This window comes from Waltera acetigignens, assembly GCF_025567015.1.
Lineage (GTDB): Bacteria > Bacillota > Clostridia > Lachnospirales > Lachnospiraceae > Acetatifactor > Acetatifactor acetigignens.
Map to the genome: position 1 here is coordinate 1 of NZ_JAOQJO010000008.1, position 115,343 is coordinate 115,343.

Genomic DNA, 115,343 nt, shown 5'->3' on the forward strand with positions numbered 1-115,343 from the left:
CTAACTTCTAGGATATATTTTGCAATACTAAGTTCCAGTTTTTGGGTGAATGGACTGGAATTTAATTTTCCAATTCACCTATTATCGCCAATATATGATTCTAAAACATCTACGGCATCTGGCAAAATATATCCTTGATCAACTGCCTGTTGTACATATTCTAAAACAGCATTTGCTACCGACAATGCCGAATTTTTAAATACTTTTGATATAATCTCATTTTGACTCCTAATACTTGAAGGTAAAATATTTGTACAAAATGGGCAATCATTGCCACACATCTGTTTTATACCATCATTGCGCCATTTGGCCCATTTAGCAACGCTTGGTAAATCTCTACTATAAAATGGTTTATACGCTTTTAATTCTGAATAATGATTAAAGCCCCCTCCATTTCCATTAACAAATTCGGCAACACCCCCTCTTCGAGATACTGTTCCATCAGAGGCTTTTACTGCCGCAGTATATTGTGGCAAAAAAGTTCTTAGGTTATGAATCGCATCAATATTGTTAATCAAATCTTGCAACTCTTCAAGCATCCTTTCAATTTGTGCTGCTAGCGAATCGCATTTATCCGATTTAAGAAAAACCTGGAATGAATCATCAAGAAACTCATCTCCTTGAAACAAATAGGAATTCACATAATCCTCATTAAACACCTTCACCACATGGAAGTAAGGATTATCAACAGTTGGTTGACTATTGTCATTTGAGCCATATGGTTTAAAGTCTTTTAATCTATCTGTCTCATTATTCGCCTGGGCATATATCGCTTCACTTATCGTTGATTTTCCTGTTCCATTAGAACCATATTTTATATTTAATGATTTTTCAACAATTTCTATTGTAGCATCTGAAATACAATTGCAATTTTTAACCCGAATATACTTATCCATTTATGCTCCTTTCTGATCTAGCACCGAACATTATTAATCTCAATAATGTTTAAATTATTCTCTATTATATACATGGTGATTTTCGACAGAATCTTACAAAAAACTTTTTGGGCACACTTCGAAGTTGAGCTCAGTTTTCACTACTCAATTGCCAAAATAAATTCCATTATGAATAATAAAAAGTACCGGCATTGGTTTTTTCAACCAATGCCGGTACTTTCGTCTCTGCGGTTCCGGTCTCCTAAGTGGTATATCTTATTCTATTTTGACGCTTACTTTCTTTCCGGAAAACACTATTCCAAATTTCAAAATATCCTGAGTGCCATTTTCCTTCATTTCTACATCATATCTTTTCTTACCAATCTGGGCTAACGCTTCATCTGCAAGTTCTGAAAGTTCATCCGCACTCAGGTTCTTTTTCCACTTAAGCTCCATAAGGATTCCGGGATATCTGTCTTCCCTTGGGAATAGGCCAATGTCATATCGGCCATCTCCGGACTCTCTGTTTGACTTAATCTTATACTGATTATCCATCAAAGCAATTAACCCAAGAACTAATCCATGATAGAAACCCTCTGCTCCGGCATCATAGAAGCTGACTGATTTATCCATATATTCAGCAATTGCTTTCTGCAGGTTCTTATAATCATTCGCATAGAGACTTTCTGCAATCTTATTGGCTGTCGTTCTTGTGATTGCTCCAATCTGTAACAAGTGTGACAAAACCTCACTCTTGTATACAGCAGCTATTTCCCTATTTGGAATAGATACCTCACACAGATAAGAACCATCTGCCTGCAACTCTTTCTTTGGTGTTTTCAAATAACCAGCCACCAATAACAAGCTATAAATATTCGCCGGATCCTCAGAAAGAGATCTGTAAACGACATTCTGATCAATTCTTGCAATAACTCTTTCACCTTGCAGCAAAGAATAAAGTCTTTCTGTAATATCCTCCGTTGCCACCTTAAGGACATCTTCCAAAATTTCATTCTTTCCGGTATTTACCCAATAAGCCTGCGGAATACATCCCCTTGAAATATAATTGATTACAGACCACGGATTATAGATTTCTGTACTTCCAAATAAATATCCATCATACCAATCCTTAAGTTCCTCCTCTTTATCAAGAACTCCATAATACTTAAGCATTTCTCTCACTTCTGAAACTGTAAATCCAAAGAACTGATCATACTCTTCATCCATCACAGAATTCACAGTTAAATTATTCAAACCACTAAAGATACTTTCCTGAGCAATTCGAAGAATACCGGTCAGAAATCCATAAGTAAGATTCTTATTATCTTTAAAAGCTCCTGAGAAAAAGTTTCTCATAAACCCAATTATCTCATCGTAGAAGTCTTTGGAATAACCTTCCTGAATCGGCGTGTCATATTCATCAATAATAATGATTGGTGCTTTACCGTAATGCTTGGTAAGCATCTGAGACAGCTTCGCTAATGATGCAGTCAAATCAACTTCTGAAGCATCGCCGTTTATGATTTTTGCAAAATATGTCTTTTCATACTCTGCTATTCTTTCACTGGTCGCAAGCTCCTGATGTCTTCCAAACTCCTCCTGTAATAGATCTCTAATCTTATCGAGAGTTGCCTTCCAGGAATCAAACTTAACATCCTTGAAAGTAAGAAATACAACCGGATATTGCCCCTGCTGATTGCGGTATTCTTCACCGCATTGCCAAATTGCTTTATCCTCGAAATATTTACTTGTATTCTCCTCTGAAATCTCAAAAAAGACTCTGAGCATATCCATATTCAATGTCTTTCCGAAGCGCCTCGGTCTTGTAAACAAAGAAACCAATGGCTTCTGATCAAGGAATTCCTTAATCAACATCGTTTTATCTACATAGTAATAATCTGCCTGTGCTCTGACATAATCAGAAATGCCAATAGGTAATGGCTTTCTTGTAACTCCTGCTGAATGTCTGACATATTTCCCGGATGTGATTCTTCCATCAATTGGCTTCTTAGCATCATCTGGAATCTTCCACATTTTTCCTACCTTTATAGCACCATCAATCTTATTTTTTTTACAAAGGTCATTAACAGTACGTTCTGATAATCCCCATTCTGTCGCTATTTGTTTACAGTTCTTCATCTAATCAGGCTCCCATCACTTTACTGAAATTACGCATCTCCTTTCCGTATATTATACGCATTTTTCCGCAATATATCAATATCATTTTGATATATTGCGGAATCATATTGCTGTTTAAATGTAAGTTTGAGCTTTATCTGTCTTTTATTCTATCCATATCTTCCAACATATCTCTTAATATATTCTCCTGATACCCCGCCTTTTTCTTCTTTCTTACCTCTCTTGCCGTCTCGCGTAGAACAGGATTCTCTACAGCGTCCAGTTTTTTCATGGATATTTTCCCAATCTCTTCTTCCGAAAGACTTTTCGCATAATCCTCCTCCGACATTCTCCACACATGGATCCGGTCCCCATATTTTCTCCAGAGTCTGTCGGCAATCCGGATCCCGTCCGGATCGATGTCTCCGCTATAGTAGATATCCGCTCCACTATTCAGCAGAAAGGGAATCAGTTTCACAGCTGCGCTCCGCAGCTGGCCGGAAGTACATAGTAACGTCACATTCCTTTGTTCCAGATGCTTCAGCAAGTAGCTGAACACCATCTCATTTTCTACAATATAAACCTTATCTCCTGTCGGTTGTACCGCTGTCAGCTCCTGCAGATTTTCCATGGTGACAGCACAGGGCTCCTGTCGTCTGCAAAAGGTGTCATATGCCGGGTGCCAGTCACCGTCAACCTGTAATCGCAATCCATAGATATGCACGATAGAGGAAATATTATCCGGTACGATTCCGTTGGACAACAGTAATTCTCTCCACTGATGGGCATTTGCCGGATAATCTTCTTCCGTGGCATAACACATCCCGTGAACCAATAATTGTCCTCCGGTTGTTCCCTGATCAAAGTAATGGGGATTTCCAGATACTTCCGCGGAAAATACCGCCAGGGGATATTCCTCTTCCGTCTCTCGAATATCTTCCAGCAAAAGGATCGCCTTTCCCACAGTTTTCAACAGTTTTTCTGTCTTTTCTCTGTCCCTTCCATATTCTCTGATTACTGTCTGATAGCCATACTTTTTTTGAGAAAACATATCCTGTAGCCAGGAGACCGCAATGGAATCCGGACCTGTACACTCTGTCAGATAGCTCTCTACAGTTTCAAAAAAATCTGCCTTTCCCCGCTCTGCCTCCTTCTGTCTCTCCTGCGTGGTCAGCATTTTTCTGCCGAAATATGCTTCCAGTACTTGTTCAAAATCCTCAGGAGCAAATTTTGTGTATTGCAATCCCTTTTCAAATTCCGCAAAAGGAAAACGTATGGTATTTTCATAAAATGTCTTTCCAAGTATCCCACCGATGGCTCTCCGCTCTTCTTCGGAAGTATTTTTCAGTGTAATGATCCCTGTTACTTTTCCGTAAGTTTTCCATTTCTTTTCAAATTCCGAAAAGCATCTCCGGTACGCAGAATTTCCTCTAAAATATTCCGCACATGCTTCATTATTGTTCATCTAAAATCCTCTCATGTCCGTTCCACGTATACCGGATCACCGATACCACCTGGGAGTTCTCCGGACGATGAAGTTCCGCAATCCGAAGGCCTTTGACCGTCTCAAAGCATCCCCACAGTGCCTGGGAATTCATGATATAGTCGAAATCCAGCTTATGAACCAGTTCAAACATACTTTTGATATTCTTGTCGTCGACACCGGCAAATGCCTCATCCAGTGCAATAATTCTGGGATGATCTTTATTGTCTGCCTTTTTATACTGTGCATTTACCGCTCCGAACAACGGCACATACATGGCCATTGCTTTTTCGCCTCCGCTGAAACGGTTAAATGCGGCATTTGTCAACGGCTTTTTCGTCTCTTCGCCGCGCCGGAAAAACATCTGGAATTCAAACCATTTCCGGTAATCCAGGGCATCTCTTACCAGTTCCATGTAATTGATGATCGTTCCCGTCTCTTCCAGTTTTGCCTTTTCTGCACGTATTTTACTGCGGAAATGCCCTGCTACTTTTTCAATATCATCCAGGGTAAGCAGCTCCCGGTCACGCAGAAGGATCTGCTCCAGATCCGCTGTATCCAGTTCTTTTTCGTTGTCAGCTTTGCAGGGCTTCCATTCCAGAGAAAAACGAAGTCCCATGGAGGTATCGATCTCCTGCATGAGCTTTGACATGTCTTTTGCCCACTTTCTGCTCTCTGCTATACGATCCGTAAGCTGCTGGCTGATCGTCTGGGATAGAATGTCTTCAAAAAGTTCCCGATCCTTTTTCTGTATCAGCAGTTCCGTCTCTTCGATTGCGGTCTTCAGAATATTGTAAAATTCCTCCAGGTATACCTTTTTCCCGTTCCAGGTAGAAATAATACGTACCCGCTTACGCACAGCATCGATGTCCCCCGTATCGCCGAAGCATTCTTCCATGGAAGTTCCGTAGCTTGCCAGACTTCCGTTATGTTTCAGATATACTGTATGCAATGCCTGTAGCAGTTCTCCGGGTTCTCTGTTCTTATCGCTTTCCCGCAATATTTTTACAGCTTCTCTGGCACATTCATAGACTGTCCGTCCTTCCCGGTTCAGAATCAGTTTCAGATCCAGTTCCTCTTCAAAATAGTTTCTGAGCGTGGTTTCTTCTATAATGTACTGTTGCAGCTTTTCTTTTTGTTCCGGCAGTTCTTTCTGTAATGTCTGTAACCTTTCTTTGAGGGTGGCTCCCAGAAGTTTCAGGTCCTCCAGTTCCTTGTCGATCTGCGAAAGTTCTTCCTTCAAACGTTTCAGCCGGTTTGCCTTTTCCAGCAATTCCGGACTCCTCAGATACTCTTCCAGCTGACGGATCTGAATCTCACTGGCTTTTGCCCGGGTGCTGTAAGTTCTTTTTTCCGTATAGGCTTCTTCCAGATTCTCCCGGTATTGCTCTATCCGTTCTTTTCTGTCCAGACAGCCGATCTGTTCCGTCTGTATATGCAGCAGTTCCTGCCTTGCGCTCTGCCATATCCTTCCATATTCTTCTGCTGCACCGCAGGCTTCCTCATAAGCCGCCACTGTTCTGCTATAGGGCAGCATTTTACAAGCTTTCAATACCTCCTGATATTGCCGGTTCTTCTGCTCGGAAAGTCTGTGTTCCTGATCCTGTTGTTTCAGATATTCGTTTTCCAACGTCTCCAGAATACGTTCTAGCTCCCGTTTCTCCGACAATGCGATCTGAATCTCCGAAAAGTCAGGAATCTCCTGATATTCCACCTGTAATCTGTCCATACGTCCCTGCAGTTGTGCAATTCCGGTGTTCCACTCTTCTATGGTCCTGCTGATGCTTTCTATCTGCTCCTGCAATTCCCGGATCTTTTGCTCTTTTCTCCGTTTTCTCGCCAGATATCCCACATATTCTGCCGCCTGCTTGTCCGCTTTACCGGCTAAGATTCCCTGCCGGAAGCTGCCATCTGCACCGAAACAGATTCCCTGTGTCTTTCCTTCCTCTTCATAAATATTGCTGAGGATTTCCAATACCGGAGTTCTTAATTCCTGCGGTAGATCGTCACTTACTGTCAATCCGGAAAAATGGCTGTTCCCCGGCCCGTCCGTCTGCAGGACAGCATCCAGGAACTCCGGATGGTCTGCTTTTATTTTCACAAAATCTTCCGGTGTCACCACCAGGGCATCCAACATTCCGGTCATTTGCATTTGTGCTTCCAGTCTCGCACAGGCACTCTCCTCCAGATCTTTGGCAAACTCTACCGTTCTGTAGAACGGAATGGCTGTGATTCCTGCCTGTGCCAGGGATACTCTGGATTTTTCGACTGTCTCATCCCGTTCTGGCTCCAGTTCCTGCTGTTCCTGCACCTTTTTAAGCTGTTCCCGGACATCTTTTAGGATTCCTTCCTGAATTTCCCTCTGATACTGTTTCTCATTCTTTGCGTCTGTAAGCTGTTGACGCTGTCTTTCATAATCTGCGCGGAAATCCCCCTGTATCTCCACGCCATCCGCTACGGTATCGTATCGTCTTGCTTTCTGCTCCGCCTGCAGGAGAACCTCACGTTCCGGATGCCATTCCTCAGATGTTTCCGCTCTGTGAAAGACTTCCGTGATCCATGCATCGATTCTGTCGGCCACCTGTTCTTCTGCCATCTCCAGCCGTTGCTCTTCCGCTGCTTTTTTCTTCTTCGTCTCCTCCAGTCGGCTGGCGGCTTCCTCGTATTGTCCGGATATCAATTCATATTGACTGAGTGCTGTTCTTCCTGTCGTCAGCTGATTTTTCCATATTTGCAGATGCTCCGCAATCTCGTCTCTTTCTTCATATTCCTCCAGTCCGATTTTCTCTTTTGCCTTCTCATGATGTTCCCATTGCAGAATTTCCTGTTGTTCTTCCAGATCTTCCCGCTTTTCCTTTAAAGTATCACGACGCAGTTCCAGCTGTTCCTCCAGCTTTTTCAGAACAATCTCTTCTTCCCGGATCCGCTCCCTGCCATCTTCGATCTTTTTCTCCCAGCGTTGCTCTCCATCCACAGCCTCCTGATGCTCTGCCTTTAATTTTTCCAGTTTCCGATCCGCATCTTCGAGTTCCGGATCCAGAAGAGCGTTGCGTTCCGTTTCTTTCAACTTTTTCTCTGCTGTAAGTCTCTCCGTATCCTGCACTGCCCGGTTCTGCTCTTCCAATGCCTCGCTCTGCCGCTGTTCCTGATCTGCCAATATTGCCTGTTCTTTCTCCACTTCCTGCTTCTTGCCCAGATAACCCTGCGCTTTCTTCGCAAGCATATATTGGTTATATCGGGTATATTCGTTGCGGATGATCTTCACATCATCGAAGGCGCGGTTGAGCATCTCCAGGCTGTCCTGGATCTCGTCCATTTTTTCCATGGCATCTACCATGGGCCGCAGCTCTTCGTCCGTCAAAGTCTGCAAGGAATCATTCAAAATATCATACACTTTGGTCGGTTTAAACTCTTTGGAAAGCTTGGGAGCGCGCACCTTCACCAGCAGTTTGATGAACTGCTCATACTGTTCTTCTTTTCGGAAACCGAAAATATATTGGTTGACATGCTTTTTGTATTCCGACGGACTGTCTGTGAAAAAATTGTCCTCCCCCAGTTCCGCCTTCATCTCCCGCTTATCCCGGGGAATTTTATTCGATCCCACTTCCTTATACAGCCACAGATCATATCCTACTCTGCGTCCGTCCAGAATCACGAAGCCCCAGAAATCCATCGGTTTCCCACGTTTTGCCTTCTGACCGATTCCTATGGTACGATATTCTCCGGAATCCTCTTTCCAAAATTCCAGAAACAGATAGCCGGTAGACTCCTCCTTGCCCTCTTCTCCCAGAAAATAATATTCCATCCGGCGGTCACTGGAGCCAAAAGGATCCAGGCGGCTCGGTGTACGGTCTCCATCCAGTACAAACGGGATAAAACTCTGTGTCGTAATAGATTTTCCGGATCCATTCTGTCCTCGGAGAAGGAGTTTTCCATCCTCGAATTCAAAGTCCTCTTCATCATATAACCAGAAATTTACAAAACCGATCCGGTTCATTTTCCAACGTTCACTCATTCTTCTCCGCCTCCTTTGTAGTCCGCCGGGTACTGCCCTGCCAGTCTCCCTACTGCCGGCAATATCACAATCTGATTCTCCCTGCGGTCAGCCATCATCCAGTCTTCCATATACTTCAAAATGGTTTCCACAAGCCTGTCTTCATCCATTTCGCCGTATTCCTTGCTCCATGCATCCTTCCATTTACGTCTGCTGCCCACGATGATATCCCTGAATGTCGATTCGGGCATGGCAATACATTCGTCTTCCTGTAATTCTATGTTTCCTTCTTCCAACCGCCTCTGTATCTCTGCACAGATCAGTAATACGCTTTCCGAAATCTGGGCCTCCCGGGGATGTACGGTTCCGTAGCAATCGTCTGCTTCCAAAGCAAAAAATGCTGCATTCCGGTAGATTTCCAGATTTCCTCCCATGTTTTCCCGCAGATATCTGCCGACCCATTGTCTCTGATTTTTCAAGTATAATGCATCAGCGTCCTCTGTACTGTCCCAGTAAAGTGCCGGGCAGACTGCCAGCTGCCGGTATACCCGGTTAATACGCCGTGATCCTCTGTTTTCCTCAAATTCCTCAAAATCTGTCTTTTCAAAATCCTTCCAGGATTCATATCCGGAAATGTCGGTAGTAAAGCTGCTGGTAAAATATTTCGAATAGCCTGTATTTTCATACAGTACTTCCTGCCCGGCTTCCTGGCTGAAGGATTCACTTTTTCCTTCATACACCCTGAGCATCTGCAGCCGTTCCATATACTGCAATACCCGGACCAGTGATTTTCTCTGTGTAAAGGAGGTCCAGTCCACCGGCATGTAATTTTTCAGTTGTGTCTCCACATAGTCGATCAGTTCCGACAGCAAAAACTGCCTGCCCTCCTCGGCATCCTCCAGATACATCAGCACCACACATAGTATGCAGTAGTCCCGAATGTCCGTAAACTCACTGATTCCCATAAATGCTTCTGCATGCGCCGGCCTCTTCTCCAGTTTTAACAGCTTCTCTGTATGTATCAGCTTCCATCCCAGTTGTTCTCTGATAAAACGTTGAAAGTTCGGAATATCCCGTTTTACTTTATAAAAAGTCTCCTTGTCACTGTCCCGGCAGATCCAGAATTTTTCCATTAAGGTTCTGATTTCATTCATTTTTATTTAAACTCCAATGTATAATCCGGCATTTTCAAGTCGCCATCTTCGCATTTCAGGACACAGCTGCCGTCTTTTCTCTTCAGCTGATACTCCTGTCCGTATTCCGTCCGCCCCGTCTTTTCTGAGCTCATATTGGCCTGAGCGATCCACTGCAGGAAAATGGCTCGTGTGTCTTCGGAAACCACTTCGTCAATCTCTGCAAACCGGATCTTCTGCTCCCTGATATACCGGAGTACCACTTCCTTCTGCTTCTGCGCCTGTCGCAGGTAGCTTTCCCGCTGTGCCATTTTTTCCAACGATTTATCGGCAAAACCTGTTCTGTCTTTTCTCTCACGATACCCTCTCGTGTGAGGCTTCAGCAAAAACATTGCCGGCTCTTCCTGATAAACACTGTTATTAATGCCATCCTCGTCTCTCGGAATATTAGTCTTATAATGCTCGATCTGCTGCACTCCGAAGACATGCGCCGACAATTTATGGGCTTCCTCCAGATCCTCACATTTCAAGAACAATTCCAGAAATTTTTTATAATCATCCTTTCGGCTGATGCCCCAGTTCTGAACCTGTACGATCAGGGCTGCATTTTGAATAATGTTGCGTATAATATCACTGGTGATCTTCAATACTTTTTTAGCTTCGCATTCCTGTCCCCGTCCGTCCACGAACCAGTTTTTCAGGGAATACCATTTTCCGTATACATTTTCCCGGATGCTAGGCTCGGCATTTCCATGTATTTCCAACAGTGCATGGGGAATATCCAGTTCACTTGCCACAACCCGCTCCAGAACCGTATTCTCCATGCACTCTGTATTCTTTTCCAGCAGCTGTTCCATCCGCTTGGAATGCCGCTGTAATTCCTGCACAAATTCATTCAGATATTTAATAAATTTGTCCTTATGAACCATGAATTCCACGGATTTCATCAACTTTTCTGTTTTCCCGGAATAGAAATCCCGCAGATAGTCCTGATAGTTCTGGTTGAGTCTCTTGAAATCTTCCTGTAATGTCTGCCACCATTCGTTCACCGTGCGAAGTTCCGCGTTTTCCATCTCCTCCGTCTCATCCAGACTTCTCTCCAGACGAACGAAAAAGTTTGTCGACAGATTTCCCGATTCCAGAAATAAATTTTCCAGGCGTACCGTCAGACGCTCGATCTCCACGGCATATTCCGACATGGTATAGCGATATTGCTTATTTTTATAGTCCGCTATCGTGTACACTTTTCCGGGATCCTGTATCGGTGTAAGATTTTTCCACTTTACAAGTGCTTCCAGATCCTGAACCAATTGTTCCATGGAATACAGTTCAAACGCGTCATCTTCTTTTAAAAATTGAAAGATATCCTCTTTATATAGCTGAAAATGCATCTTTTCATATTCCCGATAAAAGCACCTCATAATTTTTCGATATACAGGTGCATTCTGTACGGATAAATAGGAAGTTTCATTGATCTGTTCAAAATGATCCATCCGTTTGTTCCCCTCTCAAGTATCTTATTAAGTACTATTATCTATATTTTATGTCCTATTTTCAGTACTCTATTGTGTTGCCTAAATAAATGCAATCATATACAATGGCAATGTCACAATCCCCTCTTCGCTCACACCTATGTTGCCATCCACAAATTTGTATCCATAAGATATATCTTTGTTATTTTTCATCAACCATTTTAATGAATTTGCCCGGGTATTTCCGCTCTTGACTTCAATGGGAACCACGCTCCCGTCTTTTTGGATGATAACATCGATTTCTCTTTTCGTTGTCTCATTTTTATAGAAATAGATCTGATATCCCTTCTTATAAAGAGCATCCGCTATTGCACATTCATAGATACCACCTTTTGAATTTCCTGCTAATGTGTTTTCCACAATATGTTGCTTTAAAGAAAAGTCCTTCATCGCCATCAACAGTGATAAATCTGTTGTATACGCCCGGAAAAAGTCGTCTCTTGCATAATCATCCAGATCAAATCTGACATCTGTAACCAGTTTACATAATTGCACCATATCTGCCCGAAGCAGCCATTCCACACTTGAATAATATTTTTGTGCCCTTCCACCATGCTCGATTTCTTTATATTGAAATTTATGATTTTCCTTATCTAATAGCTGCTTTGCCAGTGAAAGATAGCACTTCTCTGCCTTCACCTTTTCTTCAGCGGTTGCATAATATGCTATGTCATATTGATATCCCTGTAAGAGACTTCTTTGGACCCTGTCAACTTCTCTGAAATCCTTCGTATCTATATACTTCTGTACCACTTCCGGCATACCGCCTGTTGCAACATACTGTCTGTAGTAATTCATCATCTGTGAATGAATTGCCTCCGGTATTACTGTCTTTAAATGCAGATACCCGCAAAGATTCCCTATCATTTCTTCGGAAATCCCAATTCCCCAAAGAAATTCTTCGAAATCCATCCCGTACATTCTCAGATAATCAACATACCCTACAGGATAGGAAGATGCTCGTTTATAGTCGATTCCCAGAAGTGATCCCGAGGTAATGACATCATATCTGTTGTCTGTTGCCCAGAACTTGAGCGATGTGATCGCTTCCTGACATTCCTGAATTTCATCCAGGAAAATCAAAGTTTTCCCGGGAACAATTTTCTTTTCCGGAAAACGAAAACGCATAGCCATAATCATATTGTCTACTGTCAGATCTCCAGCAAAAATATCCATTGCAGATGGCATCTGCTTAAAATTAATTTCAAGCAGTTCCTCAAAGTTCTCTTCCGCAAACCGCTCGATGATATATGTTTTCCCCGTTTGTCTGGCTCCCTGGACAACCAGGCATTTTTTGTCCTTTGTATCCAGCCAGTTTTTAATAAACGTTGTTGCTTTTCTTTTTAGCATAATACACCTCAAATTGATAGAATTTATTACAATTAATGTTTATTATCAACATTTTAGAACGATAAAATGTTTTACTTATCAACATTTCAGAAAATTATATCATTCTTTTTGAGCTTCGACAAGACGCAGATGCATACATATTATTATAAAAAACAGCTCATTCCATGTTCTTCCACATTTCATGAGCCATTTTTCCATATATTCCCACATTTTATAAACTTTTATTTATTTTCACTTGTGCCCGAGCAGTCTTCCTCCCCCATTGTAAACAAAGATTTCCCATTATAGCAATCTGGACTGAACAGTCCCTGCCTATGGGTGACTGGGGTAAATACCTTCGTCTCCCCTGGAGCGATCTCTTCATGATTGAAGATCAGGCTGTGTCCCCTTTGATTTTTGATCACGGCCTGCTTAATATTATCGGACCAGTTGTAGGTCTCCATGACATCACCGAATCCCTTCGGAAAATACCGGAAATCCAATGCGCTGGGATCTTCTTCGGTGGCATATTTCATGTATAGTACACTGTCCTGAAACATTCCAATGTGAACTCCCGGTTTCACAATTCCCACAGCATCTCCCAGGTGGTATACCAGTGTGCTTCCACTCTGAACGCTGGATACTTCGATATAGACGCAGTCTTCATATTTCCCGGCAATTTCGAACAGGCGCTGTTTCTCCTGTTCTTCCATCTGCGCAATCTCCCGCTGTCCTCCTGTTTTTACTGAAAGTATACCAGATTCGGAGAATAATGTCATTCTACCGGTGGTTGATTTTTATATTCCGTATTTTTTTCTCAAAACAGCATATACTTTCTATTATTTATATGCAAGTCAATTTGTTGCATTTCTTGTCTTGCATGCAAGACAATATTTGTATATAATTGTTTCATATAAAGGAGATTTTCATATGAATCGAGACACACTGAAGCAAATAATGATCGACCAAAAAGAAAGCTACCTCAATAATCCCTTGATTCCCCGGAAGTATTTTCTAGAGGAGAATGTAAATTACTGTTTTGTGGGAATCAGAAGAACCGGTAAATCTTATATGATGTATCAGAAAATCCAATCTCTGATAGAAAAGGGGGTTCCCGTCTCCCAAATCGTATATGTCAATTTCGAGGACGAGCGTCTCCTGGAAATAACCTCCGACGATCTGAATATAATTTTGGAAATCGGAATAGAACTTTCCGGCACAGCCAATCGGCCTTACTTGTTTTTTGATGAAATTCAAAATATTGACGGATGGGAAAAGTTTGTCCGCAGAATGGCAGATATGAAATACCGGATAGATATCACGGGCAGTAACAGCAAAATGCTTAGTAATGAAATTGCTTCTACTCTGGGTGGGCGTTTTGTGATTCTTAATGTTTACCCCTATTCCTTTTCGGAATATCTTGTTGCTAATCACAAAGATAAAAATTATCTTAACGTGATCAGCACAAAAGACCGGGCAGAAGTTCTCAGTTTGTATCATGAATATATAACTTATGGAGCTTTCCCTGAGCTGGTCGATATCAGGAATAAACGAAGTTTTCTAAATAGCATTTATCAAACGGTGTATCTGGGGGATATTATCACAAGAAATAAGATTACAAATGATTTCGCAGTGAGACTGATTTTGAAAAAAATAGCAGAATCCGTTACCAAACCTTTATCTTTCAGCCGACTTACCAATATATTAAAAAACGCAGGAGCATCCCTGGGAAAACAAACCGTTATAAATTATGTTGGTTATATGACTGACTCCTATCTGCTTTTTACACTCCGGAATTATGCGGCAAAACTTATTGAAAAAGAAACCTCACCCAAATATTACTTCATGGATACCGGTCTTCTTGGTCTTATGCTGTTAGACTGTCAGTCCGCACAATTAGAAAATCTCGTAGCTATTGAACTGGTTCGTCGCTACGGAATAGAAAACGTTTATTTCTTCGAAAATAATGTTGAAATTGATTTCTATGTTCCCTCCGAGCAGCTTGCTATTCAGGTCAGTATGCAGATTCTTGACAACATTGATACGAAAGAAAGAGAAACCAAAGCTTTCACTAAACTCAAGAACTTTATTCCTGATATTACATGCCTTCTTATCACTAACAGTGAAGAAGCAGTTCTCGAATGCAATGACATTGTCATTGATGTTGTCCCTGCCTGGAAATGGCTGTTAGACGCAGCGGACACCTCCTCCCACTGATCACATGGCATCTTTCTAAATAAACCATAACCACCGGCTGGGCCGGTGGTTTTTTCTGCCCCTATAAGGGGCTGTTACCAGCACTGGGTGTTTATGATACACTAAAATTACCAGAAAAAAGCGTCAGAATTTCCTGAAATCAGCAAGGGATTTTCCTCAAAAAAGTCCGGCACCGCCGGTTGTTCAGGCACAGCCATCCAAGCTGGATCCGTTTAAGCCGGTTATCCAGGAGTGGCTGGAATCCGCGCCCACACGGTTGATATCCTTACCAGTACTCCTCTCCCCAGTACCTCGCCAGCACGCTCTCCATATTCGCTCTGCCCACTGGATTCGCGGTATGGATCTCCACAGGGTAAAAGGTCTCCCGCTCCGCCAGCCAGTCCAGTAGTTTGATGGCATCGCCGCCCTGACTTGCAAAATCTCCCAGGTCATGGTCGAGATCCAGCACCTCGATCTCGATGCCGTTTCTCTCCGCCTCCCTGATCAGTGTCTTGGCTTCATTCACGGATCTGGCGCTCTCATATCCCCAGGGTGCCGGGCGGAGATCATCTAACCATATTTTCATTCTTTCTTCCTCCTCGGTATATCTCCATCAACATTTTGTAATTTTTCACTTCCATTCCTGCAGGCTGTCGATCTCGGTCCCGCAATATTCACACACGCCTTTGGTCACATCAATATTGGCATCGCATTTGGGGCATTTGATCACGTGGATCCCGCTGTCCAGGGTCATGACTCTGTCGTTGTGGCTGAGGGAGAAGGTATCCTTCTGATATGCGGATGTGATCCGGCCACCTCGCAGATACACCAGTCTGACCTGTAACTCCACATCCACGCACAATATGCCGTTCTCCACATGCTCCTGCAGACCGGTGTAGTCCATAATGTCGTAATCAATGACATTCGGCCGGGAATAGTAGCGTCTGCCGGCTTCGTAGTTCAGGTTATTATAGAACCGCTTTTTGTCGATGCCGGTGCCGGTCCAGAATTCCTGCTGCCGACGGTTCTGTTTTTCTTTGTAGCGTCTGACTGGCCCCAGTACCGCATACGCATCGCACAGATAGAAAAAGTAATAGAGGATCATAGCCAGGATTGTGCTGTAGATGAAAATCTTGCCCACATCATAGCCATTGAAGGTCCTGGAGGTATTTATGATCCACAGGCTGCATAGCAGGAACGATATGATGTAGTCTACCACTCCCGTGACGATCCGGTAGACCGGGCTTTGCAATACCAGGTCATAATGGTGCTTGCTGCCCAGCTCCTTGTCTGCGTAGTCAATGTTAGAGGCCGCATCACAGCAGGGACAGCCGTTCACAAATTCCTTTACTTTGCCGGTAAAGCCGCAGTTTTCACAGGTATGCTGTGCCTCTTCATCCATTCCGGATACATAGGTATACTCCATGCGGGAATCGAAGATTTTCTCTGTATGGAGCAATTTCCCCTGCCGGAAATACTCTTTGCGGCAGCGGATACCACTGTGCACATCATCCTGACAGGTTCCGTCTGTGGACCGGTACCTCAGGGTGCCATCGACGATGTAGGTAGTCTTGATATTGACGCCGCTTTCTGTAAGCCTGCGCATTTGAAGTGTTTCGGATATGAATGCCATTGCTTTCGTGTCCTATCTGTTATTGTTGTTATTATTGTTGTTATTGTTATTATTGTTGTTGGAAGAGGAACCACCGCTGCTGCCGGAGCCTGAGGATGGTGTGTAATGGGGGAACACTTTGAATTCTGTCCGTGACAGCAGGATTCCATCAATGCTACTGTCGGTGCAGTTCGCCATGATCACCTTCTGGGTTGTTGCAGTATTCTGCCCGATGATGAGGGACAGATTCTGTCTGCCTCCCTTGATGAAAGCCTCCGGCTCCTGCTCCAGGAAATGATAGATTTCCCAAAGCTCCTCCTCTGTCACCTCATAATATTTCGTCAGTTCCACGCAACGCTTCATGCGGATCAGTTCTTCATAGGTCTGCGGTTCAAAATTCATGGAAAGCCTCCTTGTCATTTTTTTGATCCAGTGTCAGATAGTAAAATTCAATGTTCTGAAAGGGGAGATTGATGGCCTGTATATGGTAATAGGCATTATTTTCCTGCTTCCGGTAATGGCAGTCTCTCAGCTCCGTGGTGGTGCACAACAGATTGTTCGGGCTGCCCGTGGCATATTCCTTTGCATATTCGCGCAGGAGCCCGGAAATATCATATACATACCATTCTTCTTCGTTGTCCCCGGAATGGTCCAGCACCCCTTTATAAATCTGATGCGTGGCAATGTGCCGCTGCTTTGTTCTCCCTTCATCCCCGTAAGTCACGAGATCTCCGGACAACAGCATCAGGTACAATGCGTTGTTCTCCGGATAATCGCATTCTTCCTGCAGCATATGCTTTTTCATACGCAGCTTTACCGTACTGATGGGTGTCAGATATAGGATCTCCCTGGACTTCCTAAGAATCTGGGAGATCAGCGGATATCTGTCTCCATCCACGTCCAGTTCGAACACACCGCTGTCATAGATATATTTCAGCTTCGCATCTTGTGCAATGATCTGTTCCAGTGCAGGATATTCTGCGGATGTCTTGGCAGGCAGATACTTTTCCGGCTCCTCGAGGCGCATCTTCGTCACATATTCATATGTCGTCTCGTCAGCAGAAGCATCCGGGGCATAGCCGCGGTCCCGGTACATCTGCTGTTGCAGCAGGCAGGTGTAGCTTTTGCCGGATCTATATACGTTTTTCACAAAAGGACAGCCCGTTTTGCACAGATACAGGTAAGCGCACCTCGCACATTCCTCGGGAAACGGTTGTCTGTTATGGTTTTGGAAGATCTTCCGTGCAGCGGTTTTCAAAATGGTGTCCACCGTGTCACGGTAGATATTACCGTAGTAAAAATCTTCGTTCTTCTGACCTCTGACACAGGAATAGATGTCTCCGTTACGCTCCAATAGGAAAAATTTCTCTCCGCAATTATCGCAGTTGGTGCAGTATTCCGGTCCGAACTCATCGAACCATGCACCGTTGACCCCGGCATCCAGATTGGTCCCGTCAAAAGCCTCATGCATCCGCCGGTAGAAAATCAGCTGTTCCTCTTCACTCATGTGATGCAGCAGGCCACAGGAATTGTAGTCAAACCCGATCATGAAATTAAAATCATTCATGTCCAGGCACGTATTCCGGTCCAGGAATCTGATATCCTCGATGATCTGATCCAGCTGTTCGAAATGCTCCCGAAAGATCGTGGCAGATACTTTTTTCTTGTCAGGGATCTCCTCCAGCAGTCGGATATTATCCAGTATCCGTTCCAGGGTGCCCTTTCCGCCCTTGGTCACCCTGTATTTTTCATGCAGGGAAAGAGGCAGATCCAGGCTGCCCGATATGGACACGTTGAACTCCCGGATGGTCTCGATATGTCTGTCCAGTCCGTACAGATTCGTCTTGATGTGAGGATGCCCCACCCTGAAGCCGGCATCCGTGATGAGTTCACGCATGTCCTGATAGTATCTGCTGATATATTGGATCAGGTCGTGGAATTCCTGCTCCGGTAAAGTGGTCACCTCGCCGCCGTGCAGGGAAATATTAAAGGGCACCACATCCGCTTCACGGAATTTCGCGATGGCATATTGCAGGGTCTCCAGGCAATCTCCGCCCCGCAGGGTATCTACAGTGTGGTCCTCCAGATAACAGTACCGGCACTGCATATTACATGCCATGGTCGGCACATATAACAAATGAATAAATTTAGTATTCATAGTAATCGATCCTTACAGGTGTCTCCTTGAAAGCACGTTCATTGACAGATACGCCCCGGGGCAGTGTGATCTCCCGCAGAGAATCACAGCACCGGAAAGCGGAAGACCCGATCTGCTGCAACTTGCTGTCCGGGGAGATCACCACCTCTTCCAGACTGATATTTCCATAAAACGCGTGTCCGCCGATCCTGGTCACGTTATCCGGGATCTCTATGCGCAGCAGGCTGCTGCATTCTTCAAAGGTGTTGCCACGGATCTCCGTCAGTCCCGCCGGAAGATTTACCTCCTCCAGGCTGCTGCAACGGTAAAAAGCTTCCCCGCCCAGATACGTCAGATTCTTCGGCAATGTGACACGTTCCAGACTTCTGCAGTTTTTAAATGCCTGTCCACGGATCTCCGTAATGCTGTCCGGCAGCGTTACTTCTGTTAAAAAGGGCATATTGGAAAAGGTGTTGCCGCGCAGGCCCACTACTTTCTCCCCCTGATAGGTATCGGGGATGGTCGCTGTAGTCATATTCGTCAGACCATAGACATAAAACCGCACATAGTATCCTTCATCTGCCTGCTCATAGAAGATCCTGGGCTTACTGAACAATAGCAGCGAGCCTGCCACAGCCACCGCCATGAGAGCCCATTTCAGCTTTTTGCTGTAATCCGGCACCATGGATGCCTTCACATTCATGACAATATTCGAGATTTTCTCCTGGGATCTGGATCTGATCTCCTTTTTCAAATATTTTATCAGCTGATAACGGCTGGTCAAAAATGCATATACCACCAGGATCAGGAGTCCGATCACATAGGTTTTCATCGGAAAATGAAAGAAAAACAAAGATATGTATACGAATAACAGAACCGCCAAAATGGCATTCAGTATATTTTTTCTGCGCAGCATATCCTCCGGGATCAGATTCTGTTCTTCCGTGATCCCGGCACGCTGCATTTCACGTTTTATAAACCCTTCGACACAATCCTCCTCGGACATGGCAAACAGCGGATCAAAATCCTCTGCATGCACTATCCTTTTCTCAGAAAGTGGCTCTGGAGGTGTGGTCCCGCCTGTTACCGTTTCGTCAGCTGCCGATGCATTGATCACTGTCTCAGCTGCTGTCTGTACCTTTTCCTCCATAGATAAAGTCATTCCCATACCGTTATTTTCCCTTCTTTTCTACTGTGCATAGCATCTTTTTAGTCTCCAAAAGACTACGATACTCTTCCATTTCGCGATTCTGTCGTTTAGTATTCAGGACTTAACAGGAAGTCCGCTATATGCATCGTCTTGATGCCCTCGTAGTTTCCTCCTGAAAATTCATCTGTTGTGAGAACATATTTGGGGTAGTTGTCGCGGATTTCCAACAACCGGTCGTATTCCCGTTTTTCTGTTTTCAGAGAATGAAGCTCCTGCGTCACCTGCACATAGAGCTTTTCATTTTGCCGTACTGCCACAAAGTCGATCTCGCTGCTGCCGGATTTGCCGACATTGACGGTATACCCTCTGCGGCAAAGCTCCAAGTACACGACATTCTCTAAACTGGATGCCACGCTGTCAGCGTTATAGCCGAGAACGCTGTACCGCAGGGCGGTATCGGCAAGATAGAATTTCTCCTGTGTTTTCAGGATCTCCTTGCCCTGTAAATCAAAGCGGGAGCATCGATGGAGCAGGTACGCCTTCTCCAGCTTCTCCAAGTAACTATAAACTGTTTCATTGTCCAACGCTCGGTGTTCCGCTTTCAGGTAATCCGAAAAGGACTTTGCCGAGAAGGTATTGCCCACATTGTTGAAGGTGTACTTGACCACTCGTTCCAACTGGTCGATCTTCCGCACCTGATTGCGCTTAACAATATCCGAGAAGATCGTAGAGTTGTAAATATCACGCACGATAGTGTAGACCTCGTCCTGAGAAAACTCCTGCAAATGCGTTGCCGGGAAACCGCCCAAGCGTACATAGTCAGCAAGCTCCGTCTTCGGCTCTCCAACCTCGGTATATTGGCTTTTGAACATCAGGTACTCGTCAAAGGACAAAGTGAAGATGCGGAAAGATACATATCGTCCCGTCAGATAGGTTGAAATCTCAGAGGACATCATGTGAGAGTTGGAACCTGTCACATACAGGTCAACATCAAAGTCAGATGCCAGCGAATTGACGACCTTTTCCCAGCCCTTGATTTCCTGAACCTCATCGAGAAACAGGTAAGTTTTTCCATCGGGCGAAAGACGCTCTTTAAGCTGTGCGTACATCTGCTTTGCCGTCATATCCTCATATTCCATTGAGTCATAGCGGCAACTGACAATGCGCTCCTTCGGAATGTTATGCTGCGTTTCCAATCTCTCCATAATCATTTTCAGGATCGTTGACTTTCCGCAACGACGTACTCCCGTAAGGATTTTTACAAATGGCGTATCCACATAAGCCATGATCTTCTCTACATACAAAGGTCTGTAAATCATCGTGACCACCTCCGTTTGTAGATAGTATATCGCAATTCGTTCCAAAAGGCAATTTGTTTTGCGATTACAAACCGCAAAACTTATATCTCTTCATGATTATTCGCTCCTTTCGCTAGTCCTAAAATGTATAAGCAAAACTAAACTTCGCAAAAAATCGGCATCAAATCCATTTCTGAATTCAACACCGATTCTCTGCTTTTCCTTTTTTCTGTTGTAAGTCTTTCCACTCGGAACTGATCTTGTGACCGGATTCAGTTCTCCCCATGTTGTTCGCTGCTTAGCATAATATTCCCTCTGCGCTTTCTTACTTCTTTTATCAAGCGTTACATATTGCTTCATTTTCTCATCCTCGCTTTCGTGTCTTCTTCAATCATCTTTGCAATTTCACCACAGGCGGCAGGATAATCTTTATGTCCCAGTAAGAGCATTTTATCTTTAAGTCGTTCTAGAGCTTCCTCAAATCTTGCGACGTCCCTCTTTAGCACCTTACAGAATACAATGCAGTACGCCGAACCATCCTTGACCATCTCTCCCTTAAATTTCATAGTTATCTTATTCTGCACAAACAATTGATCCGCCAGATAAGAACTATGATCTACATAAGCATAAGGAACCGCAAATAACGAAAAATCACTCATTTTCCAATAATTCTTCATTCTCATCATCTCCAACATAAAGATAGCTGCAGAAGATCCGAAGACCTCCCACAGCCTGTGCTTATAACCGAACCTCCACACGCAGTTTCCTGCAGGTTTTCTACAAGGCCGCTGTTAAGAAATCTTGCATCAGATTTTAAAACCTACAATGAACATAAACCGATAACACATAACCCATAACAGACATACCCTTACCATGAACAAAAACTTCTGGGATCACCATCAATCTCATAAAGCCTTGTACGGAAAAATCCTTAGATGTCTACTTCAAACTGTACTGTTTGATTGTACTTATCAAGAGCCATCTGCATTTCCATAATGGTCTTGGATACAGCCTCATACTCCTTCTTAATCAGCTCCAGGTCATAGTTAATATACCTATATTCTGGAACCGTATTTCTGGACATATAAGAGCGCTGCTCCTCTCTGGCTTTTGGTAGCTGCTTACGCATCTGATCAAGCACTGATTTTCTCTTGTTCAGCTGAGCCATCTTTATAAGAATTGTATCAATGCTCATTTCTGCATCGCCCACCTGAACCTTTTCATTAGAATTGGTTACATTAAGCGCATGCTTGATAATTGCAATTTTCTCATCAAGAGATGTAATAGTAGCTGCAACCTCCGTATAATCATATTCTGGTACGACAGGTTCCTCATTGATAGCTGCAACATAGGTACTGGATGTTGCCTCTTTGTTTACCCAGAAGGCCTTATCTTCTTCCAGGCTCTTAAGCATTTTATTTGCATATGCTGATGTCATTGTCTGCATTTCCTTACGACCTCCATTTTCTTTTGTTTTTTGTTCTGATATTAGCTTAATGCATGACAGATGCTTTGTCATTGTACCAACGGTTTAATACCATAGAAAATCCGCAGTCAGGTTTTCTATGGTCATGAATAATTCCCCATAAACGAACAACATCCCCGTCAACGACGAGGATATCTTCAATACTGGTATGCAGTAATCTGCTTAAGATTACAAAATTGTCTAAGCTCGGCAATGATCTACCGGAAATCCATTTGTAGATTGCCTGCGGATTCTCAAATCCCATAGCATTCTGCACATCTTTCACAGTATAACCATTTTCCATGAGCAGTTTCTTAATTTGCTTCCCTGTCTCCTTTTGCTGGATTGCCAAATACATTGGTTCCATCTCTTTGTACCTCCGCAATTTTCTTCCATCCCGAATCACAATCTCTATTTGTAGACTTACATTATATCGGATGTATTCACAAAATGCATTAAACTTTTAGTTTAAAATGTCTGTGCGAGCTTCCCTATACTCACTCCCTGTTACAGTACCTTGCAAGTTCTCATTGCTGCAGATTTTTTACACGCCATAGGCTCGTAATAATCAGGATTCGCAATTTATGTATAGAGGGGATTAGTGGAGTCCATCTTGTTTCCCGGATATCGCTGCCGTGAGCTCTTTATGGTTACTAACGCTTAATCATATTCCCTATGGCAATATAATCTCACCAACCTGCTCTACTCTATGAGATTAATAGATCGCAGCCTTACTTTAACGTCCTGCCGGGTCATTTACAGCAACTCGCAGACTTCCACTTCTTTCAGTGCGGACGGGTTTATAGTTTTCCTTCTAAAGATTAAGCTTAACAGAATCTCCTCATACTTGCATTTAACCAATAGTTTAATTGCTATCGTATTCATCTTTTATCTTAAAAATGATACTCATCCTTAACACCTAACAACTGGCTCCATCTTGCAGAAATCAGCTTAGCATAATATATATCTGCCAATCCATATGCCCCCAGGGAATACGCATCGTTGAACTCTACGAGTAATGTCCTGCCATCTTTAGTTACACAGATATCCATACTGCAAGCCATAGGCCTATCTTCCCAAGAAACAAAACTTTCCATCATAGAATTAAGCACCTGCGCGTCATAATGATATAAATAACCCTTCCTTGACTTATCAATTATCATGCCATATGGGCGCACATCAATTATCTCATCATATGTAATAAAGCAACGCCATTCTGCAGCGATATCTAATGATTCGCTTACCAATACCTCATAATCTTCAGCATGATTACCGCAGCCCATAAGATCTTTTATACTGGAAATTGTCTTGCCGGTAAAAGCCTTGCTTCTTACTGCTGGTTTCACAAAATATCCCGCCGACCACTTGTTCTCATCTCTTGAAATACTGTTGATTGTATCTTTCCATATTTTCCTTCCCAGAAATGGCTTAAGCACATCTGGATAATCAGGAATATGCGGTGTCACCCCAAACTTGTTAAACAGTACATTGCACTGATCAATATAATCCAAGGCAATATCTTCACGCTTAAAATCATCATAGATATCATCTATCAAATGGTAAGGAACTATTTCCGCAGCCATCTCTCTGAAACCAAACATAGCTGAAGCGAAATTATGATTGTGAGGTATCTCCATTTTCATTTCATTGTCATATTTTGTTTTTAAATATACCTTTCCCATAATAATCACCTGTTAAATATAATAGCGTTTGCGGAAGAGCGCTATGTGCCAGTGGCACCTTAAGCCAACTCGGACACGCAAACATAAGTGGGCAGGGCCAGACTCGAACTGGCGTAGACCGAAGTCGGCGGATTTACAGTCCGCTGCAATTGCCACTATGCGACCTACCCATAAGTGATCCCCACCGGACTTGAACCGAGCATTTTAGCCTTGAAAGGGCTATGTCCTAACCTTTAGACTAGGGGACCATAATGCTCATATCAGGATTCGAACCTGAATCAATCGGTTCTACGCTCCGCTTCGGTCCGTTCAGGGCAATCGTCCCCCGGACGATTTGAACCGTAGCCGATCATTCTATCCATTGAACTATACGAGCATATACGGGCTAAATATATTTCAACTCAGCCCTGCTTATTCACTTTTCATGCGCTAATCTGCTTTGTTCTATTTATATCGATTATGATAATCTCATCCATCGGAACATCCAGCACTGCTGCCAGTACAACCAGATTATCGATTGTAGGCATGGCAGTTCCGTGCTGCCACTTGTAGATAGCCTGAGGAGTCGCAAATCCAAAGATATCCTGCAGGTCTCTTACAGTCAGACCTGTTGCCTCTCTCAGTCTCATGATATTCCTTCCGGTAGCTACCATATCGATGGTAGGCATAGTAAACATTTCTTCCTCCGTTTCTGCTTCTGCAGGTGAAGGAAGAATGCCCTCCACCTTAATCAGAAGCCTTATAATTGTATATAGGTTTCATCACATCGATTACATCTACAGACTCTCGGATCACATCAATGATGTCCTCCAGACTCTTGTATGCCATCGGTGCCTCGTCCAATGTATTTTCATTAATCGAAGTGGTATAAATACCCTTCATTGTCTCTCGGTATTCGTCCATGCTAAGATTTGCTTTCGCCTTTGTTCTGGACATAAGTCGTCCTGCTCCGTGAGGTGCAGAATAATTCCACTCGGGATTTCCTTTTCCAACAGCAAGCACACTTCCATCTCTCATATTTATTGGAATCAGCACTTTCTCTCCACTATGGGCTGCTATTGCGCCCTTTCTCAAAATCATTTCATCTGTATCAATATAATTATGAATTGTATGGAAGGCCTCGCCTCCAGTCATTCCGGTTCTCTCCAAAATGATTTCTGCCATCTTCTCTCTGCTTCGTCTTGCAAAAGCCTGGCAGATTTCAACATCGTGAAGGTAGTCCTCAAGATATTTTCCTGATAAGTAGCACAGATCTTCAGGCATACTTGTCTCAGACTCATATACCTGCCAGTGAAGCTGTTTTAACGCATCCTGAATCTCACTTCTACGTCCCTGCTCCTTATAGGTTCTGATAATCTCATCACGCTTCTCAAGATAGTCCCCATAGCCTCTGTCCAAGTTAATCGCCAACTTCTGATAAAGCTCTGCAACCTGCTTACCCAGATTACGTGAGCCTGAATGAATCACAAGATATTTGGTTCCATCACCCGCTTCATCTATCTCTATAAAGTGGTTACCACCACCAAGGGTTCCAAGTGAACGCTCTAATCTCTTTGTGTCCTTCAGTTCTCTGTAGCAAGCAAGTTCTGTCAAATCAAATCTCTCCTGGCGACCTTCCCACACGTTCATTCCCGATGGAATAAAATGTGCAACCTCATCAACCTTTACAAAATCAATATCAACCTTGCCTAAGTTCACGGTATACATACCGCATCCGATATCAACACCCACTACATTTGGAACAGCCTTATCAGTAATTGTCATTGTGGTTCCAATAGTGCAGCCTTTACCGGAATGAACATCAGGCATGATTCTTATTCTTGATCCTTCCGTCATCGGATAATCACACATACGTCTGATTTGTTCTATCGCTTCATCCTCTACTACTCTTGCATAGCAGATGGCTGTATTTATTTTTCCTTTGATTTCAATTAAATCCATGCTTCTCTTACCTCATTTCTGTGATATTTACATTGGACAGTGCTCCGCGAAGGACTCGAACTGAAACACCGGTCACCCGACTACTGGTGGTTTTCAAGACCACCGCCTTACCAATCAGGCTTATATCTGCCAAAAAAATACCGCCTACCATGTGCATCCACACAAGATAAGCGGTTCAAGATCTATGTATCCGGTTGTCCTCTCCTGTCCCTACGACAGGCCTACATCCGTCACCAAAGTATTCCCTTCAAGCTTATTCTTATCTGAATACACAAAGCTAAAGCCCCACTCTTTTTCATAATCGAGTGCTGCATTTTTCAAACTTTCCAGATATAAATAACTTGATCGAATAGCTGTGAACATTCTTTTTTCCTTTCCCAGACCCATCGCTTCGGATCCGCTTTTCTTTCTTTGTTATCGACATAATACCACAGCAACATTAGTTTGTCATTATACTTGTGGTATAACTTTGACGCATCATAGTGCAATCAGCCTAAGAGTCAGTATTTTCTGACTTATAACAAAATAAGCCCGCAGATATCAAGGCAAATTACTGATATCCACGGGCACTTTTCGACCAAAACCTATTCAATTATACTCACTGGTAGTAGTCGAGCGAAATCCATCCAGCACCTTTCCTGATATTAAAATCTGGAATGCTCACCTTAACCAAGAACGGACAATCCGCATTAGTCATCCCACCTGCAGCACCTTCCGCCACATCAGGATAAACCTGCTTTCCATTCCAGTCATAAACCTCATATCCAGGATTCTTATCAGCCATCGCCTTTGCATTGGCAAGAATCGTATAAGCCCCAAGCTGAAATTTTGCATCATCCCAGCTCTTCCTTACACGGTAATACTTCACCACATCCGAAGTCTCACCCGCCACATCATACTGAGTCAGATTCCACTTTCAGAGGAATACACCATGCCAAGTTCAATCTCTGTATTGCCGCAACTCCGACTTGAAATATAGCCACTGCCCTTTACAATGTCATCGGCACCAAACTCATACACACCACTTTTCTTCGTTGTAATCCTTCCAGTCCAATGATATCTTCTTGTGTTCTCCTGCACCGCCTGCAGGAACGCCTCACTCACTGGATACAAAAGACCACCTTCCTTCCACCAAAAAAGATGTATTTCAACCTCCTTTGAATTTTACTTTCATTATCTTTCAGATTCGTAATATTTTATTTCTGACGAAAATCTTATTGGTAAATTTAATTTATCATCAAATTCTAAATCCGACAATTCAATTAATATATCCTTCCCATACCTCAATGGAATTAATGTAAATTTCAGTTTTAAGTCTTTTTCTAACATCAGTTCCATATGCTCTGGTTTATCTGGATTTATTACAGCAAATCTAACTTCATTTTGTATTTCGTATCCTTCTTTCACCTTGTGAAATACAGATTCAAAGCAATCTTTCATTGCCAAATCATAATATTCTATATCTGACAATTTCTCATCTAAATCATAATGAACCTTGCCATAAGCATATGAGAGTTTTAACTTCTCAACAGCTTTTTCAAATTTTTCTATAAAAATACGTGTATTCTTTATAACCATTAATTCAGTATCTTCACCTTGCCATAAAGGTTCTATATATTTCCACGGAATCACATAATAATACTTATTATTTTTCGCATCATAATGTTTCTCATCATATTTGAGACCATACATACAATAAATATATGCATTATTATTTTTATGTATCAATGATGTATCTCCTAATAAATGCCATGTTTTTTTCTCATCTGTAGAATATAAAATCTTACAAGGTATATCTGTAATCGCTCCTTCATATTTATCATATTGTCCATCTGTTAACCCTACTTTATTAAATGACATTTGCGGGTTCATATACAACTTATATTCATCATATAAACATTTATTATATTCAGGCTTCGATATTCTTATCAACAGTAACAATTGTTCTCTCATATTACACCTTCTTTTCTGATTACAAAGTAGCACCTTTTATTGCGCATTTAATAAAAAACCTCACCAGTATTTCTACCAGTGAGGTGATTATATCATATCGTCACTTCCATAAGCATCAAATCTGCTCATTTTCTGCATCGTTTGGCGTAAAATTGGCGTATTTTTGTAATTTTACAAATTTCCACCAATAAGGTACATCACGTTTTTAGTACAGTTTTGCACCTGCCGGGATTCTGTCATTTACCATCAGAAGGTTCAGTCCTTCGTGACCGTCTTCTTCATGTACTGCTGAGATCAGCATACCCTCGGAATCAATTCCCATCATCTTTCTCGGTGACAGGTTCACGATAGCGATTGCGGTCTTACCAACAAGTTCTTCCGGCTCGTAATACTCGTGAATACCGCTTAAGATCACGCGGTCTTTACGCTCTCCGTCATCCAATGTGAACTTCAGAAGCTTCTTTGACTTCGGTACTGCTTCACAAGCTAAAATCTTAACTGCACGGAAATCAGATTTTGCAAATGTATCGAAATCAACCATTTCTTCAAAGATCGGCTCGATCTTTACATTGGAGAAATTAATCTTCTCAACAGCTTTTGCTGCAGCTGCAGGAGCTGCTTCGGAAGTCTTGGAAGCCTTCTTGTCAGAGTCTAATGACTTTATCGTCGGGATGTTAAGTTCGATTTCTTTTTTACAGTTAATTGCACCCACTGCACTCCCTATAAAACTGACACGTCAAACAACACTGTCCGCAGCGTTTCTCCTTTATCCGTTTCTTTCGCTGGAGCCAGTAAATGATCCTTCTCATCTTCTTTTCCCTCTCCATATTTTGTTATACTACCACTCAGAATGCTATTAGCTTCCATTCTACTTGTGGCAAGCATCAGCTTAAAATCCAGTTTATACCTATCACTAATGGCATCTGGTTCCTTATTTGATTCACTTTGAGGAGCTTCATACCTCTGACCATTTGATAAAGCCAAAAAATATGATGATTCATTTATAAATTCACGAATATAGATTTCATAATTGCAATCATCTTCTCCTGCTATGAAATTTGTCACAATCATATGCGCTGGAAGCTGCTTATATAATAGCGTTTGGTTTATTTCCATGCATTTTAGTGCTTTCTGTTCCATTTATTAGTTCCTATTCATTGTATCCTGATTATGATAGATCTAGCAGAATTACCTCGTGTATCTCTTTTCAGTCGCCAACACATCCATATCAGGCAAAACACCTCTATTCTATAAAACCTATCTCATTTATACCTATAACACCTCTTCTGAGGAATGTCATATCAATCTTTTCAGGTTCAAATTTATCTGGAGTAAATGTGCTAAACTGGAATCCTTCGGGCTTGAACTTATCATATTCAAGTTGCTCATAATCGAATACATCGATTCCAATTTCCCTGATTACATCTTCGGGTAAAACATAATCCTGATTAACAAGTCCGAACAAGGTAAATCCAGTATCAACGCAGAATGAGATGGCTGGCTTGTAGGCTACAGAGTAAGTAAATGAACCAACTAGTGAGCCGACAAAGCTTCCTATCATATATCCCACAACCGGTACCTCTATAAACGCCTGTGACGTAGCGCCAAGCGCAAGGGAACAAGTAGTCGTGAACATGGTTCTCATCAGCTCATTTGACATCTCATAGCGAGTCATCTTACCGGTTGCCACTTTATAGGAATTCTTGACAGTATCCATTACAAGTACCGTCACGGCCCCTATAACGGTCGGATCCACACTCTTAAGTGCCGCTCCAAGTACACCCGATTTACATGCAGTGGTAATTGCGGCTGAGACGGTTCCTCGTACAAAGCCTTCCGAGCCACCTTTTAAAGCCGCAAACCCAATCTTCTTAAACTGTTCTTCGTCAACCTCACCGTTCTCAATCAGATACTTAATTGCATTAATGATTTCCGGAGCTGTCCTAAGAACAATAGAAATTGTTGCTGCATTAAGACCTGCTTTTAGCGCCTGTTTCAATATATACTCAGCCTTGATAAGTTCTTCTGTCGTAAGCCCTCATTCCTCCGGGTTGATTTTACCTTCCTTTGCAAGCTGAGCAAGTTTCTTTGCATCTTCCTCTGAAAGAGGAATTGATTCATTCCCATGATTGTCCGAAATTCTATCTTTAAGCAGTTTTAAGGTTTCCCTGTATCTCTCAACCTGTTCGGGACGTTTTGATCCCTCTTCAGCTATTTTACGCTCAAGCCACTTAGTTGCTTCTGTAAGCTGATCTGCAGGGATGACCCGTATCTGTCCGGAGTAAACTGCATCATTTAACACAGAATCATCCTGATAGTTTCTGTTTTTCAGATACTCTTCGAGCGTTTCTTTTCCGCCACCTGACTGATATTTCTTATACGCTTCAAACACGCTCTTAGCCTGCTGTTTTGCGCTTTCTACGCCATTTTTGTAGTATTTCAGACCAGCATCAAGCTCGATATTCTTACCGCTGACATCCACAGAACCGAAATCATGACTGCGGTCTACTTGAACACGATTACCGGATCCTTTTACCGCAGCGTCTATGTTAAAGGTTCCTGCATGCCAGAACTCAGCCAAATCCCCTTTAAGAGTGTCTACGCTGCTTTGCATTCCCTTAAAATGTGCGACGCTTTCAATGAATTCACTGATTTCGCCGTTTACACTATCTACATATCCGCTTCCAAGATCCATGCCTGCAAAGTCAGAAGCATGTTCTGCGAAAAACTCGAATCCTTCCCTAAAGCCATCCATAGATTAGCCCTCCAGGAATTCTTGCAATCCTTCAATATACAGGATCACTGAAAGGGCTCTGTACTGCTGATCCTTAACTTTTTTATGGACCTGAATCTTGTTGAGTCCTTTGGTAATACCCATAGCTGCCGATGCACCAGCTACAGGAACCAATGCGGCGGCCATGCCAAAACCAGCTGCTGCAGCAACACCAACTCCGGCAGCAAATGCCCCAACCTGCGCCAACGCTTTCGGAGCCTTCTTACCATTCTCGTCTTTTACTTCTACAGTAACCTCTTCAGCGGTCTGCACATCAACAACCTCTGGCTCATCTGTTTTTTCAATAGCCTTCGTTTTTGCACGTTTCATTGCTATCTTTTCAAAATCCGACTGATAACCGAGGGCATACTCAATAAACTCATCGTATGATTCAGGCTCAAGCATTTCATTATCGACCTTCATCATTGCTCTCTTCCCAAGCCATCCGTACTGCATTCCATATTTCTCAAACTTCACAACCATACTCGAAGATTCCGATTTACTGGTCTTGTTATCACCTATAAATAAAATATGCTCATTTGAAGAGATCTGAGCTTTATTAGCCAAATACTCCTTTTCTAGCCAGACGGCTGCTTCAACCGTACCATCTGCGATTCCAACAACCTCTCCGTCTTTATCATCATTCGTACTGATCAGTTGTCTAAGATAATTTGCATATTGCTCAGTTTTTTCATCGCAAACAATAATCAGTTTCTTTGTAGCCTTAACCATAGTAAAAGTCTCCTTTCATAGCCCCCTCAGGTCTATGTTTTTATACATTTATATATGTTTGATATTCGTTACAGCTAACCATCCTCATTATTTATTCAGACACTATGTTTGTCTTAGTCACCTGGGTATAGCAGAGAATACTTACAATCTCGAACAGCAAATCTTGACCATCAGCAGTAGTAAACATATTCGCGCAAGACGTAACAACCGGGCTCAGGTTATCTTTCCATGGTGCAAGCAATTTAGGGTTATCAATATCATACACTGCCTTATCTGGCGAGACCTGAGCAAGTGCATCCCTTTCCTGTATTAACAACCTTCGTCATGTCCCCAACAACTTTCTTTGTATTGGGATGGGCTCCAGCTGCAATAGTTGCCTCGGATGTATCTTTAAGATAAAACTCGTATACTTCGACAAATTTCTTTTTCTCACTATTGCCGACTTTAACAAACAAGTATTGCTTATCATCGAGTTACGTTCAACTTCATAGGCAACGATTACTCTATAGTAGCAGCCATTAACCAACTGGATTTCAGCTGTTTCATAGAAATTCTCGCTGTAATCAGTTTCAGAACCGGCTATATTGCCCTTTACCAACTCAGTAATCCAATTCGTTCCATCAATTGATGTTTGAAGTATTACTACTCCATTCCGTATCTTTTGATCTATTTTTTCTCCATTTACTTCACTCGCGCTGTCCTCAATCAAGTGCCAATCTGTGTCGGACGCGCCTATGACCGTTCCATTTGGGAAATATGAAAATGTCACCAGACCGCTAGAGACCTCATATGAGGAAAACCCATTAGTTTCAGACAATACCTTTAAGTCTCCGCTCATTCCAAACAGTCCAAACTAACTTCCGGAAGATGAAATAATTGTGGGTGTAGTTCCATCGTCATAATCATATTTGCTTTTCTCCGCAAGCTCATATTGCTTTCCGCTAATATTCACCGATGTTTCCTTTGCATAAGCGACTTCATGCATCGCAAAAGAGGCAGTCAATAAAGTAACTGCAAGCAAAGAAGCACCTATCATCTTGCGAATAATCCTTGTTCTCATTTTCTCATCCCCTAAATGAAAATTATATGTACAACGTAGCCTCACTTTGTAAGTTCACCTCAGTGGCCCAGCCCGTCCCGCATATGGGTGCAAATTCTGCCTTCTTAACTAACCTTCTTAACTATAACATTACATCTAATTCTGTCCGTTAAAAATGCCAGCTCAAAGCCCGCACAGGAGCACCATTTCTGAAGTGTTTATTTAAATGTTTTTTTAATCACAAAACGTATCCAGATAGAAGCGTTGAATCTTACTCTGTAACTTGGCGACTCTGTTGGATTCATTAACTAATCTGTTATATACTTTTTGAAGTTTGGCATTTTTCTCCCAGCTATCCTGACAGTACATCCAGTCCAAATAACACTGATGCGCCCAATAGTTTCTTAATTCTCTTATTGCGTCTAGGGTGTCGTAATCTGCTTCTGAAAGATATGGATTTCCATCACTATTATCCATCTCTTCTAGATCTCGCAAAGTTCTGCCCATATTTGAGAACTCCAACATATCCATATTTTCATCAAAGTCATCCGCTGACATGGCTGAATAGATTCTTTTTAAATCATATTCAATGCATTGAAAGTTCTCCATTATTTCACTGTATTTTATTCTAAACTGTTGCTCTAACATTGTTACCAATAATCCCTACTCCCATTTCTTCCACACATCCGGCTGGTAGCCGAGTGTGGACTGCTTTCCGTTTCTGACAACAGGTGTCTTGATTACCTGCGGATTCTCCAGAATCTTCTCAAGCTTATCCTCTTCTGCGATATACCGGATCAGGGCAAGAGTATCCTGATCCTTGCAGTTTGGATCTAGCATGGCATCGATGCCACCGTTGGCCTGGGCAACAGAGGTGAAACGATATTAACCTATTATCTTGGTTTATTACCCAACAAATACTTCTTCATCGTATTCTCTACATAGTCAATCACATTTTTCCACTCTAGGTCCCCTACATAAAAATTGTTTTTCTGAAACTGCCCCCAAAGCTCTGCCATGCGCAAATCGTCAGATATCAAATGCAATGTAGCTTCAATATCATCCTTGCTAAAAATAGTTTTCCGCTTTTCACAGGTGGTAGAAAATGCATCGTATAAAACCTGCTTCTCTATCTGCTCCCCATAGAAATTCATAATACTATAGACATCATAGAAATCTCTCAATCTTGTATTAGCAATACCTCTATTTATGATTGTCTGCATCTTCTCTGCTAGCAGAGTTTCCTTGTTATATGTAAGAACAGAAATGGTTCTATCCTCAAACATTAATTTATAGTCGTACTCTACAGCCTTTGGTGTGATCACATCATCTGTAGAAATATCGATTTTAATTGGTTGACGCATCCTGTCCAACGTAGCCTCCAGCATTACACGAATACCTGGGTAATCAAACTCTTCCATAATAGTTCTCGTACTTTTAATTTGAAAGCTAACATTATCTTCCAGCGGGATGTTACAAATTTCTTCAATTATCCTCTGTACATCAGCCTCATTTAATGGTAATGCTTTTACTGTTGTATCAATATCCATCGTAGCTCGCATATCCACACCAACAATTGACGCTACCAGCATTCCACCCTTAAGAATGAAATTATCTCGATATGACGATATAGATACTCTTTCCAGAAATCTTTCCATCATAAAATTTCGAATTAGCGTAGTCGCTTTTTTACTGTTCCCATCCGAAATATTTCTCACCTTATCTTTTAATTGTCTTGATGAACTAATCACACTAACACCTCCACGTACTTCATCACTTCATCTCGAATTCCCATCATATCCGCATATACAATCAACTGCGATAGCTTTTTGTCCTTCGATGACATATATTCCTTGATAGCCGTTTGAAATACTTGTACTTCATACTTATTACGATTCATTATCAAATCGCAAATGCAACGCTCCTTATCGTAAACCTTAACCAAATTTCCACTGCTGGATGCAATCTCACAAATTCCTATTTTGTATAAATCCGGTGCCGCATATTTCACCGAAACATCAAAATCATTATCCTTAAGATGGCTCGCATTATATCCCTGTGGCACAGTAACACACACAGATGAATACTCCCTATCTGTCAAACCGTGCAAATATAGTGCTGTTTCTCCGGAATAAATAATCGCACCATTTCTTTGTTGCAAAATGAACAACTCATCCGGCCACACATCATCCATTATATATAAACCTCTTGAGACCTTCTCCATGCCGTGTTCCTTAATATATTGTGCAACATAGGTCTTAGAAATATCTTCATTACACACCAATGAGGTAATAAGATAACCGTTATATTTTTCAATGAAATTTTCAATTTTTTCCTTTTTAGTCATTCTATTCACCTCTTCACTTTACCTCTACGCTTTAATTATATGACTTAAAAGCGAGAAAGTAAACTCTTTTTTATTTTTTGACCTATGCCTCTTTATTTAACCTCGCCAGCACCTTCACCTGCTCAATCGTCACTTTTCTCACATCCTCATTCTTCATCTCCTGCAGCATCATAGCAAGCAGCATCACATCAGCATCAAATCCCATCTCATCTCCATCCATCAAATATCCTGCTGTATCCTCCCATTTAGGCTTTTCCCTCTCAGGATTCCTTACAGGCTTAGCACCTGCACTTCCACTAGAAGCGTTAGCACTTTCTGAAGCATCTGACTTCTGTGATTCATCAACATACTCAAGCTCATTTGCCTGCTCCCTGTCAATCTTTGCTTTCTGCTCTGCTTCATCCTGCATGAAGAATCTTCTGCTTAATTCCGCATCACCAAGCATCATAAACTGCTCATAGGTAAGAGAATCTATATACACATTCTCGCCCTTATGTAAAATTTCTTTTACATAGCTTAATTGCGGTCTATTTAGCTTGTTTCCTGACTACTCAGGAAAAATATTTCTACCCTCGCCCCACCTGTATTTTCAGAATTTGAAAGTTTAATACCTCCACCATATTTTTCAGCCACAGTTTTTGCAAAAAATAATCCCATCCCATAATGGGCTTCGCCATTTCTACTTGTGTCATCCATAAAAAACTGCTCTGTGCCATGCAATAATGCTTCTTTTGTAAATCCTGATCCGCTATCCTCCACAATGAATGTCAGCCGGTCATCCTGCTCCTTTGCGTCAATATAAATGATTCCATTTTCTTTTGTATGCTCCACTGCATTCTGAATCACATTCATTACGGCTCGGAACATTGGATCATAAGCAATCGTTACCTTTTTATCACTTTGTTCCGCCTTCCAATCTATTTTCTGGTGATAGATTTCTACCAGTCCGAGTGCCTGTTCCTTTATATCTGCGAAAAAATCTTCTAACCTCACCGTTGTATAGGTAACATCACTGCAATTCCATGATTTTGTGACATCTATCAACTGTTTTACATAACTTTGTATCTGTGTTGTGCCGTTCAAAACATAAGTGATATTATTCTTCTGTTCTGTGGTCAGTTCAGTCTCTGAAAGTAGTTCTGCATTTCCCCGTACAATCGTAAGAGGTGTTTTAATATCATGCGCCAAAGCAGACATCTGTTGTTTCTTTTCCTGCTCTGTTTTCCACTGCTTTTCTAAAGATTCTCGCAATGCATCTCGCATATCATCGATTGCCGATAAACAGTCATCAAACTCTTTGATACCGGAACAGGATGTCTCATATTCCAGATTTTGATCCTTTATTTGTCTGATTGCGTCTAATACAGGCTGCATCTGCTTTTTGATTCTTTTTCCAAAACGTATGGACGGAATGATGATAATCGCTACCGCTCCAATCACTGACATAATACTCATCACATTCTGTGGTCCTATAAAATGCTCCCTCAAAAAAGCTGAATGATATTGAGGTATCAGGCGATATTGCAATACAACATATTCATTTTCCCTTACAATTACTTTATAAAAATATTTCCCGGATGCGTTTCCGTACTTTGCAACATTCCATGCTATCTGTTCGTATTGTTCTGACAGATCTCCACCTATTTTCTCTCCATTCTCTGAAAAGATTACATAATCACAAAGTGCGGGAATCATCTCAGCAGTCACTTTATCTGCACGTAGAATCGTATCATATGCTTCATTAATCTTTTGCTCTGCATAATTTGCCGGATAAATACAGCCAACACTAATCAAAAGGCACAGCAGCAGATAAGCAACAATCACCAAACCAACTAATGATCCAAGCATGACCAGTACATATCTCATAAAAATCCTGCTGAGTGCATTGCTTCTCTTTACTCTTCCCATTTATATCCAATCCCCCAGACTGTTTTTATCGGCATATAATCATAATCCGCAAATTTTGCTCTTATATTTTTGATATGCGTGATTATAGTACTGTCATTACTCTCATTGTCAAAGCCAAAGACCGCTTCCAATATCTGTTCCTTCGAGAAAACCTGTCCTCCGTTTTTAGCCAGAAATTCACAGATTTCGTACTCTGCTTTCGTAAACGGAAGTTCCTTATCATCCATCAACAGTTTCTTTTGAGACATCTGAATGCAGACTCTCCCCAAAACCATCCGGACAGAATGTTCCCTGTGCTCTCTTCTAAGATGTGCATTGATCCTTGCCCGAAGTTCCATCACTCCAAATGGCTTTGAAATATAATCATCTGCTCCTAAAGAAAGTCCGTTTACCAGACTGTTTTCCTCCGTTTTTGCCGTAAGAAACAAAATCGGACAATCCACAAGTATCCTAATTCTTTTGCATAATTCGAAGCCATCAATTCCAGGCATCATAATGTCCAGTAAAATCAGGTCATAACGATGTAATTCTTCCATATGAATTTTTAGTGGATTACTTACTTTGGTAACCAGATGTCCATCCTTATTCAAAATGCTTTCTATCATTTCCAAAATTGCCGGTTCATCATCAACTGCCAGTATTTTTGCCATAGTTTCCCTCGATTCTATTCCGATATTCTGTTTCCTTCCCAGTGGTTTACCCACCAAAAATAGTATACCATACTTATCCCTGTAAATATTAAGCAACCTGGTATGAATGACAACCATTCACCTACACTAGTTTCTCCCAATACAGATTGCAGATAAGTATATGGTACTCTACCCGTCCAGCAGACAAATACATATTTCCACACATAATCTCCAAGTCCGGTAAGCATCAATGCACTAATTAGTCCTGATATAATCCCTGCTCCAATGGATACCCCTTTTCCAAACTGAAAAGCCAGAATCAGCTGCCACAGATAAAGTGGAACACTGCTTCCCCACAGCAGCAATGCTGCAAATATACATCCTTTCATGATTTCGATATCGCTTGATGCGATTCTTCCAAATCCAATTCCGAATATGATTGCTGTCAATAGGATAGAGCACAGACACAAAACCAGTAGCATCAACAGTTTCGATAAAAATGCTGCAGGTTTATCCGGTAAAGACAACAGATTTTGAAAATCACCTGCATTTTGTTCCTGTTCCATCACACTTGCTGTAAAAATTCCAATAAGTACCGGAAGTCCTGCTCCTATTGCCTGATAAAATGCAATCACTTTCATATTTTCATTCCATGGTGAAAAAAAGTAATATATTAAAAATATAACGCTGGTTATAATCGGAATCAGTAAGTGTGCCAGAATCACAGATGTTCCTTTCATCTTTCGCAAGTCTGCATTAAGAGATCTTCCAATCATCTTATTTCACCTCTCTTCTCTCAAACCATTTCAAAAACAGAACCGTTACAAAAACAAACCAGATGATTGAGAGACACATTCCCGGAACAATGACTCCCGTATCCAAAAGAGGATTCTCTTCCTTCATTTCTCCAAACAATATATAATCCGCCGATACTCCAAGGATTTTACAAATTACAATCAACTTGTAAATATCAATCCCGGCACAACCTCTTTCAATCCTTGAGACTTGATTAGCTGTTATATTTAAATAGGTACTTAAATCTACTGCTGTAATTCCCTTCTCAATCCTTTTTTCTTGTATTCTCCATCCAATTTGTTTTCTTATATCATCTGTAATGTCTTCAACACTAGATTGATATTTACTAAGTGAGTCATTTCTTTTTTTAGGAATTACTTGATTAGTATTTATTTGCGTGGGCTTTTCCGTCATCGGTTCATCCGGTGGCGGCTTAACCGTTGTCGGGTTTTCCGATGACGGTAAATCCGGTGACGGCTTTTCCTTCTGCGGCAGTGCGTAAACCGTGTATTTGTTGCGGGACATTCTCCCGCGCTCGTCTCTGGATTGAACACGAACAACATATCCTTCGTCTTCCAGCTCTTTCATAGCCGTTCTGATACCGTCAATGCCGTCTGTATTCAGCGTTGCAAGTCCACGGATGGAATAGTCCCAATCGGGAGGAAGACTGAGCATCTTTGAGAGAAGACCTACTGCCTTGAGAGAAAGATTCCTGTTTCTCAGATGGTGGTTAAGCATGGTGGTGAAGCCACCGGTATAGGTGTTGACGCTGATCTCACGATCTGCGCCGGTTTTACCTCTCATTGGACATCACCTTCTTTGTGGACTGCTTGGTAATGCAATATGGGCATTCCTCGAATACGCAGGACTGATATTTCCATAGGAGACGATGGAAACGGCAATTCCGGCATTCAGGAAGGATTCCATCGTAGCCGCTGTCATAGTGATCAAAGCCGGGAGTGTCTTTCATCAGAGCTTCAAACGCCACGGCTTTATCGGGTGCATTCATTTTGTACGACCTCCATTTTCAGATTGAAACAAGAAAAGCCCCGGTATTGTTCTGCTATGCGCAGTGCAATACCGGGGCTTCCCGATGATATTCAGTTTTATGCTGCTGCCTCCTTTCACGGTTGCGGTTGCAGCTTACCGCAGTCAAAGAGCTTTGCTCACTTTTTGCTCGTGAAAGTTGGACAAAATCAGCGAAACACCAGTGTTTTCAAGGCTTTCTGACCTTGCTCCTATTATAACCTAATCGTCTATTCTTCGTACTATACCTGTCGCTTTCAATACCTTTTCCTCCAATTTCCTATTTTAGCCAGAGCGCTTCACCACTCTTTTTGCTATATATTAGATTTGGAGTTAGCATGTGGAAAAACATGCAGGATTATTCGATTATTCTCCAATCCTTGTTAAGCAACAAATAAACGCCCGGTACTTCTTTACCGCTTCTATATTGCAAAAATGCCATAACGAAAGTACAATTGAGGATTATATTGCAAATCGTATAATTGCATCCATAACAGCCTGGAGGGAATATGCAGAAAAAAATACAGGATACCGACACTACTCAACACAATAGTTCCGTACCACCGGAAAACAGACTGATGAATAAAAATATGATCCGATCTATCGTTTGTTCACTGCTGGCGGTTATTTTATTTGCCTGGGCATTAATGAACTTTGATATCATAATGAAATTTTTTAACAAAGTAATTTCGCTGTCCTCTCCGTTTCTGATTGGCGGTGGTATTGCTTTTCTGATCAATGTTGTCCTGAATCCACTTGAACGCTGCTGGAATAAAGTATGCAAAAAAGCCCCTGCAAAGCTGACAAGACCGGTCTGTCTCACGTTAAGCTCTGTTCTTGTGCTGGGAATCTTGTTCGCTGTAATATTTATGATAATTCCGAGTCTATGGAAATCAGTCGATGAGTTTATTCAAAATATCCCGATTTACGTTGAAGAAATCAGACATTGGTGGATGGATACTGTCCGCTTTGCGGCAAAGTACAATATCGTCCTTCCGGAATATGCCATCGACTCCGACCTGCTGATCCGGAAAATTACGGCTCTGATCAACGACAAAGGAAGCGGAATCATTTCGATAACATGGGATGCAGCTACCCCCTTCCTTTCCGGTCTGATCGATGTGCTTTTGGCATTTATCTTTGCTTTATACCTGCTGGCAAAAAAAGAAGTGGTCGCAGCCCACTTAAAGAAGCTGATCGTAACGATACTTCCGCAAAAGAAGGCAAAACAACTTCTGAGCATCGCCTCACTGACAAATCATACTTTTTCCAGCTTTGTCAGCGGGCAGCTTACAGAGGCTGTCATTATTGGAATTCTCTGTTTTCTGGGAATGCTGATTCTAAAGCTTCCCTACGCCGGTGCCATCTCAACATTTGTTGCGTTTACCGCATTGATACCGGTCTTTGGTGCATGGCTCGGCGGAGGTCTTGGTGCGTTTCTGATCCTGTTGGCAGATCCCATCAAAGCTGTGTGGTTCATTATTTATCTGCTGCTTCTGCAACAGGTGGAAGGCAATCTGATATATCCAAAAGTTGTTGGGAAATCCGTTGGTCTTCCCGGGCTACTTGTACTGATGGCAGTCACTGTTGGCGGTGAAGCATTTGGTATCCTGGGAATGCTTTTCAGCGTTCCGGTCTGCGCAGTGCTGTATAACCTTTATCTGGCGTTCATGAAAAACCAGACTCCCCGTAAAGGATAGTTTGTATGCAGTTTTAAAACCGTTACTCCGCTTTCACCGCCCAACGCATCTTGGTTGAGCGGGCGCGCGGGTTCAGGCGGCATTCTTCAGCGGATGGTCTTATGACATCAGCCGAGATTTCTGCGTAAACGCCTGCTTTTTTCAATTCCTTGAAGGCTTTTTTGACCAGGCGGTCTTCTCCTGAATGAAAAGTCAGAATTGCCACTCTTCCACCGGGCTTTAAAATACCATCGAGCTTTTCCAAAAAGCTGTAAAGTACCTCGAATTCACTGTTCACATCAATACGCAGTGCCTGAAATGTGCGGGCACAGGACTTTTTGACTGCTTCCTCCCGTTCTGCTTTTGGCAGACGGACAAGAGCTGCTTCCACAGCATTTCTCAAATCTGTTGTCGTTTCTATCTTTTTCCCGTTCTTTAATCTGCCAAATACGCTGGCTACAATTTCCGCCGCATACGGTTCATCGGAATTTTCAATGAGCATTCCTTCAAATTCCTTCTGCGTAACCTGTAAAAGCCGATCTGCCGCACTGTCACCATGCATAGGATCCAGCCGCAGATCCAGAGGACCTTCTGTTTTATAAGAAAAACCGCGCTTCGGATCGTCGATCTGCATGGAAGAAACGCCGAGATCCGCCAATACAAAATCAAACTGTCCGAATTCCTCCGCCACCTTGTCGATATTTGCAAAATTCATCAGCCTAAACTGAAAGGTATCCTCGGAAAAACCTGCCGCGCGCAGCCTTTTGACCGTCTTTTCCGATTCGATCGGATCAATATCGAGTCCGACGAGCCTGCCTTCTCCTTCCAGCTTTTCCAGCATTTTGCGACTATGTCCGCCATAGCCCAGCGTACAGTCCAGCCCCTGCTGCCCCGGTCTTATTTCCAGAAAATCCAGTATCTCCTTTACCATAATGGAAATATGCATGCCCGCGGGCGTCGAACCCTTTTCGATCACATGTGCCACTGTATCGGCATATTTTTCGGGATCATGTTCTTTATATTTTTCTTCAAACTTCTTCGGATACCTGCCCGCGTAGCGGACACGGCGCTTGTGTACTTTTTCTTCCATATTCTTCCTCACCGTCACAAAATATAGTCTGTATTATACCATTATGTTTATCCTATAGTTTCCGACAGGTCAAGTCAACCTGTGAAATACAATTAAAAAACAGAAGACCCTCTGTTTTTGGCAGATAATCTTCTGTTTGTTTTATCTGTGCTGAAATATCTTATCTGCTCAGCACGATTCTCTCAGAATAAATTCGGATTTTAAAATGATATTTTCACACTGGGCATCCGGATCTCCAATTTTCTTAAGCAGTAATTCCGCTGCTTTTCTTCCCATTTCCTTCATTGGCTGACGAATTGCTGATATCGTCGGAACTGTCAGCTGTGACCATTCAAAGTCATCATAGCATATCATAGCCATTTCTTCCGGTATACGCTTCTTATAATGCATAAGGCATTTAAAAACCCCCTGTGCCATCGGATTTTCAGCAACAAAACAAGCGGTCGCCTTTTTTTCCTGCAATAGCTGTTTCATTGCATCATACCCATTTTCAAATGTCTGTTGTTTTCTTCCTACTATAATTTTTTCGTCACGTGCGAGTCCACTGTCAGCAAGAGCATCCAAATATCCCTGAAATCTATCTCTTCCTGTCGATAACTCATAATTTTTGCTGCTGTAAATATAGCCAATATTAGTATGCCCTTTTTGAATTAATGATTTTATCGCATTATAGGATACCTGATAATTATCACACGTTACCGCATTACATGGCACGAACTTCGTTTTACAATCAACAAAAACCAGAGGGAAATCTTTGGAAGGGCAAAGCGTCCTATAATCGAAATCCATCTGTTGAGGTGCCAGAATAATACCACATACCTGCTGCTGTAACATGCTGCGGACAACATTTAATTCGTCGTTTACCTTACCTCTCGCCGTACATAAAAGCAGTGAATAACCCTCTTTATATAAAACATCAGAAATCTCGTCCACAACTCTCGAGAAGAATGGCGTAGATGCTTCCTGCACAATTACAGCAACTGTTTTCACAGTATTCGTCCGCAGCCCTCTTGCCATAATATTCGGTGTATAATTCAACTCTTTTATCGCGTCATTTACCCGTTTTTCAACTTCAGGAGACACATATCTTGTCTTATTCACCACATGAGAAACCGTTGTTGCAGATACACCTGCTCTTTCTGCTACCTGTTTTATTCCAACCCTCATGCTTTTATCATTCCTTTCACTTCATTAAGAACAGTCTATGCCAGTTCTTTTATACTGCATACAAATGCATCGGGAATATCAATCTGATTCACTGATTTAAACAGAGCCGGATCATCTTCCTTCCGTTTAAAGATTTCCATAATTCCCGTAGAGTGTCCCATTCTCTCGCCCAAAGTAAAAAGAATGTCCCCTTCTTTATTAAAACGGATCGTCCTGACAGCCCCTCTGACCGGAAGCCTCGATGCAAGTTCCATCCTTCCGTCCGGTAATACTCTTAAAATTACAATCTCATAATGGCCGCGGACAGATGCTGCAATAAACTCTCCGGTTTTTGATATTGCTATATCGCCTGCTGCCATATAATGCTGCGGCAGTCCATCTTCTCCAACTTCTCCGAAATTCCCGGGAAGCTCATGATTTGCAATATTGATAATCTGTAATTCTTCCGTCTCTGCGCGTTTTGTTGCCTTCCATGCAGCAATTTGCGCACTCATCTCCATGATAGTATAAGTATATCCATTTTTTTCATGAAAAGCAATATGTCTTGGTCCTGAACCCGCCGGTGCTGACCAGCTGCCTGTGATATCAAATGTTTTTTCATTATTTTTATGCTCTAGTATCCACACCTTATCAGATCCAAAATCTGCCACATAACAATACTTACTGTCTGCTGTAAAAAAAGCCGAATGTGGATGTGCACGATCCTGCCTGTAACTGACGCTGCTCCCCTTAAATTCAAGTCTCTGTATAAAAGCACCGATCTTTCCTTCTTTATCCATTTCATAAAAATGAACTGCACCATCCGCAAAGTCAGTAACCGCTATTATTTTTTTATCCGGACTGATCGATAGATGACAGACATCGCCGGCTGTATGCAACACTGTTTCGTTCATAAATCTGAGACTTCCGTTCTGATCTGCTATCCGATAGCTTTGCAATACATCCTGATCTGTATCTGTTTTACCTGTTACAAGCAGCGTATTCTTATCACTGCTCATGGCAATATGGGTAAACCCACGTAATCGCACCTCCTGTCTTACCAGAAGTAATTTATTTTCATCCGCTTCATACTTGTAAAGATATATGCCACCATGTTTATCATCACCCTTAACGCCCGTCCATATTTCATATCTGCGTTTTGACCGCATTATTTATTCATCTCCTTACTTATATGTCATATTTGTGCCGGAATGGTTTCCCGTATTTTAGAAATCGTATGTCGGCTGTTTCAGGGGGATATTCTCCATGATCCATCTGGCATCTTCCATTGTTGTCATCACATCCATGGAGCCGTATTTTCTTGTAGAGCCGGCTGAACACGCATTAGCAAATCCTGCTATGCTTTTCAGCTCATCTACACTCAGTTGATCTATGGAAAAGCCTTTTCTTGTTGCCTGAAATAATAAAGCCCCCATAAAAGAATCTCCTGCTCCGGTTGTATCCACAACATCTACCGCATAAGTAGGCTGATAGACATATCCGTTACGATTTCTTAAAAGACAGCCATCTTCTCCAAGTGTTACCGCAACCAGTTTATTTTTTTCCCTGACAAGCCTTTCACTGCCTTTCAGAATATCTTTCTCGCCAAAGAAATGCTCTAATTCTACATCTGTAAGCTTAACAATATCACTCGTTAATGCTGCATCACAAATACTTGTCATTTCTTCCTGTGTGTGCGTATTTCCCCGCCAGTTACAATCTAATCCCAACAGTCCGTTTTGCTCCCTGACAACTTCTATGATCTTCTGACAGGCTGCATAAATCGGTTTTTCCTTTTTATAAAACCACATAGGTATCACAAAAGCCCTGCTGGATCTGATCCTATCGAAATCCACTGCATCTACACCCGTCTCCACATCCGTTCTTCTGCTTTCATACTTCAGAAAATGTCTGTCATTTTTTTCATCAAAATGCACAAACATCATACGAGTTTCCACTTTATCGCTTATTACCACACCGGATACATCAATTCCACTTTCCTTTGCATACTCATATAAGAATTTGCCATGATCATCATCTCCGACCGTAGTGATAAGTGCACCCGTACCACCCAGCCGGACAATCTGGGACAACAGATTTCCTGTAGCTCCTGCCGGCTGTCTTTCATATAAATTGAAGCCTGCTTCTGTCTTTCCTCTGTATACCATGTTCAGAATCAGATCTCCTAATGCCACAACATCTACATTTTTCATCGATCCAGTATTCTCTCCTTCTTCATTTCTCGCATTGTTATGATTTGGCATTTCTTGCTTTTTTCGTACGTACTGTATCATAAAATACAGCCATAACGATAATAATGCCCAAAATAACCTGCTGCCAGAATGCATCAATTCCATTCAGATTCAGTCCGTTTCTGATACATGCAACAATGATCGCACCAACAACAGCACCAAGCATTCCACCTTCGCCACCTACCATACTGATGCCTCCCAGTACAGATGCAAAGATACCTTCAAACTCATAGCCATTTCCACCATTAGTCGGCATGGATACAAGCCGTCCTGCAAGCATGGCTCCTGCCAGACCTCCGAGCATTCCTGTTATGATGTAGGCAATAAATTTTACTTTAGGTACATTGATACCGGACATAGCTGCTGCATCCGGGTTACTTCCTATAAAATAGATATTTCTTCCAAATACGGTCTTTTTCAGAATGAAAGACAATAATAATGCTACTACAATAAATACATAGGCTGGGATCGGAATTCCCAGAATAGAGCCGCTTCCGAATTTTACAAAACTGTTAAGAATTTCTTCTGAAGCATAAGCCCGAACCGCAATAGTCTGTCCATTGGTCAGAATCATCAGAATTCCCCTGTATATCCACATGCCTCCGAGTGTTGCAATAAAAGGGATCAGCCCCATGACTGTAACCATAAATCCGTTCATTGCCCCGCAAAGTCCGCCAACCAGAACGGCGCCGATTATACTCGGAATCAGCGGAACATTCATTCTGATAAACAGACAGCAGGCTGCTCCTGTCAATCCAACGATAGAACCCAGTGATAAATCAATACCGCCTCCAATGATAACAATGCTTGCTCCCATTGCAACCATGACATAGACAGCAGCAGAAAGCATAAGGGATGTGATATTATATGCCTGTCTGAACGGAGGTGTTGTAATAAAAAGAAATAACATAATCACAATCAGAATTGTGATCGGTCCCAATATGCTGCTTTTTTTAAATGCACTTAACTTGTTTACATTTTTTAACTCATTTTTTTTCATATTTGGTCATCGCCCTTCCTGTTTTTTTATTCCGGTTGCATACTGCATAATATTGGATGCTTCAATCTCCGCATGACTTAATTCACCTACCGTATGTCCTTCCCGGTATACATATACTCTGTCACTCATTCCAATCACTTCCGACAGGTCAGAAGAGATCAGAATAATACCAAGACCGGCATCTGATAATTGGTTCATCAGCTTATAGATCTCAAATTTAGCACCTACATCAATTCCTTTGGTTGGTTCATCAAATATCAGAATCCTTGGATTACACGACATCCATTTTGCAAGAATTACCTTCTGCTGGTTTCCTCCACTCAACAGTTTTGTCTGCTGTTCCAGACCCGAAATCTTAATCTGCAGCTTTTCTACATAAGTGTTCGCATTTTCTTCCGCTTTTTTTTCACTTACCAGTCCCCTTCTGGATAATTTTTTCAGAGAGGCAATACTGATATTTTTTTCAACATTTAATGACAAAGCCAGACCGTCTGCCTTACGGTCTTCTGTCATATATACGACGCCGTTTTCTATTGAACTGTGCACATTTTTAAACTGCTTAACCTGCTTGTCAAATAATGTAAGTTCATCTATTTTTCCCTTGTCAGCTCCAATCAATATACGCATGGACTCTGTTCTCCCGGCTCCGACAAGACCGGCCATTCCAACTATTTCACCCTTATGGACGACAATTTCATCCACATTTATGCCACTTTTATTTTTTATTCCTTTTGCATGAAGAACCACTTCCCCTATTTTTCTCTTGTAGTCAGGATATTTTTCTGTCATCTCCCGCCCTACCATCAGGTTTACAAGTTCTTCATTTGTTGTATCCGCATAGTTCATGGTGCGGATAAATTTTCCATCACGCATGACTGTTACTCTGTCGGCAAGGATTTCCAGTTCTTCAAATCTGTGCGTAATGTAAACAATACCCATTCCCTGTTTTTTTAATTTCTCGATTATCTTATACAGATGGTTAGTTTCTTCCTTTGTAAGTGACGTTGTAGGTTCATCGAATACAATAACCTTTCCGCCGCGCGATATTACCTTAGCGATCTCAACCATCTGCTGTTCTGCTATACTTAATGATCTGACAGGTAATGTCGGATCCACATATAATCCGACTGTATCCTGTAGAATCTTTTCTGCTTCTTTTCTTAAAGTTTTATCATCGACCAGATGTTTTTTTGTTTTCAGATTTCCTATAAAGATATTGTTTGTCACATCCATCTGCATACAGACATTTAATTCCTGAAATACCTCACCAATACCCAGCTGAAGTGCTTCTGACGGACTTTTAATGGCAACCTTCTGACCTTCAATAAAAATTTCTCCTTCATCAGGTGCATACACACCATAAAGAATTTTCATTAAAGTAGATTTTCCTGCACCATTTTCCCCTACCAGTGCGTGCACCTCGCCCGCACATAGATTAAAAGAAAAATGATCCAGTGCATGCACGCCGGGAAATGTTTTTGTGATATCTTTCATCTCCAATAATACATTACTCACTCCATCTGCCTCCTGTTATTTAAAAAGGCTGTAAATGTATACAGCCTTTTTATTTCTGTATGTTATTACTGTTCTAATTCATCAATATTATCCATGGTAATTATCTTACATCCCGGATCGATATTATCCTTAGGAACAGATTCACCCTTTAAATGCTGCAGCATTTTTTCTACTCCAAGATATCCCATCTGATATGGCTCCTGAACCATCAATGCATCAATAACACCGCTCTTCATCAGTGCGATTTCATCCTGATCAGAGTCAAAGCCTACAAACTTTAAGCTCTCTTTCTGATAAGAAACCAACACATTTCCGGCTGCCAGTGCAGACTGGTTATTTACACAGAACAGACCTGCCAGATCAGCATTCGCTGTAATTGTGTCACTTACCTGTGTGGAGCATCTGTTTAAGTCATTATTATAATACTGGACATCCATGCATTCTATGGCAGGATATTTTTCTTTACAACGATCTACAAATCCCTGGATACGGTCTACGTCAGATACAGCCTGTGGATCATTGGCAAAAACTGCAACCTTTCCACCGTTTTCTCCTAAAAGCTCTGCCATCTTATCCGCTGCTTCTGCCCCAGCTGCTTTGTTATCTGTGCAGATACTTGTAATATAATTTTCAGATGCTGTAAGGGAATCCAGACATATAACCGGCAGACCTGCGTTATAAGCCTCATCTATTGCACTGGCATTCGCATCATAATCCTGCGGGCACATAACCACCGCATCATAACCGGTACTGATAATCTGTGACATTGCATTATTGATCTGAGCGGAATCATGATAAGTACTAGGTGCCACAACCGTTCCTTCTACTCCGTACTCCTTGCAGGCATCCATGAATCCTTTATCAATGGACAGGAAGAAATCTTCCGCTCCCTTCTCCAGTAATGCTATTTTATAAGTTTTCTCCTGACCTGCTTCTTCACTGCCTGCCTGTGCGGCAGCTCCCTGATCTGCAGGTGCCTCCGTTGTCTTGCCACACCCCGTCATAGCAAGAACCATTGCCGAAATAATAATTGTACTAACTAATCTCTTTTTCATATTGCCTTCTCCTTTCTTGTTTTAACGTTTGCGCAATCGTTAAACTGATTGTATCACGAATGTTATTTTCTGTCAATTTGTGTACGTAACATTTTCGTTAATCGGTATAATGTTAGTCTTCGCTATCTCATTATAATTGCATAAAATCAAATGAAACAAACTATTTTCCATAACATCATCCATGTCCAGTTCGCAGAAATGTGTAATAGCGCGTTCAATTCCATGATCACTTATGTAGTTCTGAAGTTCTACGGCCTCTTTATCATTCTGATCCTGATAAAACATACCATACGCAATGCTGCGCGTAATAAAGTAAGGAATGATCCGGTGTTTCATACATAATAAAGCCGGTCCTACAAGCCGGTCATTCTTTTTCAGTTTTCGGATCGGTTCTCTGCCTATTCTGCTAAGCTGATCCCGGAAAAACGGACTTGCAAACTTTTCAAATTCAACTTTTACTGCTTCATCATCCGGAACCGGAAGTCCATATTCTTCATTCAGAGCCAGCCTTCCCTCTTTCCATGCATAATAAGCACATTTTCTGATATACAAATTGTTTACAGCCTGATTGATCGTCTGATATCCATAATAAGTACCCATAAATGCAAATGTCACATGTCTTAGATTTTCAGACCAGATTTTTTCAATCATATTGATTTCCATATTGTCCTTCAATACGAAGAATGAGGGATACTGATATCCGTCAGGAAACAGAAAGCTGTTATCCACCATCAGAATATCTTTATCGTCCCCTTCCAGAAAATACGGATCTTTCCGGCAGACCTCCGGATAAACCACCTTGCGGTTTACCTTGGCCGTTATCAGCGCAATATGTTTTTTGAAGCAATCCAGCTCATCCTCATCCAGAGATCCGGAGATTTTTTTTTCGAAATATTGCCTCAGCCCGACAAAATTTCCACCAAGTATTATCGCAGCTGTAGAATCGTTTTTCTGCTCTTTTCTCATCCGAATCATTTCTGCCAGATCTTCCGCGACCTGATCAAATGCAGATGGAAAAAGTGCAGTTGCGATCATTTCCGACCGGGCAAGGCATGTAATATATTTCAGATGATCATTGACGGTATCTACTATCTGAAATCCCTTTACAATACTTTCCCGGGATTTTCCTGTCAGAAGATTTTTCTTTTCTACCGTATAGTATCCCTGTTCTGCCAGCCCCTGCACGAGTCCGGTGTCTATATCAGCAAATACAATGCTGTAATTTTTCTCCTGATAAAACATCTCACCCAGCATGCCACGTCCGCTGCGGCCGGCTCCTATAATTGTAACGATTGGTTTATCACACATCTTTATCATCCTCAATATAAGATATTGCGATCAGATCCATGTCTCCGTCAAAGTGTATTTCACCAAAATCAGCCGGTACCAATATGGTTTCTCCCAGCCCGATGGGCATATCTTCTATGGTTCCTTCTCCGTTTACACATGTCAGAAACAGAAATCCCTGATAGCTATAGTTTCCTTTACCCTTGACAATGAACCGTTTTGCAACATATTCTCCGGCCTTTTCATAATAATGATAGATCAACAGACCGTTTTCACGTACAGGTTCTACTGCTTTTGCTCCAACAGGCACTTCCGGAATGTTGACGCAGTCATATACTTCCTGCAGATGCAACGGACGTGACGGATCATTTCTATCATTATCATAAAACCGATAAGTTATATCACCATTTGTTCCAAAAGTTGCACTGATCAGACCTTTTCCATATCCGCCATGAATCACGCCTGCAGGTGTATGTACATAATCTCCGTCTTTCACCTTAATCGTAGAAAAAAGATTTTTCCAATCTTTATTTTCCACCATGCGTTTAAAATCTTCCAGATTTTTCGCCTTATTTCCAAAAAGCCACTCTGATACATGATCAGATGCTTTTAATGCAACGGCGCCGGATACTTTGCCCTTCTGATTTTCGTGTTTTTCTGCATATGCATCATCCGGATGCAGCTGATACGACTGAAATCCACTGTTTGCCGTTGTAGTCATCCGGACCGGAAATGATTTTTCCCTGCACTGGAATACCTGTGGGTTTTTTTCATAAAAAACCGACAACGGTTCCCCGGTTTCTCGTACCGTATTATCCAATTGTCCGGGAATGGCAATTACATGATAAATAGTTCCAATGTTTTCCATGTCTGTTTTAATATGAAAATGATCGATCAGTGCACGACCACCCCAGATAAATGACTTATAAATTGGTTCAATATGATATAATTGTCGCTTCATGTTTCCTCCTATACTTACAATTAGTTTAACGTTTGCGCAATCGTTAAACCAATTGTAAGTATGAGACCATGATTTGTCAAGATAAATTTACTGACTTTTTTAAAACGGGCACGATAACAGTACTGATATACTTCCTGAAATCAGAAAAAAGAATGAGGGAGCACCCATTGATGCTCCCTCATGTTTCATTTTTTATGTTCTGTTGAGCAGTTCCGCCATACGGATATGAAGCTCATGTGCTTCGCCGGACTTCGGGTTTATTTGCCCAGTGGCTTACCTGTCAGCTTTTCATAGCCCTCCAGATAAATATCGATCGTCTTCTGTGCAACATCTTCCGGTAACTTCCATCCCTTCTCCGGATTAGCTTTCAGCCAGTCACGTGCAAACTGCTTGTCAAAGGATGGCTGTCCATGACCCGGCTCATATACATCTGCAGGCCAGAAACGAGAGCTGTCCGGTGTCAGCATTTCATCACCGATTACAATATTTCCATCCTCATCCAGACCGAATTCAAACTTGGTATCTGCAATGATAATGCCTTTCGTCAGTGCATATTCTGCACATTTTTTGTAAAGAGCGATCGTATAATCCTTGATCTTCTTTGCATATTCTTCCCCTTTATCTAATAATTCTGTTTTTTTCAACCATAACAACAGAAAAAGGACACTTTCCTTACTTTGGAAAATGTCCTTTAATAGCATTTAACTATTTAGTTTTGAAAGGTTCAAATCGCTAGAACGTACCTTTTTAGTCCATATCAGTCCACCAAACAATAATAATTTGATGTCAAATTGATGTCATTTTTTGTGCTCAACACCGCAAACCCTTGATTTTACTGGTCTTTTTTATCCAAGCTCTTCATCGTGGGGAATTTTTTTGATTGCTAAGCTAACTCTTGTATATCCTTGTAACCCCTTGGAAAATGGGCTTTCCCGGATTCTATATACTTGGATACTCTTGGACGTTTTTTTGACTTTTGTGCGTCCAAAAGATGTCATTCGCCTTAAAATACGTCTTTTTATTTTATGCATGTACTGCTGTGTCAAACACAACAATACTTAGCAAGTATAACATATTTGTCACAGTATGAATAGGTATATTTTTCAATCTTCAAAGAGTTCAATCGCAGGACTCTTTTCTAAAAAATATCCATATTTTTTGATAATTTCTCAATTACTGATTTTGTAACATCTGGGTTTGCTTCTGCATATATGTTCATGGTAGTCGATACATCAGCATGTCCCATTACCTCTTGAATTACTTTGATGTTGGTTTCATTCTCGCAAAATCTTGATGCAAACGTATGTCTGAAGATATGGCAGGAGAATCTTGGAATCATAACAGGTTCTCTCTTCTCCTTTTTAGCAGCCACCTCTTCTTCTGAATTATGTGTATCCACAATTCTCTTGATTGCCCGGTTTACTGCTGCTGGGTTATGTGGCATCCCAAATCGGTTTGTAAATACAAAATTGGTCATTCCATCCACATTCTCAACACAAAAGCCTTCCTGCTTCTGTCTCTCATATTCTTCCTGAAGCACATCATATACCTGCTGCATCATAGGTATTCTACGATTACCAGCTTCCGTCTTTGGCAAAGATACTCTAAACTCACATTTATATGAATCATCCGCTCTCTGGTAATAGGTTAAGCTATGATTGATATCAATGATTCGATTCTCCAAATCAATATCATCCCAGCGTATCCCAATTGCTTCTCCTATTCTGCATCCAGTTCCTAACAAAAATACAAAGAATGGATACCAGTGATAAAAGAACGGATTCTTTGCTACATACTCCATGAATTTTCTCTGCTGATCCACAGTCAACGCTCGCCTTGTTTTTCTGGCACCACCATTACGCTTCTTTACTTCACAGTATGCTCCGTCTACCGGATTCTTCCTTATGATATCATCTCTGACAGCAAGCTGAAATGTAGGTCTTAATACTGTGTTAATTGTCTCAAGCGTATTAATCTGTAATCCCTGATTATTAATCAAGTCTGTATAAAAAAATAACACGTCTGAGTATTTCACATCTCTTACTTTCTTCTTGCCAAATGTATCACGAATAAAATGATTCCATGTATACAAATAATTACTGTAAGTAGTGCTACGCAATTCTGTTTTAGTTGATATGTACCTGTCAAACAAAAAGTTTACATCAGCTTTTCCTGCGACATAGATATCAAGTCCATCCAACTGGTCTTTTTGTAACTGTTCTTCTCTTTCTCGAAGCTTTACCAAAGACTTTGCATAAATGGTTCTTTTCTTGCCTAATGGATCAATATATACATATGAGTATCTTCCGTCGCCTTTTCTGTAACCCTCACCCTTTCTTAATACTCTGCCTTTACCATCTTTTCTACAAGCCATTATTCTCTCCTTTCCGGAGAAAAGAGCCCGTTCTACTGATTAGCCTGCTGCTTCATTTGTAATTCAACACCCATTCTAATCAATTGCGAAATGGATAGATTATGAGTCTCAGCATACTCAACCATTATCTGGTATTCCTCTTCTTTGAATTTAACAGTTACCTTATGATCAAAAGGTTTATCTGCTTTTGGTCTTCCAGTTCTAGCCATCTGTATGCCTCCTTCATATCTTAGTCATATTATACTTTTGGTCTGACCAAAAGTCAATACATTTTTTCTCTCTTGGCTCATTTTTCTCCATACTTGTTTGTATTTCTTCTATATTAATGCGTCATTTCTCATAATTACTTATAAAACTCGTCATCTACAATATGGAAAGTCTCCAGATATTCATCAATAATATCCAGATTAACCAACACCAGCTGATTCACTTTATAACATGCCTTTGCATCCTTCGCTAACTGCATAAACTTTGACACACTCATTGAATACATCTCTGCTCCTTCTGAATATCTGACAAATCTTTTATTATTAGTCTTTTTAGTTCTGCTGTCCATTTGCTAACTCCTCCATTACCATTTTGCGAGCTACAGGTAACAGATCAAACTGTCGTATCAATGCTCTGTCTATTTCTTCTCTCACGCCTGAATCCTCAATGACAGTTCCACTTTTTGCTCTAATGCAGCCTTTTGAAATTGTCTGTGCATCTTCAGGCATAAAATCAGATATCTTACTTAATCCAAATCCACTTACATCCTTCGGATTTAAAATCACATGTACCGGAATATCCTTTAACTTACTGCTCAAAGGGACTACTGACACCTGCGGTGCACCATCATGATTACTGGCATCACATGAAACAATTATTCCTGGTCTGATTCCGCCCTGAATGCCATGTGGGTTTTTCCCAAAATCCGCATACACGACATCAAATTTATTATATTTACCATACTTTCTTTTTTCTGTTCGTCTGCTCATATCTATGCTCCCTTCTTGATGTGCATATCCAATCTGCCCTCATCTACAGTCACCACAATGCCGCCTGCTTCAATAACCAGTCCTACCTTAAAATAAGCATCCGCAACACTGCTGGATATAGCTGCCATATTCGCAACAACTACTCCACTGAATTGCTTTTTGCGGATCATATTCACAATCTGATTCCACTGGCGATCAACATCACTCTGCGAAAAGCCATTGCGTCTCATCTTTCCAACGATTGAATATTCTTTTCTCTTTACAAATTCATGTATATATTTGCTCTGCTTGTCTTCAAGCATATTTACTTTTTCTAGTGGAGCCTGCACTGAAAGATATTCTATGCAATCCATCTTTTTAATCTTTCTTCTCATTTTCTGCCTCCTATGCTGACTTCAAAGCCTGCTCTATCATAAAATCAAATGTCTTTTTCAAATAATCCTGCTTATCTGCAGGTAACTGCTTAAGTCTCGAATCTAATGAATCCGGTGTACATTCTATTGCAAGTAAGGTATTTGCATCTGTTTCATAAACTTCCATAAGCATATACAGGTTTTTCATGCTCAAGTTTCTTCCTCCTTGCTCCACCTGTCCAAGCGTCGAAACACTTATTCCGGTTTTAGCGGCAACCTCTTCAATGAGAAGTCCTTTGTCCTTACGGATATCACGAATCACCGGACCAATTTTATATCCTTCATATTTCATCGTCGTACCCTCCATTGTCCCGTGCCATTTCTCTAAGCATCTCTACCGCCGCATCTTCTGTCTCATACTGACCAAGCCACTTTCCACTCGAATCATGTACTACTGTACCAAATGCAGTCTGTGTAAATCTGCAATCCTTCACAGCCGGGACTTGTTTGTTCCGACCCGAAAGATTTCCTGCTGCTTCTCTACTAGAGAACTCCTTTAGCATCCGAAGTCCTCTGCATGAGATACAGTAATTGGCACCGGACCGACTTCAAGAGAATAGAGCCATATGCCCATATCAGTAATGGTATTCACAAATTCTTCCAGATCATAAATGTCATCTGTGATCTCATTCAGGCTTCTGACTACTACAACCTCAAAGTCTTCCTCTTTAAGTGTTGAAAAGAAAGCATTCAGACCTTCTCTGTCATAGTCCCTTGTCATTGAACGATCACAATACGCATCATTGATTATTACTCCATTAGGCATTGCCTGATCACGCATATTCTCGACCATCTGGACTACATTAAGTTCTGCTCTGCGTGACTTTACAAATGCAATACCCTTTGCAAGCTCCTGATTATCTGTACCTTCGTTTCCTACTACGTTAAAATCTCTTTTATTCATTTTGTTGTCTCCTTTACGATTTCGTATTGGAGAGTTTTGGCGCCTCCACTCTCGTGGTGTGCTGTATCTCAAGCACATGTTCATTCTAGTCTCTTACCGCTTTATTGCCGACCGTGTACAGGCGACAATTATGTCGTGTAAACACGACAATCACTTTCCAACTGACACGCTTTTCATCGCTTTCATCATTGCAAGGCACTGTCTTATCTGCAATTCATCCATATCTGAAAGAACATCCATTGCCTCAGATAATAGTTCTGAATTTTCTTCATTCTTTCCATACATTATGAAATCAACAGATACACCAAGTACGATTGCCAGATTATCTAATGTCTGTGTCTTAAAATCTCCACCATTTTCAATCGCAGATATTGCTTGTCTGCCTATACCTACTCTATGAGCTAACTCATCCTGTGATAATCCTATCGCCTTTCTACTGTCAGCAATTCGTAATCCTCTCTCATAATCCTTTTCTCTTGTCTGTGCTTTACTGCTCATAAATCCTCCTTGCCGCCCTTGGAAACGAACAAGTCGGATTACCTTTACAGCACTAAAAAAGACGCACGAGGAAACCAGTATCATAAATACTGTTCGTTTCCCCTGCGTCTCTGGTGCTTCCATCTTTCGATGTGCCCTTATCAGGTGGGCTGTAATTTAATTGTCAATCATTATATTCTGAAAGTCCCATTCTCAGAATGTTCCTTCATCATTCCCTCGGAATACTTCTTGAGTATCATCACTCGCTTACATCTGTCACACTTAATTCCAATATTCTGAAGTGCTACAGCGGAATCATCACCGCATACAAAGTATTCCATCATTAACTTGTTGCATTTTTTACATCTAATTTCTATAACATTTCCTTTGTTCAATTCAGTTCGCTCCTTATTCATACAAAATCATCAATCTACAATTCTGTACTCGTAAAGGAAAGGGAAATCACCTTTGCAAGCCTTTTGCCGGGAGTTCCGATGAATGTCTGCACATTCCCCGGCTTTGCTGATCTAAAGCCAACTGATACGAATTGTGCTGTCAGCACACAATCATATCAGGCTCCGGCTCTTTCCATAAACCACATATTGTTATCTTCATAGAAAAGAAATATTTCCTTTCCATCCACCACACAGGTATAGCGTTCACCAACGCCCCCAGCCTTGGTACTGGCTGCTCTGCGTTTGTCTTTTACTCGTGTTATCTCATACTTTCTGCCATCTTCCCATGTAATCTCTTTGGGAATAAGTATTCCATCCTTAGAGAACTCTGCCAGTACATCAACATATACCTTATTGCTCAATGTAATCACCTTCCTTACAAGATTGCTATTGCTCTGGATGCATCCATCTTCCTTGCTATATAGCCCTTTTCTTCTAATATTTTCAGATGTGCATAAACACTTGAAGTCGATGCCACCCCTACCATCTTGCATATCTCCCTGATAGTAGGAGCATAACCATTCACACGCTGATATTGCATAATGCTTTCATACACATTCTGCTGCTTCTCCGTCAATGGTGCTCTGTCTACCAGATTAATTCTTGCTGCTTCGCTCATGTTCCGCCTCCCTCTTCTTTACTCTACTGCTACTTCTCGTTACTAACCTGAAAAGTACCCATGTGGATGTACTGTGTGTTCTTCTTTTGCATTGACTGCCGACAGAATCCTGTCCCGGTACATGAGCCCCCTCTGGATACTGTAAAATCCAAATCTTCTGCGTATCTCATCCACCGCTGAATCCATCTTCATCTGCTTTTCACGCTTCTCCACACTTGAGAACAAATCAATCTGTTCCCAATAATTATCTGTTACTAAGTCTGCACCTCGGACACCAACACTGCGGATTGGTTTGCTCCAGTTATAGTTTTCCTTAAATATCTGATAAGTATATGCAGCTATCTCTCCGGTGATATTCGTTGCATGGTCAATCTTTTTCTGACGGGTAAAAGAGAATAGCTCATTATCCCTGACACTTATCTCAACCACTCTGCACCGGAATCCATTCTCACGAAGTCTTGCTGCAACACTCTCAGCCAGAATATAAAGAACAATCTTTACATCCTCATCGCATACTAAATCCTTTGGTGTTGTTGTGCTGTTTCCCACCGATTTAATTGGAGCGTTGGTATTCTCCAGCTTGACAGGTGAATCATCATAGCCATTAGCAAACGACCATAAGATACTGCCCATCTTTCCAAGGTGACTGTTAAGCACATCTTCATCTGCTCTTGCAAGATCACCTATGGTTTTGATACCAAATAATGCAAGCTTTCTGTTCGTACTTTTGCCAACGTATAGAAGATCTGCCACCGGAAGTGACCATGCCTTCTGCTTAAACTCACTCTTATACATAGTTGTGATTGCATCAGGTTTCTTATAGTCTGAACCAAGCTTTGCAAATATCTTATTGAAAGAAACACCAACACTTACTGTGATGCCAAGCTCTGACTTCATTCTCCTGCTGATTTCCTGTGCGATAAGCAATCCATCTCCTTTAAGGGAACTGCTCCCTGTCACATCAAGCCAGCACTCATCAATCCCATATGGCTCCTGCCTGTCCGTATATTCTGCATATATCTCATGTGCCATTCTTGAGAACCGAAGATATAAGTCCATTCTTGGTGAAACAAATGTTATGTCAGGGCAGACCTGCTTTGCCTGCCAGAGTGCCATTCCTGTTTTCACACCGTACTTCTTAGCAATATAGTCGGCTGTTAAGACAATCCCATGTCTTGCCTCCGGGTCACCGCCTACTGCCAGTGGCTTTCCTGCAAGCTCCGGATGATGCAGATGCTCAATCGAGGCATAACAACAGTTGATATCTGAATGAAGTATTACCCTGTCTCCCATCTTCATCACCTCCTGCATTTAATCTGTCACTACCATAACCTTTAGTCCAAGTATATGAGTAATGTTTCTTACAGGGCATAGTATAACCCCAAGAATAATCGACTGTCAACGGACACATGTGTCCTTTTTCTCATTATATTGGATTTTTAACTTGAATAATTGGCACTATTGCTATATACTATGGAGTGAAAAGAGACATTTGAAATCAACAAAATGAAAGAAAAGAGGCGTATGCATGTACTCAATCGGAGAAATCATTTCAACATATAGAAAAAAGAAAGGCTTGCTCCAACAGGATCTCGCTGATGAACTGGCAAAGGAAGGCATTACCATTTCCTATAAAGCCATATCCAACTGGGAGAGAAATCTTGCTGAACCAAGCGTTACCATATTTTACAAAGTGTGTAGAATCCTTGGTGTTACTAACATGTATGAAGCATATTTTGGAGTAAATCCTGCAGATCCACTCTCTTCTCTTACTGATGAAGGCAGAGAAAAGGCTATGGATTACATCCATCTGCTCCACGCATCCGGAATGTATGAAAAGCAGACTGCTAAGATAATTCCATTCCGAAGCATTGATATTTTTGAAAATGCTGTATCAGCCGGAACCGGTAACTTCCTTGTAGACGGACCAAAAGAGACTGTATGTATAGATGAATCTATCTTACCGGAAGATACTACTTTTGGTGTCCGTATCAGTGGCGACAGTATGGAGCCTGAGTTTTCTGATGGTCAGATTGCATGGGTATTACAACAGGAATCTGTTGCTAATGGAGAAATCGGCATCTTCGCTCTAAACGGAGAAGCCTACATCAAGAAATTGCAAAACGATAAAGACGGAATCTTCCTTATCTCGCTTAATGAAAAGTATGCACCTATCCCCGTCGGAGAAGATGATCGTTTAGATATATTTGGTAAGGTTCTCGGAAAATGTAATCCTGCTGATATTGCTAAGAGTTACAAATAAGACCAGTGCCAATTAATGCAAGTCCTTTTTATTGGACACATGTTCTTGCATAATTAACACTAAGAAATCAGAATCTGAAAGAAGGAATTTTTATGGCGGTTGTCAACAATATCAAAGAAATCCGTGAGCAGCGTGGCATCTACCAGGATGAACTTGCTGAAGCTACCGGATACTGTACCAAAACCATCGGTCGAATAGAACGTGGGGAAAGCACCCCATCCGCAGAGTTTATGCTGCGGATTTCAAAATACTTTAATATGATGGTGGAAGATGTCTTCCATGTAGAAGATTGAGCTGGGCACATGATACCCAGCTCTATTACTATCTACTTTCAACATAAATTTTAAAAAGCGACGATTTTCGCAATCGTCGTCAGACTGTTCCTGTTGGGCGGTCTGACTTTTTTAACGATAGTGCAAACATCGTCAGAATTTGTCTGCGGTCAGGTTGTATCATAGCGGCTCCCTCCAGTAAGCCGCCGTATCCGCCAGCGTCAGCACGTCATTCCCTTTGAGGGCAAAAGAAACGGCGCCCTGATCTTTCAAAACCGCCGATAGAGCATCACATTTCTAAAATGAGCGCACGAAATTATCTGCCCCAGTCAACGGTTTTTTTCTTTCCCCGGACGGGGCAGATAACTTATTATGCAGAGCAGAGCGGAGCCGATGTGCGCTAATCGGTTCCTTGTACTTTCTCCTTCAGCTTTCGGAAAGATGTATCACTGATGGCGTGTTCAATCCGGCAGGCGTCTTGTTCCGCTGTTTCCTGATCGACGCCAGCAGCGATAAACTGCTCCATAAAAAACAAATGGCGTTCATAGATTTTCTCGGCAATCTCCCGACCTATGACGGTCAGATGAAGGAACCCATCATCATCCACGGTCAGAAAACCTCCATTTTTCAAAACGCCTACCGCATGGCTGATACTCGGTTTGCTAAAGCCCATGTACCGGGCAAGGTCAATGGAGCGGACCATGCCTTGCTTCTTTTGGAGTATCAGCACAGCCTCCAGATAATCCTCCCCGGACGCATGAATCTTCATCGTAGCCTCCTTTTAGGCGGAAAGCTGCTGTTCTGCGTTCCACATGGCAGCGTACTTTCCATCCTTTGCTAACAATTCTTCGTGTGTACCAGCTTCGGTGATCCGACCATCGGAAACCACCAGAATCTGATCGGCATTTTTTACGATGGATAGGGTATGTGCGATCATCACCACGGTTTTTTTCTCTTTCAGTAGGTTCGCAATCGCCTGCTTTACCGCCAATTCATTCTCAATGTCTAGGGAGGCCGTCGCCTCGTCAAGCAGCAGGATCGGGCTGTTTTTCAAAATGGCACGTGCTATGGAAAGGCGCTGGCGTTCGCCGCCGGACAGGAGATTTCCATTTTCCCCAATCGGCGTATCATAACCCCTCTCCATCTTGCGGATAAAGCCGTCACAGTTTGCCTCTCGGCAGGCCACTTCAATTTCTGCGTCCGTAGCATCCGGACGGGCATGGCGGATATTCTCCCGCACTGTATCATCAAACAGGAACACATCCTGGTCCACCATAGAAATCTGGTCTAATACCCGTTCCGCAGCTATATGATTGATCGGTCTGCCTCCTATGGAAATCGTGCCGCCAGATACTTCATAGTATTTTGCAATCAGGTTCAGGATGGTAGACTTGCCGGAGCCGGAATCCCCCACAATGGCGGTCAGCTTCTGATCCGGCACAGTAAAGGAAGCCTGTTTTAACACCGGTTCCCCAGGAACATAAGAAAAGTTCACATGGTCAAATACAATCTCATGGGAGGCTGCCTGTAGCGGCTCCATGCTGCCGGTTTCTTCCGGTTCCTTCATCACAGCCATGATTTTATTTTTCGAGATCATCAGATTCTTATAGCTGGTGAGGTCTACAAAAATGGAATTTGCCAGCTTCGCACAGAACAAAGGCAGCATACAAATCAAAAGATAGGACACGGTATCTAAAGTTCCGGCTGCCCAGGGGCCATAGGCCGTCCAGATCACAACCGGGCAGGACAGCCAGCTCAAAATACCAAATCCCGCACCTATCGGGAGAACCTTGGCTTCATACACAAAGCTGATCCTGCTAAACTCCTGCATGGCATGGATCACGGTTTTGTTTTTCAGACCGCCAACGCCATAGGCCCGGAAAGTCTGGATACCGGATACATACTCCACAATGCTGCTGACATTCTCTGCACAAATATCGTTCTTCTCTTTGCCATACTTCGCTACCTGCCGGAAAGAAAGCCACAATCCGGGGATCAAAAGCAGGTCGGCAATCAGGAGGATCAGCCCGGCTGGAAAGTAGATCGTCATCACAAAAACAATCAACATCAGCGACAGGGCAAAGCTCTTTGCAATGTCCCCGATCTTATGGGTCAGAATTTTTTCATAGTTATTTACATCACTGGTAATGGTGTTGATATAATCGCCTGTCTGCCCTTGTGTAAACCGGGAAAGCGGGATACGCTTGAGATGGTCGCCCATAAACAAGCGGATATTTTTACTGACTTTTGCGCCGCCGATCTGTGCTTTGGTATAGCCATAGCTGTATATCAAAATACGGAGCAGAAAGATAAATGCAATAACACCTGTCAGGACCAGTACACGGTTCATATCAAACTGACCGTCCCATAAAAACCGCATGACGGAATAAAGCAGCATAAACAGGCTACCAGAGAACAGTCCCTCCAGGACAGTCCCGGCAACGCCAATATAAAACTCCCGGTTCTTCTTCCATACGTTATTTGGATTCATTCTGCCCGCCTCCTTCCAGTTGATAAGTAATTCCCCTCGCTGTTTCGTAGTCCTCCCATGCTTTCCGATAATAAGCGTTCTCTTTCCGCACTTCCTCATGGGTACCGACGCTGGTGATCGTATGATTCTCTACCACCGCCACACGGTCGCACATTTTCAAGGCGCTCAGCCTGTGCGCTACCACAATGACCGTCCTGCCTTTGCAGAGGTTCTGAATGGCCTTATCAATTTCCATCTGATTTTCCGGGTCAGAGGCGCTTGTCGCTTCGTCCAGAATCAGGATGGGAGCATTTTTCAAGATCGCCCTTGCAATAGCAATCCGCTGTTTTTCCCCACCGGAGAAACGGGAGCCGAAGCTGCCTACCTTTGTGTCATAACCATCCGGCAGCGACATGATGAAGTCATCAATCTGCGCCTCCCTGGCGGCAGCCCGTACTTCCTCCAGGCTGGCGTCTGAACCCATGCGGATATTTTCCAGTACACTGTCACGGGTAAGGAATGTCTTTTGAAATACAATGGCAATATTCTTCAGGATGGTATCGTAGTTCAGTTCATTCACGTTGATCCCGCCGATCAGCACCTCCCCCTCCTGCACATCATAAAACCGGGAGATCAGTTCAATCACGGTACTCTTGCCCGCGCCGGACTGTCCCACAAGTGCCATGCGTTCCCCATCCCTGATCTTGAGGTTGACGCCTTGCAGGACATCCGTTTTCCCATCGTAGGAAAAACGTACATTCTTAAGCTCAATATCATGGTTTTCCGGGAAGTCCATTCCACCTTCATAAACAGGAACGTCCAATATTTCTTTCGTTTTGGTAATGGCGCCCAGGACATTCGCAAAGTTTGTCCCCAATTCCTGTAAAGGCCGGATCTCCGTCAGATACATGGAGCCGACATAGACGAACAGCAAAAATGCACTGGCCGCCAGGGAGCCTTTCAGAAAGAACATCCCGCCCAGGGGAACCATCAGCAGCATCCCACATTCAATCAGAACCACAAAGGTTGCATAAGGAGGCCCCATTCTCCGGGAGGTTTCATTCCACATGGCATTCTCTTCCTGGATTGCACCGGAAAATTTCTGGAACGATTTGCTCCCCATGTTGTACGCTTTAATCAGTTTCATGCCGCTGATATACTCGATCATAACGGAATTGAGCGTTGTAATGGATCGGTTCGCCCGGTCCATCAAACCGTCCGTATTCCGAAACATAACCCCCATTACCACAACGGCCAAAATCAACGGCACCAGGGAAACCAGTGCCAATGGGATATTTACTGTCATCAAATAAATGAAAATTGCTACCGGCCCTACCATATAGCACACAAGGTCTGGAAGGTTATGGGCTAAAAACAACTCCAGCTTTTCAATATCTTCATTCAGAACCGTTTTAATATCCCCGGTCCGCCGCTCATTCAATGTACCAAGGGGGACTTTTGCCAGATGTTCCGCTACCATGCAGCGCACCTTGAACAAAGCGCCGTAAGCACCTTTATGGGCAGCCACACCGGAACACCCAAATAAAACAAAACGCAGGACCACAGAAACGGCAATCATCATAATCGTCTGGACGACAAACTCGTTTGTGCAGTTATGCTGGAAAACGGCATCCATCACACGGTAAATCCCGATATACGGTACAATGATGCATAGGCCGCTTGCCATAGCTAGCAGAATTGCCAGTAGCAGCCAGATTTTCTGCTCACCGGCCCATTGAAGTAGCAATGCAATCCTGTTTTTCTTTTTCTGTTTCATCACTTCACATCTCCTTTCCCCCTGAAACAGAGAACAGTTCCCGGATCTTTGGGAGGAAATCCATCACAACAGGGATGTCATCCGGCATTTCCCCTTCATCAAAATGCAAGACACGTGAGCAGGTACGGCAGACAAATTCAAAATCATGGGTGACAATAAAAATGATTTTTCCCTGTTCGGATAACCGTTTGATCAATCCCGCCACCTGCGCCATGCTGTCAAAGTCCAGTCCGCTGGTGGGCTCGTCGAACACCAGCAAATCTTTTCCACAGATCATGCTGACTGCCACAGCCACCCGCTGCTTCTGTCCACCGGAAAGCGTGTTGGGATGGCGTTCCCGGTAGGTTGTAAGCCCCAGTTCCGCCATGGTTGTTTCTACTAAATCCTGATCCGGGTTTCGAATTCCGAAGGAACATTCTGCCTCCACACTTTCTGCAAACAATTCATAGTTCACATCCTGCATCACCATATAAGAGCGTTTCAGCCTCAACTTGTGTTCTAGCGGCTGACCATTCCAAAGGAACTCACCTTCACAGTCTTTATGAAGCCCGCACAGAGCGCGGGAAAACGTGGTTTTTCCGGCTCCATTATGACCGACAACCCCAATGACTTCTCCCCTTGCGACAGAAAGAGCAATTTGGTGTAGAATCGTCCTCTTTTTATAACGCAGCGTAATATCACGGATTGCTAATGTAGGAGGAAGAACCGTAGGATGGATGGCTGGAGGAAGAACCCTTGTCAGGTCAACTGCCCGCAGCCCCATGTGTTCCCGTTCGGTTTCCGTCAGCCGGAGAAATTCCTCTGACGTAAAAATCCTTGCTATTTCCCCATCTTCCAGATAAACAATGCGGTCTGCCAGCTCCATCAGATAATAGAGCCTGTGTTCCGCAATCAAAATGGTTTTGCCCTGGCTCTTTATCAGCCGCAGATGTTCTTTCAATTCCTGGATGGAAGCCATGTCTAGATTTGAGGATGGTTCGTCCAGCAGATAGATTTCCGGGTTCATTGCATAGACCGACGCAAACGCGATTTTCTGTTTTTCTCCGCCCGACAGTTCAAAAATATTTCGGTTTCGTAGCTTTTCAATATGCAAATCTTTTGTTGTCTGTTCTACCCGTTCCTCCAGTTCCCTTACCGGCCTGGCCTCATTTTCAATTCCAAAGGCAATCTCACTGTCCGTATCCACATTGAAAAACTGTGTCCGGGGATTTTGAAACACAGACCCCACCTTTGCAGCGATCTGATACATGGGCAGGTCACTGATTTCCTGTTCGTCCACTAGCACGCGCCCCTGAAGTTCTCCCTGGTAAAATTGTGGGATCAAGCCATTTACCAGCCTTGTGACCGTTGTTTTTCCGCACCCGCTGCGGCCACAGAACAAGACACATTCCCCGTCTGCAATTTTCAGGCTGATTCCATGCAGACTGTCATGCTCCTGTCCCTCATAAGAAAATGATACATTTTTAAACTCAATCACCCGATCACACCTCCCCGCTTACATAATTCAAAAATAAAGAAAGCAACCGCAAATAACATCGCCGTCCAATCTGCAATCCCGCATTTTATCTGGACAAGACAGGTCCGGGGATTGGGATTCTCGATCCCGCGGGTAACAGAAGCGATAGAAAGCTCGTCCGCTGCCTTGGAGGCCATCATCATCAGCGGAACATAGATACACTCTACTGTCATTCCCGGATGGGAAAGGAATCCGCCCAGGGAGGGCGATACGTCCCGCATACGCATGGCGTCCTTGATAAAATGCCAGTCCTCCTGGACGGTTGGAATATAGCGCAGCATGACCGCAAATGTGATGACAAATTTTTTCGGGGCATGGATTCGGTTCATGGCGGATAAAAATTCGCTGACCTTTGTTGTAAACAAGACTATCCCTGCCAGCATCCCGCAGGCGTAAACCTTGTGAAATAGCCCAAGGAACGCAACAAACATGGTCCGCAGCGTCCCCGTCATAGCCGCCATAATCCAGACTGTCAGTGCACAGACTAACGCATAAAAGCATACCCCTTTTACGGCATATTTCCACTTTCCACAAAGCACTCCTAATACAGCAATCAGCAGGACAAGCGCAAACTGATAGGTAAGAGAAGGCGCGAACATGGAACTCAGTACACACATCAAAATAAGAAAGAGCTTGGCCCGCGGGTCAAGCCAAAGCCCTTTCTGGACGGTGTTACCCATCATGCTGTAATACCCGCTTTTTCGAACTGCTTCTTCAACATTTTGCAGCCCACAAATGCACTGATAGAAGCTGTTACAAGGAGAGCGGCAAACATGGCGATAAAGATTCCCGCATTTGCGGTCGTCTGCATGGTATCGATATAGCTTTGCTCGGTTCCATTTCCCAACATGGTCTGCGCCCACCCCTGGGGATCAGCGAAGAAAACAAGGTACGACCCTGTTCCGCCCAGGGAGAAAAGGATATAGGACAGACTGTTGATCTTCTTGCTCTTGTACTGCTTTGTACCGGCAACAAAATCAGCTACGACAGCCATAATGAGATAGCCCAACGCAAACGCCCAGTGCATACCAGTGACAAACCAGATGATGGCCATGATAACGCCCATGATCGTGACGCTCCAGCGTTTATGTACTTTTGCGATCATCAGCAGATAAATTGGTCCGGCAAGCAAAGCACTCCCGGCAGGCATGAAAAAAGTCAGCACCGGGTTGGTAGCAAAAAAGACGCCTCCTACCATGATGAATACGAACAGAAGCGCAGTAAAAATTCCCGTTGTTACTAAGTCCTTGACAGACAATCCTGCCTTTGCATTTACTTGATTACTCATATTTTTTCCTCCTGCTTTCAAGAACGGTTGACCTACCGTCTGAAATCTGTTATATTATGATTAGATGCTACTAACCACGGTCTATATCATACTAACTTTATGGGCGGGCTGCAATACATTACAGGCACATTCGTCTTTTCGTTGCAAAGCTCCGTCCAATCGTTGCAAAGGAGGCCGTCATTTGAACAATAACATTATTGCGGATTACTATGAGCCGCTTTTAACAGATAACCATTTTATCCCGGTAGATAGCAATAACCACTTCAATTCTGCCGGACAATGCTGGCAGTTATCGCCTGAATTTGGAGAAGGCTTTTACTGGGTCTATGCGAAGAAAGACCTGTACGACATTAAAATCCATGATTTTTATTTCCATGAGGATTTCTTCATGGAATTTCATTTGCCGGAAGCTCTGAGTATTACTCAGTATGAATCCATCTCTGGCGAAGAATTAAATCCCTACCGGCGGATGTCTGCCGAATGTATCAAAGCCTTTATTGGCGGCTATAAGCCATACAAGGCAATCATCCATAAAAAAATCCCCATCCGGTCTATTGGTATCGAAGTCATGCCTGCATACTATGAGGATTATTTGCAAAAACAATATCCGGGGGACTATATCAGCCCACTTGCAGCTTTCCGGCAGGTTGATCAGACCACAGACTTCCCGGCTATGGCAAAGCTGCTCCATGAGGTAAAGGTCTACCGTGGGGATGGGATTGCCGCAGGACTATTTTATGAAGCGAAAGTGGCCGAGGCCGTATCCCTTGTGGTGGAAGAACAGAAAAAAATTCTCTCCCGCAAGGAGAAACATCTATCCGACCAGGATATAGCACAATTGGAAAATGTGACTGCTTATCTCAATGACCACTATGCGTTTGATATCCCATTGGAGCGGCTTGCAAAAATCGCCTGTATGGGAACCACCAAGCTGAAAACATCTTTTAAGCAGTTGCAGGGCTGCACAATCACAGAGTATATTCAACAGCGCCGCATGAGCCAGGCAGAGCATTTGCTGATCGATACGGATTTCACAATGGGACAGATTGCGGAAATGATCGGTTACTCTACTTCTAGCCGGTTTGCGGAATTATTTCGCAAGAGTACAGGCCTCCTGCCGATTGAATATCGGAAAATGGCTCAGCAAAAATAAATTCACAATGTAATGCCACGACAGATCACTCTACAACGGAGTTTCAGTCGTGGCATTTTTCTGCTTTTCTTTACGGATATAGCCATTTTCCCCTTTCCAAATTGTAGTATTAGTAGAGAGAAAAATAGAAGGTAAGGCTTGATAACAAGCACAGCAAGCGAGTACCCGCTTGCGATTTTTCGTATTTTCAGATCTCTTGACCGAAAATGAAAAATGTTTGTTGAGATAATCTCAAACTCTTATGAAGAATGGAGGCAGCGCATGGCGAACCGGAAACGGAATATCCAGATGAATTTTTATGTCACAGAGAATAAAAAACGGCTCATAGATGAGCGGATAAAACTGCTAGCCTCCCTATTCGATTGTCAATGTACTTGATGAAGGAGGAAAACTTGTCCTTCTTATTAACACTGACAAAAAAAGCAAAAAACAGGCGCATCAAATGAAACTTTATCAAAAATATTTTCCGAGCTGCTTTAAGCCACGGCGGATACTGTCTCGAACACGGCTTGAATCTACACCTTCTACTTCGGCAATTTCATTTACCGTCATTCCCAGATAGTATCGGGCATAAATTCGCTTTGCCTGTTTCTCCGGCAGCTTCATCACAGCGGCATAGACCTGCTCCTGAAACTGTTTTTCCTCCAGAAGCATCTCCGGTGTCTGCGGCTTCAACAGCACCGCATTTTCAATGCCATTCTCGCAATCCAGAGAATACTGTGCTTTATAACGATACATCTTTCGCTCATACGCAGCCTCCGCACGTTCAGCTGCTCGAATAGTCTCCATTACTTCCTCTGTCACATCTACAAAAAAGTCTGTTGTATAAACATCAGGATAAAGCTCCCGAAGGTTAATTTTCTTCATTATGTACCTCCATTTCGATTCACGGGTGATTGACGGGTGAATCGAATGGAGGTGGGGAACGGCAGCGACGTACTTCGGGAACTTTCCCGAAAAATCGACAGCAAAAAGCGCCAGCTCCACACAATGGGAAACTGGCGCAACAAGAACAGTCATTATTATGCTGAATCACATGGAACGATAATGCCGATGCAATGCTATACTTGCCCGGAGGAGGGGCAATGCTTTTTTTAATTGATGTAGATCATGGGAGCTTTGAAAAAGCAAAAGAGACACGGCAAATTAACCTCCAAGCGGCTACCGTGTCCCTGCAAGTCGTCATTAGTTTGTGTAAACGCAAAGAAACGGCGGCTCTGAAATTGTCCTTCAAAACCGCCGATTGAGTTCAAACCTTAAAATAGCGCACGAAATTATCTGCCCCAGTCAACGGTTTTTTTCTTTCCCCGGACGGGGCAGATAACTTATTATGCAGAGCGGAGCCGGTGTGCGCTAATCGGTTCCCCGCATTTTTTCCTTTAACTTCTGAAAGGATGTATCACTGATTACATGTTCTATCCGGCAAGCGTCCTGCTCCGCCGTTTCTCTGTCTACGCCAGCAGCCACAAGCTGCTCCGTAAAGAATTGATGGCGTTCATAGATTTTCTCTGCCACCTCCCGGCCTATATCGGTCAGGTGGAGAAATCCATCCTCGTCCATTGTCAGAAAGCCGCCATCCCGCAGAACGCCCACCGCATGACTGATACTCGGCTTTGAAAAGCCCATGTGCCGAGCAAGATCAATGGAGCGGACCATGCCCTGCTTCTTTTGAAGAATCAGCACAGCCTCCAGATAATCCTCCCCGGACGCATGAATCTTCATCGGTTCCTCCTTTATGCAAGGCTCCAGCCGGAAGCCTTTTTACGGATATTTACAAAATCCTGATAAATCCCGGCTTTTGCCATAAGCTCGTCATGGGTTCCCTGTTCGCTGATCCGTCCATCAGAGATCACCAAAATCTGATCTGCCTGACGGATGGTATTCAGGCGGTGTGCAATCACAAGTAATGTTTTACCCTTTACCAGCTCATTGATTGCCTCCTGGATATAGCTTTCATTATCGGTATCAACACTTGCAGTCGCTTCATCCAGAATGACAATCGGTGCGTCCTTCAAAATGCATCGGGCGATAGAGATTCTTTGCTTTTCGCCGCCGGACAGAGTAGCGCCGCCTTCACCGATGACTGTCTGGAATCCATCTGGCAACGCCATGATAAAATCATAGCAGCGGGCTTTTTTTGCAGCCTCATAGACTTCTTCCTCGGTAGCGTCCGGTTTACCCATGCTGATATTGTTGTAAATGGTATCCTGGAACAAGTACACCCTTTGGAAAACCATGCTGATCTGTTCCATCAGTTCGGCGAGAGGTATATCCCGAATATCTGTACCGCGGATTGTCACTTTGCCGGATTTCACATCCCACAGCCGCGCCAGAAGGTTCGCAATCGTGGATTTGCCACCGCCAGACGGTCCCACAAGTGCGGTCATGGTATTCTTCTGCATAGAGAAGCTGATGTTGTGCAGGACTTCCTTGTCCTGATAGGCGAAGCCCACATCGCTAAATTGTACTTCTGGCTGATCCGGCTGTGCCTGTGACAGAATATGTTGATTTCCGTTATCGGGAAGTTCAGGCTCGTCCAAAACAGCTTCAATGCGGTCTAATGCGGCATTCATCACGGTCAGTCGGGTTGCTTCTCCATAAAGAGCTTTCAGAGGTCCAAAGAGATCAAAGACAAACAGCAGCACGCCCAAAAGATAAGCCAGGGAGAGTACGCCTTCCTGATGTAAAAAAACGGATAAACCGAAGATAGCGGCAATACCCACGCCATAGAGAATATTTAAGCCAGTGGTCCACGGTGTCATTTTCTGCTCAAACTTCGTATTGACATCCCTTGATTTTTTGAAGTTTTCCGTTAATTCGTCAGATTTTTCTCCGAGCAGATTGTAACTTTTGATAACCCCAATTCCTTCAGCAAAAGACAAGACCGCATCCGTCAAATTCTCGCTTTGGTTTTGACGCCCGACAGCCTCCTTGAAGGAAACCTTATTCATATATTTTGCAACCAGTGATGCCAGCAAGGTAATGATTACCGCAATCAGCCCAAGTCTCCAATCCAGTACGAACATAAAAACAGCTAAAACCAAAGTAGACAGCATATAGCTCATCATGTTGCCAATGGTACTCATAGAAACTTCCTCAATGAATACCATATCCGTACTGAGAACAGAGCTGATTTTGCCAATATTCCCCGATGTAAAGTAACCCATCGGCATTTTTCTTAAATGATTTCCCAACTCCATCCGTTTATCAGCAAAGATCATAAATCCAGCGACACTTTGCAGACGGTCGCTCAAATAGTGAACCACTGTCTGAACCACTACAACAGCTAATAATCCAAGTCCGACAAACAGACAGGTCTTTCCAGTCAGCGTATTATCAGCAAACCCGGCCAAGACAATAAACGCCATGAAGATCGGCATTTTGGAGAGAATGGACTCGACAAATGCACATAGAAATGCAGCTTGAATACGGCTTTTATACCTCCCTGAGAGGTTCAGGATTCTTGAAATCAATGCAAACATTTATCTTCCCTCCTTTGCAGTAGATACTTTCCACTCGGCGCTGTCCTGAGCCGCTTTCCACAACTTTTGGTATTCTGGGCAAGCTTGAATCAGCTCCTGATGTTTTCCGGTTGCCACCATCTTTCCGTGATCCATAACGCATATTTGATCTGCGTTCATTATAGCGGGAAGTTTGTGAGCAATAACTACCAAGGTTTTTCCCTTCACCAGCTCCGCAATAGCAGCCTCCATTTTTTCCTCATTTTCTGGATCAGCATAGGCCGTGGCCTCGTCAAGCACTACAATCGGGGCATCCTTCAATATTGCCCGCGCCAGGGAAATTCGCTGGCGCTGCCCCCCGGAAAGCATTTTCCCCGCATCGCCCGCCATGGAGTGAATACCTTGCGGCAGCTTTTCCAGAAACTCCATACACTGGGCTTTCTTCGCCGCCTGCATTACTTCCTCATCGGTAGCATCCAAACGTCCAAGACGGATATTTTCCAGCAGGGAGGTGTTAAACAGGTACTGATCCTGAGCCACATAGGAAATGCGGCTGTTCAATGCCTCCAGGCTCATATCACAAAGTTTCTGCCCGCCAATGGAAATGCTCCCTTTCTGCGGGTCATAGTAGTGGAGCAACAGTTTTGCAAGGGTGCTCTTGCCAGAACCGGATTCACCAACTAGGGCAGTTTTTCGTCCTGCTTGTGCCACAAAGGTAATATCGTGGAGGACTTCGTTTTCTGCTATTATCGGTTTCCCATCTGGGCCAGGCTGTGTCGTCTGATACGCAAAGGAAACATGATCGTAAGAAATGTTAAAATCCTGTCCGTGGAAATCATCCTCAGCAGCTTGCAGCGGTGCCGTATTTAACATCTGTTCAAGTGCCGTGATCTTATAATTCAGATTCGGAATCGTCTCCATAAAGCCCAGTGCTTTCAGGAGAGGAATCCCAATGCTGAGGGAAAGGCAGAGGACTAAAATCAAATCAGGTAAAGTGCTTATGCCACAGAGAACAAACCATGCCCCAAGAGGCAAAGTCAGAATAACAGTGCAGGGCAGCAGACTTCCGTATATCGCCATCCAGGGCCAGGCGGCCTTATACCATGCCAAGGTATAATCCCGATAGTCCGTTACATCCTTGCGGAAGTTCTCGTAAGATTCACTCTCCCGGTTGAAAACCTTGACAACCTCCATACCATTGATGTACTCAATGATCGTGTTGTTCATTTTCTGTGCAGACTGATAGTAGGGACCCATGCGCTTCATTCCAACAGAGTACATAATGACCATGGAAAGCAGGCTGATCGGGATAGAGGCCAAAGACATAAGAGCCAGTTTCCAGTCCGCACAAAACATAGCAACATAAATCACCAGCGGGATCAGTAAATTTGCGATACCCTCCGGGACTGAATGAGCAAGGAGCAATTCCAAGCTGTCCACATCATCGACAAACAGCTTTTTGATTGTCCCTGTCCCTTTTTCCTCCACAATGCCAAGGGGAAGTTTCTCAAACTTCTCTTGCAGAGATACCCGCAGACGGAACAATGTGTTATATGCTGCTTTATGAGAAATTGATAATCCCCATCCATAAAAAAACGCCTGCAAAACAAGACAGATCAAAACCCCTATAACACGCAATAAAACAAATTCTGTTTCAACAGAATCGCCCATAACCAATGGCGAAATGACCTGATAGGCCAGCACAAAAGGCAGGACGCCCATAAGAACGCTGACCAGTACGACAACCGTGGCCACATACATATTTTTCTTATATGGCCCTGCGTACTCAAAGATTTTTTTGAACATAAGCCCTCCTTATATTGAGCCGTACTGTCTGTGCTTCAAAAACAAGAGGCCGCCAAAGTAAAGCGGCCTCTTATCATTATCTTTCTGTCCAGTCAAGGCGGCCCTGACATTCATAATTTCTAAAATTCACTGGCGGATTCGGAAAAAATCCAAAACCTTTTTACTGCCGGATTCGTCCAATGGATAGCTTTCTTTTATTTGCCCTTTTTCCATATGGACTACATACGAACATCCCGCCATCACCAACTCCGGATCATGCGTAATAACAAGAAGCGTTTTGCCCTGATCTGCGAGTGACTTCAAACTCCGCGCAACTTCCCGCATATGTTTGAGATCAAGCCCGCTGGTTGGTTCGTCAAACACAATGATCTCCCGGTTACTCACAATGGCAGACGCGATCGCTACCCGCTGTTTTTGCCCGCCGGAAAGAGAAAGCGGGTGCCTGTCTTTATATTCCAGCAGATCAAACTGTTTAAGGATTTTATCCACAACAGTTTCATCCTCGTTGTCAATGCTCAGAAGCACTTCATCCGTCACGCTTTCGGTAAATAGCTGATGGCTGGTATCCTGCATTACCATGTAGCAATGTTTGAGCCGGGCTTTCCAATCAAGGGTTTTCCCGTCAACCTGCAAAAGGCCACACTTCTTTTCCAGTCCGCAAATACAGCGGGCCAGAGTAGATTTTCCAGCGCCATTCAGACCGATAATGGCAATCGTTTCTCCAACAGGCAGTTCTGCACTCGGAATATGGAGGCTTTCCGGTTCCCGCTTTTTATACGCAAAGCAGAAATTTTGAAATTCCATCTGTTTAGCTGTATGCGCCTGATACTGATTCGCAGGCTTCAACTTCGAGAGAGAAAACGGCCGCAGTCCCATTTCTTTTCGAGTGCCATCCGATAAGCTGTCAAATTCAGCAGGTGTGTATTCCCGTTCAATCTCCCCATCTTTTACATACAGCACACGATCTGCAAGATCGTGAAGGTAGTAAAGGCGGTGTTCTGCGATCAGAATTGTTTTGCCCTGCTTTTTCCAGAGGCTCAGGACCTGCCGCAGGTCATCAATAGCAGCCATATCCAAATTAGAAGATGGTTCGTCCAGGACCATAATTCCCGGCAGCAATACACTTGATGAAGCACAGGCTATTTTTTGCTTTTCGCCCCCGGACAGAGCAAACACGCTTCGCCCCATCAAATCTTCAATATGATAATCGGAAACTGTCCGGTCAATCCTTTTCAGGATATCCTCCTGAGGATAGCCTAAATTTTCACAGGCAAAGGCTAATTCACTATCCGTATCCACGTTGAAAAACTGACTTTTGGGATTCTGGAATACAGATCCCACCATAGCAGCCAAGTCATAAAGCGGCGTATCTGATACGCTTTTTCCGTCCAGAAGGACATCGCCCTCTAAATTGCCCTCGTAATAATGAGGCACCAGCCCGTTTACCAAACGGGTAATCGTTGTTTTCCCACAGCCGGATTCTCCCGTGAGTAAAACAAATTCCCCTGTGTTTATGGTGAGATTGACATTTCTAATCCCTCCGCCGCTGGATTCTTCACCATAAGAAAAAGAAACATTTTGAAAATCTATCATGGCAAAATCCCTCCTGCGGAAATTATCGGGGAAGCAATCGCCCAAAACACTACAAAGCAACAAAACAAGATCAGCACCACATCGGCAAAATTGAATTTAAGCTGGCAAATGTTTGTGCGTTTGACAGGAGCGCCGAGGCCACGGGTAATTGCCGCAGCGGAAAGTTCCTCACCGATTTTCACGGAGCAGGTAATCATCGGGATCAGCTTATACTCCAATATTTTTGAAGATTTTTTCCCTCCAAGTTTAATCCCACGCATTTTCATAGCGTCACTGATTGCTTCTGACTCCTGAAAGACAGTTGGAAAGAAGCGGAACATGACCGTTAAGGGGATCGTCACTTCTTTAGGCATATGGATTCTTTCCATGCCGGAAATCAATTCACTGACCGTTGTTGTTTTCACTGCATAGGCAGCAATCGCAACACTGGGAAGGATTCGGCAGAAGAATCCGGTTGTAAACAGAACGAGGAAATTCAATATCCCCGTAAGGTGCGGCAAAACATAAATTTGAACAGCATAAAAAGCAGAAAACACAGCAATATAGCCCACAGCTTTTACACATTGCTTCGAGGTAAGCAGCAATATAGCCGGAACCGTACAAAGAGCAAGGCGGATCAGCCCCATAGCTTCTCCGCCTGTTCCGCCCATGACAAAAATGCTTATGATGAAGATGAGCAACAGTTTTGTACGCGGATCGAGCCGTAACCCTTGTTCTGTTTTTTTGCTGAGCAGAATTTCCCGCGCCATTATGCAATACCGGCACGCTGGAAGTGCTTTTTGCAAATGGCTTTCCCAATCATACCTCCGACAAGGCCAAACACAAAGCAGGCAACCAGCAGAATAGGCGCAATCCACATAGGCATATATGTATTAAGGGTAGCTGCATATTCAGCGCCGTATCCTTCAGTCAACATTACCATATAGCTTTCACGGTTCAGGAAAATGGGAGCAAAGTTGCCAAACACCCAGATGCTGAACACACCGCAGGAAAGAACTGTACTCTTTGCACTTTTGTAGTCCGCCTTTTTCAGGATCACGTCGGCCAACAGGCCGCCAACGAGACCAGTTACCATGGTAAGATAGCCGTTGCCGAAGAACACCATGATTAGGCCAATCAGGAAACCCATGATTGCAGTCATCCCGAATTTTTTAGCCTTTGTAACATACAGCATATAGGGGATGCCGCCAATCAAAGGGCACAGCACCGCCATCAGCGGAATAAAAATGGGGATGAAGCCAAGCATCGCCACCAGCATAACAATCACGACATAGATGACGGTGTAGATGCCGATAGTAATTAAATCTTTTCCCTCAAGCCGGGAACTTTTTTTCTGGGAACTCATACCAGTATCCTCCTTATCTCTGAGAAAATGAAAATGTGGTGTGGTTAGCTTCTTCTAACCACACCACATATAATAACAATTTGCACCCACGATTCCAACCCAAAACCAATTTTATTCTACCCAAAATCAGTATTTTTGCGTTTATCCAATCGTAGCTTCTGCTTTATAGTTTTTCGGATTCACTCCGTATTTCCTTTTGAACGCCGCTGCGAAATTGCTCGCTTTTGAATATCCCACCAGTATAGCCACCTGGCTGACATTCAAATTACTTTCTAACAGCAGGCTTGCCGCCTTTTCTAACCGCTGGTCGATGACATACGCATGAACCGATGTTCCAAACAGGGAGGAAAAGCCCTTCGTCAATTTTGAAGTGCTGATATTGACCTGACGCGCCAATTCCTCGCAGCTCGGAGCCAGGGCAAGCTGGCTGTCAATAATTCGCTTTGCCTCTATGATGGAATCCCGGTCACTTCTGGAAATTGCAACGTAGGTTGACGCGAGAATACTCAGTTCCAGGACCTCGCTCAAATATACCGATAGCAGCTCAAAGACCTTGCTTTCCAGAAACAGGTATCCCAACCCGCCGCGATATTGCGTGAAGTCTTGCAGCTCCGCAAAAATGTGTTCCATATAGGGCGTGATATTCACCTTTGATATGCCGTCCAATAATTTTTTCTGATAGACCTCGATCTCACCAGCCTCAAAGTAGTCATTCAGAATCTTATAGAAATAGGATAGAGGTATTTTCACATTTTTGAAAAGGAAATCGCTCTTTTTAGAATAGCACAGATATTCCATTTTCCCGTGGCCGCGATAAATACAGGATTCACCCTTTTGTATGCTGGCACTTTGCCGGTTGTCTGCGATATTCCAGGAAACGCCGTCATTGAAGCAGAACAGCATTTGTATGTATTCTTCACTGCTCACTCCCTGCACGTTCATATCCGAAAAGTAATTCATTCTCCAGTCTGAAACAACTGCTCCCTGTTTCGTGACGATCTGCGAAATCTGACCGGTTCCCATGTCTGCCGGAATATCTATGGTGATCGTCTGCGGTGAATTAGAGAGCAGATCACGATAAAGATTATTCATGTATTGATTTGTCATGTATGAGCGCCCTCCTTATGGTTAGTCAAAGCTAATCATAGTTTACAACACCAACCTGGAAAAGTCAATTTGTATTCCTTGTGTATACCGCAGAATCCATTTCACATCAAAACATCGTAGATACCACTTCAATGCTATTTCAAAAACGTAGTGGCAATTAATTTACGAATTATGCCAACTCATCGTACATTTTTATCCTTTTGCATTATTATTTCTTTGTTCTTATTATCATTTGCAGCATTATCTCTCAAATAATTTTCAAATGCATCTGCATTATACTGATATTCCTGTGGTTCAGCGACCATCGGTGAATATACAACCTCTGCTTCCACTCGCTCAGCTTCTGCCCTCTCCGGCTCTGTCTGTTCCACGCTCTTCACATTACCCTTATGCTTTTCCTTATCTATCTGCACATTCATTGCCAGATTATCCAGCTTATCAATAGATGCATCCAGATGCAACTCCATTAATACAAGCATCTTTTTCACTGCTTTCATAGGTGCAAGCACTGCTTTGTTTATTGGATTATTCTGTTTTTTCTTCGAATAATCCACTTCCGGCTTATCTGCAAAAGTACGGAATGCATTGACTGTTGTCTGTCCTGCTTCACGAAGTTCTTTTCCAAGCAATGCAGTTTTGGCTATATCCTTATTCGAAGTCTTGATTGCTCCTCTTACATTCTCCCGGATATTAAGAAGTTTATTCTTTATTCCTAAGAACTCTGATACTCTGTATAATACTTCTCTACCTTTTACCTTAGCTTCATCAACAATGCTTTTTGCAGTAGATTTCACCTGCTCTTTCACCTGAAACACCTGTGATTTAATCTGCTCACATCTTGTGTTAAGTCGCTCCTGTGCCTCTGATAATGCCTTTTGGGCATTATTGATAAGCGTATCTTCCTGCATTTCCTTAATCTGGTTCTGCATATTGGTAAGTTCTTCCGTCATGGAATCAATCTTTTTCTCCAGTCCATCCACATAGCTGCATATCTCAAATACATCATTTGCCTGCTCTTTCATGGCATTTTTCTTTAACAATTCGAGAAGTTCTCTTATGACCTCCTCATTGGTAAGTGTTTTTCCTGCTTCCATATCCATTCTGTTTCCTCCATTCATAAACGGGGCAGCCTTGGCCGCCCCTGTACCTTGATTACTAATTATCGAAAGGGTGTAGCCTCTTTGTCCTTCTCTTTATCGGGATTGCCATGATGTTTCTCTGCACTCTCTCTTGCCTTTTCGTTGCTCTTATCCTTTGCTTTCTCATATTCCGAGATAATCTCATTATAGAGTTTTTCCCTGAAATCCTTTGTGACCGGATAGCAGACATCCTGATAGATTGGCTTGCCCTGCTCGTCCACCTGCTTTGTCTTATAAGAAGGCATTGATACAAAGATTTTCTCTTTTCCCTGCACGATATTGATATTATTTACGATGAAACTGTTTTCAAAATAAATACGTGCAAGTCCCTTGATGTTACTGCCTTCCCTCTCATAAGGTGTCACAGTTACGGAAAACTCAGGCATTTCCTGTGTTCTGTCCTGCTTCTGTGTCTCCTCTTTCTCCGGTTCCTTGATTCTTGCATAGGCATCAAGGATATTGGTATAGAGTTCCTCTCGAAACTCTGCTGTGATAGGATTGCACACATCCTTATAGATGACGCCATTGCTTTCATCACGCTCATTGGAGCGGTATCTAGGCATTGATACGAAAAGCTCACCCTTGTCCTTATTCTCAAGGATTGCAATATTGGTAATCTTAAATGAATCCCCAAATACCACTGTGGCAAATCCCTTGATATTACTGCCCTCTTTGCTTCTTACTTCGTTTACTTTAATTGAATACTTCATACGCTATTCCTCGCTTTCATTATCTGTATTATTAGTTTCCGGTATGACAAGCTCACACCAAAGCTGTTCTATCTGTCCACCTGACATCCTGCCATTTAACCAGTTGCCAAGAGTAACAACAAATCCATCCTGCTCATAATAGAGCCATTCCTGACTTTCGATGTTTCCTTCATACACAACTGTCACATCAAAGTCCGGCATAAAAAGTCTTTCCCCTTCATCCCATACACAGGCTATTCCCTGCCTAAGCGTAAGGTTAAGACTCTCTATATACACAGCCCATCCGCTTATGACAAGCTGCATATCTTCATCTATCTCTGCAATGTCATCTGCTATATCAATAAGCTCCTCTGACTCTGATACAGCTTCTTCCACATCACACAGTCTGTATCTTTTATTCATCCACAACTGCCTCCTTATATCTGCATCTGACCACAAAACGCATAGTACCCTTCTGCGAACAGGTAAAAAGAGTTAATTCTTTTTTTTCTCCCTGAGTCTTGATGCTGTTGTCATAAGGATTTACCACCTCTGTACCTGTTACTTCATAGATATGAGTCTGTCCGTTTTTGTCGATAATTGTCACATCATCTCCTATGGAAATCTGATTTAGTGGTGTGAAAAATGTGCCATATCTGCTGCCATTATGACCGCACAGCACACAGTTACCACTTTCTCCGATTCCTGCTGTCTCAGGTATGTGACCAATCCCGACATTAAGGACATCCACACTCGTTCCTTCCATTACCGGATATCTGATATCTATGCTCGGTATCTCAATGATGCCGATAACACCGCCTTCTTTAAGAATGGCTTCATCCTCTTTACTAATGGAGGTTTGCTCTTCCTCCACATCTGTTTCTTCATCGTAATCATCCTCCAATGTCTGCTCAAATTCACTTATGAGCTGTTCTGTCTGTTTTTCTCCGGTTGTCCGCCAGAAAAAAGGGACTGCCATAATGGCAATCCCTGCTGTAATCAGTAGTCCTGCGACCACTTTTCTTATGCTCATATTATTCACTCTCCTATCGTGTTCTGCCCTCTCTGTCGGCTGGATAAGCACCTTTATCCTCTGCTACAATTGCTGCAGCTTCCATTCTGTCATCAGCTTCTCTTTCTTCCTCTGGTCCGCTCAGGTCTGCATCCACAGCCTTTGCGTTCTCAAGGTCAAGCTGGGCATTCAGTTCACATTGTCTTGCCAGCTTTTCTTCCAGTTCCTTGCTGTATGCAAATGGCTTGTCATACTCTGCCTTTGATGCTTCAAGATCATTCTGGTACTGCTCAATCTTCTTTTCCAAGAAATCAATGTTCTCATGGAGTCCATTGAACAGGTTTTCCAGCTTTACCATGCTGCCGACAGGACTTGTGGAAAGCTCTGCCTTGTACTCAGTCTTTCCACGAAGCACCATATAATTGATGTCAAGGAAGTTCTTTTCCACAAGCAGCTCAAATCCATGGAATTTACCGATTGCAGTTGTCTCTCCGGTCTTACACTTGCTGATTGCTTCAAGCATCATCGTTCCGCCATCCACTCGCTCTGTGTAAGTTGCTTTGCCTATGGTGATGGCAAATTCCGGATTATCAATCAGTTCTTTATCCCTTGCCTTTACATCCTCTCTTACATTGGCAAGCTTTTCGGTTGCTGTCTTAATGAGCTTCGGGTACTTAATCATAAAGTTATCCTGCAAGCCATATCTCTGATTGTCATAAGATGCCTTCAATAGCTTTAATCTCTGGACATCATTGTCAATCTCCATCTTTTCCTTGATTAAAGGATTGCCTGTGGCAACCGCTTTAATCTCTGCATAGGAAAGTGTTGCCTCATCGATATCCTCACAGCTTCGGCTTACAGCCTTGCTTGTCATGACCTGACTGATGAATCGCTGCTTATTTTCAACAAGCGACCAGTTGTATGCATCAAAAGTTCCTTTGGTGACATATCTATAGATTGCCACCTCTTCATTTTCGTTGCCCTGCCTGATGCCTCGTCCTTCCCTCTGTTCAATGGAGCTTGGCTTCCAAGGACAGTCCACATGATGCATTGCAACCAGATGTGTCTGAACATTAACGCCAGTACCACATTTATCTGTAGAACCTATAAGCACTTTTTTCTTACCTGTTCTCATTTCCTTAAATAGTGCATCCCGCTGTGCGTCGGTCTTTGCATCATGGATAAATGCTATCTCCTCTGCCGGAATACCATACTGTATCAGTGTTTCCTTCAGATAATCGTAGATGGTAAAATCCTTATCCGGTCCCGGTGTGCCGATATCCGAAAAAAAAAGCTGGCAGCCTATATGACCGTTGGCATTTCCTTTCTCATATTCTTTCCATACATTCTCCGCTACCTTATTGAGCTTTCCATCTGGATTATTTGGTGCGTCCTTATCAATCAGCCTTGCATCTGTTCCGAGTAATCTTGCCTCATGAGTAATCTTTAGGAAGTTGTCCACACTTGGATCAACTCCACCACCTCTGATACGCTCTGCCCTCACAACAAAGTCTTCCATAACCTGCTTTACATACCAGTCAGGCTCTGACTCCACTATGATAGGCTTGCCGCCACGAATAGCCGGCACATCAAGGTCAAGCATGTCTGCGGTCTGCACATCTGCTACTTCACGAAAGATATTCATAAGCTCCGGCAGATTCGTAAACTTATTGAATCTGCTCTTAAAACGGAATCCACTTCCCTCTACAGTAAGCTCCAGTGCTGTTGTCACTTCACCAAAGTTCGCTGCCCATGAATCAAAGTGATAAATTCCCATCTCTTCAAGTGCTGCCTTCTGCAAGTAAAGCTGCATGACATACATCTCACACATGGTATTGGATATCGGTGTACCTGTCGCAAACACAATGCCTCTGCCATCATTTATCTCAGACAAATACTGGCACTTAAGCTGCATATCCGTTGACTTCTTTGCTCCACTGCTGCTGATACCTGATACATTATTCATCTTGGAAAAAATCGCAAGGTTCTTAAAATTATGTGCCTCGTCTACCATAATAGAGTCAACACCCAGCTCCTCAAAGGTTATAAGGTCATCCTTTCTGCTCTCATCAGATAGAGATTTCAGCTGTTCCTCCAGCTTTTTCTTCTGACTTTCCATCTGCTTTACAGTCCATCTCTCTCCGTTACGTTCCTTCATCTCATCAATCGCATAGCTGATTTCATCAATCTGCTCGTTAAGCATTCTTTCCTTTCTCTCTGCTGAGATTGGAATTTTCTCAAACTGCGAGTGCGACATGATGATACAGTCATAGTCACCTGTTGCAATCCTTGATACGAACTGCTTTCTGCGGCTTTTTTCAAAATCACGCTCTGTGGCAACTAAGATATTTGCTGACGGATAAAGCCTTAAAAACTCTGATGCAGTCTGCCCGATAAGTGGCTTTGGAACAACCATGATTGTCTTATTGGCAAGTCCGAGTCTCTTCTGCTCCATGCAGGCAGCCATCATCTCAAAGGACTTTCCGGCACCGACACAGTGTGCAAGCAGTGTATTTCCTCCAAGAAGGATTCTAGCCACCGCATTCTTCTGATGAGGCTTTAGCTCAATTGCTGGATTCATTCCCGGAAACTGCAGATGGCTTCCGTCATACTCACGCAGGCGGATGTTATTGAATGTCTCGTTGTAATATTCCACATACTTCTGTCTTCGCTCCGGCTCTGCAAACAGCCATTCCTTGAACTTCTCCTTGATCATGTTCTGTTTTTCCCTTGCAAGCATTGTCTCATTCTTATTGACTTCGTAATGATATTTGCCATCACCATCATCAATCCTGTCCCTTACTGTTACAGTTTTAAGATTCAGCGTATCCTCAATAATAGAATAAGCATCCATGCGGCTTGTACCATAGGTCTTAGTAGCTGCCACTGAATGCTTATCCATGCTCTTATTCTCGATGAACCATTCCATGCTCATCTTATTTAAGTGTACCTGAATGCCTGTATTGTAAAACTGGCTTCTGACTGCCCTTGCTCTTCTTGGTGTATTGAGAAGCTCATAGATAAACTGCTCATAATCAAGCGGCTCAATCCATGTCGTACCAATCTTTACATCAATATCTGAAGCTTCAATCCACTCCGGCTGCACCTTTTCCAGTGCTGCCACATTGCCTGCAAATCTTTCTGCCTGCGGATTGTCTGTATCAGCTGCCATAGCCTTTGCTACACGGAGCTTGTCTCTCACATTGCCGGAAAGATACTCGTCTGCTGTCTCCCAGCCGATATCAGGATTGTTCTCGTTGTAACGGTCGGGATTAAGGAAAATCAGTCCATCCAGTTCTTCCACAAGAACTGCCCTTCTAAGCTCTGCCAAAGCATCATCACTAAATGTTATCTCATCCACTGTCTGCCCGGACTTTTCTGCAAGCTCTTCCTTTGCATTAGTAATATCTGGCTCATAGATAGAGAGCATATAGGCAAGATTCACATATCCAAATTCATTGACGGATACATTTAATGCTTCAACAGCCGTCTCCACTCTGTCTATGACAGTCTTTGCCTTAATCGTCTGCTTATAAAACATATCCGCTTTTTTCACCTCCCCGTCTTCGTTTACTTCCTCAAGACTGCAAAGAAGCGGGTAATCGCTGTCATCTCTGAAAGCTATTCTGTTTGCTTTTGAGGTAATGGCTCCATACTGCTTTATAAAGGCATCGTATTTCACATTAAGAAGTCTCTGCTTATCAGAAAGCTCCTCCTCACTGCAGCCATCCATCTGGATATCAATCAGCTCTCTTGTTATCTGTCTGATTTCATCAAGGCTTCTGATTCGCTCCTCGGCAGTCTGTGATACCTCTTTTCTTACCATCTCAGAATTTTCCCTGTAATAGAGTTTTCCTTCAAAAAATGTGTAAGTGTAGTTTCTCACATCCGGATCAGCCGGGATAACTTCCTCCGTCTGCTCCGCCTCATCTGACACTCTCTCAAAATCTGTCATCTGTGCTTTGATATTTCTGATTGCCTTATTGAGAGCCTCGTACATATTGAAGTTCTCATCATTATTCACACAGACTGTATATCTGCTGTCCTGTCCGTAAATCCTTGTGTCATATTCCATAGATCCAAGCATCATCTCCGGATGCTCTGCAAAATAAGAGTTGACTGCAATGCCATTCTCAGTTACACCAAGGTGTACCCAGTCAGGTTCAATATCAATCTTTCTCTCCCTCTTCTGCAAAAACAGGATATCTGCTGTCACTTCGGTTCCTGCATTATCTTTAAATGCAGTATTCGGAAGTCTTACTGCTCCCACAAGCTCTGCTCTTTCAGCCAGATACTTTCGGATAGTAGGATTTGCCTTATCAAGTGTTCCCTTTGTGGTGATTACTGCAACCATGCCTCCCGGTCTTACCTGATCAAGTGCTTTTGCCAGAAAATAATCGTGGATACGGAAGTTATACTTGTTGTACTTTGGATCAAATACCTTATAATCACCAAATGGCACATTTCCGACAACCACATCAAAAAAGTTATCCGGATATGTGGTATTCTCAAATCCTGTGATACTGATATTGGCATTCTGATAAAGCTGCTTTGCAATTCTTCCTGAAATGCTGTCAAGCTCCACCCCATACAGCTTGCTTCTCTGCATTGGTGCCGGCATACTTCCAAAGAAGTTACCGATACCCATAGATGGCTCTAATACATTGCCGCCTCTGAAACCAAACTGGACAAGTGCCGAATTTATGCACATGGCAATCTCCGGTGAAGTATAAAAGGCGTTATTTACTGTTGCCCTTGCAGCACTGTATTCCTCATCAGATAAAAGGTCTTTCAGCTCTGCATATTCTTTGCTCCAGCCTGCGTTATTCTCATCAAATGCCTGTGACAGTCCGCCCCATCCGACAAACTTCGACAGAGTTTTCTGTTCCTCAGGTGTGGCAAGCCTGTTCTCTGATTCAATCTGCTTTAAAGTGCGGATTGCATCCATATTCCACTGGTATCTGGTCTTAGCACCGCCTTTTTCCATTTCCCAGAGGTTATAGTGGAAATTGTGTTTCGTCTGCCCGGCAACATTCTTCTCATTTTCAAGACTTTCTACTTGCTGTACTGGTTCCTGCTTTGGTGTAAAATCTACAGTTTCCTGTGATTCTGTATCAGCCTGAATATCATCCACAGATACTGATACTGCATCATCTGAAACCACATGTCCATTCTCATCAATCTTGGTTTCCCAGCCATTCGCTATTGCTCTTTCCCTGGTTTCAAGACGATTGGCTTTTACACTATCCTCGATATCAAAGAATCTCTTATAGACCGGATTCATCTTATCCCTGTCAGCCTTCTGCTTTGTCTCCTGATAATACTTCTTCTGGTCTTCTCCGCAGTAAAATGGCTGTTTTACCATATAGGATAAAATCTCATATAACTCACGCCAGTCGAGAGCACCTTCCTTTCGCACGCCATTCCTGTTCTTATAGCTGATCTTCACATATCCGCTTCTGATTGAGTACTCCACAAGACCATACTTATTGTTGGAATATGCCTTTCTTTCTGCATTATCTGTCCCTAATGCAATATCCCTGATAAGGTCAAGTTTATTGGGTATAAATGCAAAATCAGACTGCACCACATCCATAAGGAATGCCCTAAACGGAGTGTAGCAGCTGCAATCTGTTACAAGAATCTCCGCCGCATCACGCAGGTCTTCATCAAGCTCTGCAATACGCTTGGAATAATCAATCGGTGTAATATACTGAAGCTCTGATGGATCTTTTTCAGTTGTTTCAGCTTCTATCTCTGCACCATATTCTGCCTGTGTTACCATGCGGTCTTCATCGGCGGCTTCCTGTGGTGGCATGCCTTTAGCACTTACATAATCTCTGTTAGAAGCATAGCTCTCCGGCTCATCCGGTATTGCATAATCATCAATCTCTGATTCTGCCTCTTCCGCTTCCACTTCCTGATATTCGGCATCAATAACCTCATCGTCCTCACGGAGTCCGTCCATCGCAAGCTCATCAATACGAGGTGTCTCAGGCTGGTATTCCCCTGTAAGAATAAGGACACCAAGCTCTTTTTCGATATCTTTCCAAGAAACATATCCTTCAACCTCTCCATCCTCATCCCGCCACTGAAAACGCAGTCCATTCCCATGAAATGTGTCATATCCGTGCAGTCCCAGTCCGTCAATCGGCCAGCCTGCACCTCCCTGACCATACTCTGCTTTGATACGCTTTGCTCTGGTTCCTGCATCAATCTCTGTTTCAAAAATCTTGCATACCCTGCCCTTGCCACCGATAAAACCTGTACCTCTCATAAGCACCTGTTTGATATACTCACCTGGTACTGTTGCAGACTTTTTGGGATTCAGGTAATTGTATTTACCTGCTAATGCAGCTTTTCTGTCCTGCTCGAACTGACGCATAAACTGATTATTGTTTTCATCCTCAGTATGAATGGTGCCAATGCTTGCCTGCCCATTCTGGTCGAAAAAAAAGGAAGCCTGCGTATATTCGGCTTCCTTACTAACACCCAATGAATTGATTTCATCAAGTTCCCTATTCAGTTCTGTATCATCTGATTCTAGTGGAATCGCATCACTATCTGATTCAGTACCACTTCCTCTGCCTGCATCTTCGCCTGCTCTCTTATCTTCCACATCTCCATTGTCGATGACGGATTCTGTGGCTTGTGCTTCGCCAGATACTGCATCTCCAGCTGGTCGTACAGCTGGTTCGCTTCCTCCTCTACCGCTGACATCTTCTCGTACATCTTCCCGAATCTCATCAGCGTCTTGTATCTTGCCGGCTCGTTCTCCTTTAGATAGTTCATCGCCATCCTTCCGTATTTGCCCAGCTTCGTGAGATCCTCCGTCTCGTCCGGCATCTCTATCTGCGGATAAAGCAGTCCGTCCACTTCCTTGTAAGTCATTTCTTCTAACATATCCAATTCTCCTTTCGCTCTCGATTGCCTTTAAGTTACGACTAAATTCTCTAAGAACACTACAGGAGACATCGCATACAATGGAACCAAGACGGTAAATGATCTCTTCGTCTTTGATATTTACGATCTGACTAAAATCCTGTTCTTGCACAGATAAGTCAAATCCGCATCTCGTCCCTACAGCATACATGACACTTGTATATACAAGCTGCTCCATGTCCATTTCCTGCTGTAAGCCATTGCGTTTCTTACTTTCTTCCTTTATCACACTACCTGATAGCTGCATAAGCTCGGTCATTCGGTCTCCGAACTCTTCTTTTATTATAAGCCAAACATCTGTTCCTGTAAACTGTTTTAATATATTTTTTAGAGACTCCCTGTCGCTGTTATCGTACTGCTCAATCTGACCTTCTGACACAAGAAAATCCAGATAATCCTTAAGATTTTCTCCCTCAAGGTCCCATGTCAGTTTGACATTTTTCCCTCCGGTATCACTGATATCAAAGATATACCTCATGCGTGGATTCAGTGCCCTCGACGGGAAGATAGCGCAGCCTTTCGCACCACGCTTTACATATCTTCCCACCTTTTTCCAGGTATCATAATCTGCCATGAGTGTGCTTTTTTCCGGAGGTCTCTGAGCTGTTACCATAACGATATTGTCAAATTCATAGCGGTATAACTGACCTGCGACCTTTAACACATCCTTCCAGTTCTTTTCTGATCTTGTGATGTTACCAATCTCAGAATCGTATATCGCTTTGACCTTCATATCAACGCCCATACCTTTGTCCTCCTCTACTTAAACATCTCTGCAAACGATCCCTTAAATAGCTTTAACTCATCCTTATCCAGCTCGATTGCAAATTCATTGTCGATTGCCTGTTTTTCGCATTTTTCCTTTTTCTTTGCAATCTTACGCACCACACGAAGAAGCACATAGCACTCCTTTGACTTTGCAATGCTCTGTTTAAAAGTCAGCCCATCCTCATCGACTGACTTCTGTGTCTGATAGATAATCTCTTTTAACTTATCATTGATACCATCTACTTCCTCAAGGGAAATAATAACGGATGCCTTAGAAGCACCCGATCTGTCCCACTCCTTATGAAGTTCCTTTACTAAAAACTCCATGTTCTTAATTACTGTTGTTGAATCACTTTTCATCTTGCTTTTCCTCCGTTTTCTTTTAATGAAGAAGGGAGCTGACCTTCGCTGATAGGCGCAAAATCAACTCCCTTCATGTCCTCTGCTCCAAGGACTATCTGCTCTGCATAATACATATCCATTGCCTTATTGATGGCATCGTCAAGCGACTCTGCCTTTACTTTCTGTACTCGTGAAAGCACTTCTTTTATCTCAACATTAAATTCCTGTTCCATATGATATCGCCTCCTGTAAAAATCTCATCACCGGCTCTTTTCTTCCTTTACCTGTCTTTCCTTAAAGCCTTCATCGTACTTTCCATCTTCCAGCCTGTCGTAAAAACAGTCCTCTTCAATCGTTCCAAAATCCTCATACATCTGGTGAAGGAAGTCATTCTGCAGCTTCTTTGGTACATCATCATCCTTTGACATATCCTGATAAAAATAGAACTTCTGCTTTAGCTTTGCCCTGTAATCATAGATATCCTCTATCTTTTCCGGTGTGCCATACTCCCTCTTGTATGCCTTGAAATTTGTAGTTGAAAGTGTGGAACCTAGATAAATGCCATGCTCCCACGATACCCCGATTGTGGTATTGTCCTTTGTAGGCTTCTCATCCTTCGGATAACGCTTATACTCTGTCGCACCAAGGGCGATTGTAAGGGAACCTGACTTCATATCCATCACCACAAGATTCCTTGGTGATAATGCTTCAAGCACCATGTAATCATGGTCATTGAAGTTATGAAATGTCTGTCCCCTTTCAAATGAGCGGTTCTCCATTTCATAATGCAGGTTAAAATCATCCACCCAGCCCTTATCGGTCATTCCAATCTCCTTAAGCTTTGCAACACATTCAGAAGAACTGGCTTCTTTATCAAACCGAAATTCTTTGGAATCGTTATAAAATCCCTGAAGAAAATGTCCCAGCTGAATATCATCCAGACAGAATCTCGCAGATACAGTTACATTTGCTGCCCTGTAATACTCTGTGAAGTTATCTGCTTCACCAAGTGTCCTTCCAAGCTGCAACAAATTTTCTGCAAGCTCTGACATGTCATCAATTGCTATAAAACTCTTATAATCATCCAGAGTCATCAGCATATTTGTCTCTGTTCCCCTGTCGTTTTCTGTTACCAGTATCATATCTTTTAAATCCATTCTTACCTCCAGTCTCAGAGAGGGACTATGCCCTCTCTGCAAATTTCCTGTTATGGTCTTCCTATCACAACAATCTTTCCTATGCTTGCCACATCCCTGTAGACCACACCAAGACTTTCATTAAGTGCCTCTACCACCTTGCCATTTCCGACATATACTGCCACATGGCTGATGTTCTTATATCTTCCATTGCTTGTAAAACTGTAAAAGATAAGGTCTCCCGGCTGTAACTCATCAAAGGAGACAGTCTTTCCGGCTTCATCAAGTCCCTGTGCCTCCGCTGCCGCTGTGGTTGCACCGCCATAACTAATATCCACGCCTGCATCCTTCCATGAATAATAGGCTAAGGAACTGCAGTCATAATAGTTACCGCTGTCTCTTAAATCCTGACTATAAGGAAAACCAACTCTGTGTAGTGCATAGGAGCAGACTGTTTTCTGCCTGCTGTCTGTAATTTCGTTTAGGATGGCATTGATTTCATCCTCAGTCATGGAGCTTACTCCCGGACTTCCGCCTCCGCCGCCACTTCCGCTTCCGGCATATCCAAGCTGTCCCATAAACTCCGGACTCATGATCTGCTCAAGCATTTCCACCTGATCAGAATTAAATCCATAGACCGAAATCATATCTCTGTACGATTTCAGTGTGACATTCACATACAGAACCGACTTCGTGACAGTAGTTACATTACCGTCTGCATCTGTTTCTTCCACATCCTTTGTTCCTGTGCTTGTGGTGTATGAACACATATCATTTACAACTGCCTGCAGCCAGCCTTTTGAAGTATCATTCATGACTGTTGCAGTATCTCCGACACCATGCTTGACCATATAGACAGCCATGATGTCATAGTAATTGCTTGGGTTTTCTTCCATACCTTCATAGTCCACATATACAAGCTCTCCAAGATCATATCCGGTATGCTCATTAACCTTCGTGTTCACATCCCGGTTAAACTCCTGCACATAAGCACTCGTTACTGTCTGCACGGTATCTCCTGATTCAAGTGGTGGCAGAAATAAAGCAAATGGTGAATTGTAAAGGATTGCTATCACCGCTATAACCGGAACCGCAATCATGGCAACTACAAGAACAAGTAATAAAAGCACCAATCCACCAATCGGTGCCGCTGCCTTTACCCAGGTAATCGCTTTTCGCACAATCAGATCCTTTACCAGCTTTGCCACGCTGTCTGTCTGATTCTCCTGTGCTTTCATCTTATCCAGAAAGAATTTTATCTTCCTGCTCCGGTTGGTCATTTTTTCATCCTTGACCTCTATGGACACACCTGCAGCATATCCGGCTGCCATGCCGATTGCAGTACCAACTCCCGGTGCAACCGCTGTTCCTGCCGCTGTAGCAGCTGCCTTTGTCGCAGTTTTCGTTGCAACCTTGGCAGTTGTCTTGGCGGTTTCTTTTGCTGTCTCTTTAGCTACCGCCTTAGCAGTATCTTTGGCAGCTTTCTTTGCTGTCTTTTTTGCCAGCTTCTTTCCTGCCTCTACCTTCTTGATACGCTTCTTTGCCTCGGCTGCCGCCTTTTTCCTGAAAAGTGCAGCACCCTTAGAAGCAGTTCCGGTAACAGGTTGGCTTGCTTCATATGCAAGATATGCTGCCTGCGATACCTCATGCCCGCCTTCCACCTGCTCCGTTACTGCCCCGGCTGCAAGTACACCTGTTCTTCCTGCAATGTGAAGATTGGTGTTCTTAGTCTTGATGGAAGTGTTTGATTCTCTATAGTTTCGCTTAAATCTTGATAATCCCTTATTCTTCGACTCTGACTGATGAATGGTACTCTTGCGATAGGACTTCTTTCTATCCGTATCAGTTACCTTTGCACCAGCTGTCTTAGAACCTCTCTCTACTGTATAGATGTTACTCCCCTTAATCTTGGCTCCCTTCGGTTCGTGGGCATGAATCTTGGCTTTCTCCTTGGTGTGAATGACCATCGGCTTGTCATCCACCTTTCTAATTTTCAATTTTCTCACCTCCTACTTTGAAAAATAAAATAAGCCGCTAGGGAGCAAAAATTACTCCTTAACGGCTATGTAAAATCATTCAATATTCAATTATTAAAAGCAACATAAAACTGAAAGTTTCACTTTTATTATTGTTTTTTGTTTGAAACTATACTGCCGATTACCTGAACAATTAGAGCCATTCCTAAACCAACTACGCCGCCTGCTAAAATAATCATAATAATTTCATCATAATTAAATCGGTTTGCAGCAAAAGACCATATTCCTGCTATGGTTGCAAATATTAAAACAAACCCCCAGTACAACGTCTTAACAGTCTTTCTATTCGTTGTTGATACTGGTTCTATTCCTTTAAGAATATAATCCGTTGTGACTTCAAAAAGTTCGCTCATAGCGATTACTTTTTCTAATTCTGGTGTGCTTTGTTCACTTTCCCATTTTGATACAGCCTGTCTTGATACACCAACCTTATCAGCAAGTTCCTCCTGCGAATATCCTTTTTGTTTTCGTAAATATTGTATTCTGTCTGCTATATTCATTGTCAGTTCTCCTTTCCTTTTGACAAAATCATAGCATCTTTTATAGTTGCATTACCACCACCTATGCTTGGAAATGTGTCAACCAACGGTTTCAATCAAGTTTTTCAGTTCAAAAATGTATTAAGAAATTCGGGAAATTCAAAGCTTCACGTGTTCCAGACTCACCAGAAGTCTGGAATTTTTGTTATTCTACGATACCTTCAATATAGCTGTAATCAATATTTCCCTTTGTAACAGAATAGAAAAATGGATCTTTTCTAATTGTATCATCTGAATTGATAATAAAATTATTCCAATCGCCTGCCTCGTTGCCATCAGACAAATAAATAGTAACTTTAAAACTATATCCCATATAACCCAAAGATGGCTTTGACCGCTTTACTTCGACACCATTCAAATTTTCGACAATATGCTGAATCTGCTCTTTGTCGGTAATATGTGTTGCGTTTCCGCTATTGCCATTGAAAACAACTATTTCCATGACCTCATTAGGGTCTAAGTCCATCAAGTCGAGTGGAATATTAAACCATACAACAATGCCCATCAAAAGAATTATCACAACAGACAGCAATATGATGATTTTCTTTTTCATATCAGCTCAACTCCTTTGTCAACTTCAAAGCTTCGCGAGCTTTGTACTTTCTTTAATTTTCTCAGTATTACTGAAAGTTTCAAGTGGAAATTATCAAATCAATTTTTTCGCATTATCTGCATTCAATTCAACATATCCACATTTTGGACATACATAACATGAAACAGTACTATTCTTTTCATTCTCAAAGATACCGTTTTTCTTATTAGTTAAATAAACAACCGTACCTACTGCATCTCCTTTTAATTTTGCTTTAATCATTTCCTCTTTACATCTTAAACAATCCATCTTTATTCCTCCATAAACTTCAAATTTTCTTTTCCCTAATAATTACAAATATTCCTTGGAAATTGCTTCCACACCATACATTTCCATAAATGCATCCAGGTCCGCTGCATCCCCAATCAACATATTCTCGTCAAAGTGTACGATATGCATATCTTAAAATCCAGCCACATGTTCTCCGGTACAAATGATACATTTTAGAACTGCTTCCTTATTTATTTTTCATATCGAATCTTATATGCTTTTTTCTTTAAAATAGGGAATATCTAATTTATTATCATCAAGGTCGGACATTCATCCGACCTCTTGATTATACTATAGATTCTATAAAAATTCATCTGTTATCACTGCAGCATTGCTTCTTTTTTCTTCTGTTCCGCAATCTTCTCATGAATGTTGGTATTATACAGCCTGTACAAATCTGTATCCTTACTAATCTGATTATCAAACGGAATCACCACCGAGCCACACTTGATAAGTCCCATTCCCGATGCAGTATTGGTTACGAATCTTAGCTGTGCCTCTGATACCCCGATAACTTCCGCCATCTTGGAACTGTCTGTATTCGCCTGTTTTAAGAGTGCCACAAACTCAGAGTTTGCAAGCATTGTGGTTGCTGTATAGTTCTGCAACAGATCGACGACATTCTGCGTGATACCGGTACAAAGTCCTCCCTGCTTTCTTACTTTCTTCCAGAGCTGCTGCAGATATTTTGCAGAATACTCGGAATTAAGCAGGACGTGAAACTCATCAATATAGAGCCATGTTGCCTTGCCTCTCTTGCCATTCTCAACAATCCTGTTCTGAATAGACTCCATCATGACAAGCATTGTGATAGGACTAAGCTCCGTACCTAAGTCCCTGATGCCATATACTGTGAATCTGTTATCCACATCCACATTTGTCTGATGATTGAAGATATTTAGGGAACCATTTACGAAAAGCTCTAGTGACAGTGCAATGTCCTTTGCCTCGTCCTCCGGCTGTGCCATAAGGATATCGTAAAAATCACTCATCACCGGGATATACTTCTCTTTGCTCCTTGCAATGTCGATATACAGCTTTCTCACACAACGATCAATGATTGACTTCTGTCTTGAATTTAAGCTGTCCCCAATACACTGCTCACAAAGTCCAAGCATAAACTCGCCCTTTTCTCTAACCATTCCTTTGGAATCATTCGGATCAAGGCTCCATACATCCATCTCCAGCGGATTCACATAGTTATCCGTGTAAGTGGACATATTTACCACTGTTCCACCATAGGTCTCAGCAATATCAAAGTATTCGTTCATTGGATCTATGACGATTATCTCATCATCTCCCGACAAGAATACGCTGCCCATTTCCATCTTACAGAAGAAGGATTTACCGGAACCCGGCACTCCGAAAACGAAGCCATTTCCGTTTATCAGCTTCTTTCTGTTACCGATATTCACATTCTTGCTGATCTGGTTGATACCATAGTAATTGCCCGTGCTGTCATTAAGCTCCTGCACATTGAATGGCATAAGCACCGCAAGTGACTGGGTAAGAAGGGTACGCATTGTCTCCACCTGTCTTACACCAATCGGAAGCGCTGTGTTGAGTGCCTCCCTCTGCTTTAAGTAGTGTGTATCAATCGTGCAGCTGTTACGCTTTCCGATAGTCTCCACAGTCTCACATACACTCTCAAGCTCCTTCTTGCTTTCTGCCATAAGAATAATGGTAACTCCTACGAAAAAAAGACACTGGTCATTCTCACGGACATCATCCATGATTTCCTCAATCTCCTTTTTCTCCGTTCTCTTGGCATATGAAATTTCCGTAGAAAAGTCGTTATTCTTATTACGGACTCTCTGCTGCTTAATGATATCCGACTCAATGCCAAGGTATTTCTTCTGAAGCACCTTTGTAGTCAGATCCTTGGGAACAGGCACCACATCAATGCTCGTGATGGAATGAACCGGAAGTGAAGTAATCTCATTGATGAATCTGTCGGATAAACTGCTCGGATACTTTTTGATGAAAAGTGCCTTGCAGAATTTACTCTCATCCTCAAAATGGTCCGGGAAATATTTCACCATCCCATTGCACAGATCATTTCTAAAATCTGCCCCGACCTTCTTTGCCTTTTTGATATCAAAATCAAAGCTGCCCTCATCTCCAAGATGATAATAGTCATAGAGCACTTTCAGTCTCTCATTTCCATTAAGCGGTACAATCTCCGCACCAAGCTCAATGAAAGCCTTGTGTATCGTTGCCTCAAGGGTTGCAAACTGTGCCTTTGCCTCCTCAAAGTTCTTTCTCTCTATCGTGATCGTCAGGTATCTCTCCTGCTCAATCCCCTGTCTGCCCTCAATAATCTTCTCCTCAATGATGTCATTGTAGATACTTCTATAATTATTGAAGCCATCGTTTTTCTCAGCAATCAGAACCTTGTCACGGAGTTCATCCATGTTTTTGTTCTTATTGTTGATCGTAATCTTATAATTACAGTCCAGCGAATTTAAGAACTTACAGTATCTCTCGAAAATACCGATCTGCTCATCCTCGGTTGCTGTCGTGTAATTGATGTCCTGAAAGCGGTAGCATTTGGAATACTTATTTTTGCTTACTTCAAAAATGCCGTTTTCAGCCACCGCCATAATCTCTATGGTTTCCTGAATGGATTTAGGTGTCTTATACAAAGGCTCGCTCGCCTTCTTTAATAACTTAAATCCGTCTGTAAATAAACCCATGTCTCTAACCTCGCTTTCTTATAATGAAAGCCCGCCGGGAACTTCACCCTGCGGGCTGTGTTCCCGACCTTGCGGTCAGATACTATTTGTTTCTAATGCATAGTCTTATATGCTGCAATGCCTGCTACTGCCGCCACAATGACTGTGACAAGTCCAAGCAGCATGTTTCTCGTCTTTTTCTTCATTGCTTCAAACTCCTCCTGCTTCTTTACAGCTGAATCAGCTGTTACAGTCTCCGGTTCAGCCTTTCTGCCTTTCTTCTTTACCTGTTCATTCTGCTCTGCTTCTAACTTCTTTATTGCAGGCTCTCCCTCTGTTGATACATAGGTAAGTGCCCTGTTGCCAAACATAAAATGCAGTTTCTTTCCCATATACTCGTAGAAATTCATCCCATTAAAGGAATAGAATCCGCCAAGAGCAATCGGTGCCACACAGGGAATTGCCACATAAGCAGAACCCGTAAGACCGATATACTTGTAAAGAAGAAGGACGATACCGCCACCAACAACTACGCTTGCAATGGAAAATATAAGCTGCCTTGCAGTAAGTCCCATTGCAACCGATTCCTGATAGCGGTCAATATCCTTGTTTACTTCGATTACCATTGTCCCTGCCTCCTATCTTGATAAATCCTTTGTCTCTGGCTTTCTTGTCATTCCGATATTTGCCTCATACTTATCCATTCCATCCGGACACAGTTCTCTAAGCTTATCTACATTGAACAGATAAAGCGGATATTCGCAGAAACCGCTCCTTTGCGTGAATCCTGTAAACTCTCCAATGTCATTGTCTGTAATAAACTTTTCAATATCCGGCATGTCATTCACATTCAGATATCCGCAGTAATTTGGTGCTGCAACCGACAAATTCACAGTCACATCCCCAAAAGGTTCCTCATATCCATCTTCATTACACATAAGACCAATAAACATTGCCCTGTTATTCATATACTGCTGGATATCAAATGTCACCTGCGTTTCTCCGGTTATACTTGAATTATAAGTAACCTGTTTCTTTTCATTATCCATTTCTGCCTCCTTCTATAATCCAAATGCCTTGCTTGTAAGTGTCTGTGCACCCTTCACGCTTCCAACAGTCATTGCTATCGTAAATGTCATTTCACACAGATATATAAGCGTCTGTGCCCAGTCAGCATAACTTCCTGTAAATGCCGGAAGTCCTGCGTTGATAAATGCATTACATACCACAATCGCAAGTGCCATCGTTACTGCCTCAAATACACACGAAAGAAAATATTTGCAGTAGGTAGCCATTGTATGACTGACCATTCTGTTTCCTGCCATTGTGGAGCATGCAATCGCACCAAGCGGCACAATAATCAGTATCTTTAAGAACCTGAAATACACTGTGTAAATGATAAAGAATCCACAGATAATAATGATGATTGCAAGCAAAGCTGTAAGTATCAGCATTACCAGACTCTCACCAAATCCGAGTCCCTTAATGATGTCTGCCTGTGTACTGTCAATGGCAAGCTGCGTCGTTGTCCCGGCAGATATAAGTCCCACCAGATTTCCTATGGAAGTAAAAAATGCTTTCATAATCGTGACATTATTTGCAACAAACCATTCTGCAAGTCCCAGTCGGATAAGCATACGCAGGATTGATTCAAACCTCATCTCATCTTTTACATCTATGCTTTCCGAGCAGAAACCGATAACAAAGAACAGCACAACGAGGGATGAGCCGACCGCTACAAAGACCGGCTCAATACCCTCAATGACTGCCCAGGGACCTCCGCCCTTGAAACTGACCGGTGACTGTCCAAGCATTGCAAAGACCAGGGATATCTGATTGTTCCAAAACCCAAACACTGCCTCAAGAAGTGCAAGGATCTTGTCTCCAAGCTTAAAAATATCCATACTTGTTGTTCACCTCTTTCCTTTTACTAAAAGGGAAAATGCATTTCCCCAATCTTAGAAGCCTAAGAATGTCAGAACTGTTGAAATACCAGCCATCATGACACCTGCTACAATTCCTTTCAGAGCGGAGTTCATAGTAGATGAATCCTGCTGCTGGTAGGCTTGTGCGAACTCCATGACATTCTTTGCAAGAATGATGACACCGACCGCACCAATGACTGCAATGATAAGTGTCTTTAAATTCTCAAGCGGCTGTGTTACTGCGGAAGTATCTCCTGCTGCAAAACAAGTAGTGCTCATAAGCATTACTCCCATAAGTGCTCCGGATAATGCCGGAACGAATCTCTTTTTAAAGTGAATGAATCTGCTCATCATGCCTTTCTCCTCCATCTGATTGTTGTTAGTTGTAATAATCTGTTCTTTTCTCATGTTGTTTTGTCTCCTTTTCGATAAAAAAATAAGCCAGCAGGGATAATCCCTAACTGGCTGTTAAAAGTTACTCTATATGATCAGGCAATGCCTGTTGTAATGATTAAATCGGGCTTTTCCCGATGTGGTATGCTTCAACCACCTCCTTTCAAGGCGCAAAAAAGCACCTTAACCATATTGGCTAAAGTGCTTTTATTAGTTCATTATTAAATTGTGTGTGAATCAGACAAACTTGAATTTTTCTTGTTAATTATTTTTTTGATTGTGGCGTTTCTTATTCCACAGTGAACCTACCAACATACCGATTGCAGAGATTATTGCTCCGGCTACAATCATTCCCAAGTCAGGGGCATTCAGTTTGTAAAAAGCAATGTTGTTTGCCATTTTGAATGTGCCATATTCAGCAAGCATATACATTACGCCAAAGAAAAGAGTGAATGCCCATTTTCCTTTTCCCCAAAAGTTATTTTTACCAATAACAATAGACACAATAAATGTGGATATAGGAAGAATAAACCAAAGAAACATCAAACTGTAACCCATAGCGTCACTTCCACTTGTAAAAAACCAGAACACTATCATTGCAAACGCCCAAATCAAGAGATAGGAGAGAATCGTAATAATCTTGTTTCTGTTGGCATTGCTTTTCACAACATTCGTACTTTCTGCAAGATAATCATAATAGCTTTTCATTTTTTGTTCTCCTTTCAATAGATAGTCAAGAGAGACATCGTAGCATTCGCTCATTTTAATGACGCTGATAATATCTGGATAGGATTTTTCATTTTCCCAATTTGAGATGGTCTGACGACTCACACCCAACAATTCGGCAACCTGTTCTTGCGTCAGCTTTTTTTCAATTCGGGCTGCCTTGATTTTGCATCCAATATCATGCTCCATGCCACTATACCTCCTTGCACTTTTATTGTAGGAAAAACACTCACTATTGTCTACAAAATAGCTTTGACATCACTTATTATGCGTGTCAAAATCCTTTTACATCTGCCAAATTCCGGTTTGTAAAACATATTCATTTCACATAGGCACAGTATACCACATTTCCTGTGCCTATGCGATAACATTTACTGCTTCTTTCTGTATGAACTCATCTTCTCCACAGTAACCTCCGGATAAAAGTAAGTAAGAATCGTTGCTTTGGGAACACCTGCAGCCAGTGCTTTCTTCACCTCTTCTTTCTGCTCCGGCGTATATGACCAGTGCAGCATTCGATTTGTGATTGTATCCTCCCACTTAGGCTTTTCCCTCTCAGGATTCCTTACAGGCTTAGCACCAACACTTCCACTAGAAGCGTTAGCACTTTCTGAAGCATCTGACTTCTGTGATTCATCAACATACTCAAGCTCATTTGCCTGTTCTCTGTCTATCTTTGCTTTCTGTTCTGCTTCATCCTGCATGGAGAATCTTCTGCTTAATTCCGCATCACCAAGCATCATAAACTGCTCATAGGTAAGAGTGTCTATATACACATTCTCGCCCTTATCCTTCAGTTTTTCATAATACTTAACCGCCTTGTCTGAAAGAATCTCAAATGGCGGACCGATAAGATTATCTGCTCCCCTTATCTGATGAACATAAGGCTCTCCCTTGCCATCTGCTGTCTGGTTAAACATCGGATGATTGAATGGTATGAACTTATTGTCCATGATTGGATCAAATCCACGGATAAAGATAATACACTTTTTGTTATCCAGCTTTCTGACCTCATCGGGTGTAAACAGTTCTCTTCCTAACACATCATAATTCCTTGAAGAGCTTCCCTGTCTGCCCTTTGTCTCTCCGCTTGACTTCTTATCAATCGTACCTTTTCCAAGCAACTCCGACACATACTTATGCGTACTCTGCTCGTTTCCACCGAGATAGATAAACGTATCACAGTTGCCGGGAATTGTCTCCCAGGTATCTTTGAAAAGTGCCTTTAACTGGGCAAAGTTCTGAATGATGATGATACTTGAAATCTCACGGCTTCGCATTGTCGATAACAGCGAACAGAAATCATCGGGCAATGCGACATTCGCAAATTCATCTAACATAAAAGTCACATGGATTGGCAGTCTGCCACCACAGTTAAAGTCTGCCTGATAGTACAATTCCTGAAATATCTGCGTATATAACATACCGATAATAAAGTTATAGGATTTATCACTATCCGGGATTACACAAAACAGTGCTGTCTTTGTCTCCCCATCCCCATTTACTCCAATACCGATATCGGACAGATTAAGCTCATCCTTGGAGAGCAATCGTAAAACCTGCTTATTCTCAAGAAATGCAAGTCTTGAGTTGGCACTGATGATAATGGAACGGACGGTATCTCCTGCACCTCTCATACATTTGTTGTACTGCTTGACTGCCGGATGATTTGCTCCAAGTGGGGAACTCTCCTCTAAAAACTTCATACGCACATCCAGCTTTGATGCCTTCCCCTGCTCTGTAACCTCTGCCTCTCCAAGAAGCTTCAGTACTGTCTCGAAGTTTCTCTTTGCCGGCTGTACCTCCAGCCACACATAATAAAAGATAGACTGTAAGAACAATCCTTCCGCTTTTTCCCAGAACGGATCACTTGGTGTCGCTCCCTTTGGTGTCGTATTGCTGATAAGGTTTGTAATCAGCTTGACCACATCTGTTTCCTCTCTGATATAGGAAAACGGATTGTAACAGTCTGATTTATCCATCTCTAACAGATTTATGACTTTCACATTGTATCCGTTATTCTTTAGCATCTGACCGCAGCTTCTAAGGATTTCTCCCTTTGGATCAGTACAGATAAAAGAACAGTTATGCGGCATCTGCATAAGATTCGGCTTTACTTCATAAAATGTTTTTCCTGCTCCGGAACCACCACAGATAAGTATATTTCCATTGAGCTTGAGTCTCCTGAAATCAAGCGACATCTTCACATTCTGGCTGAGTATCCGATTGAAATTCTCATCCTTATCTGCAAGAATCTTATTGACCTGCTTCGGATTTTCAAATCTTGCCGTACCAAATTCTTTGCCGGGCATATAATTTCTCTGACTGGTGTAATACATGACAATAGCCATCGCATAGATACCTAATGCAATGGCTACTGCTTTTACTGTATTGGAATTGTAATAATTGGCAAAGGGAATTGCACATATATCATTGAATCTGTCCATAAATTCATTGAAGGCAATCCCTTTTGTCCACGCACCATTTATCAGATAACCAAGATACCCGGATAACACTGCACCCACAATAATGAATATCAGTGACGGCTTTTTCTTTGTTGTCTGCATAGGCTGCTACCTCGCTTTCTTTGTGGTAACAGTTTTCTTCTGTGTGGTCTTTTTCTGCTGCTTCTGCACTTTCTCGTAACGCTCCCTGACAGATGACTCCACCTTGTCGTAGTGAGTATAAAGCTCGGTTCCTTTCTGAGTTGTCACCACACGATTCTGCTCATCGTAGAGCTTATAATCCTTGTTTGAATCAAGGAAGGTAAGCATTGTCTTTCCACCATGAATCTCCATGATGTTTTCCTTACGGAGCCATACATATTTTGCCTCTTCTCCCCATGTGCCGGGAACTCTGGTCTTAACAGCATGGTCATTCTCTTCGATAATCAGCTTCTTGCTGATAGTCACATCTGACAGGTTCGCATTCTTTGATGCTGCAACTGCCCTCATTCTCTCAGCAAGGTCCTGATAACCTCTGACACGATTGATAAATGCATCCTTGTCCATCATTACTGTATGGGTGCCATCTTCATTCTTGCTGCCAAGCACACCGATTGTCTCAAGCTGTCTGATAACACTTTCAGCCTGCTCACCATTGATACTGAAATTCTCCTTGACCTGATCCACACTGATAGCTTTCTTTTCCATTGCAAACATTCCGACCTTCTCAATCAGCCCGTCAATGGCGGAATTAACCTTATCACCTTCTATCGTGTGGCTTTTCTCGTTTCCCTGCTGTTTCTTCAAAAAATCCATCAGCTTGCCAAGGGATTTTTCATCTCCATTCTTCAGATAATCGTCAAATGTGGCAATCTTACCAAACTTGAGCTTCTGTATCATCATATTCACACGTGGAACTGCCTCAGTGTGGAAGATAACCTCACTCAATCCGTCTTTCCTGTTACAGTCCGGAAGTACCGAATATAGGATTCCATACTTCTTTGCCATCTTTTCAACTTTTTTCATATCTTCGGTATTAAACTGTAACACCTGTAAATCGCCACCCTTTAAGAGCAGCTTTCTCATGGATGTCTTGCCTAGTGACTTTTCATAATCAAGCATCCCTTTTAAGAAATCTATTGCCTTCTGCATGGCAGCTATTCCACCACTTCCTACCTTCATGGCAATCTCAATGCCATCATAAGCAACACGGATGATCTGCACCGCTTCCTGAATTTCCTCTGCCATTATCGCACCTCCACTTTTTCTCTGACTGTTGTTTTAAGTGTTTCTGTCTCTGTAGTACGGATTTCCTCGGCTGATACATCAATACCATAAGCAGTCAAAATATCTGCCAGATGATTGATTGCTTTCTCCTCCTCGATACGGTACATTTCAAGTGCCACAAGCAGGTTTTCCACCTGTTCCACCCATGCAGGCTTCATATCATATTTAGCTCTGTATGTGACCATAATCTCGTCCGACTCAGCCTTATCCGCCGAATGTCCCAAAGCTTCAATAAGACAAATCGTATCTTCCTTGCTGCCGCTTCTGAATGCGAACTGAACAACAAAGTTTTTCTCTTCCTCTGTAAACTGATGCTCCACACCATTCATCTCTGTTACTGCTTCATTTACTACTGCTAAATTCATAAGTTCCTCCTAATCTGCCATGCTGTTTTCAAGCACAGCAATCTCAATGATCTCCTTCATCTTTTCCGCTGAAATGTTGTTGTTTATAAGTTCTACAAGCTGTGACTCAGTAAGTCCCTTTTCTATTGCACTCTTAATCTGCACAAGCTGCGCCGGAACAAGGTCTCCTGTTGCTACAAGTCTGACGATGTCTGCTCTTGACCTTTTCTTAAAGGAAAGTCTTGCAAAAAGGCTCGCCACTCCGCTGTTGCTGCTCTTTCTCACACTTCGCTCGATCGGAAGTCTCTGCACCACATTTCCGGTTCCATCAACTACCGGAATCTGATAATAGACCGGAATACCATTTGCCACAGCCTGCATATTCTGCGGAACTGCAACTGTATCTACCATCTTTTTATCTGCCTGTGGTACGGACTGGCTTTCCTGCGGCTCTGCCTTACTTTCTGCCTCTTTCTTATTCTCTGTGGCAACACTTATGATCTTATCTTCCAATGACTCTATTCTGTCTCCCATACGCTTCATCTCCTTATCCTTTTTCTCAATATCATCCCTGAGTCTTGCAATCGTACTGCTTGCCTTATTCAGTTCATTCTGCTGACTGTTGATAAGAGCATCCTTATCCTGGTTCTCCTTGACCAGACGCTCCCTGACTTCCTCATCATCTTTGGAAGTTTCTATTTCAGAAAGCTTCTTATTCAGGGCATCATACCTTTCATTCTGGTGATTGATCTTTTCAACCACTTCATCCATCTGAGCTACAAGACTTTTCACATACTCTAAATCCTGTGGCATCTGCTCTTTGGCTTTATTAAGCTTTTCTAATACCACATCAAACATCCTGCGCATGTTTACTGCTGTATCATCTTTTTGGACTACCTCTCTGATTGCATCAATCGGCACACCTTTTTCATAGTAATCCAATGCTGTCTGCATCTTAGGTGCTGCCATCCTGCTATCTTTCAGCAGCGTTAACAACTCTTCTGATACACCCTTATGCAGACATTTTGATAACACCTTCATCTGCTCAATGTCATAACTTTTGTTAAGATACAGACCGATTTCATCATCAGTCAGTCCATATTCATAATCGCTTTTGACAAGAGCAATAACCTCACTGTCCATATGCTTATTACGAAGAATCTGTATCTTTCTCTCAATCGCCATTTCACTTAATGGCTCTCTTTTTTCTTCCATATATGCCTCCTAACCACTAAAAAAACAGCCTAACGTACCGGCTGTTCTTTTCTGTCTCTTATTGTTTCTTTGTCATACTGCTTCTCTTCTGCCGAAGCTGATACCGTAAGTTCCTTCCATATTGATCTTCCAAGATTAAGTTCCTTTGATACCGCCCGTTCTGCCTTACAGTCCTGTGCATACTTGCTCTCATATTTTTTTCTAAGACTCTCGACCTCTTCCACACTGTATCCCTGTGCCAGAAGCTCAGTGTTAAGCCTTTCCCATGCATTGTGCTCATCTTCAAAGAAGGTATCCCCACTCTGATAACACGATTCCGCATCATCAAGCCCCCGGATCTGTTCAGCCTTGTCAAAAATATCTTTGAATCTTTCCTTAGCCTTATAGGTCTTACTCTTTTCCTTTGATGCTTCTTTTTTCTTATCCGTCAGATTATCAAGTACCGATACAAGTTCTTCCGCACTCTCAATCTTATGCCTTACCAGAAATAGATACTGCTCCTGCAGCTTATGCATCTTTCGGATATCATCCTTATACTTCCATACCTGACTGTATGGCTTCTTTTTCAGCTTTCCAATCCGGTAAAGCTTTGCATAATATCTTTTCTGCAAGCCTGACATCTTCGCCCTGCGGTATCTTTTGACATAGCACTTTACTATCGCTGCCTGTTTTTCCTCATTCTGTGACTGGTAAAAAGATAAATCTTCCTTAGCAATACGCTCCACAATAGCTTCCTGTGAATAATTCTCGCCAAGAGTCTTACATCTTCTGAATCTTGTCATCCCCTGTGGTCTGACTGCCAGATACTTTCCCTGCTTGACCTCATATCCTTTTTCCGACAGCAGTTCCAGAAATCCTCTGAAATCATTTGCCTGTAAAATGCAGGCATCCAAATCTCTTTTTATCATATCTGCCCACACAAAGCTGCCTTCACGATATTCGCTCCAATCCTTATAATTCTCGTGCTGTTTCTCTTTGCTGCCAGCCTCCACATCTATAATGGAAAGACCATACTCCTGACACAGCTTATTGGTAATCGGCTGGATATACTTTGCCCAGTCACCTTTCTCGTAGCGATACTTTTTCCCATCCACAAAGCTTACACTGTTAAATACAATGTGTGAATGAACATGGTCTGTATTATCATGAACCACAAATACCGCTTCATAGGCATCGCCAAGATATTCTGCTACAAACTTCTGTGTTATCTCAAAAGCCCTGTCCGGTTCCACCTCATCCTCTTTGAAGGAAAGAATGATGTGATACCCCTGTCGCTTGTCTGTTTTTCCAAACTGCTTCTTTGTATCCATCATCTGTTCAAAAGCCATATCTGCCTGACAGTTAACAGCTCCCACAAGTCTTCCTCTCTGAGTTTTCTCAGGATTCATCACATAATCCAGTGCCCGTTTCAAATGCCTTGCATGAAAAGAATTCCCGCTGTCCTTCATGTGAAGTATCTTACTGATTGCCAATCTTTACCACCGCCTCGCTGACAGACTGATTCAGCTTTTTCATATATGCCACAAGCTGTTCCTTATCTTTCTTGGAATACAGCTGTGCATTGCTGTTAAATACAATCTGATTGATGTTAATGCCGATTCGGTTTATCTCATTGATAAGCTCTTTAAGAAGTTTCCTTACTTCTGGATAATCATTTGGTTTCTGACTGATTAGAAGCCTGATATATTCGGCTTCATTCATTCCATTTGCCTTTGCCTTATCAGAAAGTACCTTCGCTTCCTGTGGCATAAGTCTTAGTGTTTTCCTTATACAATGAACTTTATCCGCCATAGAATCACCTTCCTCTCTTACCCGTACTGTATTCTCTTACTCCTTCTGCTACTGTTACAGCAACTTTTTCCAGTTCTTTATTACCCAGCTGGGCAATAACCCTGTCTGCAAGCTCTGTGGCAACTTCTATAAGTTCCTTACCATAACAGGTTTTATCAAACAATCTGTCCAGTCTCTTTTCATCTGCTTTCAGACTTTCATACTTGCTCTGATACTCGTTATAGTCGTTAAAATCCTTTGGATCACTCCTGTGTGCTTCCGCATCAAGTATCAGTTCATAGTTCCATTCACAGACAATATCTATAACATCATCTATCGGGTATGGTTCAATTTCACCATTCTCCTCAGCTACATCCTGCCTGTACATCTTCCCATCTGAATCTATGCCAATGGCATAATCATGTCCTTCCATATAGTTAAGCAGAATTGCAGCATCTTCTATCGAAGGGTTTAGTAAGATATCAAATGTGTCTGCCCAGGCAATAAGTTCCTCTGGTTCTGCGATTATTGTAAGTTCTTTATCCATTGCTTTCCTGCACCTCCCTTATCCGTGTTTTGTATATCTCTTCCACCCACACGCCTGTCTGAATCTCTTAGGTTTACGGCTAGATACGCATTAGAGACATCTCTGTCCTAATGCCATCTAGTTAGGGAGAAAATCTCCCTAAAACCCTCTGTTTATGAAAGTGGGGGCGCTTTTTGCCCCCACTTTGCTACTTTGGGGGCGCTTTCTGCCCCCACTTTGTTATTTTGGGGGCGCTTTCTGCCCCCACTTTTATACTGTCTTTCATCTGGATTTTGTCGTGTCCGAATTGCGGGGGCGCTTTTTGCCCCCACTTTGACATTTTGGGGGCGCTTTCTGCCCCCACTTTGCTGTTTTGGGGGCGCTTTCTGCCCCCACACATCAAAATCCGATTTCTCATGCCCTGACTGGTTCATCTGCTCTCTGTTTCATCTGATTCAGATTAAGCTTTGCCGCCACAAGCCACTCGTTGTAATCCTTATATCCGGCTGGAGGCGGACAGTCTTCTACCTCATATCCAAGCTCATAATACTTTCTCATGAGTTCAGCTGCTGCTTTTCTCCCCGGCTCATCTCCATCAAGGCAGAACCGGATGGAAGTTATCTGCGGATGTTCCCGAAGAAATGTTTCAAGTGGTGCATCTGCAAGCATCCCAAGTGCCAGCTTATTTGATTCATAATCCGTGAAGATATCCACATAACTCATAAGGTCGATTGCAGCCTCAAATACTACAAGCTCTGTACTGTTCACATTTACTACATTAAATCCATAGTTCTTATCATTTCCTGTGACATCACACTTGAATGGCTTGCCCTGCTTATCAAACACTCCCCTCATACTTGCAAATCTTGTCACTCCATTTTTATCATTTCCCTTGAAAACAACATTGTGGTAATGCCTGCTCTCATAAATCAGTCCATCTTTTAAAAACAGATCTATGACAGCCCTGCTGATTCCTCTCTCCTGATTCAGATAGGAAATAAGATAGGAATTACCTCCTGCCGGTTCCGGTAGGACAAATGGCTTTTTCTCCTCTGCCTGCTTCTGCGCTACCTGATGAACAAGTGGCTGCTTTACAGGATTCTCGATTCTTCTGTATCCTGCAAAATCTAAAAGCCAGAACACAGCCTCTTTTACACTCATTCCACAGAATACCCGTAAGAAATCTATCTGTGATCCGCCATTGTTGCCTTTGTCAAACTGCCTTGACCATCTGTACCAATGGCTTCTGTTATAGATACGGATGGAATCCATCTCCTTTAAAGTGTGGTATTTGCCAATCCTCTTTACTGTATACCCAAGGCTTTCTGCCACTGCACACAGGTCAACACTCTTTGCTATGGTAAGCTCTTCATCCGTAAATCTTCCATCCATGCTCTCACCTTGCCTTTCCCTGTTCTGCTACAAGCGGTGACTTGATATCAAGTGTCCGGTAATCTGTGCTCAGGGTAATCTTAGGATTATCAATCATGCCTTTTTCCCTGAAACTGAAAAATTCACGATTGTCTCCACCGACTATGATATGGTCAATGAGCGGTATTCCCATCAGCTCACACAGCTTGTTCATGCGGTCTGTCATCATCGTGTCTGCCTTGCTTGGGAATACGTTCCCGGATGGATGACAATGGATTAACATCATGCTTGCGGCATTGCTTAAGATACTTGATTTAAACAGTTCTCTCGGATGTGCCATTGCCTCATTTAAAGAGCCAACACTTGCAAAATGCACATTGATAGGTTTTAAATCTGACCTTAGATTGACCACACACACTACTTCCCTGTCAAACTGGCACATACATTCTCCCATGACAGCAGCTATATCAGCTGGATTATTAAAGGTGTGCTCCGAATAAATCGGAGCATCCTTTACAAGTCTTACCGAAACCACATCAAGCTTGAAGTCATTCTTCTTTGGCATCAGACACCGCCTCCTCTCCAAACTCGACACGGATAACAAAGTCACCTTTCTGGCTGTTTATGAGAGCAATGAGTTCTTCCATTGTAAGTTCCTGCTCCATAACTGCCTCCTATCTGGACTTTTCCTTCGCATCATATACAAGGGGAGGTTCTGCAACGATACCATCAAGTCTCTTGTTCGGTGTATCAGTTGCAAGGGTAAGTTTTCTTAAATCCTTATCATAGTGATATACCTGATTGGAAAGTCTCTCGTCCAAAGACACCTCCTGCATATTTACCTCGACTACCATCTGTGCAAGCATCTCAGGGCTTCCCATATCTGAAGATACAGCAATAACCTCATGCACGCTCGAAGGGAGAATATAAAGGTCACTCTCTAAACTCTCTGCCAGCTCATGAAGCTCATTCTCATAAAGCATGGATGCTGCACCATTGATACCCTTTTCATTGGAAATCACCCACATTGTCTGTTCCGGTGGAATCTCAGCTATCATCATCTCTGCAATCTCCTGTGGCATCCCATCCCTTGCGAACATTTCTCTCATAATGTCATTCATGCTACGAACGACAGGTGGGAAGAGTCTTCTTGTGTTTTCCGCTGCACACTTAAAGAGCTGTTCCTCACTCATTCCAAGTCTTTTTGCAAATTCATTTGTAATTTTTGAACTCTGCACCGCATCCTTATCGGCACTGATAATTACCTTATACACAATAGAAAGATCCTGGAACTCTCTGTGAGGCACCTGTTCCAAAAATGTCTTGTTCTGCTCTGTATTGATGAGCTGGAATACAATCTTCTCGTTAGCATCCCTCATAATGCTGTCCACATCAACAACCGGAGCCTGCTCATATGCCCTTTCCATAAAGTCACATGCAGCCATAAGTGTTTCCTCAAGATCACCACAGTCCTGATACTTCTTATACATGTCATTGATATAAATCGTAGGCGAAATATTCCTGCCTTCCTCTCTTAAGATGATGCCATCAAGAGTCACATTCACCTTTTCCACGGGTTCTGCCACAAGCTCCATTCCTTTGAACTTCTCAGGCATATAATCCATAAACTTTTCTTTTACTACTTCCTTAAAAATCTCGTAATTCATCATATTACGGTTCCTCCTTAATCTAAATTGTCATACAAAATCCCTTCATCCTCGGGATTTTTGTGTTCTCTGTAACTGTTGTCTTCTTCGATTCCCATATCAAAAGTGGTATGAGATTTTCTTTTCTTTCTGTAATAATTCTTGAGAAACATGCACTTTCTACAGTCCTCACAGAATAATTCTTCCGGCGGAATGCCAAGTGCCTTTGCAATCCTGTTCAACGTTCCCGTCCTTGGAACTCTTGAACCATTTTCGTATTGGGCAATTCTTACATCACCTCTATTTTCAAAACCACTTTTCTCGCCCAGTTCCCTGAGTGTCATTTTTTGTCGTTTTCTGTAATATCTGATTCTTTCTCCTACCACTGTTTGTCCTCCAAATCAAAAAAAGCAGGGGAACATAAGTCACTGGCTTACATTCCCCGCAAGGTTAATTGTTACTGTTTATTCTTTTTCTTTCTTCCACGAAGTCCTACTCCAACACCTGTAATAAGTGCAAGTGCACCAATTCCAAGATAAAGAAGCGGATTTGCATTGTCGCCTGTCTGTGGAAGCTTAGGTTCTGTCGGTACATTGACAAGCTTAAGAGTTGTTACAACAACATCCGGTGCATTGTCATCGTATCGAAGAGTTACATCGTGAGCTGTCTCATCGAGGATATATCCGTCAGCTGCTTTTGTCTCAACTACTGTATAATGGATATCTTCCTTGAATGATCCATCCTCGTTGTAAGTACAGATAGGAAGCTCCTTGCTCTCTGCATGACCATTCTTGTCAGTAGTGAGTGTGTCAAGCACCTTTCCGTCCTTATCTCTTACTTCAAATACAACACCCTCGATCGGCTTTCCGGTTACTTTGTCAGTTTTCTCAATGACAATCTTTCCGACTGCCTGCTCGTCCTTCATGGATACCTTCTGGATTTCTGCAGTCTCCTTTACTTCAAAGGTTACATCACTTGCCACCTTATATCCATATGGTGCAGATTCCTCTCTGAGTGTGTACTTTCCGACAGGAAGTCTCTCAATCATATGAGTCTTTCCTGCTTCTGATGTCCAGCTCTCAACAAGCTTTCCATCAGCATCAATAACTGAAAGCTTTGCTCCAGGTAATTCTTTCTCGCCTGTGATATCAGTCTTTGAAATCTCTACCTTAATCGGTGCATTTTCAAATGCTGCCTCAAACTCGATAACCTTTACCTTATCTCCCTGATATGAAGCATCCACATCAAAAATCTTATCAGTCTTCACATAGCCCTTTGGTGCCTCAATCTCTTTGACATAATACTGTCCAAGTGGAAGGTCAGAAGTAAATGCTGCCTTTCCATCCTTGCCTGTTACTGTTCTCTCAATCTGTGTATCAGCTTTTACGATTACCTTGCCATCTTTGTTCACGATATCTTCTTTCGCAAATAAACCGAATACTGCTCCTTCAAGTGCTTCCTTAGTCTCTGAATCAGTCTTGGTTACAGTAATCTGCACTTTCTGACGCTCATTTGTCACATCCATTCCTGCAAATACAACCTTTGTGTTCTGGTCGATATAAGAAAGGTCTGCCTCAATCGGTGTATCATCTAATACAAATCCATCAATTGTCTTTGTCTCAACAAGATAATACTTGCCAAGTGGAAGGTCATCAATTCTTGCGATACCCTTATCATTTGTCACGATGGTTGCCACCTTGTCTCCTGCCTTATGATATACAGTATCAAGTCCGTCGGCACTTACGATATCCTCTTTTGCATATACATCAAAAGTTACTCCTGCAAGGCTGTCCTTGAAGAAATTGAAGATAAAGTCGTACCAGTAACCCTTCATAAGAGTAGTGTCTGTTACAAATTCACCGTCCTTATTGATGACAATGGAACCTGTAGGAACTTCATCCTTCATCTCTACATGCTGCACTTTGCCTGTATCCTCTACTGTAAACTGGATATCTGTTGCTTTAAGATATCCGTAAGGAGCAAATTCCTCACGAAGAGTGTAAGTCTCTCCAACTACAAGTCTCTTGATTACATGTGCTTCCTTAGCATCAGATGTCCATGTGTCTACCACATTACCATCCTTATCAAGTACAGTAAGTGTTGCACCTGTAAGCTCTGCACCGCTTGTGATATCTGTCTTTGTAAACTCAAAGGTTGTAGGAGTGTTTTTATACTCGCTGTTATATACAGCAGTCTTAACATCCTGTCCCTGATATTTTGTATCAAAGTTTACTGCTTCCTCATTTGTCACATATCCGGCAGGCTTTACAAGCTCCCTTGCAACATATTTTGCAAATGGATAATCCTTAACAAAAGCAATCTTTCCATTCTCATCAGATGTTGCCTTCTCAAGAAGTGTGCCTTTCTCGATAATTACCTTGCCATCTGCATTCTTGATATCCTCGTCTGCATAAAGACCAAATACTGCACCTGCAATTGGTGTATTATCTTCTGCATCAAGCTTAGTTACCGACATATCAAGCTTCTGTCTGTCATCTGAGAAAGTAAGGCTCTCCTTGATAACAGGTGTCTTATCATCCACATATGTGAATGTCACTTTCTGCTCATTCGGATTTAATATATATCCGTATGGAGCTTCCACTTCCACAACTCTGTACTGTCCAAGAGGAAGATTCTTAGCTACTGCCTTTCCATCCTTACCAGTTGTAAGAGTTGTCACAAGGTCTCCCTTGCTGTAATACTTAATACGGTTTCCGTCTGCATCCTTCTGGTTGTCTGCTGTGTAAATATCCTCGGCAGCATAAACTTTGAATTTTGCTCCGGCAAGTGAGCCTTCCTTATAATCAAACTCTTTCTCATATGAGCTTGCAAGGAATCCGCCCTTGAATCCGTCAAGTACCTCTCCCTTCTTTTCTACAGTCAGCTCTCCGACTGCAGGGGCATCGGAATATTCCACAGTAATGATTGCATCATTTGTATCACCATCTGTCTCAAATGCTGTGTCAGTATCAACAGAGATGTTGACATACTTATCATTTACAACATATCCGTATGGTGCAGATACTTCCTCAATGCGGTAGTTACCGATTTTCAGTGCCTCCGGTAAGATTAAATCTCCGTCCTCATCAGTAAAGAATGAAGTATGCTCTACCTTTGACGGATAAGTTGTGTACTGCTTCACATATTCGTTCTTATCAATATTGAAGATTTTAAACTCTGCATTTGGTACAAGTACTGTCTGCTTTGTATCAGAATCCTTCTTGATCACACGAAGCTTTGCAGTAAACTCCCTGTCAAGGAATACTCTCCATGTCTGAGGCTTGTCAGGATGATTCTCGCTGATTTTCACCTCAAATGGCTTGATTGTTTTCATGTTATGCGGAGTCTTTGACTCTACTACCACATAGGTTCCATAAGGAATTGCAATGGAAACTGCATGTCCCTTGTCATCGGATGTGATTGTTGTTGCTCCGTTTTCTCCGATTACTACAGGAGTAGCCTTGTCAAAGTCATAACTTCCATCTGCCTTTACAGGTAAAGATGATTTTAAGTAAGCTGTAAACTCTGCACCTGCCAATAAGCCTGCTTCAGTATCATCGCCATTGTCAGATACCTTGATAAGCTGGAATGGCTGCTTGATGACCTGCTCTGCTGAGGTTGTGCTTCTTGATACCTCTGCTACAAGGTCTCCCTCATAGTCGCATACTACATCGTGCTCCTCTTCGTCTAAGAGATACCCCTCTGATGGAGTGATTTCCTTTACATAATAGTTTCCAAGGTAAAGGTTATTGACCTCTGCTTCGCCATTCTTATCTGTTGTAAGCGTTGCTACAAGGTCACCTGCTTTGAATATGACTCCTGTTGCTCCGTCCGGATGCACGATATCGTTTCTCGCATAAAGACCATAAACTGCACCTTCAAGGCTTGCATCTCCCTGGGCTGCTGCCTTGCCTGATTCCTTGTCTACCTTGTAGATATGAATCTTTGCTGTCGTTCTGTCATTCACAAATGTGTGGCTGAATGATGCCTTTGCCTGTGTTTCAGGTAATACATTGAAATTGAAGCTGTAAACATCTTTACTGTTTCTGATATACGCATATGGTGCCTGTGTCTCTGAGACATAATATCCGTTAGAAATTGGCAGATCCACGCTGTAGCTTGCCTTTCCGTCCTCACCTGTAGTTACTGTCTCAAGAGCTGTACCCTTTGTCACAATAACCTGTCCGGCATAGTTTTTGATGTCATTTCCGGCATAAAGTGTGTACTTGCCGCCATCAAGAGGGTTCTCTGTGTCAGAGTCCTTCTTTACGACAGATACTTCCGCTTTCTGTCTTGTATTCTCAATCGTAGTTGATTCATACTGGACTGTCACAGTCTGGTCCTTATACTCAACTGCAACTGTCTGAGGTGTGGTATTGATTGTATATCCGTCGATGCTCTTAATCTCAGTAACCACATAAGTTCCAAGATGAAGGTCAGATAATACCACCTGTCCGTCAGTTCCCGTTGTAAGGCTTTCTGCCACTACATCTCCTGCATTGTAAACCTTTGTACCGTCTGCCTTGTAGATATCTGCTCCGGCAGTCACCTTGAATGCTGCTCCGGAAAGCTTCTTTTTCTCATAAGTGAAATTGCTTCCATTCCATGAGCTAAGCACCTCACCCTCTTTGTAGATTGTGATTGCTCCAAGCTGCTCTTTATCTGTTGCAGAGATTCCCGTTGTCTGTCCTGCTTTTACAGTAAGTGTATGAACCTTACCGGAAAGGACATATCCCTTTGGAGCGGTAATCTCTTTTACATAATAAGTGCCTGCGACAAGTGCAGCTGACTTTGCATATCCGTTTCCATCTGTTGTCATGGTCTGTACTCTATTTGTGCATCCGCTGTCAGAATAGACTCCATAGACTGCACCGGAAAGCTTCACTCCGCTTGACTCATCTGTCTTTGTAAGCTCACCATATCCGATGTTCTCTGTCTTGACCTTGATATAGGCTTTGATAGGATCTGCTGTCGGTCTTTCAGAAATAAACTCCTGATATCCGCTCTTTCCTGTAAGCCAGAATACACAGCTTGATGTTGTCTCAACCTTGCCAGCATTGGATGTGAATGTTCCTGTTGTAGCTGTGGTATTCACGCTCGTTGAAGAGATTGTAATACTGTTGCCATTCTTATCAACAGAATATCCGCTGATGCCAAAATCAAAGTCTGATAAGACACCATTGCTGTCAGATAATGTTGTTTCAAATCTCTGACTTCCCTCATTCCACTTCAACTCATAAGTTGGTGCCTCACTGGTTCTGCGTGATGCAAAACTTGGAAGCGTTGCATTGTAGGAACTGCTGATATTGTCTCTGAGCCTCTCATAATAGCTGTATGAAGAATCAGGACTTGGTGCTGTGTTACAGAGCTTTCTTGCTGCTGAATCACCGCTTCCGGTTCCAAAGATATCTGCTACAATAACCCATACCATTGCCTGAGTTGCGATATACTCATCGCACTGGCTGTTGCTTGGTGCCGCCTTTTGTGTACTGTTAAACCCATAATAAAGGCAGTAACTTAAAAGCTTTCTCTGCTGTGCTGACATTGATGTGCTCGCATCATCGTAGCTGTTCATAAGCTGACCGCCATCTGCCTTCAATCCGAAATTCATACAATACGCCGAATTTCCGTCAAGAATTGAATACAGAATCTTGCCATGATTAAATCCGGGCTTTAGCTCACTTACTTCTCCGGAATTTTTGACTGACGCATTCCAGAACGCAATATTTGCCTGCGGACTGGCTGCAAATGCTGTTGTACCATTCGCAAAGAGTGTTCCAACCAGTGTGAGCATAGCCATAAATCCTGCCATAAAACGCTTTAGTTTCTGTTTCATGTGCTCTTTCCTCCTTAATTTGCGCATAAAAAAAGAAAGACATAAGTTTATGACTTACATCTTTCTTCCTTCTGCTTCTATTCGTTTTTATTTATCTGTGACATCGAAACTCGTAATAGTCTGTGCCGCCTGTCGTGTAAACTCCATCATAACTGATGTAGAATACCGGATCTGTTTCCAAAAGTAACATACTTGCAATATATTCTGCGATTGCATCCTCAGAGGATAACCGCTGTCCATCAATGGTACTTGCTTTGTTGAGGTCTGTCTCTACAAACACACTATAATAAGAGCCTTCCATACCATCGTAAGGATAAT

General features: G+C 42.6%; 111 protein-coding genes, 3 tRNA genes and 5 pseudogenes (1 of these 119 running past the window's edge). 6 read left to right on the forward strand and 113 right to left on the reverse strand.

What is annotated here, in order from left to right:
- Nucleotides 1-74 precede the first annotated feature (74 nt).
- The 8 genes from OCV96_RS08730 to OCV96_RS08765 all read right to left on the reverse strand — a co-directional run bounded on the left by OCV96_RS08730 (nt 75) and on the right by OCV96_RS08765 (nt 13,177).
- Nucleotides 75-896 carry an AAA family ATPase gene (locus tag OCV96_RS08730; protein WP_262594291.1) on the reverse strand — a complete coding sequence of 274 codons (822 nt, stop codon included), beginning with the start codon at nt 894-896 and terminating at the stop codon, nt 75-77.
- A gap of 255 nt (nt 897-1,151) precedes the next feature.
- Nucleotides 1,152-3,014 (reverse strand): ATP-binding protein, encoded by a 1,863-nt coding sequence (locus tag OCV96_RS08735; RefSeq protein ID WP_262594292.1) that lies wholly within the window; start codon nt 3,012-3,014, stop codon nt 1,152-1,154.
- A gap of 133 nt (nt 3,015-3,147) precedes the next feature.
- Nucleotides 3,148-4,458: a TIGR02679 family protein gene (locus OCV96_RS08740; protein ID WP_262594293.1), complete on the reverse strand. Its 1,311-nt coding sequence runs from the start codon at nt 4,456-4,458 to the stop codon at nt 3,148-3,150.
- Nucleotides 4,448-8,491, reverse strand: coding sequence for a TIGR02680 family protein (locus OCV96_RS08745; protein WP_262594295.1), 4,044 nt, complete (start codon nt 8,489-8,491; stop codon nt 4,448-4,450). The genes OCV96_RS08740 and OCV96_RS08745 overlap by 11 nt, the downstream gene beginning before the upstream one ends.
- Nucleotides 8,488-9,624 carry a TIGR02678 family protein gene (locus OCV96_RS08750; RefSeq protein WP_262594296.1) on the reverse strand — a complete coding sequence of 379 codons (1,137 nt, stop codon included), beginning with the start codon at nt 9,622-9,624 and terminating at the stop codon, nt 8,488-8,490. Before OCV96_RS08750 ends, OCV96_RS08745 begins: the two co-directional genes overlap by 4 nt.
- A gap of 2 nt (nt 9,625-9,626) precedes the next feature.
- A complete protein-coding gene (locus tag OCV96_RS08755) occupies nt 9,627-11,096 on the reverse strand; it encodes a TIGR02677 family protein (RefSeq protein WP_262594297.1) in 1,470 nt (489 codons plus the stop codon).
- An 81-nt stretch (nt 11,097-11,177) separates the two neighbouring features.
- On the reverse strand, nt 11,178-12,485 hold the full coding sequence (locus tag OCV96_RS08760) for an ATP-binding protein (protein ID WP_118537483.1): 1,308 nt from the start codon (nt 12,483-12,485) through the stop codon (nt 11,178-11,180).
- Nucleotides 12,486-12,706: 221 nt separating this feature from the next.
- The gene (locus OCV96_RS08765) at nt 12,707-13,177 is read right to left on the reverse strand and encodes a hypothetical protein (protein WP_118537484.1); all 471 of its coding nucleotides are present in this window, start codon (nt 13,175-13,177) and stop codon (nt 12,707-12,709) included.
- A 217-nt stretch (nt 13,178-13,394) separates the two neighbouring features.
- Between OCV96_RS08765 and OCV96_RS08770 the strand changes: the two genes are divergently transcribed.
- On the forward strand, nt 13,395-14,681 hold the full coding sequence (locus OCV96_RS08770) for an ATP-binding protein (RefSeq protein WP_118537485.1): 1,287 nt from the start codon (nt 13,395-13,397) through the stop codon (nt 14,679-14,681).
- A gap of 265 nt (nt 14,682-14,946) precedes the next feature.
- Here the strand turns inward: OCV96_RS08770 and OCV96_RS08775 are convergent, their stop codons facing one another.
- From OCV96_RS08775 to OCV96_RS08955, 38 genes and pseudogenes are all read right to left on the reverse strand, one after another.
- Entirely contained in the window at nt 14,947-15,246 is a 300-nt protein-coding gene (locus tag OCV96_RS08775; protein WP_262594298.1) for a cyclic-phosphate processing receiver domain-containing protein, read from the reverse strand.
- Nucleotides 15,247-15,291: 45 nt separating this feature from the next.
- Nucleotides 15,292-16,293: a hypothetical protein gene (locus OCV96_RS08780; RefSeq protein ID WP_262594300.1), complete on the reverse strand. Its 1,002-nt coding sequence runs from the start codon at nt 16,291-16,293 to the stop codon at nt 15,292-15,294.
- Between the two features lie 12 nt (nt 16,294-16,305).
- Entirely contained in the window at nt 16,306-16,674 is a 369-nt protein-coding gene (locus OCV96_RS08785) for a hypothetical protein (RefSeq protein WP_118537487.1), read from the reverse strand.
- Entirely contained in the window at nt 16,664-18,430 is a 1,767-nt protein-coding gene (locus tag OCV96_RS08790; protein WP_262594301.1) for a radical SAM/SPASM domain-containing protein, read from the reverse strand. The genes OCV96_RS08785 and OCV96_RS08790 overlap by 11 nt, the downstream gene beginning before the upstream one ends.
- Entirely contained in the window at nt 18,420-19,577 is a 1,158-nt protein-coding gene (locus tag OCV96_RS08795; protein ID WP_262594302.1) for a leucine-rich repeat domain-containing protein, read from the reverse strand. Before OCV96_RS08795 ends, OCV96_RS08790 begins: the two co-directional genes overlap by 11 nt.
- Before the next feature lie 89 nt (nt 19,578-19,666).
- Nucleotides 19,667-20,878 carry an ATP-binding protein gene (locus tag OCV96_RS08800; RefSeq protein ID WP_262594304.1) on the reverse strand — a complete coding sequence of 404 codons (1,212 nt, stop codon included), beginning with the start codon at nt 20,876-20,878 and terminating at the stop codon, nt 19,667-19,669.
- Between the two features lie 96 nt (nt 20,879-20,974).
- Nucleotides 20,975-21,217, reverse strand: coding sequence for a hypothetical protein (locus OCV96_RS08805; RefSeq protein WP_118668530.1), 243 nt, complete (start codon nt 21,215-21,217; stop codon nt 20,975-20,977).
- A complete protein-coding gene (locus OCV96_RS08810) occupies nt 21,214-21,534 on the reverse strand; it encodes a hypothetical protein (RefSeq protein WP_182439119.1) in 321 nt (106 codons plus the stop codon). Before OCV96_RS08810 ends, OCV96_RS08805 begins: the two co-directional genes overlap by 4 nt.
- Nucleotides 21,535-21,788: 254 nt before the next feature.
- Nucleotides 21,789-22,304, reverse strand: a complete 516-nt coding sequence (locus OCV96_RS08815) for a hypothetical protein (RefSeq protein ID WP_262594305.1) — start codon at nt 22,302-22,304, stop codon at nt 21,789-21,791.
- A gap of 46 nt (nt 22,305-22,350) precedes the next feature.
- Nucleotides 22,351-22,689 (reverse strand): helix-turn-helix domain-containing protein, encoded by a 339-nt coding sequence (locus OCV96_RS08820; RefSeq protein WP_118668528.1) that lies wholly within the window; start codon nt 22,687-22,689, stop codon nt 22,351-22,353.
- Nucleotides 22,690-23,215: 526 nt separating this feature from the next.
- On the reverse strand, nt 23,216-24,004 hold the full coding sequence (locus tag OCV96_RS08825; protein ID WP_118537494.1) for an ATP-grasp domain-containing protein: 789 nt from the start codon (nt 24,002-24,004) through the stop codon (nt 23,216-23,218).
- Between the two features lie 88 nt (nt 24,005-24,092).
- Nucleotides 24,093-24,174 (reverse strand) — tRNA-Tyr (locus OCV96_RS08830).
- 5 nt (nt 24,175-24,179) lie between these two features.
- A tRNA-Glu gene (locus OCV96_RS08835) sits at nt 24,180-24,252 on the reverse strand.
- 4 nt (nt 24,253-24,256) lie between these two features.
- A tRNA-OTHER gene (locus OCV96_RS08840) sits at nt 24,257-24,380 on the reverse strand.
- A gap of 46 nt (nt 24,381-24,426) precedes the next feature.
- The gene (locus OCV96_RS08845) at nt 24,427-24,681 is read right to left on the reverse strand and encodes a helix-turn-helix domain-containing protein (RefSeq protein WP_262594306.1); all 255 of its coding nucleotides are present in this window, start codon (nt 24,679-24,681) and stop codon (nt 24,427-24,429) included.
- 49 nt (nt 24,682-24,730) lie between these two features.
- A complete protein-coding gene (locus OCV96_RS08850) occupies nt 24,731-25,945 on the reverse strand; it encodes an RtcB family protein (protein ID WP_262594308.1) in 1,215 nt (404 codons plus the stop codon).
- Nucleotides 25,946-26,155: 210 nt separating this feature from the next.
- Nucleotides 26,156-26,308, reverse strand: coding sequence for a hypothetical protein (locus OCV96_RS08855; protein ID WP_262594309.1), 153 nt, complete (start codon nt 26,306-26,308; stop codon nt 26,156-26,158).
- A 235-nt stretch (nt 26,309-26,543) separates the two neighbouring features.
- Complete coding sequence (locus tag OCV96_RS08860; protein ID WP_262594311.1) at nt 26,544-26,816, reverse strand: hypothetical protein; 273 nt, start codon at nt 26,814-26,816, stop codon at nt 26,544-26,546.
- Between the two features lie 35 nt (nt 26,817-26,851).
- Nucleotides 26,852-27,058, reverse strand: a pseudogene (locus tag OCV96_RS08865) (hypothetical protein); the annotation flags it as partial.
- Between the two features lie 60 nt (nt 27,059-27,118).
- Nucleotides 27,119-27,898: a hypothetical protein gene (locus OCV96_RS08870; RefSeq protein WP_262594312.1), complete on the reverse strand. Its 780-nt coding sequence runs from the start codon at nt 27,896-27,898 to the stop codon at nt 27,119-27,121.
- A 205-nt stretch (nt 27,899-28,103) separates the two neighbouring features.
- Nucleotides 28,104-28,577, reverse strand: a pseudogene (gene metG / locus OCV96_RS08875) (methionine--tRNA ligase subunit beta); the annotation flags it as partial.
- A gap of 41 nt (nt 28,578-28,618) precedes the next feature.
- A complete protein-coding gene (locus OCV96_RS08880; RefSeq protein ID WP_262594314.1) occupies nt 28,619-29,038 on the reverse strand; it encodes a hypothetical protein in 420 nt (139 codons plus the stop codon).
- A 103-nt stretch (nt 29,039-29,141) separates the two neighbouring features.
- Nucleotides 29,142-29,897: a hypothetical protein gene (locus tag OCV96_RS08885; protein ID WP_262594315.1), complete on the reverse strand. Its 756-nt coding sequence runs from the start codon at nt 29,895-29,897 to the stop codon at nt 29,142-29,144.
- Nucleotides 29,898-29,936: 39 nt separating this feature from the next.
- On the reverse strand, nt 29,937-30,653 hold the full coding sequence (locus OCV96_RS08890; RefSeq protein WP_262594316.1) for a hypothetical protein: 717 nt from the start codon (nt 30,651-30,653) through the stop codon (nt 29,937-29,939).
- Nucleotides 30,654-30,656: 3 nt separating this feature from the next.
- Nucleotides 30,657-31,403 carry a hypothetical protein gene (locus OCV96_RS08895; protein WP_262594317.1) on the reverse strand — a complete coding sequence of 249 codons (747 nt, stop codon included), beginning with the start codon at nt 31,401-31,403 and terminating at the stop codon, nt 30,657-30,659.
- A gap of 91 nt (nt 31,404-31,494) precedes the next feature.
- A complete protein-coding gene (locus OCV96_RS19710; protein ID WP_425609808.1) occupies nt 31,495-31,719 on the reverse strand; it encodes an Imm70 family immunity protein in 225 nt (74 codons plus the stop codon).
- Nucleotides 31,720-31,725: 6 nt separating this feature from the next.
- Complete coding sequence (locus OCV96_RS08900) at nt 31,726-32,241, reverse strand: hypothetical protein (RefSeq protein WP_262594318.1); 516 nt, start codon at nt 32,239-32,241, stop codon at nt 31,726-31,728.
- A 15-nt stretch (nt 32,242-32,256) separates the two neighbouring features.
- Complete coding sequence (locus OCV96_RS08905) at nt 32,257-32,463, reverse strand: hypothetical protein (protein WP_262594319.1); 207 nt, start codon at nt 32,461-32,463, stop codon at nt 32,257-32,259.
- Between the two features lie 213 nt (nt 32,464-32,676).
- Entirely contained in the window at nt 32,677-33,099 is a 423-nt protein-coding gene (locus OCV96_RS08910) for a hypothetical protein (RefSeq protein WP_262594320.1), read from the reverse strand.
- A 6-nt stretch (nt 33,100-33,105) separates the two neighbouring features.
- Nucleotides 33,106-33,321: pseudogene (locus OCV96_RS08915) on the reverse strand (arsenate reductase family protein); the annotation flags it as partial.
- Nucleotides 33,322-33,335: 14 nt separating this feature from the next.
- On the reverse strand, nt 33,336-34,193 hold the full coding sequence (locus OCV96_RS08920) for a nucleotidyl transferase AbiEii/AbiGii toxin family protein (protein WP_262594321.1): 858 nt from the start codon (nt 34,191-34,193) through the stop codon (nt 33,336-33,338).
- Complete coding sequence (locus OCV96_RS08925; protein ID WP_262594322.1) at nt 34,190-34,789, reverse strand: type IV toxin-antitoxin system AbiEi family antitoxin domain-containing protein; 600 nt, start codon at nt 34,787-34,789, stop codon at nt 34,190-34,192. The genes OCV96_RS08920 and OCV96_RS08925 overlap by 4 nt, the downstream gene beginning before the upstream one ends.
- Before the next feature lie 232 nt (nt 34,790-35,021).
- Nucleotides 35,022-35,285 (reverse strand): annotated as a pseudogene (locus OCV96_RS19615) (VirD4-like conjugal transfer protein, CD1115 family); the annotation flags it as partial.
- 35 nt (nt 35,286-35,320) lie between these two features.
- Nucleotides 35,321-36,697 (reverse strand): sensor histidine kinase, encoded by a 1,377-nt coding sequence (locus OCV96_RS08935; RefSeq protein ID WP_262594324.1) that lies wholly within the window; start codon nt 36,695-36,697, stop codon nt 35,321-35,323.
- The gene (locus tag OCV96_RS08940; RefSeq protein WP_262594325.1) at nt 36,685-37,347 is read right to left on the reverse strand and encodes a response regulator transcription factor; all 663 of its coding nucleotides are present in this window, start codon (nt 37,345-37,347) and stop codon (nt 36,685-36,687) included. Before OCV96_RS08940 ends, OCV96_RS08935 begins: the two co-directional genes overlap by 13 nt.
- Before the next feature lie 14 nt (nt 37,348-37,361).
- Entirely contained in the window at nt 37,362-38,102 is a 741-nt protein-coding gene (locus tag OCV96_RS08945; protein WP_005330844.1) for a lantibiotic immunity ABC transporter MutG family permease subunit, read from the reverse strand.
- 1 nt (nt 38,103) lies between these two features.
- Entirely contained in the window at nt 38,104-38,925 is an 822-nt protein-coding gene (locus tag OCV96_RS08950) for a helix-turn-helix domain-containing protein (protein WP_262594327.1), read from the reverse strand.
- On the reverse strand, nt 38,915-39,130 hold the full coding sequence (locus OCV96_RS08955) for a hypothetical protein (RefSeq protein ID WP_262594328.1): 216 nt from the start codon (nt 39,128-39,130) through the stop codon (nt 38,915-38,917). The genes OCV96_RS08950 and OCV96_RS08955 overlap by 11 nt, the downstream gene beginning before the upstream one ends.
- A gap of 526 nt (nt 39,131-39,656) precedes the next feature.
- Here OCV96_RS08955 and OCV96_RS08960 point away from each other — a divergent pair.
- The gene (locus tag OCV96_RS08960) at nt 39,657-40,847 is read left to right on the forward strand and encodes an AI-2E family transporter (protein ID WP_262594329.1); all 1,191 of its coding nucleotides are present in this window, start codon (nt 39,657-39,659) and stop codon (nt 40,845-40,847) included.
- Between the two features lie 22 nt (nt 40,848-40,869).
- Here the strand turns inward: OCV96_RS08960 and rsmH are convergent, their stop codons facing one another.
- The 21 genes and pseudogenes from rsmH to dinB all read right to left on the reverse strand — a co-directional run bounded on the left by rsmH (nt 40,870) and on the right by dinB (nt 58,644).
- Nucleotides 40,870-41,916, reverse strand: a complete 1,047-nt coding sequence (gene rsmH / locus OCV96_RS08965; RefSeq protein ID WP_262594330.1) for a 16S rRNA (cytosine(1402)-N(4))-methyltransferase RsmH — start codon at nt 41,914-41,916, stop codon at nt 40,870-40,872.
- A gap of 168 nt (nt 41,917-42,084) precedes the next feature.
- The gene (locus OCV96_RS08970; protein WP_118502085.1) at nt 42,085-43,083 is read right to left on the reverse strand and encodes a LacI family DNA-binding transcriptional regulator; all 999 of its coding nucleotides are present in this window, start codon (nt 43,081-43,083) and stop codon (nt 42,085-42,087) included.
- A 35-nt stretch (nt 43,084-43,118) separates the two neighbouring features.
- The gene (locus OCV96_RS08975; RefSeq protein WP_118502084.1) at nt 43,119-44,231 is read right to left on the reverse strand and encodes a lactonase family protein; all 1,113 of its coding nucleotides are present in this window, start codon (nt 44,229-44,231) and stop codon (nt 43,119-43,121) included.
- Between the two features lie 57 nt (nt 44,232-44,288).
- Nucleotides 44,289-45,275 (reverse strand): carbohydrate kinase family protein, encoded by a 987-nt coding sequence (locus tag OCV96_RS08980; protein WP_182439118.1) that lies wholly within the window; start codon nt 45,273-45,275, stop codon nt 44,289-44,291.
- A 37-nt stretch (nt 45,276-45,312) separates the two neighbouring features.
- Complete coding sequence (locus tag OCV96_RS08985; RefSeq protein ID WP_118502080.1) at nt 45,313-46,314, reverse strand: ABC transporter permease; 1,002 nt, start codon at nt 46,312-46,314, stop codon at nt 45,313-45,315.
- Nucleotides 46,315-46,320: 6 nt separating this feature from the next.
- On the reverse strand, nt 46,321-47,829 hold the full coding sequence (locus OCV96_RS08990; protein ID WP_243028749.1) for a sugar ABC transporter ATP-binding protein: 1,509 nt from the start codon (nt 47,827-47,829) through the stop codon (nt 46,321-46,323).
- 65 nt (nt 47,830-47,894) lie between these two features.
- Nucleotides 47,895-48,884, reverse strand: coding sequence for an ABC transporter substrate-binding protein (locus OCV96_RS08995; protein WP_118502078.1), 990 nt, complete (start codon nt 48,882-48,884; stop codon nt 47,895-47,897).
- 72 nt (nt 48,885-48,956) lie between these two features.
- Nucleotides 48,957-50,192 carry a mannitol dehydrogenase family protein gene (locus OCV96_RS09000; protein ID WP_262594334.1) on the reverse strand — a complete coding sequence of 412 codons (1,236 nt, stop codon included), beginning with the start codon at nt 50,190-50,192 and terminating at the stop codon, nt 48,957-48,959.
- A complete protein-coding gene (locus tag OCV96_RS09005) occupies nt 50,185-51,132 on the reverse strand; it encodes a class I mannose-6-phosphate isomerase (RefSeq protein ID WP_118502074.1) in 948 nt (315 codons plus the stop codon). The genes OCV96_RS09000 and OCV96_RS09005 overlap by 8 nt, the downstream gene beginning before the upstream one ends.
- 257 nt (nt 51,133-51,389) lie before the next feature.
- Nucleotides 51,390-51,752, reverse strand: a pseudogene (locus tag OCV96_RS09010) (phosphoribosylaminoimidazolesuccinocarboxamide synthase); the annotation flags it as partial.
- 518 nt (nt 51,753-52,270) lie between these two features.
- Nucleotides 52,271-53,506, reverse strand: coding sequence for a tyrosine-type recombinase/integrase (locus OCV96_RS09015; protein ID WP_004611641.1), 1,236 nt, complete (start codon nt 53,504-53,506; stop codon nt 52,271-52,273).
- 32 nt (nt 53,507-53,538) lie between these two features.
- Nucleotides 53,539-53,715, reverse strand: coding sequence for a DUF6290 family protein (locus OCV96_RS09020; RefSeq protein ID WP_004611640.1), 177 nt, complete (start codon nt 53,713-53,715; stop codon nt 53,539-53,541).
- A gap of 134 nt (nt 53,716-53,849) precedes the next feature.
- Nucleotides 53,850-54,062 (reverse strand): DUF6462 family protein, encoded by a 213-nt coding sequence (locus OCV96_RS09025; RefSeq protein WP_004611639.1) that lies wholly within the window; start codon nt 54,060-54,062, stop codon nt 53,850-53,852.
- Entirely contained in the window at nt 54,046-54,483 is a 438-nt protein-coding gene (locus OCV96_RS09030) for a type II toxin-antitoxin system PemK/MazF family toxin (RefSeq protein ID WP_118662828.1), read from the reverse strand. The genes OCV96_RS09025 and OCV96_RS09030 overlap by 17 nt, the downstream gene beginning before the upstream one ends.
- A 2-nt stretch (nt 54,484-54,485) precedes the next feature.
- Nucleotides 54,486-54,857: a resolvase gene (locus OCV96_RS09035; RefSeq protein WP_262594335.1), complete on the reverse strand. Its 372-nt coding sequence runs from the start codon at nt 54,855-54,857 to the stop codon at nt 54,486-54,488.
- A gap of 10 nt (nt 54,858-54,867) precedes the next feature.
- Nucleotides 54,868-55,188, reverse strand: a complete 321-nt coding sequence (locus OCV96_RS09040; RefSeq protein ID WP_008395280.1) for a helix-turn-helix domain-containing protein — start codon at nt 55,186-55,188, stop codon at nt 54,868-54,870.
- A 204-nt stretch (nt 55,189-55,392) separates the two neighbouring features.
- Nucleotides 55,393-55,800: a recombinase family protein gene (locus tag OCV96_RS09045; protein WP_118662827.1), complete on the reverse strand. Its 408-nt coding sequence runs from the start codon at nt 55,798-55,800 to the stop codon at nt 55,393-55,395.
- A 150-nt stretch (nt 55,801-55,950) separates the two neighbouring features.
- Entirely contained in the window at nt 55,951-56,298 is a 348-nt protein-coding gene (locus tag OCV96_RS09050; protein WP_117582140.1) for a helix-turn-helix domain-containing protein, read from the reverse strand.
- A gap of 550 nt (nt 56,299-56,848) precedes the next feature.
- Nucleotides 56,849-57,094: a hypothetical protein gene (locus OCV96_RS09055; protein ID WP_180207647.1), complete on the reverse strand. Its 246-nt coding sequence runs from the start codon at nt 57,092-57,094 to the stop codon at nt 56,849-56,851.
- A gap of 14 nt (nt 57,095-57,108) precedes the next feature.
- Nucleotides 57,109-57,351: a LexA family protein gene (locus tag OCV96_RS09060; protein WP_077326115.1), complete on the reverse strand. Its 243-nt coding sequence runs from the start codon at nt 57,349-57,351 to the stop codon at nt 57,109-57,111.
- 42 nt (nt 57,352-57,393) lie between these two features.
- Entirely contained in the window at nt 57,394-58,644 is a 1,251-nt protein-coding gene (gene dinB, locus OCV96_RS09065) for a DNA polymerase IV (protein WP_262594337.1), read from the reverse strand.
- Nucleotides 58,645-58,879: 235 nt separating this feature from the next.
- Between dinB and OCV96_RS09070 the strand changes: the two genes are divergently transcribed.
- Complete coding sequence (locus OCV96_RS09070) at nt 58,880-59,614, forward strand: helix-turn-helix domain-containing protein (RefSeq protein ID WP_117994025.1); 735 nt, start codon at nt 58,880-58,882, stop codon at nt 59,612-59,614.
- 92 nt (nt 59,615-59,706) lie between these two features.
- Entirely contained in the window at nt 59,707-59,907 is a 201-nt protein-coding gene (locus OCV96_RS09075; RefSeq protein ID WP_008395289.1) for a helix-turn-helix transcriptional regulator, read from the forward strand.
- A gap of 379 nt (nt 59,908-60,286) precedes the next feature.
- Here OCV96_RS09075 and OCV96_RS09080 read toward each other — a convergent pair whose 3' ends face one another.
- From OCV96_RS09080 to OCV96_RS09105, 6 genes are read right to left on the reverse strand one after another with little or no spacing between them, the layout of a single operon-like run.
- Nucleotides 60,287-60,655, reverse strand: a complete 369-nt coding sequence (locus OCV96_RS09080) for a metal-dependent transcriptional regulator (protein WP_117908551.1) — start codon at nt 60,653-60,655, stop codon at nt 60,287-60,289.
- A gap of 12 nt (nt 60,656-60,667) precedes the next feature.
- On the reverse strand, nt 60,668-62,377 hold the full coding sequence (locus OCV96_RS09085; protein WP_117908549.1) for an ABC transporter ATP-binding protein: 1,710 nt from the start codon (nt 62,375-62,377) through the stop codon (nt 60,668-60,670).
- Nucleotides 62,364-64,133: an ABC transporter ATP-binding protein gene (locus OCV96_RS09090; protein WP_262594338.1), complete on the reverse strand. Its 1,770-nt coding sequence runs from the start codon at nt 64,131-64,133 to the stop codon at nt 62,364-62,366. Before OCV96_RS09090 ends, OCV96_RS09085 begins: the two co-directional genes overlap by 14 nt.
- Nucleotides 64,134-64,137: 4 nt before the next feature.
- On the reverse strand, nt 64,138-65,610 hold the full coding sequence (locus OCV96_RS09095) for an ABC transporter ATP-binding protein (RefSeq protein ID WP_117942945.1): 1,473 nt from the start codon (nt 65,608-65,610) through the stop codon (nt 64,138-64,140).
- On the reverse strand, nt 65,607-66,332 hold the full coding sequence (locus tag OCV96_RS09100; RefSeq protein WP_008688120.1) for an energy-coupling factor transporter transmembrane component T: 726 nt from the start codon (nt 66,330-66,332) through the stop codon (nt 65,607-65,609). Before OCV96_RS09100 ends, OCV96_RS09095 begins: the two co-directional genes overlap by 4 nt.
- Nucleotides 66,329-66,937, reverse strand: coding sequence for an MptD family putative ECF transporter S component (locus OCV96_RS09105; protein ID WP_008688119.1), 609 nt, complete (start codon nt 66,935-66,937; stop codon nt 66,329-66,331). Before OCV96_RS09105 ends, OCV96_RS09100 begins: the two co-directional genes overlap by 4 nt.
- Before the next feature lie 181 nt (nt 66,938-67,118).
- Between OCV96_RS09105 and OCV96_RS09110 the strand changes: the two genes are divergently transcribed.
- Nucleotides 67,119-68,090 (forward strand): helix-turn-helix transcriptional regulator, encoded by a 972-nt coding sequence (locus OCV96_RS09110; protein WP_262594339.1) that lies wholly within the window; start codon nt 67,119-67,121, stop codon nt 68,088-68,090.
- A gap of 453 nt (nt 68,091-68,543) precedes the next feature.
- Here OCV96_RS09110 and OCV96_RS09115 read toward each other — a convergent pair whose 3' ends face one another.
- Complete coding sequence (locus OCV96_RS09115; RefSeq protein ID WP_044930365.1) at nt 68,544-68,957, reverse strand: sigma-70 family RNA polymerase sigma factor; 414 nt, start codon at nt 68,955-68,957, stop codon at nt 68,544-68,546.
- Nucleotides 68,958-69,175: 218 nt separating this feature from the next.
- Between OCV96_RS09115 and OCV96_RS09125 the strand changes: the two genes are divergently transcribed.
- Nucleotides 69,176-69,337, forward strand: a complete 162-nt coding sequence (locus OCV96_RS09125) for a hypothetical protein (RefSeq protein WP_015529866.1) — start codon at nt 69,176-69,178, stop codon at nt 69,335-69,337.
- Between the two features lie 106 nt (nt 69,338-69,443).
- On the opposite strand, the gene OCV96_RS09130 is transcribed toward OCV96_RS09125, so the two are convergent.
- The 39 genes from OCV96_RS09130 to OCV96_RS09320 form a co-directional block, all read right to left on the reverse strand.
- A complete protein-coding gene (locus tag OCV96_RS09130; protein WP_008395306.1) occupies nt 69,444-69,812 on the reverse strand; it encodes a metal-dependent transcriptional regulator in 369 nt (122 codons plus the stop codon).
- 11 nt (nt 69,813-69,823) lie between these two features.
- Nucleotides 69,824-71,572 carry an ABC transporter ATP-binding protein gene (locus tag OCV96_RS09135; protein WP_262594341.1) on the reverse strand — a complete coding sequence of 583 codons (1,749 nt, stop codon included), beginning with the start codon at nt 71,570-71,572 and terminating at the stop codon, nt 69,824-69,826.
- Complete coding sequence (locus tag OCV96_RS09140; RefSeq protein WP_117908543.1) at nt 71,573-73,357, reverse strand: ABC transporter ATP-binding protein; 1,785 nt, start codon at nt 73,355-73,357, stop codon at nt 71,573-71,575. It lies immediately after the preceding gene.
- A gap of 126 nt (nt 73,358-73,483) precedes the next feature.
- Nucleotides 73,484-74,950: an ABC transporter ATP-binding protein gene (locus OCV96_RS09145; protein WP_055270719.1), complete on the reverse strand. Its 1,467-nt coding sequence runs from the start codon at nt 74,948-74,950 to the stop codon at nt 73,484-73,486.
- A complete protein-coding gene (locus OCV96_RS09150; RefSeq protein ID WP_008395312.1) occupies nt 74,947-75,699 on the reverse strand; it encodes an energy-coupling factor transporter transmembrane component T in 753 nt (250 codons plus the stop codon). The genes OCV96_RS09145 and OCV96_RS09150 overlap by 4 nt, the downstream gene beginning before the upstream one ends.
- Nucleotides 75,699-76,295: an MptD family putative ECF transporter S component gene (locus tag OCV96_RS09155; protein ID WP_015535748.1), complete on the reverse strand. Its 597-nt coding sequence runs from the start codon at nt 76,293-76,295 to the stop codon at nt 75,699-75,701. The genes OCV96_RS09150 and OCV96_RS09155 overlap by 1 nt, the downstream gene beginning before the upstream one ends.
- Nucleotides 76,296-76,436: 141 nt before the next feature.
- Nucleotides 76,437-77,402 carry a helix-turn-helix domain-containing protein gene (locus OCV96_RS09160; protein WP_019160804.1) on the reverse strand — a complete coding sequence of 322 codons (966 nt, stop codon included), beginning with the start codon at nt 77,400-77,402 and terminating at the stop codon, nt 76,437-76,439.
- 179 nt (nt 77,403-77,581) lie between these two features.
- A complete protein-coding gene (locus OCV96_RS09165) occupies nt 77,582-78,502 on the reverse strand; it encodes a DUF6674 family protein (RefSeq protein WP_117908541.1) in 921 nt (306 codons plus the stop codon).
- A 59-nt stretch (nt 78,503-78,561) separates the two neighbouring features.
- Nucleotides 78,562-79,251, reverse strand: a complete 690-nt coding sequence (locus OCV96_RS09170) for a SpoVG family protein (protein ID WP_117908539.1) — start codon at nt 79,249-79,251, stop codon at nt 78,562-78,564.
- Between the two features lie 3 nt (nt 79,252-79,254).
- Nucleotides 79,255-79,653 (reverse strand): hypothetical protein, encoded by a 399-nt coding sequence (locus OCV96_RS09175; RefSeq protein ID WP_117908538.1) that lies wholly within the window; start codon nt 79,651-79,653, stop codon nt 79,255-79,257.
- Nucleotides 79,646-80,263, reverse strand: a complete 618-nt coding sequence (locus OCV96_RS09180; protein WP_118662817.1) for a class D sortase — start codon at nt 80,261-80,263, stop codon at nt 79,646-79,648. Before OCV96_RS09180 ends, OCV96_RS09175 begins: the two co-directional genes overlap by 8 nt.
- A 13-nt stretch (nt 80,264-80,276) precedes the next feature.
- A complete protein-coding gene (locus OCV96_RS19425) occupies nt 80,277-86,627 on the reverse strand; it encodes a helicase-related protein (protein WP_317239293.1) in 6,351 nt (2,116 codons plus the stop codon).
- 158 nt (nt 86,628-86,785) lie between these two features.
- A complete protein-coding gene (locus tag OCV96_RS09190) occupies nt 86,786-87,145 on the reverse strand; it encodes a TnpV protein (RefSeq protein ID WP_106492170.1) in 360 nt (119 codons plus the stop codon).
- 798 nt (nt 87,146-87,943) lie between these two features.
- The gene (locus tag OCV96_RS09195; protein ID WP_118726437.1) at nt 87,944-88,312 is read right to left on the reverse strand and encodes a hypothetical protein; all 369 of its coding nucleotides are present in this window, start codon (nt 88,310-88,312) and stop codon (nt 87,944-87,946) included.
- The gene (locus OCV96_RS09200; RefSeq protein ID WP_118726438.1) at nt 88,309-88,527 is read right to left on the reverse strand and encodes a DpnD/PcfM family protein; all 219 of its coding nucleotides are present in this window, start codon (nt 88,525-88,527) and stop codon (nt 88,309-88,311) included. Before OCV96_RS09200 ends, OCV96_RS09195 begins: the two co-directional genes overlap by 4 nt.
- Before the next feature lie 27 nt (nt 88,528-88,554).
- Nucleotides 88,555-89,451 (reverse strand): hypothetical protein, encoded by an 897-nt coding sequence (locus OCV96_RS09205; protein ID WP_117568848.1) that lies wholly within the window; start codon nt 89,449-89,451, stop codon nt 88,555-88,557.
- A 50-nt stretch (nt 89,452-89,501) separates the two neighbouring features.
- Nucleotides 89,502-91,397, reverse strand: a complete 1,896-nt coding sequence (locus tag OCV96_RS09210) for a C40 family peptidase (protein ID WP_262594378.1) — start codon at nt 91,395-91,397, stop codon at nt 89,502-89,504.
- 158 nt (nt 91,398-91,555) lie between these two features.
- Entirely contained in the window at nt 91,556-91,966 is a 411-nt protein-coding gene (locus OCV96_RS19505; protein WP_330672207.1) for a helix-turn-helix domain-containing protein, read from the reverse strand.
- A 184-nt stretch (nt 91,967-92,150) separates the two neighbouring features.
- Complete coding sequence (locus OCV96_RS09220; RefSeq protein WP_055273063.1) at nt 92,151-92,558, reverse strand: hypothetical protein; 408 nt, start codon at nt 92,556-92,558, stop codon at nt 92,151-92,153.
- 93 nt (nt 92,559-92,651) lie between these two features.
- Nucleotides 92,652-92,846 (reverse strand): hypothetical protein, encoded by a 195-nt coding sequence (locus OCV96_RS09225; protein WP_117691176.1) that lies wholly within the window; start codon nt 92,844-92,846, stop codon nt 92,652-92,654.
- A gap of 341 nt (nt 92,847-93,187) precedes the next feature.
- Nucleotides 93,188-95,563 carry a VirB4-like conjugal transfer ATPase, CD1110 family gene (locus tag OCV96_RS09230; RefSeq protein WP_262594343.1) on the reverse strand — a complete coding sequence of 792 codons (2,376 nt, stop codon included), beginning with the start codon at nt 95,561-95,563 and terminating at the stop codon, nt 93,188-93,190.
- A 92-nt stretch (nt 95,564-95,655) separates the two neighbouring features.
- Nucleotides 95,656-96,168: a PrgI family protein gene (locus OCV96_RS09235; protein ID WP_262594344.1), complete on the reverse strand. Its 513-nt coding sequence runs from the start codon at nt 96,166-96,168 to the stop codon at nt 95,656-95,658.
- A gap of 12 nt (nt 96,169-96,180) precedes the next feature.
- The gene (locus OCV96_RS09240) at nt 96,181-96,591 is read right to left on the reverse strand and encodes a DUF4313 domain-containing protein (protein WP_004611541.1); all 411 of its coding nucleotides are present in this window, start codon (nt 96,589-96,591) and stop codon (nt 96,181-96,183) included.
- Between the two features lie 12 nt (nt 96,592-96,603).
- Entirely contained in the window at nt 96,604-97,446 is an 843-nt protein-coding gene (locus OCV96_RS09245) for a VirB6/TrbL-like conjugal transfer protein, CD1112 family (protein WP_008120647.1), read from the reverse strand.
- Nucleotides 97,447-97,500: 54 nt separating this feature from the next.
- On the reverse strand, nt 97,501-97,875 hold the full coding sequence (locus OCV96_RS09250; RefSeq protein ID WP_117715677.1) for an electron transporter RnfA: 375 nt from the start codon (nt 97,873-97,875) through the stop codon (nt 97,501-97,503).
- A gap of 246 nt (nt 97,876-98,121) precedes the next feature.
- Nucleotides 98,122-98,775, reverse strand: a complete 654-nt coding sequence (locus OCV96_RS09255; RefSeq protein WP_117715678.1) for a helix-turn-helix transcriptional regulator — start codon at nt 98,773-98,775, stop codon at nt 98,122-98,124.
- Between the two features lie 182 nt (nt 98,776-98,957).
- On the reverse strand, nt 98,958-101,153 hold the full coding sequence (locus OCV96_RS09260; protein WP_262594347.1) for a VirD4-like conjugal transfer protein, CD1115 family: 2,196 nt from the start codon (nt 101,151-101,153) through the stop codon (nt 98,958-98,960).
- A gap of 6 nt (nt 101,154-101,159) precedes the next feature.
- Complete coding sequence (locus OCV96_RS09265; protein ID WP_256167313.1) at nt 101,160-102,278, reverse strand: PcfB family protein; 1,119 nt, start codon at nt 102,276-102,278, stop codon at nt 101,160-101,162.
- A complete protein-coding gene (locus OCV96_RS09270; protein WP_117715741.1) occupies nt 102,278-102,682 on the reverse strand; it encodes a hypothetical protein in 405 nt (134 codons plus the stop codon). Before OCV96_RS09270 ends, OCV96_RS09265 begins: the two co-directional genes overlap by 1 nt.
- A 9-nt stretch (nt 102,683-102,691) precedes the next feature.
- Nucleotides 102,692-103,876 carry a hypothetical protein gene (locus OCV96_RS09275; protein ID WP_262594349.1) on the reverse strand — a complete coding sequence of 395 codons (1,185 nt, stop codon included), beginning with the start codon at nt 103,874-103,876 and terminating at the stop codon, nt 102,692-102,694.
- Nucleotides 103,877-103,905: 29 nt separating this feature from the next.
- Nucleotides 103,906-105,324, reverse strand: a complete 1,419-nt coding sequence (locus OCV96_RS09280; RefSeq protein WP_216576829.1) for a relaxase/mobilization nuclease domain-containing protein — start codon at nt 105,322-105,324, stop codon at nt 103,906-103,908.
- A 10-nt stretch (nt 105,325-105,334) separates the two neighbouring features.
- The gene (locus tag OCV96_RS09285; RefSeq protein ID WP_055262787.1) at nt 105,335-105,667 is read right to left on the reverse strand and encodes a plasmid mobilization protein; all 333 of its coding nucleotides are present in this window, start codon (nt 105,665-105,667) and stop codon (nt 105,335-105,337) included.
- 4 nt (nt 105,668-105,671) lie between these two features.
- Nucleotides 105,672-106,193 (reverse strand): multidrug transporter, encoded by a 522-nt coding sequence (locus OCV96_RS09290; protein WP_117477939.1) that lies wholly within the window; start codon nt 106,191-106,193, stop codon nt 105,672-105,674.
- A 393-nt stretch (nt 106,194-106,586) separates the two neighbouring features.
- Nucleotides 106,587-107,564 (reverse strand): DUF3991 and TOPRIM domain-containing protein, encoded by a 978-nt coding sequence (locus OCV96_RS09295; RefSeq protein ID WP_262594350.1) that lies wholly within the window; start codon nt 107,562-107,564, stop codon nt 106,587-106,589.
- A gap of 4 nt (nt 107,565-107,568) precedes the next feature.
- Entirely contained in the window at nt 107,569-108,108 is a 540-nt protein-coding gene (locus tag OCV96_RS09300) for a JAB domain-containing protein (RefSeq protein WP_178742034.1), read from the reverse strand.
- Between the two features lie 109 nt (nt 108,109-108,217).
- Nucleotides 108,218-109,213, reverse strand: coding sequence for a DUF5688 family protein (locus tag OCV96_RS09305; protein WP_262594355.1), 996 nt, complete (start codon nt 109,211-109,213; stop codon nt 108,218-108,220).
- 14 nt (nt 109,214-109,227) lie between these two features.
- The gene (locus tag OCV96_RS09310; protein ID WP_055306798.1) at nt 109,228-109,575 is read right to left on the reverse strand and encodes a helix-turn-helix domain-containing protein; all 348 of its coding nucleotides are present in this window, start codon (nt 109,573-109,575) and stop codon (nt 109,228-109,230) included.
- Between the two features lie 71 nt (nt 109,576-109,646).
- On the reverse strand, nt 109,647-115,025 hold the full coding sequence (locus OCV96_RS09315; RefSeq protein WP_262594356.1) for a SpaA isopeptide-forming pilin-related protein: 5,379 nt from the start codon (nt 115,023-115,025) through the stop codon (nt 109,647-109,649).
- A 91-nt stretch (nt 115,026-115,116) separates the two neighbouring features.
- Nucleotides 115,117-115,343 carry the 3' portion of an ICP22 family protein gene (locus OCV96_RS09320; RefSeq protein WP_117495027.1) on the reverse strand. 616 nt of this gene lie beyond the right edge of the window, so the window shows 227 of its 843 coding nt (coding positions 617-843); the start codon falls outside the window, past its right edge — the gene reads right to left on this strand; the stop codon is at nt 115,117-115,119.

Coding starts and splice junctions, on each gene's coding strand:
- OCV96_RS08730 (WP_262594291.1), bottom strand. CDS start 896: ATGGATAAGTATATTCGGGTTAAAAATTGCAATTGTATTTCAGATGCT.
- OCV96_RS08735 (WP_262594292.1), bottom strand. CDS start 3,014: ATGAAGAACTGTAAACAAATAGCGACAGAATGGGGATTATCAGAACGT.
- OCV96_RS08740 (WP_262594293.1), bottom strand. CDS start 4,458: ATGAACAATAATGAAGCATGTGCGGAATATTTTAGAGGAAATTCTGCG.
- OCV96_RS08745 (WP_262594295.1), bottom strand. CDS start 8,491: ATGAGTGAACGTTGGAAAATGAACCGGATCGGTTTTGTAAATTTCTGG.
- OCV96_RS08750 (WP_262594296.1), bottom strand. CDS start 9,624: ATGAATGAAATCAGAACCTTAATGGAAAAATTCTGGATCTGCCGGGAC.
- OCV96_RS08755 (WP_262594297.1), bottom strand. CDS start 11,096: ATGGATCATTTTGAACAGATCAATGAAACTTCCTATTTATCCGTACAG.
- OCV96_RS08760 (WP_118537483.1), bottom strand. CDS start 12,485: ATGCTAAAAAGAAAAGCAACAACGTTTATTAAAAACTGGCTGGATACA.
- OCV96_RS08765 (WP_118537484.1), bottom strand. CDS start 13,177: ATGGAAGAACAGGAGAAACAGCGCCTGTTCGAAATTGCCGGGAAATAT.
- OCV96_RS08770 (WP_118537485.1), top strand. CDS start 13,395: ATGAATCGAGACACACTGAAGCAAATAATGATCGACCAAAAAGAAAGC.
- OCV96_RS08775 (WP_262594298.1), bottom strand. CDS start 15,246: ATGAAAATATGGTTAGATGATCTCCGCCCGGCACCCTGGGGATATGAG.
- OCV96_RS08780 (WP_262594300.1), bottom strand. CDS start 16,293: ATGGCATTCATATCCGAAACACTTCAAATGCGCAGGCTTACAGAAAGC.
- OCV96_RS08785 (WP_118537487.1), bottom strand. CDS start 16,674: ATGAATTTTGAACCGCAGACCTATGAAGAACTGATCCGCATGAAGCGT.
- OCV96_RS08790 (WP_262594301.1), bottom strand. CDS start 18,430: ATGAATACTAAATTTATTCATTTGTTATATGTGCCGACCATGGCATGT.
- OCV96_RS08795 (WP_262594302.1), bottom strand. CDS start 19,577: ATGGGAATGACTTTATCTATGGAGGAAAAGGTACAGACAGCAGCTGAG.
- OCV96_RS08800 (WP_262594304.1), bottom strand. CDS start 20,878: ATGATTTACAGACCTTTGTATGTAGAGAAGATCATGGCTTATGTGGAT.
- OCV96_RS08805 (WP_118668530.1), bottom strand. CDS start 21,217: ATGAAGCAATATGTAACGCTTGATAAAAGAAGTAAGAAAGCGCAGAGG.
- OCV96_RS08810 (WP_182439119.1), bottom strand. CDS start 21,534: ATGAAGAATTATTGGAAAATGAGTGATTTTTCGTTATTTGCGGTTCCT.
- OCV96_RS08815 (WP_262594305.1), bottom strand. CDS start 22,304: ATGCAGACAATGACATCAGCATATGCAAATAAAATGCTTAAGAGCCTG.
- OCV96_RS08820 (WP_118668528.1), bottom strand. CDS start 22,689: ATGGAACCAATGTATTTGGCAATCCAGCAAAAGGAGACAGGGAAGCAA.
- OCV96_RS08825 (WP_118537494.1), bottom strand. CDS start 24,004: ATGGGAAAGGTATATTTAAAAACAAAATATGACAATGAAATGAAAATG.
- OCV96_RS08845 (WP_262594306.1), bottom strand. CDS start 24,681: ATGTTTACTATGCCTACCATCGATATGGTAGCTACCGGAAGGAATATC.
- OCV96_RS08850 (WP_262594308.1), bottom strand. CDS start 25,945: ATGGATTTAATTGAAATCAAAGGAAAAATAAATACAGCCATCTGCTAT.
- OCV96_RS08855 (WP_262594309.1), bottom strand. CDS start 26,308: ATGTTCACAGCTATTCGATCAAGTTATTTATATCTGGAAAGTTTGAAA.
- OCV96_RS08870 (WP_262594312.1), bottom strand. CDS start 27,898: ATGAGAGAACAATTGTTACTGTTGATAAGAATATCGAAGCCTGAATAT.
- OCV96_RS08880 (WP_262594314.1), bottom strand. CDS start 29,038: ATGGAACAGAAAGCACTAAAATGCATGGAAATAAACCAAACGCTATTA.
- OCV96_RS08890 (WP_262594316.1), bottom strand. CDS start 30,653: ATGGATGGCTTTAGGGAAGGATTCGAGTTTTTCGCAGAACATGCTTCT.
- OCV96_RS08895 (WP_262594317.1), bottom strand. CDS start 31,403: ATGGTTAAGGCTACAAAGAAACTGATTATTGTTTGCGATGAAAAAACT.
- OCV96_RS08900 (WP_262594318.1), bottom strand. CDS start 32,241: ATGAGCGGAGACTTAAAGGTATTGTCTGAAACTAATGGGTTTTCCTCA.
- OCV96_RS08905 (WP_262594319.1), bottom strand. CDS start 32,463: ATGAGAACAAGGATTATTCGCAAGATGATAGGTGCTTCTTTGCTTGCA.
- OCV96_RS08925 (WP_262594322.1), bottom strand. CDS start 34,789: ATGACTAAAAAGGAAAAAATTGAAAATTTCATTGAAAAATATAACGGT.
- OCV96_RS08935 (WP_262594324.1), bottom strand. CDS start 36,697: ATGGGAAGAGTAAAGAGAAGCAATGCACTCAGCAGGATTTTTATGAGA.
- OCV96_RS08940 (WP_262594325.1), bottom strand. CDS start 37,347: ATGGCAAAAATACTGGCAGTTGATGATGAACCGGCAATTTTGGAAATG.
- OCV96_RS08945 (WP_005330844.1), bottom strand. CDS start 38,102: ATGATTGGAAGATCTCTTAATGCAGACTTGCGAAAGATGAAAGGAACA.
- OCV96_RS08950 (WP_262594327.1), bottom strand. CDS start 38,925: ATGAGAGGTAAAACCGGCGCAGATCGTGAGATCAGCGTCAACACCTAT.
- OCV96_RS08955 (WP_262594328.1), bottom strand. CDS start 39,130: ATGAATGCACCCGATAAAGCCGTGGCGTTTGAAGCTCTGATGAAAGAC.
- OCV96_RS08960 (WP_262594329.1), top strand. CDS start 39,657: ATGCAGAAAAAAATACAGGATACCGACACTACTCAACACAATAGTTCC.
- rsmH (WP_262594330.1), bottom strand. CDS start 41,916: ATGGAAGAAAAAGTACACAAGCGCCGTGTCCGCTACGCGGGCAGGTAT.
- OCV96_RS08970 (WP_118502085.1), bottom strand. CDS start 43,083: ATGAGGGTTGGAATAAAACAGGTAGCAGAAAGAGCAGGTGTATCTGCA.
- OCV96_RS08975 (WP_118502084.1), bottom strand. CDS start 44,231: ATGCGGTCAAAACGCAGATATGAAATATGGACGGGCGTTAAGGGTGAT.
- OCV96_RS08980 (WP_182439118.1), bottom strand. CDS start 45,275: ATGAAAAATGTAGATGTTGTGGCATTAGGAGATCTGATTCTGAACATG.
- OCV96_RS08985 (WP_118502080.1), bottom strand. CDS start 46,314: ATGAAAAAAAATGAGTTAAAAAATGTAAACAAGTTAAGTGCATTTAAA.
- OCV96_RS08995 (WP_118502078.1), bottom strand. CDS start 48,884: ATGAAAAAGAGATTAGTTAGTACAATTATTATTTCGGCAATGGTTCTT.
- OCV96_RS09000 (WP_262594334.1), bottom strand. CDS start 50,192: ATGTGTGATAAACCAATCGTTACAATTATAGGAGCCGGCCGCAGCGGA.
- OCV96_RS09005 (WP_118502074.1), bottom strand. CDS start 51,132: ATGAAGCGACAATTATATCATATTGAACCAATTTATAAGTCATTTATC.
- OCV96_RS09015 (WP_004611641.1), bottom strand. CDS start 53,506: ATGGCTTGTAGAAAAGATGGTAAAGGCAGAGTATTAAGAAAGGGTGAG.
- OCV96_RS09020 (WP_004611640.1), bottom strand. CDS start 53,715: ATGGCTAGAACTGGAAGACCAAAAGCAGATAAACCTTTTGATCATAAG.
- OCV96_RS09025 (WP_004611639.1), bottom strand. CDS start 54,062: ATGGACAGCAGAACTAAAAAGACTAATAATAAAAGATTTGTCAGATAT.
- OCV96_RS09030 (WP_118662828.1), bottom strand. CDS start 54,483: ATGAGCAGACGAACAGAAAAAAGAAAGTATGGTAAATATAATAAATTT.
- OCV96_RS09035 (WP_262594335.1), bottom strand. CDS start 54,857: ATGAGAAGAAAGATTAAAAAGATGGATTGCATAGAATATCTTTCAGTG.
- OCV96_RS09040 (WP_008395280.1), bottom strand. CDS start 55,188: ATGAAATATGAAGGATATAAAATTGGTCCGGTGATTCGTGATATCCGT.
- OCV96_RS09045 (WP_118662827.1), bottom strand. CDS start 55,800: ATGAATAAAAGAGATTTTAACGTAGTAGGAAACGAAGGTACAGATAAT.
- OCV96_RS09050 (WP_117582140.1), bottom strand. CDS start 56,298: ATGAGCAGTAAAGCACAGACAAGAGAAAAGGATTATGAGAGAGGATTA.
- OCV96_RS09060 (WP_077326115.1), bottom strand. CDS start 57,351: ATGAGCGAAGCAGCAAGAATTAATCTGGTAGACAGAGCACCATTGACG.
- dinB (WP_262594337.1), bottom strand. CDS start 58,644: ATGGGAGACAGGGTAATACTTCATTCAGATATCAACTGTTGTTATGCC.
- OCV96_RS09070 (WP_117994025.1), top strand. CDS start 58,880: ATGTACTCAATCGGAGAAATCATTTCAACATATAGAAAAAAGAAAGGC.
- OCV96_RS09075 (WP_008395289.1), top strand. CDS start 59,707: ATGGCGGTTGTCAACAATATCAAAGAAATCCGTGAGCAGCGTGGCATC.
- OCV96_RS09080 (WP_117908551.1), bottom strand. CDS start 60,655: ATGAAGATTCATGCGTCCGGGGAGGATTATCTGGAGGCTGTGCTGATA.
- OCV96_RS09085 (WP_117908549.1), bottom strand. CDS start 62,377: ATGAATCCAAATAACGTATGGAAGAAGAACCGGGAGTTTTATATTGGC.
- OCV96_RS09090 (WP_262594338.1), bottom strand. CDS start 64,133: ATGAAACAGAAAAAGAAAAACAGGATTGCATTGCTACTTCAATGGGCC.
- OCV96_RS09100 (WP_008688120.1), bottom strand. CDS start 66,332: ATGATGGGTAACACCGTCCAGAAAGGGCTTTGGCTTGACCCGCGGGCC.
- OCV96_RS09105 (WP_008688119.1), bottom strand. CDS start 66,937: ATGAGTAATCAAGTAAATGCAAAGGCAGGATTGTCTGTCAAGGACTTA.
- OCV96_RS09115 (WP_044930365.1), bottom strand. CDS start 68,957: ATGAAGAAAATTAACCTTCGGGAGCTTTATCCTGATGTTTATACAACA.
- OCV96_RS09125 (WP_015529866.1), top strand. CDS start 69,176: ATGCTTTTTTTAATTGATGTAGATCATGGGAGCTTTGAAAAAGCAAAA.
- OCV96_RS09130 (WP_008395306.1), bottom strand. CDS start 69,812: ATGAAGATTCATGCGTCCGGGGAGGATTATCTGGAGGCTGTGCTGATT.
- OCV96_RS09135 (WP_262594341.1), bottom strand. CDS start 71,572: ATGTTTGCATTGATTTCAAGAATCCTGAACCTCTCAGGGAGGTATAAA.
- OCV96_RS09140 (WP_117908543.1), bottom strand. CDS start 73,357: ATGTTCAAAAAAATCTTTGAGTACGCAGGGCCATATAAGAAAAATATG.
- OCV96_RS09145 (WP_055270719.1), bottom strand. CDS start 74,950: ATGATAGATTTTCAAAATGTTTCTTTTTCTTATGGTGAAGAATCCAGC.
- OCV96_RS09150 (WP_008395312.1), bottom strand. CDS start 75,699: ATGGCGCGGGAAATTCTGCTCAGCAAAAAAACAGAACAAGGGTTACGG.
- OCV96_RS09155 (WP_015535748.1), bottom strand. CDS start 76,295: ATGAGTTCCCAGAAAAAAAGTTCCCGGCTTGAGGGAAAAGATTTAATT.
- OCV96_RS09160 (WP_019160804.1), bottom strand. CDS start 77,402: ATGACAAATCAATACATGAATAATCTTTATCGTGATCTGCTCTCTAAT.
- OCV96_RS09165 (WP_117908541.1), bottom strand. CDS start 78,502: ATGGATATGGAAGCAGGAAAAACACTTACCAATGAGGAGGTCATAAGA.
- OCV96_RS09170 (WP_117908539.1), bottom strand. CDS start 79,251: ATGAAGTATTCAATTAAAGTAAACGAAGTAAGAAGCAAAGAGGGCAGT.
- OCV96_RS09175 (WP_117908538.1), bottom strand. CDS start 79,653: ATGAATAAAAGATACAGACTGTGTGATGTGGAAGAAGCTGTATCAGAG.
- OCV96_RS09180 (WP_118662817.1), bottom strand. CDS start 80,263: ATGAGCATAAGAAAAGTGGTCGCAGGACTACTGATTACAGCAGGGATT.
- OCV96_RS19425 (WP_317239293.1), bottom strand. CDS start 86,627: ATGCGTCAGTTCGAGCAGGACAGAAAAGCTGCATTAGCAGGTAAATAC.
- OCV96_RS09190 (WP_106492170.1), bottom strand. CDS start 87,145: ATGTTAGAAGAAATGACTTACAAGGAAGTGGACGGACTGCTTTATCCG.
- OCV96_RS09195 (WP_118726437.1), bottom strand. CDS start 88,312: ATGAAAAGTGATTCAACAACAGTAATTAAGAACATGGAGTTTTTAGTA.
- OCV96_RS09200 (WP_118726438.1), bottom strand. CDS start 88,527: ATGGAACAGGAATTTAATGTTGAGATAAAAGAAGTGCTTTCACGAGTA.
- OCV96_RS09205 (WP_117568848.1), bottom strand. CDS start 89,451: ATGGATTTAAAAGATATGATACTGGTAACAGAAAACGACAGGGGAACA.
- OCV96_RS09210 (WP_262594378.1), bottom strand. CDS start 91,397: ATGGTCATTCACACCAAGGAGAAAGCCAAGATTCATGCCCACGAACCG.
- OCV96_RS19505 (WP_330672207.1), bottom strand. CDS start 91,966: ATGAATATAGCAGACAGAATACAATATTTACGAAAACAAAAAGGATAT.
- OCV96_RS09220 (WP_055273063.1), bottom strand. CDS start 92,558: ATGAAAAAGAAAATCATCATATTGCTGTCTGTTGTGATAATTCTTTTG.
- OCV96_RS09225 (WP_117691176.1), bottom strand. CDS start 92,846: ATGGATTGTTTAAGATGTAAAGAGGAAATGATTAAAGCAAAATTAAAA.
- OCV96_RS09230 (WP_262594343.1), bottom strand. CDS start 95,563: ATGGGTTTATTTACAGACGGATTTAAGTTATTAAAGAAGGCGAGCGAG.
- OCV96_RS09235 (WP_262594344.1), bottom strand. CDS start 96,168: ATGGTAATCGAAGTAAACAAGGATATTGACCGCTATCAGGAATCGGTT.
- OCV96_RS09240 (WP_004611541.1), bottom strand. CDS start 96,591: ATGGATAATGAAAAGAAACAGGTTACTTATAATTCAAGTATAACCGGA.
- OCV96_RS09245 (WP_008120647.1), bottom strand. CDS start 97,446: ATGGATATTTTTAAGCTTGGAGACAAGATCCTTGCACTTCTTGAGGCA.
- OCV96_RS09250 (WP_117715677.1), bottom strand. CDS start 97,875: ATGAGAAAAGAACAGATTATTACAACTAACAACAATCAGATGGAGGAG.
- OCV96_RS09255 (WP_117715678.1), bottom strand. CDS start 98,775: ATGGAGCATGATATTGGATGCAAAATCAAGGCAGCCCGAATTGAAAAA.
- OCV96_RS09260 (WP_262594347.1), bottom strand. CDS start 101,153: ATGCAGACAACAAAGAAAAAGCCGTCACTGATATTCATTATTGTGGGT.
- OCV96_RS09265 (WP_256167313.1), bottom strand. CDS start 102,278: ATGGCAGAGGAAATTCAGGAAGCGGTGCAGATCATCCGTGTTGCTTAT.
- OCV96_RS09270 (WP_117715741.1), bottom strand. CDS start 102,682: ATGAATTTAGCAGTAGTAAATGAAGCAGTAACAGAGATGAATGGTGTG.
- OCV96_RS09275 (WP_262594349.1), bottom strand. CDS start 103,876: ATGGAAGAAAAAAGAGAGCCATTAAGTGAAATGGCGATTGAGAGAAAG.
- OCV96_RS09280 (WP_216576829.1), bottom strand. CDS start 105,324: ATGAAGGACAGCGGGAATTCTTTTCATGCAAGGCATTTGAAACGGGCA.
- OCV96_RS09285 (WP_055262787.1), bottom strand. CDS start 105,667: ATGGCGGATAAAGTTCATTGTATAAGGAAAACACTAAGACTTATGCCA.
- OCV96_RS09290 (WP_117477939.1), bottom strand. CDS start 106,193: ATGGATAAAGAACTTACAATAATCGCAGAACCAGAGGAACTTATTGCC.
- OCV96_RS09295 (WP_262594350.1), bottom strand. CDS start 107,564: ATGGATGGAAGATTTACGGATGAAGAGCTTACCATAGCAAAGAGTGTT.
- OCV96_RS09300 (WP_178742034.1), bottom strand. CDS start 108,108: ATGCCAAAGAAGAATGACTTCAAGCTTGATGTGGTTTCGGTAAGACTT.
- OCV96_RS09305 (WP_262594355.1), bottom strand. CDS start 109,213: ATGATGAATTACGAGATTTTTAAGGAAGTAGTAAAAGAAAAGTTTATG.
- OCV96_RS09315 (WP_262594356.1), bottom strand. CDS start 115,025: ATGAAACAGAAACTAAAGCGTTTTATGGCAGGATTTATGGCTATGCTC.